The sequence below is a fragment of the Haloferax chudinovii genome, assembly GCF_042663345.1.
GTDB classification, from domain to species: domain Archaea; phylum Halobacteriota; class Halobacteria; order Halobacteriales; family Haloferacaceae; genus Haloferax; species Haloferax chudinovii.
The window spans coordinates 1-109,325 of record NZ_JBHTAB010000007.1 but is presented as its reverse complement, the minus strand read 5'-3'; the positions used below and the strand labels follow the sequence as shown (position 1 = coordinate 109,325).

The window sequence follows — 109,325 nt, the reverse complement described above, 5'->3', positions numbered from 1 at the left end:
GTTCCCCGACCTCGCCGCGGCGACGCCGCTCGGCCCGAGCGAGACGTATCAGGTCGCCGCCGCCCTCTACGAGGGGTGGGTCGGCCTCCACACCCGCGAGGCGTTCGCGTCGTGGGAGGGCAGACACGACCGCCTCCACGACGCGTGGGTCGACGCCGGCGGCCGCCTCGACGACCGACTCGAAAATCTCCCGCGGCTCGTCGCGCTCGGCAGGGTCTCGTTCGCCGAGGCGACCGAGTTCGCGTGTTCGGCTATCAAACACGGCCGCGACCTCCCCGCGCCGTTTTCCGCGCTGGACACCGCGGCGTACCGCGACCACGGCCCGAGCTACGCGGTCAAGTGGGCCGAAAAGACGTTCGAGCAACTCGCGGCGGACGACGACGACGCGGCCTCGGGCGGCGAGGCCGACCCGACCGCCGACGACGCCGTCGACTCGGCGTAGCCGGTCGCCTCGCGGTCCGCCTCAGAACTCGGTCGTGACGGTGCCGTCCTCGTCGAGGTCGACGACGCCGTCGAACAGTTCGCTGAAGCGGTCGAGCGTCTCTTGGTCGTGGACCTCCTTCGAGAGGTGGAACAGCCCTACCGCGTCGAACTCGTCGAGGAGTTCGAGAATCCGCTTTGTCGCCTCGAAGGCGCGGTCCTCGTCGGCGTAGTAGGCCATCTCCGTGACGGAATCGACGCTGAGCCGGAGCTTCCCGTCGTGGCGTTCGAGGAACTGCCGGGTCTTTTCGACGATGGCGTCGAGGTCGTCGGGGGCCGCGACGTAGTGGATGTTATCCGAACTCCGTCGGGAGTAGCCGCGCTCGATGGACAGCGTGTCGAGGATGGTGGCGCTGGATTCGTCGACCTCGTAGTGTTCCAGCTTCTGTTCGACCTCGCGCGCGGTGGTCCGCGTCGAGACGACGAGGAAGTGGTCGGTGTCGACCTTGAAGAAGTCCGTGTCGATGCGGTCGGTCTCGCCGATGCTCGGATGAAGGAGCAAGATACCTGTGCCGCCCGGAATCGTCTCGGGCGCGTCTTCGATGGCGAGCTCGTAATCCATACCTCAAGCAGTTACCCTGCCGACTTAATCCTTCATGCCGCTTGGGCCGCGGCGTCCCCGAGTCGTGGTGCGTGTTGACACCTCGCTCGCCGGGTTCAGAACAGCGAGTCGGCGGTGGCCGCGCCGATGACGCTGAACACCGCGCCGACGCTCGTCGCCTTGAGCGTGATGCGGAGCACCGCGAGGTCGAGTTCGTACCCCAGCGCGGAGACGAGAGCCTCCCCCGACACGTCCGAGAGGAAGGTCCCCGGCGCGTCGAACGCGAGCGCGAGGATGAACACGGAGAGATACGAGACGGAGATGAGCGAGATGAACCGGACGGGAATCCCGCCGACCTCGCTCTCCCGGTCGGGGTCGCGGTCGTCGGCCTTGTAGAGCGCGCCGTAGCCGACCGCGAGGACGATACAGAGCGTGAGGAGCGCCTGCGCGAACGACATGCTCCGCGCGAGCACCCACACCTCCTCGGTGACGACGAACGGCCCCGCGAGGAGGAAGCCGCCGACGACCTGCTGGGCGGTGTCGGCGAGCGCGAACCGGCGGCGGACTCCGACCATACACCGGTCGTCGTGACGGCGGTAATTAAAAGGCGCGACGGGAGACGCGACCGATTCGCCGTCGGATTCGCCGTCGCCTCGGGGCCAGTTCGAACGCATTTTCACCCCGGCGCGCGAGGCTCCGGTATGAGCGTCCGCGACGAGTTCGACGCCTGGGCGGCCGACGGCCGCGACAGGGGCATGGAGGACCGACACTGGCACACCGCGAAGCACGCGCTCGCGCGGATGCCCGTCGAGGAAGGCGACACCGTCGTCGACCTCGGAACCGGAAGCGGCTACGCACTGCGCGCGCTCCGCGACACGAAGGGCATCGGCCGCGGGTTCGGCCTCGACGGCTCGCCCGAGATGGTCCAGAACGCCCGCGGGTACACCGATACCGACGACCTCTCGTTTCTCGTCGGCGACTTCGACGACCTCCCGTTCGACGACGACAGCGTCGACCACGTCTGGTCGATGGAGGCGTTCTACTACGCCGCCGACCCGCACCACACCCTCGAAGAGGTCGCGCGCATCCTCAGGCCGGGCGGCACGTTCTACTGCGCGGTGAACTACTACGAGGAGAACGTCCACTCCCACGAGTGGCAAGACCTCATCTCCGTCGACATGACCCGCTGGTCCCACGCGGAGTACCGCGAGGCGTTCCGCGACGCCGGCCTCCACGTCGCCGAACAGGACTCCATCGCCGACCTCGACATCGACATCCCGGCGGCCGCCGAGTTCCCGACGGACGACTGGGAGACCCGCGAGGCGATGGTCGAGCGCTATCGGACGTTCGGAACGCTCCTGACCGTCGGCGTCGCGCCCTGAGACGTCGGGAAAAACGACCGCCCCGCGCTACTCGACGATGTGAGCCGCCGTCGGGTCGAATCCGACCGCCATCGTCGTCCCCTCCTCGAACCCCGAGTCCGACTGTTCGCCGCCGTCGTCGACCGCAACGACGAGTTCCGTCCCGGCCCAGTCGAGTCTCACCCGCGTCGTCGCCCCCTGAAACTCGGTGTCGACGACGGTCCCGCGAATTCGGTTCGTCTCCGCGCCGACCCGGAGCCGTTCGGGTCGGACGCAGAAGACGAGTTCGTCGCCGGGTTCGGGTCGGGCGGGTCGGCCCCCGTCTTTCGCATCGTTTTCAGCGCGTTCGCCGGAGACCGCCCCCGCCCGCCCGAGGACCCGTCGCTCCTCGGCCAGCGTGAACGCCGCGTCGCCGACGCCGACGCGAATCCCCCCCGTTTCCGGTCGAGACTCGACGACCGCGTCGAGGACGTTGTTCTCGCCGAGGAACTCCGCGACGAACCGCGTCCGCGGGCGGTGGTAGAGTTCGCGGGGGTCGCCGACCTGCTCGACGCGGCCGCGGTCGAGGACGGCCACCCGGTCTGAGACCGCCAGCGCCTCCGACTGGTCGTGGGTGACGTAGACGGTCGTCACGCCGAGTTCTGACTGGATGCGCTTCACCTGTCGGCGGAGGCGGTCCCTGAGTCGGGCGTCGAGCGCCGACATCGGCTCGTCGAGGAGGAGCAGGTCCGGGCCGGGAGCGAGCGCGCGGGCGAGCGCGACGCGCTGTTGTTGCCCGCCCGAAAGCGAGTCGGGGTCGCGGTCTTCGAACCCCGCGAGGTCGACGAGCGAAAGCAGTTCCGCGACGCGGTCGTCGCGGGTGCCGCCGCCCGGCGGGTCGGTAAAGCGGAGGCCGTAGGCGACGTTCTCGCCGACGCTGAGGTGCGGGAACAGCGCGTAGTTCTGGAACACGACGCCGACGCCCCGCGACTCGGGCGCGACGCCGGCCATCGACTCGCCGTCGAAGCGGACGGTCCCCTCGGTCGGGGCCTCGAAGCCCGCGATACAGCGGAGCGTGGTCGTCTTCCCACAGCCGGACGGCCCGACGAGCGTGAAGAACTCGCCGTCGTCGACCGACAGCGAGACGGAATCGAGCGCCGTCGCCGACCCGTAGCGTTTGGACACCGCGTCGAGTTCGAGTCTCACGGGTTCGCCTCCGAAGTCACGTGCTCCCCTCGCCGGCGGACGGTGATAATTCTCACTTCCCGCGCTCCCCCGCGTTTCGCGTTCTGCGTCCGCCCCCTTTCGCCCTCCGTTCCCCTCACAGTTCGCCCCTCACAGTTCGCCCCACCGGCCGCCGAAGCGGTCCACGACGAGGAAGCTGGCGGACGTGACGAGAAGCAGGAGACAGCCCATCGCCGTCGCCGGACCGAGCCGTCGCCCGAGGAACCGCTCGACGGCGACGGGCATCGTGTAGCTTCCCGCCCCCTCCGCGAGGATGATGGTCGAGTCGAACTCGCCGATGCTGATGGCGACAGCGAACGCCGCGCCCGCGACGACGCCGGTCCAGACGAGCGGCAGTTCGATATCGACGAGCGCGCGGGTTCTGGTCGCGCCGAGCGACCGCGCGGACTCCACGAGTCGGCCGTCGAGTCGGGCGAAAAGCGGCGCGACGTTCCGGGTGACGAAGGGGTACGCGCCGACGGCGTGGGCCGCGACGATGGCGAGCGCGCCGGTGACGCGGATTCGCGTCCCCAGCACGTCGACGCCGAACACCAGCCCGCGGAGCAGGCCGAGGCCGACGACGATGCCCGAGACGGCGAAGGGGGCCATCGAGAGCACGTCGATGAGGCCGCGGCCGCGGTACCGGCGAGTCGTGAGGACGGCCATCGTCACGCCCATCGGGACGGCAATGACGAGCGTTCCCGCGGCGAAGGCCAGCGAGTTCAGGATGGCCGGGAGGGGCTTGACCTGAAAGCTCGCCCCGGTCGCCTGCCGCTCGGCGAGGAAGGCGTAGTTGGCGAGGGTGAAGCCGCCGTCGCCGCCGGTGACGCTCGCGATAATCATGCTGGCGATGGGGACGACGAACACCAGTCCGACGACGAGGGCGTAGCCGGCGATGCCGACCGTTCGGAGCGCCGATTTCGGCGTCCAGTCGGACGGGAGGACGGCCCGACGAGGAAGCGGGTTCGCCGCGCCGCCGGCGGACCGCTGGCTGGCCTCGTACCGGAGGTAGACGGCGGTCAGCGTGATTGAGACGGCCGTCTCGACGACCGCGAGGCTGGCGGCCTCGGCGTACGCGAGGTCTCGCACCCGCGAGTAGACGAACACCTCGATGGTCGCCAGTTGGAAGCCGCCGAGCGCGAGGACGATGGGGAACGACGCGAAGGTGAAGATGAACGTCAGCGTCGCGCCGACGCCGATAGACGGCAGGAGTTGCGGGAGGACCACGTCGCGGAAGGCCCGCCGCGGACTCGCGCCGAGCGAGCGGGCGGTCTCGACGGTTCGGGCGTCCACGCTCTCCCACGCGGCGGTGACGACGCGGGCGACGAGCGGGGCGTTGTAGAACGCGTGGGCGACGACGATGGCTTCGAGCGTGAACAGCAGTTCGACCGGCGGGAGGCCGACAGCAGAGAGCGCGCGGTTCAGCGTCCCGTTGCGGCCGAACGTCGCCACGAAGCCGATGGCGACCATGATGGAGGGCATGACGAACGGGAGGATGGTGAGCGAGCGGAGCGTCTCGCGGCCGCGGAACTCGAAGCGGGCGAACAGCCACGCGGCGGGGAGGCCGAGCGCGAGGCTGGCGAGCGTCGAGTAGAACGCCTGTTTCGCCGTGAACCAGATGATATCGACGAGATAGAACTCGCTCGTCAGCACCGCCGCGATGGGCTCGATAGTGAGTCGGCCGTCGGCGAGGACGGCGTCGGCGAAGACGGTGGCGACGGGGTAGTAAAACAGGACGAGGAGGACGACGGCGGTGAGCGCCGCGACGAGGGTGAGCAGTCGCTGTTCGAGGGCGCGGGCGGCCCGGCGAACCGAGGCGCGACTCACCGGCTCACCTCACTTGCTGGCGAACTCGCGGGCCCACGCGTCGGTCCAGTCACTCAGGTTGTTCTGAAGCCGGTCGTAGGAGAACGTGACGGCTTCCGGCGGCTCCCGGGCGTACTGCGCGAACTCCTCGGGCAGTTCGGCGGTGGTCGTCGCCGGGAACTGGACGTTGCGGACGGCGATTTCGGCCTGCACCTCGGGCCGGAGCATGAAGTCCATGAACTCGGCGGCGAGGTCGGGGTTCGACGCGTCGGCGAAGGGGGCCATCCCCTCGGGGTTGGCGTAGCCTTGGTCGTTCAGGAAGCGAATCTGGTGTCTCACCATGTCCTCGCCGGACTCGGCGGCGTACACCTGGTCGGTCGAGTACGAGACGACCATCGGGGCCTCCCCGTTCGAGTAGGCGTTGTAGGAGTCCTCCCAGTTGCCGAGGACGCGCACGTCGTTTTCCTTCAGGCTCGCCCAGTAGTCGAGGTAGCCGTCTTCGCCCTTGGCGTCGATGGTGTGGAGCAGGAACGCCTGCCCCGTCGCCGACGACGTGGGGTTCTGCGCGAGGAGCGCGCCCGCGTACTCGGACTCCAGCAGGCCGTCGAACGTCTCGGGGGCGACGAACTCGCTGTCGCCGTCGCCGTAGGTCTCGTCGTAGACGAGCGAGATGTAGCCCGTGTCGTAGGGGACCGCGCGGCCCTGCGGGTCGAAGTTCAGTTGCTCGTTCACGTCACCGAGTCGGGACAGCCCCGCGGCGGGCGAGAACAGCGCGCCGTCGAGGTTCTCGTCGATGCGGACGAGCATCTGCGCGTCGAGTCCGACGTAGAGGTCCGCGCCGGACTCGACGCCGCGGAGGGCGCGCTCGATGTAGTAGTTCACGCCCGAGTCGGGCGTCTGCCACGCAAGGGTCGCGTCGAACTCGGACTCGAACGCCTCTTTCAGCCACGGCCCGGGACTCGAACTCGGCGCGTCGACGAACGAGCCGTAGGTGCCGACGGTGAGCGTCGGCGACTCGCCGCCCGCGGTCGTCCCGTGGGTCGTCGCTGTCGTCTCGGTCGCGTCGCCCGAGGCCTCGGTCGTCGTCTCTTCGCCGCCGGTCCCGGCACAGCCGGCGAGGAGCGCGGAGACGCCTCCCGCCCCCGCGGCCTTCAGGAAGCTACGTCGTCTCATTACTCGGTTGTTGTACTCTGTGGTACTTAACGAGCGTGATGTTCCCGAAGGCGGTACGCGGCCGAACCCGCCGATTTCGAGGCTCGTCGCGGGAGAACGACTTTACACTTTGCGGGAGTATCATAGGAGATGACTGCTTCTCGTCCGTACGTCTTCGGCGGTGTGCTCGCCCTTTTTGCGCTCCTCGCGGCGGTCATGCTCGCGGACGTGCTGGGGACGGTGTTTTTCGCCATCACCGTCGCCTACCTGCTCGTCCCGCTCAGGCGAGGCCTCGAGGCGCGTAGGGCCTCCCGCTGGGTCGCCAGCCTCGCCGCCACCGTCGTCGCGGCGGTCGGCGTCGTCGTCGTGCTCGCGCCGCTCGTCGTCATCCTCTTTCTCCGGCTGAGCGACATCCTCGACCTCGCGGCGCTCCTCCCCGACGCGGTGACCGTGGAGTTCCTCGGGATGGTCGAGATGGTGACGCTGGACGAGGTGGTCGCGGTCGGCCTCGGCTTGCTCCAGTCGGTCGGCCGCGCCGCCGCCACCGCCGCGCCCGTGGTGCTCATCAAACTCACCCTGTTCGGCTTCCTCGTGTTCGCGCTCCTCCTCAGCGGCGACGCCGTCGGGCGGACGCTCCTCGCGTTGGTCCCGACCGACTACCGGGACGCGGCGACGGCGCTCAACGAGCGGGCCCGCGAGACGCTGTTCGCCATCTACGTCCTGCAGGCGGCGACCGCCGTCGGCACGTTCGCCATCGGGCTCGTCGTCTTCTGGGCGCTCGGCTACGACTACGTCGTCACGCTCGCGACGGTCGCGGCCGTCCTCCAGTTCATCCCCATCGTCGGCCCGAGCGTCCTGCTCGCGGCGATGGCGGCCTACCACGTCGCCGTCGGCGACCTCGTCGCCGCCGCGCTCGTCGTCGCCGTCGGCGGGTTCGCGGTCGCGTGGCTCCCGGACATCCTGATTCGCCCGCGACTCGCCAAGGAGACCGCCGACCTGCCGGGGAGCCTCTACTTCGTCGGCTTCGTCGGCGGCCTGCTCAGCCTCGGTCCGGTCGGCATCATCGCCGGCCCGCTCGTCGTCGCGCTCCTCGCGGAGTCCGTGGACCTGCTCGGCGCGGAGTTACGCGTCGATGGCGGCGGGGGCGAGGAGGCCGCAGGCGACGACCCGGTCGAGACTCCCTGACCGCGCGCTCGTCAGCCCTCGACGACCGCGCCGTCGCGGGCCTCCCACTCGGTGAGACTGCCCTCGTAGAACGCCACGTCGTCGTAGCCGAGGTGCGAGAGCACGACGTAGGTGTGGCTGATGCGCCGGGCGGTGTTGCAGTAGAGGACGACCCGCCGGTCCGCGGTGACGCCCGCGGCGTCCAGAATCGAGTCGAGTTCGTCCCGCGGTTTCAGCCCGCGCGTCTCGTCGTCGACGAGTTCGCGCCAGTCGAGATTGACCGCGCCGGGGAGGTGGCCCTCCTCGTACTCCGCGGGGTCCCGGGTGTCCACGATGACGGTCTCGGGGTCGTCGAGCGCGGCCTCGACCGCCTCGAAGTCCACGAGCGGCGTCTCGGCCGGGTCGGTTATCTCGTAGACCGCCCCCGCGACCTCGGTCGCCTCCGTCGTCGTCTCGCGCTCGCGGTTCCACGCGCTGAAGTCGCCGTCGAGGAGGTGGAGCCTGTCGGAGTCGTGCCCGTAGAGGAGCGCGGTCACGAGAAAGCGGGCGGCGAACACGCCGTGGGTGTCGTCGTAGGCGACCACGTCGTCGTCGGCGGCGACGCCCGCGCCAGACAGGAGGTCGGCCCACGCGTCGCGGCCGGGGAGCATCCCCACGTCGCCGTCGGCGCTCCGGAATCTGTCGAACGGTATCGAGACCGCGCCGGGGAGGTGCCCGATGCCGTCGAACTCCCAGCCGTCGCGCACGTCCACGACGCGCACGTCGCCGAGTCGGTCCGCGAGCCAATCCGAAGAGACCACATCTACCATGTCCCCACGTTTCCGGGCCGCGGATTTAGGTCCGCCCCTCCTCGCACCCCTCGCCACGTGTCCGGGGTAGCGGATGTTATTGCTGGTTCAGTCGGATACCGGACTCAGACAGCGCGTGATGTCCGTTCTCCGAGCCGCTTTCGCCGTCTCTCGGGGCATGCTAAGGATAATATTGCCGCATCACCCGAGGTCAGGCCGTACATGCCGTCGCTGTGAGAGTTATGGGCCTCCCTGTTGTATGGGGAAACGCGATGTCAAACTCCGATTACGCGAAGGACGTACTCGTCTCTGCGGACTGGGTGGAAGACCACCTCGACGAGTTCCAGAGCGACGACGCGGCGTACCGACTCGTCGAAGTGGACGTGGACACCGAGGCGTACGACGAGAGTCACGCCCCCGGTGCCATCGGGTTCAACTGGGAGTCCCAACTGCAGGACCAGACGACCCGCGACGTGTTGACCAAGGAGGACTTCGAGGAGCTCCTCGGCTCGCACGGCATCTCCGAGGACTCCACGGTCGTCCTCTACGGCGACAACTCCAACTGGTTCGCCGCCTACACCTACTGGCAGTTCAAGTACTACGGCCACGAGGACGTTCACCTCATGAACGGCGGCCGCGACTACTGGGTCGACAACGACTATCCGACGTCCGACGACGTCCCGTCCTTCCCGGAGCAAGACTACAGCGCCAAGGGCCCCTTCGAGGACATCCGCGCGTACCGCGACGACGTCGAGAAGGCGGTCGACAAGGGCCTTCCCCTCGTCGACGTTCGCTCGCCCGAAGAGTTCTCCGGCGAGATTCTCGCGCCCCCGGGACTGCAGGAGACCGCCCAGCGCGGCGGCCACATCCCCGGCGCGAGCAACATCTCGTGGGCCGCGACCGTCAACGACGACGGCACGTTCAAGTCCGCCGACGAACTCCGCGAGCTCTACGCGGACCAGGGCATCGAAGGCGACGAGTCCACCATCGCCTACTGCCGCATCGGCGAGCGGTCGTCCATCGCGTGGTTCGCCCTTCACGAACTCCTCGGCTACGAGAACGTCACCAACTACGACGGCTCGTGGACGGAGTGGGGCAACCTCGTCGGCGCGCCCGTCGAAAAGGGTAACTGAGCCGCCTCGCCTCGGTTCGAGTCGAACCCGACTGTACGGTTCTTTTTGCGGTTTACATCGGGAGGACGCTGATGCCGACGGCGACGAGCACGCCCGCGCCGAGAAGCACCATCACGCAGTAGCCCATGATATCGCGGACCGACAGGCCGCTGATGGAGAGAAGCGGGATGGCCCAGAAGGGCTGAATCATGTTGGTCCACGCGTCGCCCCACGAGGCGGCGACGGCGACCCGCGGGATGGACTCGCCGGACGCCTTCGCGGCCGTGACGAGCGTCTCGCCGATGACGGCCCACTCGCCCCCACCGGAGGGGACGAAGAAGTTCACGAGTCCGGCGGTGAAGAAGGCAAACGCCGGGAGCGTCCCGTCGGGCGCGACGGCGACCATGCCCTGTGCGATCTGCGTGGCGAGGCTGACCGAGCCCTCCGGCGCGTAGGCCATGATGCCCATGATGCCCGCGTAGAAGGGGAACTGGAGGATGATGCCCCAGACGTTCTCGACGGCCTCGACGATGGCCTCGATGTACGCCTTGGGCGTCCCGTGGAACAGCAGGCCGAGAAAGAGGAAGCCGAAGTTGACGATGTTCAGGTTGAGGTTGTTCCACGGCATCGTCCCGCTCTGAATGCCCTCCCAGAAGTACAGGGCGACCGCGAGCAGGCCGACGACGCCGATTGCCACGCCGATGCCGAGCGAGTGCTCGATGCGCGTCGCGAGCGAGGCGTCGTCGGGGACGGCCGTGGAGGCCCACCCGCCGCTCGCCTGCTCGCCGCCGTCGGTCGCCGCCTCGAACTCCGCGGGGTCGATGGGCGTCTTCTTCGTCTCGTCGGTCGGGTACATGAGCGCGAACAGCGCCGGCAGGAAGAGGAAGCCGACCGCGACGACCAACACGAGGTTGGCGACCGTGAAGATGGTCCCGCCGGTGCCGAACGTCGCGTCGAGGATGCCCGCCTCGATGAGGAAGTTATCCCCGGTGTTCAACAACAGCGGAATCGACCCCGCGAGGCCGCCGTGCCAGACGACGAACCCGGAGTACGCGCCGGCGACGACGATGGGGAAGTCGATGCCGCGCATCTCGGTCGCTATCTTCCGGGCGAAAAGCGCCCCGACGACGAGGCCCAGCCCCCAGTGGACGAACGACGCCGCGGCGGCGACGACCGGCACCATCGCGGCCGCGCCGCGCTCCGTGTTCGGGACGCGTGCGAGCCGCGTCAGGAGCCGGTCTACCGGCTTCGTCTGCGCGAGCGCGTAGCCCGTCATCAGGATGAGCGTCATCTGCATCCCGAACGAAAGCAGGTTCCAGAAGCCGCCGTACCAGCCGTCGAGAAGCAGGTTCCCGGCGTGTCCGACGACGCCGGTCCCCTCGCCCGGCGCGACCGATACCAGCGCCAGCACGAACGCCACGCCCGTCAGAATGATAGCGAACAGGAACGCGTCGGGGAGGTACTGCTCGACCAGTTTCGAACTGCGCTCCGCCGCCTGCCTGATAGCATTTGTCATAGCCCGAGTTAGTTCATGATAATACGATATATAATGTTTAATATTCGAGAGAGTTCGACTCGGGAAAATGTCACGAACCGGTCGTCCCGGCGGCCGACTCGTCGGCTGTCTCCGCGGCCGTCGCAGACTCGCGCCGGACTCGCCGCCGCCGATGGGTACAAACCCGAGACGGACATACGGAGCCGTATGACCGAACTCCTCGACACCCTCCGCGACGACCACGAGACGCCGCTTTCCCGACTCGGCTCCTCGAAGGCGCTGTACGCCGTCACCGGCGGCGAGATGGACGGCGACGCGGTCCGCGCGGCCGCCGCCGCCGAGGCCGCCGCCGCCGCCGACCTGTTCGACTGGTGGGCCGACGACGAACCGAACGACGAGGCCGCCGCGCTCTTTTCCGACCTCGCCGACACCGCCCGCGAGCACGCCGAGACCGTCGGTGCGGAGTCGGACGGGTCGAAGCCGAACGTTTACGACGTACTCGCCGAGTTCGAGACGACCGACGGCCGCCTCGGCGGCGCGCTCGCCCGCGCGCTCGTGTCGCTGAAGACCGTCGAGCAGATGGTCGGCTTCTTCGTCGGCGACGCGGATCCCATGGCCGCCAACGACTTCCGCACGCTCAAGTCCGACCTCAACGACCAACTCGACGCGCTCGACGACGCCGTTTCCGACCTCGTCGAAGATGACGCCGTCGCCCGCGAGGCCGCCGACGCGGTGGTCGAAGCCGCCTACGACGAGTACGTCGAGACGCTCGAAAGCATGGGCGTCAAGCCGAAGAACGTCTGCTAACCCACGTTTTCATATTCGGGGTCGCGGAGCGACCCACTCGGCGCGAAATCCCTCTTCGTTCACCACGTACCGACGGCGTCGACTCGGAGTGTAACGGGTGAGTTCCAGTAGAAACGAAGGGGTCTGTCAGCCGGTCGTCAGACGCCGGGGACGCCCTTGCGGTATTCGAGGACCTCGCTTCGGGCCTCGCGGACCGTCTCGGCGACGTCGCCGTCGAGGGCTTCGGCGAGGTCGTGGAGGACCGTCATGTGACGGGCGAGTCGCCCGTGGTCCGGTCCCTGCTCGCGCGTCGCCAGCTTCGCCAGCTGGTCGGACTGTTCGTAGAGTCGCTCCTGTACGTCGCCGTCGGCCGCCTCGGCGGCCTCCTTGAGCAGGTTGCTCGCGCGTTCGAGTTCGGCTCGGGCCATACAGGAACGTTCGACAGCCCGCCCCAAAACCGTTCCTCCGGCGACAAGCACCGCCTCGCTCAAGTACGCCGCGACCCAAGGACCGGCAATGAGCGAGTCCGGTCCCCTGTCCGCCGACAGACCCGACGCAGACCGCGAATTCCGCGTCGACGCCCCCTTCGACCCCGCGGGCGACCAGCCCGAGGCCATCGAGGCGCTGGCCCGCGGCTTCCGCGAGGGTGCTGACGTACAGACTCTGCTCGGTGTCACCGGCTCCGGCAAGACCAACACGGTCTCGTGGGTGGTCGAGGAGATTCAGAAGCCGACGCTCGTCCTCGCGCACAACAAGACGCTCGCCGCCCAGTTGTACGAGGAGTTCAAGGGGCTGTTTCCCGACAACGCCGTCGAGTACTTCGTCTCCTACTACGACTACTACCAGCCCGAGGCGTACATCGAACAGACCGACACCTACATCGACAAGGACATGTCGATAAACGAGGAAATCGACCGGCTCCGGCACTCCGCGACCCGGTCGCTTCTCACCCGCGACGACGTCATCGTCGTCGCCTCGGTGTCGGCCATCTACGGCCTCGGCGACCCGAAGAACTACACCGACCTGTCCCTCCGACTGGAGGTCGGCCAGCAGATGGACCGCGACGAACTGCTCGGCGCGCTCGTCGGCCTCAACTACGAGCGCAACGACGTGGACTTCCGGCAGGGCACGTTCCGCGTCCGCGGCGACACCGTCGAGGTGTTCCCGATGTACGGCCGCTACGCCGTCCGCATCGAGTTCTGGGGCGACGAAATCGACCGGATGCTGAAGCTCGACCCGCTGGCGGGCGAGGTGAAGTCGTCGGAGCCGGCGGTGCTCGTCCACCCGGCGGAACACTACTCCATCCCCGAAGAACAGCTCGAAGGAGCCATCTCGGAAATCGAGGAGCTGATGGAACAGCGGGTGAAGCAGTTCCAGCGACAGGGCGACCTCGTTGCCGCCCAGCGCATCGAAGAACGGACCACGTTCGACATCGAGATGCTCCGCGAGACGGGCCACTGCTCGGGCATCGAGAACTACTCGGTCCACTTCTCGGACCGCGAACCCGGCGACGCGCCCTACACGCTCCTCGACTACTTCCCCGATGACTTCCTCACGGTCATCGACGAGTCGCACGTCACGCTCCCGCAGATCAAGGGCCAGTACGCCGGCGACAAGTCCCGAAAGGACTCGCTTGTCGAAAACGGTTTCCGCCTGCCGACGGCCTACGACAACCGCCCGCTCACCTTCGAGGAGTTCGAAGAGACCGTCGGGCAGGCGCTTTTCGTCTCGGCGACGCCCGGCGACTACGAGCGCGAGCACTCCGACCAGACCGTCGAGCAAATCGTCCGGCCGACCCACCTCGTGGACCCGAGAGTCGAGGTGACGGAGGCGACCGGGCAGGTCGACGACCTGATGGCCCGCATCGACGAGCGCATCGACCGCGACGAGCGCGTGCTCGTCACGACGCTTACGAAGCGGATGGCCGAGGACCTCACCGAGTACTTGGAGGAGGCCGGCGTCGACGTGGCCTACATGCACGACGAGACCGACACGCTCGAACGCCACGAACTCATCCGGTCGCTCCGCCTCGGCGACATCGACGTGCTCGTCGGCATCAACCTCCTCCGGGAGGGCCTCGACATCCCCGAGGTCTCGCTGGTCGCTATCCTCGACGCCGACCAGCAGGGCTTCCTGCGCTCGGAGACCACGCTCGTCCAGACGATGGGCCGCGCCGCCCGCAACGTCAACGGCGAGGTCGTGCTCTACGCCGACGAGATGACCGACGCGATGGAGGCCGCCATCTCCGAGACCCAGCGCCGCCGCCGCATCCAACAGGAGTTCAACGAGGAACACGGCCACACGCCGACGACCATCGAAAAAGAGGTCGGCGAGACGAACCTGCCGGGGAGCAAGACCGACACCCGCGGCGTCTCCGACGACGCCCCCGCCGACGCCGACGAGGCGGTCGAACAGATCGCCTTCCTCGAAGACCGGATGCAGGAGGCCGCCGACAACCTCGAATTCGAACTCGCCGCCGACATCCGCGACCGCATTCAGTCGCTCCGCCGCGAGTTCGACGTGGACGCGCTCGAAGACGGCGTCGCCCCCGAGTACCCCGACGAGCACGACGGCGCGGGCGACGACGGCCTGACGCCGCCGGACGAGTTCTGACCGGCCGTGTCTCAACCGCCAACCCTGACGTTCGCGGCCGGCGGGCTTCTCCGCCGCGACGACGGCCGACTCTGTCTCGTCCACCGGCCGCGCTACGACGACTGGTCGCTCCCGAAGGGGAAACTCGAACCCGGCGAGACGCTGGTCGAGACCGCCGTCAGGGAAGTCCGCGAGGAGACGCGCTGTGACGTCGACTGCGGTCGGTTCGCCGGGCGCTACGAGTACCGCGTCCCCGACGACGCGGGGACGCCGGGCGGGCCGAAAGGCGTGTTCGTCTGGCATATGCGCGTCGCCGACGAGCGCCCGTTCGAACCGGACGACGAGGTGGACGCGCGCCGGTGGCTCACCCCGGTCGAAGCCCTCGAACGGCTCACCTACGAGACCGAACGGGCGCTGGTCAGCCGGGCATTCGAACTCAACGAGTGAACACAGATTTTGGATAGAAACACATGTTACTGGTTTTTCGACGCGCGTCGGTGTGTGGAACGTACCCAAAATCACCGGGTGACATCAAGATTTATTAGACCGTCCTCGCTATGCCCGTTCCACCGTGATCCGCACCTCGGCGGACGAGCCTGCAACCCACACCGTTCACCACGCCTACCCCAACGGAGGCATTACCTGAATGGTCCGCGGATTCGAACACTCCGTGCTCGACAGTTCGGGCGACCACCGCACGCCGGTCCTCCCGGCGTGCGACACGGTCGCATCCCCGGGAGACGGTGAACGCGCGCGGGTCGGTGCCGCTGATGACTCGGCGAACGGGCTGTTTTCGACGTGCTACTCGACGCGAGTGCACGCGAACGCTACTGCGTACTGACAACAACGAGAACCATGAGCTCTCAGTCTCTCAGTCACGTCCAGAAGTCGTTCCTGAAGTACCAACATATCCTCGTGTTCATCGCTCCCCTGCTGTTCCTCGTTTCGGTGCTTACCATGGCACCGACGCCGTCGGGTGCAGGCATGGAGTACTGGCTCCAGTACTGGTGGCTGTTCCCGGTGTTCCTCACCGGCGCGACCATCGTGAACACGGTCGGAATCAGCGGGTCGGCGCTCTTCGTCCCGTTTCTCATCTTCATCTTCCCCATCTTCGCACACCCGCTCGACTCGTCGACGCTGGTGAAGGTGGGCCTCATCAGCGAGGCGTTCGGCCTCTCCAGTTCGGCCGTCGCCTTCATCCAGTACGGTCTCGTCGACCGTCGACTGGCGCTGACGCTCGTCGGCGGGTCGATTCCGTTCGTCGTCGGCGGCGCGCTCCTGTCGTTCGTCATCCCCGACGTGGTCTTCCACGCACTGCTCGGCATCGCACTGCTCGCCGCGTCGTACCTGCTTTTCACCGCCGACCTCGGTCACGAGGACCACGGCTCGTCGGACTCCGACCACGCCGCGGCCACCGACGGCGGTACCGTCTCCGCGAGCCTCCCCAACGACCCCGGTAAGCTCGGCCCCGCGGGCGTCGACACGGCCGACGACGGCACCGTCACCCGCGTCGACCGCGACGGCGACGACTACACCTACACCCGCGGCGGCTACCTGCGTCGCTTCGCCAACTACAGCGTCGGCGGGATGTTCCAGGGCCTCGCCGGCTTCGGTATCGGCGAACTCGGCATCATCTCGATGCTCGGCACGAAAGTCCCCGTCCGCGTCGCCATCGGTACGAACCACATCGTCGTCGCGCTGACCGCCGTCTTGGCGTCGCTGGTCCACGTCTTCGGCGGCGGCCTCGTCGGCGGCCACTCGCTGAGCCTCGCGACGACGCCGTGGAACATGGTCGTGTTCACCGTCCCCGCGACGGTCCTCGGCGGCCAAATCGCTCCCTACGTATCGAACGCGCTGGAGACCAGCGTCATCAAGAACTTCGTCGGCGTCCTCTTCGCCGTCATCTCGCTGGCGCTGTTCCTGATGGCACTGGGTATCTAACGGCTCACGACCACCCGAACCACCCCACTGGCACCACTTTCACAGTCCTCGGCTCTGAACTCTCACCCATGTACGACCACATCCTGCTTCCGACCGACGGCAGTGACGCGACCGACGCGACCATCGAGCACGCGGCGACTCTCGCGGAGACCTACGGCGCGACGGTCCACGTGCTGTCGGTGGCCGACTCGCGCAACCGCTTCGAATCGCCCTCGGCCGGCATCGCGCCGGACGTGTGGGAGAAGTCCGAACTCGAACGCGCCGAGTCCGCGGCCGACGCCGCAATCGAGGCGCTTCCCGACGCCGTCGAGACCGAACGAACCGTCGTGGAGGGCGTCCCGCACTCGACTATCGTCGACTACGCCGCCGACGGCGACATCGACCTCGTCGTGATGGCGACCCACGGCCGCACCGGTCTCGACCACTACCTCGTCGGCTCCGTCACCGAGCGCGTCGTCCGGCAGTCCGACGCGCCGGTGTTGACCGTCCGCGCGGTGGACGAAGCATAACCTGCCCGCGAGCGGGCGGCTCTACTCGGACTCTTCTGCCAGCGCGGCGCGGTGCTCGCGGCGCTTCTGGAGCGCCGAGTCGCGCAGTTCGCGCTCCTCTCGGGAGTCGCAGACGAGGTCAGGCACGGGAATCGGCTTCTCGTCGTCGCCGAGCGCGACGAAGGTGAAAAAGGAGGTGATGGTCTCGCGACGGTCGCCCTCGCTGGGCCGCTCGGCCGTCACGTCCACCTTGATGTCCATGCTGGTGCGACCGGTATCGAAGACGTACGCCTCGACGGTCACCACGTCGCCCACGTCGATGGGCGCGAGGAAGTCCACGTGGTCCATCGACGCCGTGACCACCTGCCGCTCGGCGAAGCGCCGACCGGCGATGGCCCCGCAGACGTCCATCCACTCCAGAATCCGCCCCCCGAGGGCGCGCCCGAGGTTGTTCGTGTCGTTGGGCATCAGAATCTCGCTCATCTCGGCCCGAGACGCCGACAGCGACCGCGTCCCGACCGACGACTGCTGTTGCATACCACACGGTCCGTGACGAGTAGGGTTAAATTATTCTACGTCGTGAAAAATAGAAATAAAGGCGATTAATCGCTCGGATTGGCTGGTTTGGCGGGTCGCTCGGCGTTTCAACGACCTAAATCATTAATAGTGACTATCTCGTTCACTACGATGTCTGCGCGAACCGCAGACCGGTGGTGGGACGCCGACGCCCGTCTCTCGCCCGTGTTCGGGGGACCGTTCGCGACTGTTCGGACGCTCGTTCGACCGGACGAAGACGGAAAATCAGCCGCGACCCGGAGTCGACGCACCGAGTGGTCTCCCGTCTCACGTCCGCCTCGCGCCTCGCCGAACCGCGACGGCCGGACGACGGGACTCACGTCGGTCGCCCCCGCAGACCGACCACGACGCTGTACCAGACCTCCGGCGCGTCTGCCGGGTTCACGGCCGATTCGCGTATCAGACTTTTCGCTCACTCGACGCGTTCAGTCTCGACGCCGCCGTCTTCGATTTCGATGTCGACGGCGTCCGCGGAGATGTCCGCCGTCTCGATGCCGTCTAACTCACCGAGTATCTCGGCGATGTCGTCGAGGCCGAGGAGTTCGCGGGTCTCCTCGTCGAACGCCTTGCTTTCGAGTCCCGCGGCCTGCTGTACGTCGGAACCGCTCAGTCCCTTCCCGTAGCGACCGAGAAGCGACGTGAGCTCCTGCGGTAGCACGTACGTCGTCGACGGCGAGGTGCCGATGTTCCCCAGCGTCTCCATGCCCTTGTCGATGATGGCGCGTTCGCCCATCGACTCCGCCGCGCGGGCCCGAAGCACCGTCGAGATGGCGTCGCCCTGCGCTTCGAGAATCTGCGACTGCTTTTCGCCCTGCGCGCGGATGATGTTCGACTGCTTGTCCCCCTCCGCTTTCTCGACGGCGGAGCGGCGCTCGCCCTGCGCTTCGAGAATCATGGCGCGGCGGCGGCGCTCGGCGGAGGTCTGCTGTTCCATCGCCTGCTGGACGTCCTTCGAGGGCTTCACCTCGCGGACCTCGACGGACTCCACGCGGACGCCCCACTCGTCGGTCGGCTCGTCGAGTTCCCGGCGGATGCGCGCGTTGATGTGGTCGCGTCGCGCCAGCGTGTCGTCGAGTTCCATGTCGCCGAGGGCGGCCCGGAGCGTCGTCTGTGCGAGCAACGAGACGGCCCGGCGGTAGTTGTCGACCTGCAGGAAGGCGCGTTCGGGGTCCATCACGCGGATGTAGACGACGGCGTCGGCCGTGACCGGCGAGTTGTCCTCCGTGATGGCCTCTTGGGAGGGCACGTCCAGCGTCTGGGTCCGCATGTCGAAGCGGTAGGTCTTCGAGACGAACGGCGGGACGACGTTCAGCCCCGGTTCGAGAATCCCCTTATAGTCGCCGAACACCGTGAGCGTCCGCTTTTCGTACGCCTGCACGACTTCGACCGCGTCGTACACCGCGGCGACCGCGAGCGCGAGGGCGACGTAGCCCGCGAGCGTCAGCGGCGTGACGGGGAAGACGACGACCGCGAGGCCGAAGACGACCACCGCGACCGCGAGGGGACCGAGCCACCGCGGGATTCGACCGGGCTCGCTGTCGACTCGCTCCGCGCCCGACGACGAGGCCGACGACCCCGACGCGGAGAGCCGCCCGAGTTGGTAGAACAGGCTGTCCATGGTGGAGAGTGACACCGAGGCGGAATAAAGCTACCCGGCCATCCCCCCACCCGGCCACCAGCTATTTGTCCGCGAACGCCCCACGCCCCCGTATGCGAACGAACCGCGGCCGAATCGACGTGGAGGACCTGCTGAAAATCATCCTCCTGCTCGTCCTCGTCTGGCTCGTCCTCGAAATCATCGGCGAGGTGCTCGGGCTGTTCGGCGCGTTGCTCGGCCCGCTCCAGCCGCTTTTGGGCCTCGTCGTCGCGGTGCTCATCGTCCTCTGGCTCCTCGACCGAATCTAACCGCCCTCCGCGGCGACGACGATACGCCTTTGTGTCTCTCCCGTGAGACACGGGCGTGTACAGTCTGAACGTCCCGGTTCCGGGGCGGGTCGCCCGCCTCGCGTCCGACCTGTTTCCGTACCTCGCGCCGTTCGACCGGGTTCGCGACCGGCACACGCTCGTCTGCAAGCGGTTCGAAGACGCCGACCTCGACCGCCTGCGCGAACAGTTGCGGCGCGCGCTCGCCGGTCAACCGGCGTTCGAGGCCCGCGTGACCGACATCCGGTTCTTCGAGGAACCGCCTCGCGGGGCCGCGCCGGTCGTCTACCTCGCGGTCGAGAGCCCCGGCCTCCTCGACCTGCACCGCGCGCTCGCCGACGAGTTCGGCGCTATCGAGGGTATCGAGGGCGACGACTACGTCCCGCACGTCACGCTCGCCCGCGGCGGGAGCGTCGCCGACGCCCGCGCGGTCGCGAGCCAGCCGCTCGACCCCGTCGAGTGGACCGTCTCACAGCTCGACGTCTACGACTCGTCGTTCCGCGAGACCGCCGGCTCGATTTCGCTCCCGGCCTGACCGCGAGGCCCTGACGGTCGTTGGAGATTCGACTGTCGTCGTCGCCGCCGGCGGCGCGCAGACCACCGTCCGCCCGTCCGTCACTCTCGCGCCCGGAGTCGCATCCCCATCGGCTCTTCGGGGTGCATCGTCAGCGACCCGCGGAGCGAGAACGGCTCGTCGCGGACGTAGTCGAGTTCGTACCGCTGGGCGACGGTGCCGAGGATGAGCCGCCCTTCGAGGAGCGAGAGGTGTTTGCCGATGCAGTGGCGCGGTCCCCCGCCGAACGGGAAGTACGCGAAGCGCGGGCGCTCGCCGGTCCGGGAGGGTGCCCAGCGGTCCGGGTCGAACTCCAACGGGTCGTCCCACCAGCGCTCCGACCGGTGGACGACCCACTGCGGGAGCATGATGGCCGACCCCGCGGGGACGCGGTAGCCGCCGAGGCGAACGTCCACCTTCGGCTCGCGGAACATGACGTACACCGGCGGGTACAGCCGCATCGCCTCGTTCAGCACGCGCTCGGTGTACTCCAGTTTTCGCACGTCCTCGAACGTCGGCGTCCGCCCGCCGAGCACCTCGTCCAGTTCGCGGTGGAGCTTCGCCTCCGCCTCGGGGTGTTGCGAGAGCAGGTACCACGCGTACGTCAGCGTCAGCGCCGTCGTGTCGTGGCCCGCGAGGAGCATCGTCATCAGCTCGTCGCGGAGGTTCTGTTCGGTCTGCTCGCCCTCGTCGTAGGCGCGGAGCAGAATCGAAAGCAGGTCCATCGGCCGGTCGTCGTCCGTCGCGCCGGCCGGCACCGACGACGCCGGCGTCTCGCCGTACTCGGTCCCGCGGCGCTCCTCGACGATGTCCCAGACGAGCGATTCGAGTTCCGACAGCGCCTCTTTGTACTCGCGGTTCTCCCGGGTCGGTGCCCAGTCGGGCGTCAGGAACCGAAGCGGGTCGGGTTCGAACCGCGCGCCGAGCGGTTCGAGGTTCTCCTGTACCCGCCGGATGCGCTCGTCGTCGAGGTCGGTGCCGAACATGGCGTCGACGATTATCTCGACGGTCAACCGCGCCATCTCCAACTGCACGTCGACCACGTCGCCGTCGCCCCACGACGACAGCATCGACTCCGTCCGGTCTGTCATCATGCCGGCCATCGTCGAGATGCGCCGCACGTCGAACGCCGGCTGAGCGAGTTGGCGCTGTCTCTTCCACGTCGCGCCCTCGCTCATGAGCAGGCCGTCGCCCAGCAGGTCGCCGATGGCCCTGTCTTGGAACTGCGGCTTTCTGAACTTCGACGCCTCGCTCACGAGCACGGTCTCGACGTCCGCCGGGTTCGTGAGCATGTACGTGTCGAGCGGGCCGAGGTCGAAGTGAACCACGTCGCCGTAGGCGTCCGCGACGGCCGTCAGGAACGTAAACGGGTCGCGGGCGTACTGTCTGCTCGCGCCGAACAACGGGAGGCCCTTCGGTCCGGGAGGAGTCGCACTCATCAGGGTTGTGTTGGTTCGAACAGGGAAGAACCACACGGCGGTCGCCGTCGCCGTTGCGCCGACTACGAGCCCGACCCGCTCAGGGTCGCGGCGGGCCGCCGTCGTAGGCGTCGCGGTCGCTGTAGAAGTTCAGCATCGCGAACTTGAGTTTGTTCGGCGCGATGTCGACCATCTCGGCGCGCTCTTCGACCGGGAACGACCCGCGGACGCCGTACTTCCCCATGGACGAACTCTCGCGGGTGTAGCGCTTGTCGGCCAGTACGCGGACGCCGAAGTCGTCGGGCGCGCGGATGACCCGGCCGAGCGCCTGCCTGGTCTTCCGAATCGTCGGAATCTCGACGGCGTAGCGCCAGCCGGCGTCCTTCTTGCCGCGGTAGGCGCGGTCGTAGGCGTCCTGTACCGCCTCCAGCCGCTCGGAGAGATGCGGGTAGGGCACGCCGACGACCACGACCGTTCGGGCGTCGTCGCCATCGAAGCTCACGCCCTCGGCGAGCGTCCCCCACAGCGAGGTGAGAAGCACCGCGCCGTCCTTGCCGACGAACTCGCGGCGCATCTCCTCGGCGCGGACGCCCGGCTCGTCCAAGAACAGCTCCGCATCGACGTCCGGGTTCGCCCGCAGGCGCTCGTGGTGGCGCTCCGCCTCGGCGTACGACGGGAAGAACACGAGCGTGTTGCCCGGCGTGAAGGCGGCCGCGTCCGCGAGCATCCCCTCGATGGTCTCCTGCGTCCCGGGGTCGTCGCGCTCCGAGGAGAACAGCGCGGGCAGTGAGACCGAGAACGTCCGGCGGTTCTCCTCGGGGTATTCGAGGCCGTAGGCCATCGTCACCGGGTTTTTGAGCCCGAGTGCACCCTCCATCACGTCGAACGGGCGGAGCGTCGCCGACATCAGGATGCTCGCGTGGACCTCCTCGAACAGCTCTTTGGTGACCTCTCGCGGGATGCAGGTGTACAGCTCGGCGCGGCCGTAAATCTCGTCGGTGCCGCCGTCGCGGCGGACCGACAGCATCGGGCGGCGGCCGAGTTCGCCGCCCATCTCCGTCCAGTCGGCGATGAAGTTCGCCGCCTGGAGCGTCTGGCACTCCTTGCGCGTCGTCGCCTCGCCGTTCTTGTACGCGTCTTCGTACTGCTCGTCCAACTGCTTGCCCAACTGGAGGGCGAGTTCGACCTCCACGTCGATGCCGCGACCCTCGTAGGACTGCAGGAACTCCATCGTCAGGTCGTCCCGGCGGCCCTGATTGGCGATTGAGAGGTCGTACCAGTTCTCGCCGACCTGCTCGCGCTCGCCGAAGCCGAACGCCTCCTCGTAGCTGTCGCGAAGCGCGTCGAGGAACGTCCCGATGACGTTGCGGGCGCTCTCGGCCCGCGAGTCGTCTGCGTCTTCCAGCTCGTTCATCGCGCTTTCGAGCGTGTTCTCGGTGAGCGCCCGACTCGCGTGGTCGCGGGCCGCGCTCTCGATGTTGTGCGCCTCGTCGAACACCGTAATCACGTCGTCGGGGTCGCGGTCCAACCACCGGAAGAACTGCTCGCGTATCATCGGGTCGAGCAGGTGGTGGTAGTTGCAGACGACGAGGTCGATGCCCTCCATGCCCTCCTTGAGCAGTTCGTAGCCGCAGAGGTTCTGTCTCCCCGCGTACTCGAAAATCTCGTCGGGCGTTCGCACGTCGTCGAACAGCCACTCGAAGAACTCGTCTGTGTTCCGCGCGAGGTTGTTGTAGTAGTGCTCGCAGTAGTTGCCCTCTTTCAACTCCGCCAGTTCGTCGTCGAGGGCGTCGAGTTCGTCCGTGACGGCGCTCCGCGCGTCGGCCGCGCCGGACTCGCCTTCGCGCATCCCGTCGAGGAGCGCCTGCGCCTGCTCGGAGAGTTCGGCCTTGTCGGACTCTTTTTCGACGATGCTCCGGGTCGTATCGCGGAGGGTCTGACACTCCTGAAAGCCCACGTCGATGTGGCACATCGAGGACTTCCCGCGGAACACCACCGCGCGGATGGCCTCCTCTCTGGTGATGGCGCGGGCGTCCTCGACGAACTGGCGCATCTGCTGGTGGACGTTCGTCGTGATGACGACCGTCTTGTCGTGCTCGCGGGCGTACGAGAGCGCGGGCACGAGCGCGGAGATGGTCTTCCCGGTCCCGGTCGCCCCTTCGAGGAGGACGTTCCGCTCGTCGTCGAGCGCGTCGGCGATGCCGGACATCGCCGCCTCCTGATTGGGGTACGGCTCGTCGTACGGGAAGAACCGCCACGCTCCGTCCGCGTCGCCGTCGTCGGGTGCGCCGTTGGCGTGGGCCACGGGAGAATCTCGGCCGCCATCCGATTAAAAGGCTCGGAGCCCCCGATACCGCCGGACTCGACAGGTCCGGTATAACGGTACCCCCGCGGTGCGGCGGTGCCGCCCGTCCGAGAGAGCGTTATCATGATACGTGTTGGCACGTTAACCATGGCCTCTGAAACAGCCACGACACGACTCGAATCGACGACGACCGCCTCCTGGCGCGCCGGCGTCGCCGCCGGCTCGCTCGCCGCCGTCGTCATGGGTGCGATGATGGTCGTCCAGATGCGGCCGGTCCTCGAAGTCGCCATTCCCTCGATGTACGGCTTGACGGGTGGGACCGCCGGCTTCACCATCCACGTCGCCCACGGTGCGATTCTCGGCGTCGCGTTCGCCGGCCTCGCGAGCGCCCTCCACTTCGACCTCGACCGCTCGCTCAGGTCGCTCGGGGCGGGCGTCGGCTACGGCGTCGTCCTCTGGGCCGTCCTCGCCGTCGTCGCCATGCCCGTGTGGCTCGGCGCGGTCGGCTCGCCAGCGAACCCGCCGCTCCCGAACGTGAACGTGACGAGCCTCGTCGGCCACGTCGTCTACGGAGCCGTCCTCGGGGCGTCGTACCCCATGCTCGACGGCGTCCTCTGAGAAGCTGAAAAGCGCGGCGACCGCCGCAGACCCGACTCTATTCGAGCAGTTCGACGATGAGTCCCTTCTGGGCGTGCAGGCGGTTCTCCGCCTGGTCCCAGACGAGCGAGCGCTCGCCTTCGAGCACGTCGCCGGTAATCTCCTCGCCGCGGTGGGCCGGCAGGCAGTGCATGACCTTCGCGTCGGTGCCCGAAAGCAGGTCCTCGTTGAGCTGGAACCCCTCGAACGCCTGTAGTTTCTCGTGGCGCTGGTCCTCCTGACCCATCGAAATCCACACGTCGGTGTAGACCACGTCCGCGTCCGCGACGGCCTCCTCGGGGTCGGTCGTAATCGTCGGCGTCGAGCCGAGTTCGGCGGCCTTCTCGAGCACGTCGTCGTCGACGCCGTACTCAGGCGGCGTCGCCACGGTGAGGTCGATGCCGGCCATCGCACAGCCGAGGACGAACGACTGGCCGACGTTGTTGCCGTCGCCGACCCACGCCGCGGACACCTCGTCGAAGTCGCCGACGTGCTCGCGGATGGTGAGCAGGTCGGCGAGCGTCTGGCAGGGGTGGGCGTCGTCCGTCAGGCCGTTGATGACCGGCGCGTCGGAGTGCTCCGCGATTTCGAGCAGGTCCTCGTGGTCGAACAGGCGGACCATGATGGCGTCGCCGTACCGACCCAGCACGCGCGCGGTGTCAGAAAGCGGCTCGCCGTGGCCGAGTTGGATGTCCTCGGGGCCGAGGAACAGCGCGTGGCCGCCCAGTTCGGTCATCCCCGTCTCGAAGGAGACACGCGTCCGGGTACTCGGCTTCTCGAAGAGCATCGCCAGCGTCGCTCGGGTGAGTTGCGTCTCGTCGTCGCCGGACTTGATGTCGGCGGCGCGGGTGAGGACGCGGTCTAACTCCGATGCGCTGATGTCGTCGATGTCGGTGAAATGGGTGGTTTCGAGCATTGTGTCGTGTGTCGTGTCTCCGTGTCGGTTCGTCGTCTCGGTCTTCGGCCGTCGCCGCCGCTCGGCTCGGCTCAGTCGTCGGCCAGCCGCTCGCACACGTCGACGAGCACGTCGATGGCGCTGTCGAACTCGGCGAGGTCGAGGTGTTCGTTCGGGGCGTGGTCGAGGTCGGAGTCGCCGGGGCCGTAGGTCGCCATCGGGCAGTCCCACGTGCCGGCGAAGATGTTCATGTCGCTGGTCCCGGTCTTGCGGAGGAGTCGGGGCTTCACGCCGCCGACGTTGCGGATGGCGACGCGGAACGCCCGCGCCACGTCGGTGCGGGGGCTCATCATGACCGGCGGGATAGGTTTGTTCCAGTGGACGCCGCCGCGGGTGAGTTCGCCCTCCGCGACCTCGCGCACGTCGTCGATGGTGAGCCGCGGCGGGACGCGGAACTGCACGTCCACCGTCGCCTCGACCGCGAGGCCGTCGTCGGTCGGGCCGCCGTCGAACGTCACGGGCTTGGTCGTCACCGTGTCGAAGACGCCGTCGCGCTCCTCGTCGAAGAAGTCGGCCACGCGGGACCACCACGCGACCGCGGACTGGATGGCGTTCTCCTCGGGGCGCGAGGAGTGGCCCAGTTCGCTCGTCGAGATGTACGTCCCGGAGAGGAACCCGCGGTAACCGAGGGTGACGCCGTCCCAACCCGAGGGCTCGCCGTTGACGACCGCGCCGGGCTCCTCGCGGTTTTCCACGAGATGCCACGCGCCGCGCGAGGAGGTCTCCTCGCCGACGACGCCGACGAACGAGACGCCCGTCTCGACGGCCGCCGCGGCCATCGAACAGAGCGGTCCCGTCGCGTCGACACTGCCGCGACCCCAGAGGACGCCGTCTTCTATCTTCACCGGCACGTCGCCGGGGACGGTGTCGATGTGGGAGGTGAGAAGCACCGCGTCGTCGGCCGGCGCGCGGACGTTACCGATCTCGTCTATCCACACCTCGCGGTCGTGCGCCTCGAAGAACGCCCGCAGGACCTCGGCGGCCGCCTCCTCGTCGCCCGACACCGAGGGCGTCGAGACCATGTCGTAGAGGAGGCGGCGCGCGTCGGCCCACTCGCCCTCGTCGAGGGCGTCGGTCCCGTCGTCGGAGACGGCGCTCGCGTCGGCCTCGGCGTCGGCCGCTCCCTCCGTCTCCACGTCTGTTTCGTCGTCTTCGCGGTCGATTTCGGCGTTCATGATAACACGTTCGTCATGGCATCGACCGCGCGGTCGGCGTGCTCCTCCTCGATGACCAGCGGCGGCAGGAACCGGACGACCGTCCGACCCGCGGGGAGCGCGAGCAACTGCTCGGACAGCGCGAGGTGCTTCAGCGTGCGGTTCGCGCCGCGTTTGACTTCGACGCCGACCATGAGGCCGTCGCCGCGGACCTCGCGGACCGGCAGGTCGTGTTCCTCGACGGCGGCTTCGAGTTCCGTCGTGAGGTAGTCGCCCACCGCGGCCGCGTGGCCGGGCAGGTCCTGCTCGACGACGGTGTCGAGGGTGGCGTTCGCCGCCGCACAGACCACGGGACCGCCGGAGAACGTCGAGCCGTGCGAGGCCGCGCCGTCCGCAATCCAGTCGGCACAGAGCGTCGCGCCGAGCGGCAGGCCGTTGGCGATGCCCTTCGCGCTCGTGAGGATGTCGGGGACGACGCCGGCGTTCTCGCAGGCCCACAGCGACCCGGTGCGACCGATGCCGGTCTGAATCTCGTCGAAGACGAGCGCGGCACCCGCGTCGTCGGTCAGGTCGCGGGCGGTCTGGAGATATTCGGCCGTCGCGGGGTTGATGCCGCCTTCGCCCTGAATGGGCTCTAAGAACACGGCGGCCGTCTCGTCGTCGACGGCCTCGGCGAGTTCTTCTTCGTCGCCGTAGCTGACGAACTCGACGCCGCCGGCCACCGGCTCGTAGGGCTTTTTGTACTTCTGTTTCCACGTCAGCGCGAGGCTCCCGAGGGTGCGACCGTGGAACGCGCGCTTCGTGGCGACGATTTTCTGGCGGCCGGTCGCGGAGCGAGCGAACTTCATCGCCGCCTCGTTGGCCTCGGTGCCGGAGTTACAGAGCCAGACGTTCGAGATGTCGCCGGGCGCGAGCGTCGCCAGCTTCTCGTACAGTTCCGTGCGGACCTCGACGGGGTACGACGCCTGCACGTAGGTCAGCTTCGCGGCCTGTTCCTGAATCGCGGCGGTGACCGCGGGGTGGGAGTGGCCGAGCGCGGCGACGGCGTAGCTCGCGCCGAAGTCGAGGTATTCGGTGCCGTCGTCGGCGTAGAGGTACGGCCCCTCGCCGGACTCGATGGCGATGGGTTTCTCGTTGAAGACGAAGCCGCTCATTGTCCGGCCTCCTCCGTTTCGACCAGCGCGCCGGGCGTCACGTGCGTGCCGCCGCCGTTGAGCGCCGTCACGATGGGGTTGTTCAGGTTCGCGTCGGAGACGACGACCTCGGCGGCCCCGCCGTCGAGCGCCTCCTCCGCGGCCATGACCTTCTTCGTCATGAACCCTTCAGCGGCCGATTCGAGCGCCGAGAACTCCTCGGGCGTGTCGGCCGTCTCGATGAGCGTGGACTCGTCGTCGGGGTCGGCGTAGACGCCCTTCACGTCGGTGAGGACGACGAGTTTCGCGCCGAGCGCGCCCGCGACCGCGGCGGCGGCGCGGTCGGCGTCCGCGTTGACCGCCACGCCGTCGTCGGCGAGCATCGGAACGGTCACGATGGGCGTGTAACCGCCGTCGAGGAGCGTTTCGAGGAGCGTCGCGTTCACCGCGGTAATCTTCCCGGAGTGGTCGCCGCGCTTAATTTTCTTCTTGCCGTCTTCGACGACGCGGACGGCCGACTTGCGCGGGCCGGTCAGGAGGCCGCCGTCGACCCCTGAGAGACCGAGCGCGTCGACGCCCGCCTCGCGGAACAGCGCGGTCAGGTCCGTGTTGAGCTTGCCGGGCATCACCATCGAGAAGACCTCCATGGTGCGCTCGTCGGTGAAGCGGCCGGAGACGCCCGAAGGCGACTCGACGTACGTCGGCTCCTCGCCGAGTTCTTCGAGCGTCTCGTCGACGGCGGTCGAGCCGCCGTGGACGACGACCACGTCGGTGCCGTTGGCGACGAGGTGGGCCACGTCGGAGACGGCTCCCTTCGGGTCGACGGCCTTCGCGCCGCCGATTTTGACGACGACCGGCGGCTCGGAACCGCCGTCAGCGCGGAGCGCTGACGAGGTACCGGAATCTCCGATTCCGATACCGCCGTCGGTGAGTAGGTTCGCTTCGTTGTCGACGAGCTGTTCGTGTGCCGCGAGCAGTTCCTCGCGTGTGTATCCTGTCATAGTCGAAATGGTGCGTACATCGTGGGTCGGAGCGAGCGTTCGGGGGCGGTGCGGTCAGGGCGAGCCGACGGGGTGGAAGCCGGTGAAGTCGAGTCCGGCGGTCTCGTCCAGCCCGAGCGCGATGTTGGCGGCGTGGACCGCCTGCCCCGCGGAGCCTTTCATCATGTTGTCGATGGCCGAGAAGACGACGAGTCGTCGGTTTCCGGGGTCGACTTCGAAGCCGACCTCGCCGAAGTTCGTCCCGGCGACCGACTTCGGTTCCGGGTAGCGGTAGACGCCGCCGCCGCCGGCGACGGTGCGCATGAACGGCTCGTCGCCGTAGGAGCCGCGGAACGCTTTCCACATGTCGCCCTTCGAGACGGGGCCGTCGGGGAAGACGTGACAGGTCGCCGCCGCGCCGCGGACCATGTCGACCGCGTGGACGGTAAACGAGACCGACAGGCCGAGGTACTCCTCGATTTCGGCCTCGTGGCGGTGGCCGGTCGGCGCGTAGGGGCGGACGATGCCCGAGCGCTCGGCGTGCGACGACGCCTTGCTCGCGCCCGCGCCGCCCTCCGACGAGCCGACTTTCACGTCCACGACGACCTGCTCGTCGCCGGCGAGGATGCCGGCGTCGAAAAGCGGCTTGAGGCCGAGAATCGTCGCGGTCGCGTTACAGCCGCCCGCGGCGATGAGGTCCGCGCCGGGGAGGTTCTCGCGGTTCAGTTCGGGGAGCGCGTACTCCGACTGTTCGAGGTATTCGGGGCAGACGTGGCCGTCGTACCACTCGTCGTACTGCGCCGCCTCCGAGAGGCGGAAGTCCGCAGAGAGGTCGACGACGGTGTCCGCCGCGTCCTGAAAGGCGTCGATGTGCTCCATCGAGACGCCGTGGGGCGTCGCCGTGAACAGCACGTCGACCGATTCGAGGTCCTCCGGCGAGGTGAAACGGAGGTCGAGGTGACGAAGGTTCGGGTGGACGTGGCCGACGGTCTTGCGCTCGTAGGAGCGACTCGTCGCCTGTTCGACGTCGAAGTTCGGGTGGCCGTCGAGCAGGCGGAGCAGTTCGCCGCCGGTGAAGCCGGAGCCGCCGACGACGCCCGCGGTGAGTTGGTCGCTCACGCCGAGACCTCCGCCAGCGACTGCTCGCCGTCGACCTTGGCTTCGAGCCAGTCGACGACCGTCGCGGGAACGTCCGTCTCGACGGCGTCGTTGAGCGCCTTGAACTCGACGGTGTGGTTGACCTCGTGGACGGTGTACTCGTCACCTGCTTCCATGAGGTCGACGCCGAGCAGGCCGCCGCCGACCGCGTCGGACGCCTGCTTGACGAGTTCCTTCGCGCGGTCGTCGAGTTCGAACTCCTCGACGCTCGCGCCCTTCGCGGCGTTCGTGAGCCAGTGGTCCGACGAGCGGACCATCGCGGCCACGGGCTCGCCGTCGGTGGCGAGCACGCGGATGTCGCGGCCCGGCTTCTCGACGAACTCCTGGATGTAGAACACCTTGTGCTCGTAGTTGCCGAGCGTCGACTTGTGTTCGAGGATGGCCTCGGCGGCCGACTCGGAGTCGATTTTCGCCATCAGGCGACCCCACGAGCCGACGACCGGCTTGAGGACGCAGGGGTAGCCGAACTCCTCGACGATTTCCATCGCCGAGTCGACCGTGAACGCCACTTTCGTGTTCGGCGTAGGGACGCCCGCGTCCGCGAGCGCGAGGCTGTTTTTCGCCTTGTCGGCGCAGATATCGGCGGTCTCGTGGGAGTTGACGACCGGGATTCCGTACGACTGCAGGAAGCGCGTGATGTAGATGCTCCTGCTCGTCGCCAGACAGCGGTCGACCACCACGTCGACTCCGGCGAACGATTCCGGCGGCTCCGTGAGGTCGAACTGCTCGTTCCGAACGTCTATCTTCGTCACCTCGTGGCCGCGGTCGCGAAGCTCGTTGAGAAGCAGCTTCTCGTCGCGGCGAATCCGGGAATAGAGCAGTCCAACGTGCAATTTATTCTCCCCAGTCCTCTTCGAGTTCGGGCGCTTCTTCGAGTGTCACGGGGTCGAGGGAGACGACTTCCAGCTCTGCGCCCGTGGCGGGGCTGTCGATGATTTCACCGACTTCGACGTCGGACGGCAGTTCTATTTCTTCTCCGCTCAGCGGGTCTTCCGCGGTGATGGTGTCGCTCATTACATCCGTGGCTGGTCGACGGACGGTATTAAATCCGTCGAAAATTACGTAGCAAAAAATAACGCAAAGAAGTCTCTAACGGGTGTTGTCTGTCGAATCGGCCGAGAGTGCCTGTCGGCCGAACGACGCGTCGAGCTTGGGTGCCACGCTCACTCGACGCCGGAGACGGGACCGGTCGTCGGACCGGTCGACCCGTCCCCCGCGTCGGGCGTGGTCGTCGTCGCGGCGCGGTCGCTCGCGGTCGTCGGAGCAGTCCCGCGGGCGTCGCGTGTTCGGACTCAGACATAGCTCGAAACCTCCTCGTCGAGCCCCTCGGCGGCCGCCGCGAGCGAGTCGCGGGCGTCGGCGACGGCGGCGGTGTCGTCCGAGAGCTCGTCGCGGGCCGTCGAGAGCGTCGCTTCCACGGCGGCGGGCGCGGGCCCGCCGACCGAATCGCGACTCGCCACGCTCTCGGTCGGGTCAAGCGCGGCTTCGACGGCCTCGGCTGTCACGTGCGTAAAGAGTGACTCACCTAATACGTCCGTAGCGACGGCGTCAAGTGTTGCCACGTCAGGCGTTCCCTCGGAGCGGGCGGCCGCCTCCGCGACGACCTCGTGGGCCGTGCGGAACGGGAGGCCCGCCATCGCCAGCAGGTCCGCCACGCCGGTCGCGGTCGAAAAGCCGTCGCCCGCGGCCGCGACGAGTTCGTCTTCGGGCCACGTCGCCGACGCGACCGCGCCGGCGGCGACCGCGGCCGCCTCGGCCACGTCGTCGACGGTGCGGAACGCGTGTTTGTGGGCGCGCTGGAGGTCGCGGTTGTACGCGCGCGGCAGTCCCTTCAGCGTCGTCAGGAGGCCGGTGAGCTCCCCGACCGCGTCGCCCGCGACGGCGCGGACGAGCTCCATCGTGTCGGGGTTCTTCTTCTGCGGCATGATGGACGAGGTCGACGAGTAGTCGTCCGACAGCTCGACGAGGCCCTTGTTCGAGAATATTACGAGGTCCTCGGCGAGCCCGGAGAGCGTGACCGCGTGGGTCGTGAGCGCCGACAGCGTCTCCGCGAGGAAGTCGCGGGTCGCCGCGGCGTCCATCGAGTTCTCCATCACGCGGTCGAAGCCGAGCAGGTCGGAAACGAGCTCGCGGTTCACGTCAAAGGGCGTGCCCGCGAACGCCGCCGACCCGAGCGGCGACTGGTTGATGCGCTCGTACGCCGAAAGCAGGCGGGCGCAGTCGCGGGCGACCGCCCGCTCGTACGAGAGGAGAAAGTGCGCGACCGTCGTCGGTTGCGCGGGCTGGAGATGCGTGTAGCCGGGCATCACCGTCTCGGTGTGTTCGGCGGCCGTCTCGACGAGCGACTCGCGCAGGGCGAGCGCCGCGTCGAGGGCCGAAAGCACGTCTTCGCGCAGGCGGTAGCGGATGCAGGTCGCCACCTCGTCGTTGCGCGAGCGGGCGGTGTGCATCTTCCCGCCGTCGGGGCCGACGATGTCGATGACGGCGGCTTCGATGGCCTCGTGGACGTCTTCGCCGCCCGAAAGCGCGTCGTGGCCCGCGGCCTCGACCTCGTCCAGCGCGGCGAGAATCTCGCTCGCGACCTCGGACTCGATGATGTCCTGCGACGCGAGCATCACGACGTGTGCCCGGTCGACGGCGAGGTCGGCCTCGAAGATGCGCTCGTCGGCCGCGAGGCTCGACATGAACCCGCGGGCGGGGCCGCCGCTGAAGCGGTCCCGGCGGATGATGCCCTCGGAGTCGCCGTCCTCGCCTGCCATCTCAGTCGCTACCGCCGTCGGCGGCGAGTTCGGGCTTCTGCTTTTCGACGCTCTGGTTGGCGAGACGCGCCTGGAAGCCGTGGTACTTGGCGACGCCCGTCGCGTCGGCCTGCTCGATGCCGTCGACCGTCTCCGTGTTGAAGGAGGCGGCCGACTCGGAGTAGGCGGCGTACTCGGACTCGCGGCCGACCGGGCGGGCCTGTCCGCCCTCGAACTTGATGGTCACGGTGCCCGTGACGCGCTGTTGGGTCTTCTCGACGAAGGCGTTCAGCGCGCCCACGAGCGGGGCGTCGATGAGGCCCTCGTAGGCCTTCTGGGACCACTCGTTGTCCACGGTGGCCTTGAAGTCGCGTTCCTCCTTCGTGAGGACGAGCCCTTCGAGCGCCTCGTGGGCGTTCAGGAGCGTCGTCGCGGCCGGGTGCTCGTAGTTCTCGCGCACCTTGAGGCCGAGCATGCGGTCTTCCATCATGTCCGTGCGGCCGACGCCGTGCTTGCCGGCCTTCTCGTTGAGAAGCGAGATGAGTTCGAGGGGTTCGAGCTCCTCGTCGTCGACGGCGACCGGGTAGCCGTCTTCGAACGTGATTTCGATGAGCTCCGTCTCGTCCGAGGGCTGGTCGGTCCACTCGTAGATGTCCTCCGGCGGGACGTAGCCGGGATCTTCGAGGTTGCCGCCCTCGATGGACCGGCTCCAGAGGTTCGTGTCGATGGACCAGACGCCCTCGTTGCCGCCCTGCACCGGGAGGTCCTTCTCGGCGGCGTACTCGATTTCCCACTCGCGGGTCATGCCCATCTCGCGGACGGGCGCGATGACTTCGAGGTCGGAGGCGCGCCAGACCGCCTCGAAGCGGAGCTGGTCGTTACCCTTGCCCGTACAGCCGTGGGCGATGCCGTCACAGCCCTGCTCTTCGGCGAGTTCGAGGATGGCTTTGGCGATGACCGGGCGCGCGAGCGCGGTGCCGAGCGGATAGCCCTGATAGTCCGCGTTGGCGCAGACCGAGTCGAGACAGAGCTGTGCGAACTCCTGTTTCGCGTCGACGACGTGGTGCTCCAGTCCGAGGGCCTCGGCCGTCTCGTAGGCCTCCTCGAACTCCTCTTCGGGCTGGCCGACGTCGACGGTGACGCCGACGACCTCGTCGTATCCGTACTCCTCTTCGAGAATCGGGACGCAGACTGTCGTGTCGAGTCCGCCCGAGAACGCGAGTGCGACTTTCTTCATGTACTCGTCTGTGGCGGGGACATACAGATAAGTTCTTTGCATTCTATCTGTGAAATTAAGTGGTAGAGATGCCTATAGGCACGAAAATGGAAGATTAGCGATTTCGACGTGTCCCGAAGGAGATGATGATTGTGGCCCTAAAGGGCCCGTCGTCGGGGTCGGACAGCCGCGGCTCGCAGCGGGGCAAAAGTGGCGAGAGTGCCGCGAGTCGCCATTATTGTGAGACGATACGATATCGTCCCTATTAAACGCTTCCGGCGACGCAAACGTTTCCTCAGTCGAGCAACTCCCCTGCGAGTTCGACCAGCAGTTCGTTGTAGCACCCGCAACGTGACGGCTCCTCGGGTGAGTGTTGCGTCCCGCGGGAGCGACTCAGGCGCTCTCCGTCGAGGCTTCGCCGTCCGCCGCGCCGCCGCGGAAGACGAGTCGCTCCACGAGGTCCGACCGTTGCATCAACACCGTTCCGAGCGCGCTCATCACGAAGACGTAGCCGACCGCGAACGCCGGGATGATTTCGCGCATCACCGGCGTCGTGCCCGCGGCGGCCAGCGCCGCGATGACGAGCGAGAACTCGCCTCGGGGGACCATGCCGACGCCGACCCGGAGCGACCGGTGCGCCGAGAGGTCGTACGCGCGGCCGCCGAGGTAGCCCGAGACGACCTTCGACGGCGTCGACACGACGACCGCGACGACGAGCGGGACGGCGGCCGCCGCCAACAGCGTCGGGTCGGTTCCGAGCCCGATCCAGAAGAAGAACACCGCGGCGAACACGTCGCGGACCGAGACGAGCAGGTGTTCGAGTCGCTCTCGGTGGCCGCTCGTCGAAAAGCCCATGCCGACGAAGAACGCCGCGACGGCCTCGCTCACCCCGAGCGCGAGCGCCGCGCCCGAGATGGGGACGACGACCGCGAGCGCCCGCAGGACGAACGCCTCTTGGTTCTCCACGTCGAGGAGGCGGGCGAACAACGCCGTCCCGTACTGGACGGCCACGAACAGCAGACCGAGGAAGCCGAAGGCGATGGCGAGCGACCGGCCGATGGCCGCGACGCCGCCGTCGCCGCCGAGCACGAGCGAGGTGACGACCGCGAGGTAGACCGCGATAGCGAGGTCCTCGAAGACGAGCGTGCCCAAAATCGGCTCCGACTCGGGGTCGGCAATCCACCCGAGGTCGATGAGCGTCTTCGTCACGATGGCCGACGACGAGATGTAGACGATGCCGCCGAGCAGGAGCGCCTCGACCGGCGACCACCCGAGGACGAGGCCGATAGCGATACCGATGGGGAGGTTCACCGCGAGGTCGATGACGCCCGCGCGGCCGATTTTCGCCCCGGACGCCCGGAGTCGGTCGAGGCTGAACTCCAAGCCGAGGAAAAACAGGAGGAGGACGATACCGAACTCCGCCAGAATCGTCACGACCTCGCCGTTCGGGACGTACGGGAGGCCGAACCGCCCGGCGACGTGCGGCCCGGCGACGACGCCGCCGACGACGTAGAGGGGAATCACCGACAGGCCGAGGCGGAGCGCGACCGCTCCGACGACCGCGAGGACGGCGAACAGATAGCCGAACTCGAGTAGCGCCGCCGCCATCAGGTCCCTTTGACGAGCGCCGTGAACTCGCGGCAGGCCGCCCGGGGGCCGATGACGACGAGCGTGTCGCCGGCTTCGACCATCGCGTCGCCGCCGGGCGAGGTGACGAGCTCGTCGCCGCGCTCGATGGCGATGACGGACGCGCCGGTCGCCTGCCGGAGGTCAGACTCGCCGAGCGTCTTGCCCGCGAGGGCTGAGTCCCCCCCGACTTCGACCCACTCGATGAGCGTGTTGTCGCCCAGAAGCGTCTCGATGGTCTCCGTCTGGACCGGCTGGAAGTACGCGCCTTCGAGGAGCGTCCCCACCTGCCGGGCGAGCTTGTCGGAGAGTTCGAACAGCTTCTCCGAGTCGCTGTCGGCGCTCGCGCGCCGGAACACCTCCCGTTTGCCGGTGTTGTGCGTCACGATGACGAGCCGGGAGCCGTCGCCGAGGTCAACCTCGTGTTTCTTCCCGACGCCCGGAAGGTCGCTCTCGTAGACAGTCATGTCTCGACGATTGGCGAGCGGACGAAATAAAGCCGCCTTCCGGTCAGGCGACCAGCCAGAGCGTCCCCGCGATGGCGGTACAGGCGACCGGCGGAATCGAGAGGTTGTCGTCGATGACGTAGCCGACGACGACCGGTTTCGCGCCATCGGCCAGCGTCGCGCCGGCGGCCCCGGCGGCCGCGGCGAGCCCGCCGGCGACGACTCCCGAGACGGGAATCACGAACGGCGCGGCGAGGGCGAAACAGACCGCGAACATCGCCGCGAGCGTCCGCGCCGACTTCAGCTCGCCCACCGGCGCGGAGCCGAGAAGCCCGCTTATCGGGTCGCCGATGGTGAGCATGAGCATCCCCGGCACCGCGACGTGGGGGCCGTACACCAGCGCGACGGCCGTCTGGCTGTAGACGTACAGCGCGTAGCCGGCGACGTTGTCCTGTTCGTACTCGCGGGTGAGCTCGTCGTAGACGACCCATTCGAGGCCGCCGAACAGCCGGAGCAGTTCGAGGACGCTGACGACCGCCGCGAGGACGACGAACAGATACCCGAGGGTACGCCACTCGACCAGCCCGAGGAGGTACAAAAGCGGCATCCCCGAGCCGCTCGCGTGGACCAGTCGCCGCTTCACCTCGGCGGTGCTCGGTCGCCCCACGGCGGGTTACGCCTCGACGACCTCGTTGTCGTCGAGCACGTCGTCGAACGAGGCGGTGCCGGCGCGCAGGCCGACGAGCGTTCCGACGAGGTCGTCGACGGACAGTCGAACCTGCTTGCCGCTGTCGCGCTCGCGGATGGTGACGGTGTCCGCGCCGTCGCCTTCGAGGCCGTCGCGGTCGATGGTGATGCAGAACGGCGTGCCGACCTCGTCCTGCCGGCGGTAGCGCCGACCGATGCTACCGGAGTCGTCGTAGACGACCGCGAAGCCGGCCGCGCGGAGTTCGGCGGCCACGTCGTCTGCGAGGTCGACCAGCTCGTCGACGTTGCTCACGAGCGGGAAGACGCCGACGTTCGTCGGCGCGACCGCCGGCGAAAGCGAGAGGTAGCTCCGCGCCTCGCCGTCGACCTCGTCGGTCTCGTACGCGTGCGCGAGAAGCGTATACACCGTGCGGTCGATACCGAACGAGGGCTCGACCACGTGCGGCGTGATGTGCTCGCCCGCCTCGGTCTGCGTCTCGACCGAGAAGTTGGCCACGTCGGCGTCGACGGTGATTTGCTCGCCGTCGACGTCGAGGTTCACCTCGTCGGCGTCGAAGGCGTCGGGGTCGCGCTCGGCGAGCGTCTCAAGCGCCTCGGCCACGTCGGCGGCCTGCGCGCCGAACTCGGGGCCGAGCGTCGCCATGTCGGGGTCGACGACGGCGCGCTCGACCGTCTTCGGCTCGTCGTACTGCTGGAAGACGGTGAAGTCGTCGTCGCCGTACTCGCCGTGCTTCGAGAGGTCGTAGTCGCTCCGGTAGGAGAAGCCCGCAATCTCTATCCAGTCGCCGTCGACCTCGCTTTCGGCGTCCCAGCAGTCCGAGGAGTAGTGGGCGCGCTCGCCCGCGAGGTGCTGGCGGAAGCGGAAGCGGTCCATGTCGACGCCGACCGTCTCGTACCACTCTTGGGCGATGCCGAGGAAGTAGCCGAGCCACGCGTTGCCGATGATGCCGTCCTCGACGGCCTCGCCGATAGTCGTCTCGACGTAGTCGCCGTCGTCGGCCTCCTGTTCGGTCGCGGGGTACAGAAGCACCGACACGTCCTCGACCGCGGAGAGGTCGGCCTCGTCGCGCTCGGGGTCGATAAAGTGCTCCAGTTCGGCCTGCGTGAACTCGCGGGTGCGGACGATGCTCTTCCGCGGCGAAATCTCGTTGCGGTAGGCGCGGCCGACCTGCGTCACACCGAACGGGAGGCTGTTGCGCGCGTACTCCTTGATGCGCGGGAACTCCACGAAGATGCCCTGCGCCGTCTCGGGCCGGAGGTAGCCCGGCGTCGACGAGCCGGGGCCGATGTTCGTCTCGAACATGAGGTTGAAGTCCTCGACCGACCGGCCGGCGAGGTCCGCGCCGCAGGTCGGACAGACGAGGCCGAGGTCGGCGATTTTCTCGGCCGCCTCCTCGGGCGACAGCGTCTCGGCGTCCTCCAGTTCGGAGTTGTCCTCGATGAGGTGGTCAGCGCGGTGGGACTCGCCGCACTCGGCGCACTCGACGAGCATGTCGTCGAAGCCGTCGAGGTGACCCGACGCCTCGAAGACGGGTTCGGGCATGATGGTCGGCGCTTCGATTTCGAGGTTGCCCTCCTGGACGGCGAAGCGCTCGCGCCACGCCTCCTCGACGTTGGACTTCAGCGCCGCGCCCTGCGGGCCGTAGGTGTAGAACCCGCCGACACCGCCGTAGGCCTCCGAGGAACCGAAAAAGAACCCGCGGCGCTTGGCGAGTTCGGTGAGCGCGGCGGACTCGTCGCCCTCACTCATACAGCGCCTCCAGCAGATTGATGTCGCGGACGACGCCGATGAGCTCGTCGCCGGAGACGAGCGGAATCTGCTCGATGTCCTCGCGAATCATCGTCTGGGCGGCGTCCTTGGCGGTGACGCGCGTCGCGACGCTCACGAGGTCGTCGGTCATGAACTTCGAGACCGGCTCGGCCGGAATCTCGACGTTCCGGGTCGGGATGTAGCGGTTGCCGACCGCCTTGATGCCCTCCCACATCCACTCGTCGTCCTGATTGGCGACGGAGTCGCCGGTGCCGGCCTCGCCTTCGACGACGCGGGCGACCTCGATGATGTCGACTTCGGTCACGATGCCGGCCAGCGAGGCCTCGTCGTCGAGGACGACCGCGTAGGGGACGTTCGCGTAGAATATCTCGCGTTCGACGATGTGCAGGGGAACGTCGACGTACGTCGTGTTCACGTCGCGGGCGGCGACGTCACCGACCTCGGTCTCGCCGTCGATGTCGCCGCGAGCGATGGCCCGGACCACGTCGGTGACGGTGAGGATGCCCTCGATGGCGTCGCCGTCGACGACGGGGATTCGGCGCGCGCCCTCAGCGACCATCGTCGCGGCCACGGCTTCGAGGTCGTCGGCGGCGCTCGCGGTCGGCACCTCGCGGACGAGCACCGCCAGCTGGTCCTCGTCGGGGTGTTCGATGAGGTCCTCCCGAGAGATGAGCCCCCGGTACTTCGTCCCCTCGTCGGTCTCTTTCACCACAGGAACAGAAGAGAACCCACGCTCTTGGAGGTATTCCAGAACGTCGTCGCGGGTGCCCGGCAGGGACACCGTCACGACCTCCTCACCGCGGGTCATCGCGTCGGCTACTTTCATACACCCGCTTTCTTCCCCCCGCCTAATGTACTCTGCGAACGCTTTCGCCTCGCTGACAGGCGTCCACCGCGGCTCGCGGGGGCCGGAGGACAGGCGATGCGCGCGCGGCGCAAAAGTAGACCGGCTCTCGGTTCAGTTCCCGTCGTTCGACCCGGCGTCGGTCGCGTCGTCGTCGCCGTTCGGCGCGTCCCGCCGAATCGCGTCGAGGTTGGGGAAGAACTTCTCTGGGTCGTCGTGTTCGACGACGCCAACGACGGTGCCGTCGAGCTTCTGCAGGTAGCTGTACATCCGTCCCTCCTCGACGGCGACGGTCGCACACTCCAGCGCCTCCCGGAGGTCCCACGCGCCCGCGATGAAGACCGCGGTCTCGGTCTCCGGCGAGAACAGCGCCGTCACGATGTAGACGCGGCCGTCGTTCTCCGCGCGGTACACCTCGTACTCGGGGAACGAGGTCGCCTCGAACAGCTCGGCGACCGTGTCGGCCTTGTCGCCGGGGATGACGTACGCGAGGCCGAACGCACCCTCGTCGCCCTTCCCGCTGGAGGGACCGAACGGGCCGCTATCGCCCGCGGCGATGCGGACTGTCGTCCACCCCTCGTCCTCGAAGTCGTCGGCCATCGCGGCCATGTCGTCGAGCGTCGCGCCCCACGCCTCGCGGCGACGGTCCGCCTCACCGGCGATGCGTTCGACCTCGGGCGTCTCGTCGTCTCCGAGTTCGGCCATACCCGTTCTGGACGACGTATATGGTAAAAGGCATCGAAGGTCGCGGGCGGCCCCGACCGGTCAGTAGTTGATCTCGAAGACGACCTCCATCGCGTAGGAGGCCGCGAGGATACAGACCGACGCGAGAAGCAGTTTCACCCCGCTCGACGGCCGCTCGTCGCTGGTCGCCGGTCGCAGTCGCGGCGGCAGTACCGCGTCGAGGGCGTCCCCGACGAGCTTCTCGACGCCGACGGGTTCGTCGCTCCCCGAGAACAGGCCGCCGTCGGTGCCGCCGGTGCCGCTGTTGCCGCCGTTTCCGTCCCCGCGTTTCCACGCCGCCTTCGGGCGAACCTTCAGCGACGAGTAGCCGAACATAGCGAACCCGAGAAAGAACATGAGCCACTTCGCGCCGGGCAGTCCGTTGCCGGCGAGCGTGCTCACGAGGGCGCTCACGACGAACACCACGCCGGTGAGCGAGACGGCGTAGACCACGGCGTCGATGGTCTTGACGCCGACGCGGCGTGGGTCGAACTCCATGGCTATCGGACGAGCGTCTCGAAGACGGTCGCCGGCTCCTCGTACTCGGCGTCGTGGCGGTGACAGAGGCTCAGCCGCCCCCGGTCGCCGACCGCGAGCTGTTCGGGCCGCTCGTGGTCACAGACGCTTCCGAACTCCTCGCGGAGGTAGGTCCGCGCGGCGTCCTCGTCGTCGTTTTCGGCGTAGTCGGCGGCCTCGCGGACGTGGGTCATCACGTCCGACGGCACGTCGAGGTCGCCGAACAGTTCGGGGATGATTTCGTCCATCCCGGCGCGGTGGCTCTCCCGGCCGAGTAGTTTCCGGACGCGATCGCTCAGCGAGGGGTCCGCGCGCGAGCGCTCCCGAAGCACCTCGCGGAAGATTTCGATGCGCTCCCAGACGTCGGGGTCTATGTCCCTGTACGCCGCCGGACGAATCTTCACCGGACAGCGGGTCGAGAACGGACAGCCCGCCGGCGGGTCCCGCGGGCTCGGCGGCGTCCCGCGAAGGGTGATGCGGTCGCGCTCGACCGTCGGGTCCGGCTCCGGAATCGACGACAACAGCGCGTGGGTGTACGGATTCGCCGGCTCGTCGAACAGCTCGTCGGCCGGGCCGATTTCCATCATGTTGCCGAGGTACATCACGGCGACGCGGTCGCAGATGTGGCGGACGACCGCGAGGTCGTGGGCGATAAACAGGTACGTCAGTCCGAACTCGCTTTGCAGGTCTTCGAGCAGGTTGAGAATCTTCGCCTGCACGGACACGTCGAGCGCCGACACCGGCTCGTCGAGGATGATGAACTCCGGTTCGAGCGCGAGCGCGCGGGCGATGCCGATGCGCTGGCGCTGGCCGCCGGAGAACTGGTGGGGGTAGCGGTAGTAGTGCTGTTCCTGCAGTCCGACGGTTTCGAGCAGTTCGCGGACGCGCTCGCGGCGCTCCGACGGCGTCTTCCAGTCGTGGACGTCGAGCGGCTCGCGGACGATTTCGCCGACGGTCATCCGCTCGTTGAGGCTCGAATCGGGGTCCTGGAACACCATCTGTACGTCCTTGCGGAACTGCTTGAGGTCGGAGCCGGACAGCGTGGTGATGTCCGTGCCGTTGAGTTTGACCTCGCCCGCGGTGGCCTCTTCGAGGCGCATCAGCGTGCGGCCGAGCGTGGACTTCCCACAGCCCGACTCGCCGACGAGCCCGAGCGTCTCGCCGCGTTGGATGTCGAACGAGACGCCGTCGACCGCCTTCACGGGGTTGCTCCCGAGGAGGCCGCCGTCCTCGTAGTAGGTCTTGAGGTCGTTGACCTCGAGAATGGTCTCTCCGCGCGCCGTCGTGGTTCGCTCTTCTTCCGTGGATGTCGTACTCATCGCGTGTCACCTCCGCGCTGTCCGCCCTCTCGGTGGACGGCGACCGCCTCCTCCGTGGGGAGGTCTTCGGGGTACAGCAGACACGACACGTGGTGCTGACCCGCGTCGTCGCCGACCTCGACGGGCTCCGGGTGGACCGTGTCGCACTCGGCGAACGCCTTCGGACACCGGGGGGCGAACCGGCAGTAGGTCGGGTCCTCGTTCGGCGTCGGCACGTCGCCTTCGATGGTCGCGAGGCGCTCGTTCTCGTCGAGTCCCTGTCCGGGGATGGAGTTGAGAAGCCCCTGCGTGTAGGGGTGTTTCGGCGATTCGAACAGTTCGACGACGGGTGCGCTCTCGATGATTTCGCCCGCGTACATCACGTTGACGCGGTCGGCGATTTCGGCGATGACGCCCATGTCGTGGGTGATGAACATGATGCCGAGGTCGCGCTCTTCTTGAAGCTCTTCGAGGAGCTCCAGAATCTGCGCCTGGATGGTCACGTCGAGCGCGGTGGTCGGCTCGTCGCAGATGAGCAGTTCGGGGTCGCACGCGAGCGCCATCGCGATGACGGCGCGCTGGCGCATCCCGCCGGAGAACTGGTGGGGGTACTCGCGGACGCGACGGTGGGCGTCAGGAATCCCGACCGCTTCGAGCAGTTCGATTGCCTCTTTCGTCGCTTTCGACCCGCTCAGCCCGCGGTGGAGGCGAAGCGCCTCCTTGATTTGGTTGCCGACGGTGTAAACGGGGTTCAGGCTCGTCAGCGGGTCCTGGAACACCATGGCGATACTGCCGCCGCGGATGGAGCGCATCTGCTTCGGCGACTTGTCGAGGAGGTCCTCGCCGTCGTACATGATGCGGCCGTTCTCGATGCGGCCGGGGTTCTCGACCAGTCGCATGATAGAGCGGGCCGTGACGGACTTGCCGGAGCCGGACTCGCCGACGATGCCCACGGTCTCGCCGCGGAAGATGTCGAACGAGATGCCGTCGACCGCGCGGATGACCTCCTTGTCGGTGTAGAACGACGTTCGGAGGTTCTCGACGGAGAGCAGGGGCTCGCCCTTGGTGCGGGCGGAGCGCGCCTGTTCGGTGCTCATGCGCCACCTCCCGTGGCGGCGGCTTCGTCACCGGTGTCCGCCTGCGGGTCGATGGCGTCGCGGATGCCGTCGCCGAAGGCGTTCAGCCCGGTCACGACCAGCGTGATGAGGAGGCCGGGGACCAGCGAGATGTGCCACGAGGGGCTGGCGACGTACTGCTGGCCGTTGGCGATGAGCCGGCCCCATTCGGGGGTCGGCGCGGTGATGCCGAGGCCGAGATACGAGAGCCCGGCGACGCTGATGATGATACCACCGAGACTGAGCGAGGCGTAGATGAGCATGTAGCTGAACACGTAGGGGGCCATGTGCTTGCGCATGACCTGCGTCGGCGTCTGTCCGAACGACTTCGCGGCGTCGATCCAGTCCTCCTCGGACACCTGGAGCGCTGGGCCACGTATCGACCGCCAGATGAACGGCCAGTAGACGATACTGAAGATGAGGATGATGAGCACCGCGCCGTCGTACAACTCCCTGACCCAGGTGTTCTGGAAGATGACGAGCATCAAGATGAGGACCATGATGACCGGCAACGCCTGTATCGAGTCGGAGACCAACACCGTCGCCAAGTCCGCCAGTCCCTTGTAGTACGCCGTTATCATGGCCAAGCCGAGCCCGATGAGGCCGGCGATACCCATGGCGACGGTGGCGATGGTCAGGGATATCCTCGCCCCGAACACCACCTGTGTGAACAAGTCCTTCCCGTTTGTCGCCGTGCCGAACGGATGGAACCTGCCGTAGTCGTCGTACGTCAGCGGGGCGACGTTCTCGTCACCCGCGCCCTGCGACCCCGAGCCGAGGTTGGCCTCGCCGACGAGCACTGTCTCGGTGCTCTGGGTGTCTTCGCTCCAGTGGGTGACCTCGTAGTCGTACGGCTGGAGGATGTTCCGCTCCATCGTGGTCGGGCCGAGCGCGGGCGCGAATACCGCCATGACCACAAACGTGATGACGATAATGAGCCCGAACTTGCCCCAGGCGTGGCCCCGGAAGCGGTTGACCACGTCGTCCCGCGGCGTCCAGTCGACGCGGCGGTAGTGGCGGCGGAACCGGTTGTAGCCGTTCCACGCCCACGCCAGCACCGCGAAGGCGTACGCGTAGACGAAGGCGACGCGGATGGCCCACGCGACCGCGGGCGAGAGCCCGAGGAACGTGTTCTCGTAGCCGGTTCCGTTCCAGTAGCCCTGGTTCGGAATCACGTCGCGGGAGATGAGCGTCGGAATCGCGTCGAACGCCGCCTGAAGCGACTGGACGGCGGACGCGCCGGGGTCGCCGGGAAGGAGGTTGACGACCACGCCGGCGACGGCGCCGACGACTTGGAGGATAGCGCCCAGCTCGACGCCGATAAGGACGGCACCGACGGCGGCCCAAATCAGCGCTGGCTGGGGGTTCTCAGCGACTCGTTGTCGGAGCGGAATCTCGGTTTCGGTTGTCGTGCTCACTGTGATTCACCCGTCGTACCCGACGCGCGGGTCGATAATCGTGTACAGGAAGTCCTGCAGGATGTTCGTGCCGACCAGGATGAGGATGAAGATGAACATCAGCGTCCCGATGAGCGGCAGGTCCCCGTTGATGGCGGCGTTGAAGAACAGCCACCCGAGGCCGTTGATGGCGAAGACCGTCTCGACGAACACCGACCCGCCGAGAAGCAGGAACGCCTCGCCCGTGATGATGGGCACGAGCGGGATGAGCGCGTTCCGGAAGATGTGCTTCCAGACGAGCGAGCGCCCGGAGACGCCCTTCGCGCGGGCGGTCTCGACGTAGTTCGAGTTGATGGTTTCGAGGACGGCGGTGCGGCCGATGCGCATCTCGTTGCCCATCGACGCCGACCCGAGGACGAGCGCCGCGGGAGCGATCTGCTTCGTCGCCCGGATGAACGACTCGGTCCACCCGCCGGGGTCGGCAAGGAACTGCTCGACCGGCGACTGGAAGAAGCCGAGCGCCGGCGGCGTCACGACGTTCGTCCTGACGATCCACGTCTGCCACGTGAACAGGCCGTTCGTCCACGTCCCGAGCTGTGAGAGGGCCGTGACGAGCATGATTGCCAGCCAGAAGTTCGGCATCGCGCGCCAGACGATTCCGCCGAAGGAGGCGACGTAGTCGGAGGGCGTGTTCGGGTTCAGACCGGCGTAGAAGCCGAGCGGAATCCCGACGAACAGCGCGATGACAACCGACCAGAAGCCGAGCCAAATCGTCCGGGGCGCGTAGATTTCGATGAGTTCGTACGCGGTCGTCCCGGGCGCGATGACCCACGACTGGCCGAGTTGGAAGGTGAACAGCTCGTACATGAAGTCGAGGTACTGACTCCAAAGCGGCTGGTTCAATCCGAGGTTCGTTCGAATCTGTTCTGCCGCCTGCGGGTTGTATTGCGTCCCCAGAATCGCCGACACGGGGTCGAGCGGCCCCAGGCGGATGAGGGCAAACGTAATCGTCGTCCCGAAGATGACGACAGGAATCGACATCAGTACCCTGCGGAGGAAGTACTGCCATCGACTCATGGCATCACCTCGCAGACCGTTCGAGCGGACATTATTGTAAGGGTTTACTGAGTGGTATGGTTATGTCTTGCGCTTTGAATCCCCAATATTGCAGTTTCAGCAACTATATCGCCAGATTATGCCACATAGTAGCGACTAACTATACGCTTGTCAAAAATTTCTGGGAGTTCGATTTAGACGGGGTGTGAGTGCGTTCCCGTGTTCCCCGGCGTTATCGGTTGAGGGTCACGTTGTTGAGCTTCTGGCGGCTCGGACCCATACCACCGAACGGCTCGATTTCGACGGTGTCGTACCAGAACGTCTCCTCCTTCTGGTTGTAGACCGGCAGCATCGCAACGTCTTCCCAGTTGGCCGTCTCGATGTCGACGTAGGCCTCGTCGCGGACCTGCTGGGCCTCGTCGGTCGGCGCCGGGTTGTTGACGACCTGCTGGTAGGCGTCGGTCGCCTGCTGGTAGGCGTCGCCGTTCTCGGCCGTCCAGTTGACGTACGAGATGGGGCCCTGCTCGGACGTGTCCGTCTGCGGCGGGTTCAGCAGCTGCAGGAAGTTGTCCGGGGCCGGCCAGTCGGCGATCCAGCCGAGGGTGTACGCTTCGAGCTGACCGTTGCGGCCGCGTTCGAGGAGCGTCGAGAAGTCGGCCTTCTGAATCTGCATGTTGATGTGGGCGGACGCGAGCTGGTCGCGGAGGATGCTCGCCATCTCCTCCCACGTGTTGGAGTTGTACTGGGTCCACTGGACCTCGAACTGGTTGTCCGGCCCGTAGCCGGCTTCCTCCATGACCTGGCGGGCGGCCTCGATGTCCGTCTCACCCGCGCTGTACGGGTAGTCGGAGCTGACGAGGTCGCTTGCGGCCTGCGCGCCACCGGGGAAGATAGTCGGCGGCGTGAACAGTTCCGCCGCGGAGCCGCGGCCCTTGAACACCTCCGAAACTATCTGGTCTTGGTTCAGGACGTAGGCGAAGGCTTGGCGGACCGGCTTCGGGACCTTCTCCATGTTGAAGCCGACGTAGTAGATGGACAGGGTCGGGACGCCGACGTAGTTGAGCGTCTTCCCGTTGCGGACGGGACCGTACTTACCGACTTCACGACCGTACTCGTCGGTTGACTCCACCTGAACGAGTCCGGGGTCGTACTGCGCGGTGGGCAGTCCGAAGTAGTCCGCGTTCTCGTTCATGGCGTAGTTGTAGCGGGCCGTGTCGTCCTCGATGACCTGCCAGCGGACGTTGTCGACCTGCGCGACCTGTCCGTAGTAGTCGTCGTACTTGGAGACGGCCGCGGCGGTACCCTGCTCCCAGAACGCGAACTCGAACGGACCCGCGCCGATGGGGTTGTTCGACGCGAACTCGGTGTACTCCATTTCGCCGTCGTAGCCTTCGATGTCGCCGAGGACGCCCTCGGGGAGGGCGGCAAAGGAGGTGTAGGCGAACATCTCGAGGGTGTCGTGGAACGGCTCGGAGAGGTTGACGACGAGTTCGGTCTCGCTCTCGCCGACCTCGAGGCCGAGCGAACCGGGAACGTAGTTTCCTTCGTCGTCCGTCTCGTGCTCCACGCCGACGGAGTCGAGGATGAAGTAGGCGCGGCGGCTGTTCGAGGAGACCGCGAGGCGCTCCCACGCGTAGATGAAGTCGGACGCGGTGACCGTCTCGCCGTTGTGGTAGGTCGCGTCAGCGAGCTGGAACGTGTAGGTCGTGAAGTCGTCGGAGACCGTGTAGTCCGCGGCGAGCTCGTTTTCGACCGTCGGCAGGGCGTTCTGATAAGACATCAAGCAGTCGAAGACCTGCTGGATGAGGATGCCCGACGACGTGTCAGTCGCGGCGACGGGGTCCATCGTCGTGATGGTCCCATCGAGGATACGGTTGAACACCGAACCGGACAGCTCCGTGCCCGTGTCCTCTTCGGTCGTCGTCTCGGTGGTGGTCTCCTCGCCACCGGATTCGGTCGTCGTTTCTTCACCGTTACCGCCGGTACACCCGGCGAGGGCGGCGGCCGTGGCGGCCCCGCCTGTTGCCTTCAGAAAACGGCGACGCGAGAGTTTGTTAGTGTCTGGCATTCAGAACGAAATTTTCGCGGCGCGTGGATAAACTTACCGTATTCGATTTGTTTGATATAGTGTAGCGTGGAAAGACGTAGTTCCATACCCAAGCGGCGAAAACTGCCACGAGACTCCCTACAAAACTCGTTTTACATTTTAAACCGCTTTCGAGGCGACAGAACCAGTCAACGGGGCGCTTCTCGCCCCGTCGTTTCGGTCCACTTATATAGGGTTGTCACAATGTATCATACATGACGCCGGATGCGACGGCTTCCGTCGACGACTCGGGCGCCGAGATCATGGCCTCGGTGGATCGCTCTCAGACGGGCCAGCGTCTTATTATCGCGGACATCTCCCGCGATGACGCGTGGCTCGCTTCTGACGTAGCCGACGCGCTCGCGCTCGACGAGTGGCGATAATCGATCCGGCACCGTTCGCCTCCCCGGCGACCAGACCATTCACATTTTAGTCCGACTCGCTCGTGGTACGCTACATGAACGCTCGAGCGGTGACGGTGAGCGAGGAGTACCTCGCCCGTCTCGAACACGGCGCGGACTGGCGCGAGGAGATCGAGGAGTTCTGCGCGCGCAAGGGCATCGAGTCCGCGTGGTTCAACGCCATGGGTGCCGTCCAGGACGCCGAACTCTGGTTCTACGACCAGACGGACCAGGAGTACCAGTCCGTGACGTTCGACGAGCCGCTCGAAGTCGCCGCCTGCGTGGGCAACGTCGCGCTCCTCGACGGCGAACCCTTCGCACACACGCACGCGATTCTCTCCCGACGGAGCGGACAGGCGCTCGCGGGGCACCTCGACTCGGCGACCGTCTTCGCGGGCGAACTGAACCTCCGCGCCTTCGAGGAACCGCTCGAACGCGACCACGACGCGGTGACCGACCTCGACCTCTGGCTGTAACCGTGCGCGAGGAGGAAACCCGGTACTTCCGTCGCATCGAAGCCCGCCTCGACGAGGCGTTCGACGTCGCGGAGGCCGCGAAGGCGACGGGGTACGACCCGAAGACCGAAGTCGAGATTCCGGTCGCCAAGGACATGGCCGACCGCGTCGAGAACATCCTCGGCATCGACGGCGTCGCAGAGCGCGTCCGCGAGCTCGAAGGCCAGATGTCCCGCGAGGAGGCGGCGCTCGAACTCGTGACCGACTTCGTCGACGGCAACGTCGGCGACTACGACTCCCGCGAGGGCAAAGTCGAGGGCGCGGTCCGCACCGCCGTCGCCCTCCTCACCGAGGGGGTCGTCGCCGCGCCCATCGAGGGCATCGACCGCGTCGAAATCCTCGAAAACGACGACGGCACGGAGTTCGTCAACGTCTACTACGCCGGCCCGATTCGCTCGGCGGGCGGCACCGCACAGGCGCTGTCCGTGCTCGTCGCCGACTACGCCCGCTCGCTCCTCGACATCGACGAGTACAAGGCTCGAACCGACGAGGTCGAGCGCTACGTCGAGGAGATTAACCTCTACGACAAGGAGACCGGCCTCCAGTACTCGCCGAAGGACAAGGAGTCGCGTTTTATCGCCGAGAACATGCCCATCATGCTCGACGGCGAGGCCACGGGCGACGAGGAGGTCTCGGGCTACCGCGACCTCGAACGCGTCGATACCAACTCCGCCCGCGGCGGTATGTGTCTCGTCGCGGCTGAGGGTATCGCCCTCAAGGCCCCGAAGATTCAGCGCTACACCCGCCAGCTCGATGAGGTCGACTGGCCGTGGCTCCAGGACCTCATCGACGGCACCATCGGCAAGGACGACGGCACAGCCGCGACGGCCGACGAGGCGGGAGACGACGGCGACGAGGCCGACGAGGCGGGCACCGACCCGGCCGACGACGGTGACGCGGAACCCGACGCACCCGACGGGCCGACCCGCGTCGAACCCGCAACCAAGTTCCTCCGCGACCTCATCGCGGGCCGCCCGGTGTTCGGCCACCCCTCCGCGCCCGGCGGCTTCCGCCTGCGCTACGGCCGCGCCCGCAACCACGGCTTCGCGACCGCGGGCGTCCACCCCGCGACGATGCACATCGTGGACGACTTCATCGCCACCGGCACCCAAATCAAGACCGAACGCCCCGGCAAGGCCGGCGGCGTCGTCCCCGTCGACTCCATCGAGGGGCCGACGGTCAGACTCGCCAACGGCGACGTGCGCCGCATCGACGACCCCGAGGAGGCCGAGGAGCTACAGAACGGCGTCGAGAAGATTCTCGACCTCGGCGAGTACCTCGTCAACTTCGGCGAGTTCGTCGAGAACAACCACCCACTCGCGCCCGCCTCCTACGTCTTCGAGTGGTGGATTCAGGACTTCGAGGCGACCGAGGCCAACGTGCAGGCGCTCCGCGACGACCCCGCCGTCGACCTCGAAGCGCCGTCGGTCGAGGACGCCCTCTCGTGGGCGACGGAGTTCGACGCCCCGCTCCATCCCGCCTACACCTACCTCTGGCACGATGTCTCAGTCGAGCGGTTCGACGCGCTCGCCGACGCCGTCGCGGCCGGCGAGGTCGTCGCCGCCGAAGCCGACGGCGGCACGGTCGGCGCGCTCGAACACGACAACGAACCCGAGCGCGGACTGGAGGGGACGCTCGTCCTCGACAACACGCCCGAGATTCGAGAGGCGCTCGAACACCTGCTCGTCGCCCACCGACAGACCGACGAGACGCTTCGCGTCCCCGTCTGGCGACCGCTCGCCCGGAGCCTCGGCCTCACCGACGACCGCGAGCGGACGTGGGAACTCGCCGACCTCTCCGAGCGCGCCCGCGAGTGGGACGACGGCGACAACGCCGTCGAGGCCGTCAACGAGGTCGCGCCCTTCACCGTCCGCGAGCGCGCACCCACCCGTATCGGCAACCGCATGGGCCGCCCGGAGAAGTCCGAGCGCCGCGACCTCTCCCCCGCGGTCCACACGCTGTTTCCCATCGGCGAGGCCGGCGGGAGCCAGCGGGACGTGGGCGACGCCGCCAGACACCGCGGCGAGTCCGGCAAGCGCGGCCAGATTTCGGTTCGCCTCGGCCGGCGCAAGTGCCCCGACTGCGGCGCGTTCGGCTTCAAGTCGAAATGTCCAGACTGCGGCGGTCACACCGAACCCCACTACGAGTGCGACGACTGCGGGACCGTCCTCGAACCCGACGAGTCCGGCCGCGTCTACTGCGAGCGCTGTGACTGGGACGTCGAGAGCGCCGAATGGCGGGACATCGACCTGAACTCCGAGTACCGCGACGCCCTCGAACGCGTCGGCGAGCGCGAGTCGTCGTTCCAGATTCTCAAGGGCGTGAAGGGGCTTACCTCTGCGAACAAGACGCCCGAACCAATCGAGAAGGGCGTCCTGCGGGCGAAACACGACGTGTCGTCGTTCAAGGACGGCACCGTCCGCTACGACATGACCGACCTGCCCGTCACCGCGGTCCGCCCCGAGGAGCTCGACGTGACCGCCGACCACTTCCGCGAGCTCGGCTACGAGACGGACATCGACGGCGAACCCCTCCGGTTCGACGACCAACTGGTCGAACTCAAAGTCCAGGACATCGTCCTCTCGAACGGCGCGGCGCAACACATGATGCAGACCGCCGACTTCGTCGACGACCTCCTCGAACAGTTCTACGGCCTCGACCGATTCTACGAAATCGAAGAGCGCGACGACCTCATCGGCGAACTCGTCTTCGGGATGGCCCCCCACACCTCCGCCGCGGTCGTCGGCAGAGTCGTCGGATTCACGACAGCGGCTGTCGGATACGCGCATCCGTACTTTCACGCCGCGAAACGCCGGAACTGCTTCCACCCGGAGACGAAGGTCTGGTACCGAGACGAGACCGACCGGTGGCGATACGACGAGGTTCGAACGCTCGTCGAGGAACGACTCGACGACCCGGAGACCGACGACTTCGGGACGCTCGTTCAGGAACTAGATGGGGACGTGTACGTTCCGTCTCTGACCAGAGACGGCCGGGAGACCGTTAAACCGGTCGAAGCCGTCTCTAAGCACGTCGCACAGGACCACCTCGTCCGCATCGAGACCCGCGGCGGGAGAGAACTAACGGTCACCCCGGACCACACGGTGATTCGAGCCGACGACGGCGGATTCACGCGGATTCCCGCGCACGAACTCGACGAAGGCGACGCGCTTCCGTCGCCCAAGCGCGTCGATATCGACGCGAACCCGGCCCAGTTCGACTTGCTCGATGAGTTCCTGAACGGCGAGTCGATACCGGCCGATGACCTGATGATTCGGGGGCTCGGCGCGGACCGAATCCGGTCGCTCTTCGACGAGCATACCGACGCGAACGGCTACCTGAAACCGGTCGCCGAGCGGCTCGGACGGAGCGATTCGACGGTTCACAACTGGGTCTCTCGTGACAGCGTTCCGGCATCGGTGTTCGTGGAGATTCTCGGAGACGCCGAAACGGTCGTCGACGTGCTTCCGCGTGAGATATCTCTCGGCGTTCGTCGCGATACCGCGACCGTTTCGAGAGTGCTCGATATCGACGAGGCGTTCGGAACTGTTCTGGGGTACTACGCCGCAGAGGGATTCACGAGAGCGTCGCCCGGAAACTTCTACCAGACGACGATCTGTATCCCGGACGAACTCGCCCGCGAACGCATCCTCGATACCGTTAGCGAAGCCCTCGGCGTCGACGCGTTCGAGGAAAACGAGTGGAAGGTCACGGTTTCGAGCCGACTCGTGCAGTCGCTGTTCGCGGACGTCATCGGATGCGGGTCGCGCGCCGAGGACAAACGCGTCCCGGACTCGGTACTCACCGGTCCCGAGTCGGTCCTTCGGTCCTTCCTGTCGGCGTACTTCTCCGGCGACGGGAGCGCGTCTTCGGACCGTGTGGAGGTTCGCGCACACACCGTGAGCGACGACCTCAAACGCGACCTCGTTGCCGCGCTCAAACGCTTCGGCATCGCCTCGAAGACCTACGCTGAGCGCCGAACACCACAGACGGGTGCGGTGGCGGAGTTCTACGACGGAGACGAGGTCCCGACGTTCGACTCGTGGGTCCTCAAAGTCACGTCGGAGAACGCGGTTCGATTCGCCGAGGAGGTCGGTTTCCACCTCCCTCGAAAGCGCGAGGCGCTGGCGAGCGCTCTCGACGACACGGACATCCGAAGTCAGCGTCTCTTCTCGGACGGTGGGGACACGTGGCTCGACGAAGTCGTCTCGGTCGAATACCTCGAAAGCGACATCGACCACACTTACTCGCTGACCGTCGAAGACACCAACTCGCTGGTCGCCAACGACCTCCACGTCGCGCAGTGCGACGGGGACGAAGACTGTGTCATGCTCCTTATGGACGGTCTTCTCAACTTCTCGAAAGAATATCTCCCCGATAAGCGCGGCGGGCAGATGGACGCGCCGCTCGTCATGTCCTCGCGCATCGACCCCTCGGAAATCGACGACGAGGCGCACAACATGGACATCGTGCGGCAGTACCCCCGCGAGTTCTACGAGGCGACCCTGCGGATGGAAGACCCCGACGACTGGGAAGACGAGGTCACCATCGCCGAGGAGTACCTCGGGACGGACCGGGAGTACACCGGGTTCGACCACACCCACGACACGACGGACATCGCCGCCGGCCCGGACCTCTCGGCGTACAAGACCCTCGGGTCGATGATGGACAAGATGGACGCCCAACTGTTCCTCGCGCGGAAGCTCCGGGCGGTCGACGAGACCGACGTGGCCGAGCGCGTCATCGAGTATCACTTCCTACCGGACCTCATCGGGAACCTCCGCGCCTTCTCGCGGCAGGAGACGCGGTGTCTCGACTGCGGCGAGAAGTACCGGCGGATGCCGCTTTCGGGCGACTGCCGGGAGTGCGGCGGCCGGGTGAACCTGACGGTCCACCAAGGCTCGGTGAACAAGTACATGGACACCGCGATTCAGGTGGCGGAGGAGTTCGACTGCCGCGACTACACGAAACAGCGGCTCGAAGTGCTCGAAAAGAGCCTCGAATCGGTCTTCGAGAACGACAAAAACAAACAGTCTGGCATCGCGGACTTCATGTAGTACGGTCGGTTTTTCCTCCAGGTTTTGCGAGTCGAGCGAAGCGAGACTCGGAAAAAGTGGAGAACGAGCAGTCTGGCATCGCGGACTTCATGTAGTACGGTCGGTTTTTCCTCCAGGTTTTGCGAGTCGAGCGAAGCGAGACTCGGAAAAAGTGGAGAACGAGCAGTCTGGCATCGCGGACTTCATGTAGTACGGTCGGCTTTTCCTCCAGGTGTTGCGAGTCGAGCGGGACCGCGCCGGCGACGTTCTGTCACATCTCGTCTTCGACCTGCACTCGGGGTGTGATGCGCCGACAGTTGCCGTTCTTTCTCGGAGTCGTACGCTACTAACCGGTTTTGCTCATCGGTGACTACTATTCCTTCTCGCGCGCGTGACACGGGGGACGCGCGAGCGAGACCGTCTCGCGCTCTGAGCAGTCGAAGGAATCGACGACGCTCTAATTCTATATCGCGTTATTCAGTTTATTATTTATGTCCGGTTCGCGACCAGTCGAACTTCCTGCGGATGTTCGCCTCGATTCGGCCGTTCCATTTTATTCGCTCGCGCGACGAGTAGTCACATATGGCTGACGAGACAGAGCCGACGGTGGGAATGACGGTGTACGCGGAGGACGGAAGCGAACTCGGGAGCATCCGCGGATTCGACGAGGACGGGTTCTACGTCACGATTCGCGGGGGTTTCGCGGGGATGTCCATCGAACACGAGCGCGCTGGCCACGAGTTCGGCGAGGCCGAGTTGATGTGGCGGTGTAGCGACTGCGGCGAGATGGGTGACCTCGACGAACTGCCCGACACCTGTCCGAACTGCGGTGCCGAACGGGAGAACCTCTACTACTGGACCGAGGACTGAGGTCTCGGTCCCGATTTGACCGCCGCGCCGCGAAACTCGCCATTTTTGTCGTCTGCCGAGTACGGGGAGCCATGCGTATTCTCGTCTTCGGTGCGGGCAGTCTGGGCACGCTCGTCGGCGGCCTCCTCGCGTCGGTCCACGACGTGACGCTCGTCGCCCGCGACCCGCACGCCGCGCGGGTCTCGTCGGCCGGTCTCGATATCGTCGGTGCGGAGTCGACGCACGTCTCACCGACCGCGACGACGGCCGAGACGGGCCACGACGCGGACCTCGCGCTCGTCACGGTCAAGTCGTTCGACACCGCTCGGGCCGCCGACGCGCTCGCCGACTGCGACGTGGATGCTGTGCTGTCACTCCAGAACGGACTCACCGAGGCGACGCTCGCCTCTCGCCTCGACGCGCCCGCCCTCGCGGGGACGGCGACTTACGGGGCGCGGCTCGTCGAACCGGGTCGCGTCGAGTGTACCGGCGTCGGCAGGGTCGTCTTGGGCGCGCTCGACGGCGGGCCCGACCCCCTCGCCGAGCGGGTCGGCAAGGCGTTCCGCGACGCGGGGGTCAACGCGCTCGTCGCGACCGACATGCCGCGGCGGCGCTGGGAGAAACTCGCCGTTAACGCCGGCATCAACGCCGTCACCGCGCTCTCGCGGGTCGAAAACGGCGCGCTCCGGTCGAGCGATGCCAACGACCTCGCACACCGAGCCGCCCGCGAGACGGCCCGCGTCGCCCGATTAGAACGGGTCTCGCTCTCGAACCGCGTCGCCCGCGAGGCGGTCGACCGCGTGGTCGAGAAAACCGCCGCGAACCGCTCGTCGATGCTACAGGACGTCGCGGCCGAAAAGCGCACCGAGGTCGACGCCATCAACGGCGCGGTGGTCGACATCGCCGCCGAACACGGCTTCGAAGTGCCGACGAACCGGACGCTCGCGGCGCTCCTCCGGGCGTGGGAACGGGGAGCGGGGCTTCGGTAGTGGGATAAAGCGGGCTCCCGGTCGGAGCGGGCCGGTCGCTATTCGAGGTAGCCGAGGTCGCGCAGTCGGTCCTGTGTCTCGTCGTCCATCCGGTCGACCGAGTCGTCCGACACGTCGGTGTCGAGCGCGTCGGTCCACGCGCCGCCGATGGCGTCTTCGAACTCCGCGAGGGCGGCCTCCGTCTCCGCGATTGCCTCGTCGTCGGCGTCGGCGACGTTCTCGGTCTCCTCGGGGTCGGCGTCGATGCGGTAGGCCTCGTCGGGGATGCGGTCGATTCGGACGTACTTGGCGTCGGTCCGCCGCGCCGCCCGCATTCGGGAGTAGAACCGCGAGTCCTCGGGGAGCGTGATGCCCGCGCTCGACGCCTTCTCCTCTAACTGCTTGAGCTCGACCACGGGTCGGGAGTACTCGACGAAGGCGTACTCGCCGTCTCGGCGCTGGCCGGGGTCGCCGTTCGTCGCGCGCGAGAACTCCCGGTAGTCGGTCGACAGGAGCGAACGCGTGCGGTCGAGGCCGACCGCGTCGTCGCCGGGGTTCGCGGGCTCGCCGCCCTCGACGCCGAGCGAGTCGAGCACCGTGTGGTAGAGGTCGACCAGTTCGACTTGGTCGTCGCGTCGCTCCGCGTCGAGGTCGGGGTGTTTGACCATGAGCGGGACGTTGACGAGCGGGTCGTACAGGCAGAACTCGTGGCCGTAGAGGCCGTGTTCGCCGTGGAGCTCGCCGTGGTCGGCGCAGACGACGACCATGGTGTCGTCCCAGCGGTCGGTCTCTTTCAGATGGTCGAACAGTCGGGTGAGCTGGTCGTCGATGTGGGCGATTTCGGCGTCGTAGAGCCCGCTGATGTCCTCCCACTCGTCGTCGTCAATCTCGTCGGCACCGGCGTTGTACTCCTTGGAGTTCTGGCAGACCTCGGTCGAATCGACGCCGGGCGCGAAGCGCTCTTTGTACTCTTCGGGCGGGTGGTACGGCAGATGCGCGTCCATGAGATTGACGAACGCGAAGAACTCCTCGGAATCGTCGACGAAGTCGATGGTCTGGTCGATGACCGCGGGCGTCTTCGAGTCCGCGCCCTCGCCGCCGGCGAGGTACTCGTGGGCGGTGTTGCCGAGGCTGACGAGCTTGTCCGCGAGCGTCCGGAGCGCGTCGCTGTCGTTCATCGTCTTCCACGCCTTCGCCAGCGGCCCCGACAGGAACTCGCCGGGCATGACCTCGAAGAAGTTGTCCTGCTCGGCGAACCCGTCGGTCAGGTGCGTGTACGGTGTTATCCACGCGTTCGAGGAGTAACAGGCGGTGTCGTAGCCGGCCGCCGAGAGCGTCTCGGCGAGGGTCGTCGCGCCTTCCAGATAGGGGTTCTCTTGGTCGGCCCCGTGCTGGCTGGGGTACATCCCGGTGAAAAGTGAGGCGTGGACCGGTAGGGTCCACGGCGCGGGCGCGACGGCCTGCTCGAAGACGGTCGCCTCGTCGGCGAACCGGTCGAGGCCCGGCGTCGTCGGGCGGTCGTAGCCGTACGTCGTGAGGTGGTCCTTTCGGACCGTGTCCATGACGACGAAGAGGACGTTCTCGGGCGACTCGGCAGTCATACCCGTGGGTGGGGAGTAGTCGCCGATAAAACTCCTGTTCTCGGCCGCCGACGGGACGAAAACGTCCGAATCGTCGAGTTAGAACGGAGCCTGTGGGCCTTGGTCGTCTTCGATATCGGTCGTGTCGTCGCTGGTGTCGCCGGGGAACGACGGACTGCCGCCGCGGCTGTCGCCGCCCATACCGCCGTCGCCGCCCATGCCGGTGTCGGCGTGGACCTCGTTGATCTCGGGAATCTCCTTGACCATGCGGGTCTTGATGGCCTGGATGGTCATCGGGGAGATACCGCACCCGGAGCAAGCGCCGCCGAGGAGAACGGTAACCTCGCCGGTCTCGCGGTTGAGGTCGCGGATGGCCGCGCTACCGCCGTGCATCTGGATCTGCGGGAAGTTCCGACGGAGGAAGTTCACGACACGCTCTTTGAGGTCGTCCTCGCCGTCCTGCGTCTCCGTGCTCATGTACGCGGCTTCGAGGTGAACGTGCTTAGGCCTTTGGTTCGGGGTTACTCCTCGACGCCGAAGACCCGCCGGAGCTCGCCTTCTATCTCGTCGACGTAGCGGTCGAGGACGGCTTCCAGCTCGCCGTCGTCGATTTCGACCGCCGTCAGCCGCTCGGCGGGATTCTCGGGGAGCCGAACGGAGAAGTCGCCGTCCTCGTAGAACGGCTCCGACTCGTTGAGAATCTGCTGGTCGACCCCGTGGATGAGCGACGAGTCGAACTCGTCGTTCATCGTCTCGAAGGCGTTCTTGTACGCGCGCTGGAGTTCGGGGAAGTAGTTGGCGTACTTGTCCTCGAACTTGTCGGGGTCGAAGTCGGTCATACCCGGAGCTTTCGCGCTCCCGGCAAAAAATCGGACGGTTGGTTCGCCGGGACTACGGATTTTGTATAGCAACGTAGCGTTTATCGACTGCTCGTCACCCGAACGGCGATTCAACTCTTAGCGCGTCTCAAATACGGAAAATCGAGCGACGGGGAGCGTCACTCGATGAGCGGGCTGTCCACGCGCGCGGCGGAGAGTTCGCTCGCCACGAAGATGGACGCGAGCTCGGTTATCAGTTCGTCGTACGACTCGTCGTCCTCGCGCAGTGCGTCGAGTCGCTCGACGGTTCGACGGTCCAGTTCGACCGTCTCTGTTTGTACCTCCGGTTCGTAGCCGACCGGGTAGTCGTATTCGGCCTCGTTCGAGTTGGCAGTCGCCATCGTTCACCCCACTCCGGCATGCGTGCCGGTGCCATGACATACACAACCATCCGATATGAGGATTTCGCGGATTTCGAGCCGCAGACGGAACGCGAGCTCGGTCTGCTCTCGGCTCATCGCTTTTCGACCTCCACAAAATAAACTATATACCGCGATATCGAATTGTGACCGAGTGAAGTTGCGGCTCTCCGGGCTATCGCACCACAAGGATAGAATTTCAGCCGAATCAACGAACTTGCCGTGCTTCAGACTCGGGTCAGGTGGGTCTGTGTCGCCTAGGACCTCTGATTACCTGATTCCAGTCTGCTTCTTCAACAGTATTAATACGACAAATTCTGGTGTGTATTAAATACCGTAATCCGAAGCAACTCCCGGCAGTTGCGAAGAACTGCGGCACCTCTCAAAACCCTGCTACGGCAGGTGAGATGGGTGTTGTCGGGCGGAGTGGAGCCGCCAACCCTCACGACGTATCGGGCGTTCAGGTGTTCATTCCAGCCGACCCATCCCGGGAAGGTCGAGGGGAATTAAATTCGCTTGCGACGGCACGGACCATTTTGGGACGTGCGGTCAAAACGGTGGAGCCCGGGGTTTATCCTCGCGGTACTTCACTCCGGATACCACAACTGTACAATCAAACTACTTTGAGTACGCCAACGGCAGCTATTGAGGTGGCAACAGCGAGTGGGAACCCGGTTTTGAGGAGTTTCCAGAGCGAAATTTCGACGTTCTCGCGACGTGCTTGGTCGAGCACGATGAGTGTTGCCGCACTTCCGATCGGTGTCGCCACCCCCGCAAGTGTACTCACAGCCGCGAGAACGAACCACTCGCCAGTCGACTCGACTGTATGCGCGAGAAGGACGACTGCGGGAACGTTGCTTACGAGATTCGAGAGTCCAAACGTGAGCGTAGCGAGCGAGAACTGCCGGGTGGCCGTCGTCAATAGGTGTGCGACACCTGCCTGTTCCAGCGCACCGACGAGAACGAAGATCCCTGCGAACATGACGAGGATTCCCCAGTCGAGGTCCTGAACGATGTCGGCCCCTGGCACTCGACGGTAGAACTGTAGCCACGCAATGTGCACGATCCCCATCGTCGTCGCCAGTACTCCCGGTTGTCCTGAGGGGAAGATAACGAGCACTCCGAGCGTCGCCACAACGAACGCACCGCTAGTGAGACCCCAGCCGATATCGAGCGGTGGACGGTCGACACCCGCTTGCACTGGTGTCGTCTCAGCAACCGCCCACAAGACGACTGCCGTGAAGGTAAGTACGCCGACCGTCACCGGCACGAGGGTCGTGACAAACTTCGCGGTGGTGATGCCGCTCTCTGCGAGTATGAACGCGTTCTGGGGATTGCCGAGCGGTGTGGCCAAACTTCCGATATTCGCACCGAGTATGACGGCCAACAGCGGCAGTACCGGATCGATATCACCGACCCTGGTTGCCGTAACGAGGATCGGTGTCAGTAGAAGTACCGTCGCATCGTTCAGGGCAACAGCACTCAGAAGGGCACTTAGTCCGAGCGTGCCCAGCGTCAACTGGCGAGCGCTGGCCGACCGGTCGACGAGGATAGCGGCCGCCCACTCGTAACAGCCACTCCGTCGGAGCCCCTCGACATGACACAACATCCCAAACAATAGTAGTAGCGTCGTCGTGTCGAGGCTTGCCAAGGCTTGTTCCGGGGAGAGATACCCGAGCGAGACAATCAAGACAGCCCCGACAGCACTCGTGATCGCACGACTCAGTGGGATATCACCGATCCGTGGCCGCGCGAGCAGTGCGAACGTCCCACCAGTAATCCCGACAGCCAGGACCTGTGAGGGCATCAGCGACTCGCCTCGAACTCGTCGAGTTCCGCTTCCAGATAGGTCGTTAGCTGATCGATGACGGGTGGGTGTCCCTTGACCTGGATGACAACCGCTGTCTCTTCACCCTCTGTCGAGAGCGATACCTCCACGTCTGCACGTCCCTTGTTCGTGTACACTTCGTACGCGCTGTCGCCCGTTTCTTCTCCTTTCTTTCTCGAAATTAGGTACTGGACCATCGAACGGACCGTGTCTGGGTCTGCAGTGATTGATCGTTCTATAGAGCGTTGTTCGGGCGTACGTGGGGCCTTGATCGACGAGAGCGCGTACGCATCGATCTGTTCGGGCCGAAATCTGACGAGTAGGTCCTCGTACAACTCCTCCTGATCGACCTCCTCCGCAACGCGGACTATTCCTTCTGGTTTGTATAGATTTCCGCCTTCCCAGGTGTTGAACAGGTACTCCGCGCGTTTCCGTTCTGCATCGTCCTCGTATGAAACGACGAACAGAAAGCCGTCGGCGTCTCTTGAGTGTTCGGTGGAGTCCTCTGGATGTGGTGGTTCCTGTGTGTGTGGCTCTTCGTGAGGAGGGCCCGGAGAATCCGGTGGGTCGTCATGTGGGTGTTCGTGTCCGGGTTCGTCGTGTGGGTCGCGGTGAGGTGGCATAGTACTGTATTCGACTCCGAGCGCTCGGATGATTGACCTCTATGGAAATTACGGATTATTCTCCATAATGGAGAAACACATTCTAATATTTAAATATTTTGCTAAACCTCCAGGATATCGAATATGCGGTGTGGGAAGAAGTACGCTCGCTCTGGTATGCATTGAGCGTGCCGGCCTCAACTACGGTGCTCGAACTCGAAACGGGGAGTCGTAGCCAGAACGTCGTGGTGGTTAAAGACAACCGGAGTTATGCTCGGAACGTCGTTGAATATTGGCTATCTAAGAGAATACACGCTCGAACACAAGTAATCGTCTGCGGCTACGGAACCTTCGGCAACACGGTGTCGGCGCGGTTCCGCGAACTGGGCCGCGACGTGGTCGTCCCGGAACTCGTGAGCGGCGAGCAGGTCTGTTCGGAGCTCTGAGCCGCCGCGCCGACCCATCTTCTCCACCTGCTATTTGTTTACAGCGCACGCAGTTCTCGTATGTCCGCCGACGAGCCCCGCTACGACGACGAGGGCGTCCTCAAGAAGAAACACTACAAACGCGAGCTGAACCGTCTCCAGGAGGAGCTGGTGAAACTCCAGTACTGGATAAAGGAACACGACCTCCGGGTCTGCGTCGTCTTCGAGGGCCGCGACGCCGCGGGGAAAGGCGGCGTCATCAAGCGCATCACTCGCCGGCTCAATCCGCGGGTGGCGCGGGTCGTCGCGCTCGGCACGCCCACGGAGCGAGAGCGCGGCCAGTGGTACTTCCAGCGGTACGTCGAACAGCTTCCGACTGAGGGCGAGATGGTGCTTTTCGACCGGAGTTGGTACAACCGCGCGGGCGTCGAGCGGGTGATGGGCTTCTGCACCGACGAGGAGTACGAGGAGTTCCTGCGGACCTGCCCCGAGTTCGAGCGGATGCTCGTCCGCTCGGGTATCGTCCTCGTCAAGTACTGGTTCTCCATCAGCGACGAAGAACAGGAACGGCGGTTCCAGAAGCGAAACGAGGACCCGAAGCGCCGCTGGAAGCTCAGTCCGATGGACCTCGAAGCGCGCTCGCGGTGGGCCGACTACTCGGAGGCCAAAGACCGGATGTTCGAACACACCGACGTCGACGAGGCCCCGTGGCACGTCGTCAACGCCGACGTGAAGCGCCACGCGCGACTCAACTGCATCTCGCACCTGCTGGACCAAATCGACTACGAGGACCTGACACCCGACCCAATCGAACTCCCGTCTCGACAGGACGACACCGGATACGAACGTCCGCCAATCGACAGTCAAAACTGGGTGCCCGCGCGGTTCGGGTCGAACCCGGTCGACGATTAGTCCGCGTTCTCAGCCAACTGCTCGCCGACGATGCGGTCCGCCTCGGCGATGAACGCCTCGACTTTCCCTTTCGGAATCGTCGCGCCCGCGGCGACGTCGTGGCCGCCGCCGTCGCCGCCGACCGCCCGAGACGCCTCGCGCATGACCGCCGAGAGGTCCAGTCCGTCTCGGACCATCACGTACGACCCGCGCGAGGAGACTTTCACCTCGCCCTCCTCGGTGTCGGCGAACGCGAGGACGGGAATCCCGCTTCGGGTCGCGTCGGTGCCGACGGCCATCCCGGCGACGATGCCGACGATGGTCTCGCGTATCTCACTGCCCGCGTCGAACCACTGGAGGTTATCCTCGACGCGGACGCCGTGTTCCTTCACCCACTGGAGGCCGTTCGAGAGGTTCTTGCGGTGGTTTCGCAGGAGCCTGCGCGCTCTGTCGAGCGCCGCGTCGCGCTCGCCGAGACAGACCGCGAGGCCCACGTCGGCGCGGTCGTAGCGCGCGGTCGCGTTCAGGAGCGTCGAGAACTCGCTCACGTCGCGGAGTTCGGTCCCCTCCTGTTCCCGAGAGAGCACGTAGGTCGTCCCCACGAGGTCGTCGATGCGAGAGGCGGGCACGCCGCTGGCGATGGCGCGGCGAATCAGGGCGCTGGCGAGCGTCTGGCGCTCGTCGCCGGTGAGGTCGACCCAGCGCTTCCACTCGCCGTCGTCGTCGCGGCAGGCCACGTCGAGTTTGGTGAGGAACTCGATGGCTCCGGCCTCGTTGTTCGAGATGCCGGGGATGCGCACGTCGGTCGCGTACTGGAGCAGTTTCGGGAGCGCGCGGGTCTGGCGGCCGTAGATGCGGAGGTCGGTGCTCTCCTCGACGACGCCGGCCGCGACGCCCTCGTCGACGATGCCCGCGTTTGCCCCGCGGAGTTCGCCGTTCGTGTCCTGCATATCGCCGACTGCGCCGACGACCGCGAGGGCGGCGAGGTCGCGGTTGTCGCCAGTGTGAGAGCCCGTCTCACGAGCGGACGGGCTGTGCCCGTCAGCGTCCTCGGGTTCGAGCGCCCGCGCGAGGACGTAGCTCGCGCCCGCGCCGGAGAGTTCGCTCGCGCCGTTGAGGCCGAATCGGAGCGGGTTGAGGTGGTGGTCGGTCTCGACGCCCTCGGCGGGCTGGTGGTGGTCGGCGATGACAGGGTGGAAGTCGCCCGCCGCCTCGTATTCGGCGACGATGTCGAGCTGGCCGCTTCCGAAGTCCGTGAACAGCACGGTGTCGTAGTCGGTCGCCGCGATGTCGGCCACGGCGGCCTCGTCGAGTTGGCGGCAGAACACCGTTTCGAAGGCGATGCCGGCGCGTTCGAGCGCGGTCGAGGCGATGCCGGCGCTCGTCAACCCGTCGGCGTCGATGTGCGAGGCGAGAAGCACCCGGTCGGCGTCACGGAGGCGGGCCGCGCAGGCCGCCGCGTGCTCGGTGAGTTCGGGGACGGGTCCGTCCATTGGTGTGGTACTCACGCCCTCTCGGGCATAAACGCTGGTAGTCCGGCCACCCGACCCCTTCGTTTCCACTCCAGTTCGACGGCGAACACGGCCGTCGGTGCCGCGGTTCGGTATAAGAAGGTTCGCTCGCGGGACGCGGGACTGGTCGGCCGCGACCGCCGGTCAGATTCGCCGCCGGACGACGAACAGGAGGACGGCCGCGAGCACCGTCGAGCCGGCGACGAGCGCCCAGCCGGCTCCGTAGCCCGTCGACTCCACGACGAAGCCGAAAAGCGGCGGGGCGACGAGGCCGCCGACGTTGAGCGCGGTCTGGCCGCCGGCGGTCGCCGCGCCGATGTCGCCGTCGTCGACGACGCCGCTCAGACAGGAGTAGAAGACGCCGGTCGAGCCGTGGATGGTGAGGCCGAGCGCGACGAAGACGGCGATGGTGAGCGCGAACGAGCCGCCCGCGCCGACGAGGAGCGAAAAGAGGACGACCGCCCCGGCCAGCTGGACGAGCGCGACGGTGGCCGCGCCGCGGGGCCCGCCGAGACGGTCGGCGAGGCTCCCCGCACCGATGCGGCCGACGCTTCCGGTCACCTGCGTCGCCGCGAGGACGCCCCCGGCGAGGGCGGGGCCGGTCCCGACCACGTCCTGCACGTAGAGGACGGTGTAGCCGAGCATCGAGAAGATGGACGCGCCGATGAACAGCGCGGCGGCGACGAGCGCGACGTAGGCGCGGTTGTCGCCGAGGCCGGCGAGCCGGGGTCGTTCGAGCCGGCCGGTTCCCGGATTCCCGCGGTAGCGCGTCGCGAAGACGAGCGCGTAGCCGGCGGCGAAGACGGCGATGGCCCAGAAGCCGACCTGCCACGCCGCGACGACGGCGACACCGGTGACGACGAGCGACGACGCTCCGCTCCCGAGGGTGACGCCGACCTGTTTCAGCCCCATGGCGAGGTTCTTGCTCCCGGCGGGCGCGGCCGCGACGATGCCGCGGTTCGACGCCGGCATCGCGGTCGAGTAGGCCGCACCGAGGAGCGCCACCGTCACCAACAACAGCGCGTACGACGGCGGCGCGAACGTGACGCCGACGAGCGCGACCGACAGCGCCAGCAGGCCGACGACCATCACGGGCTTTTCGCCGTAGCCGTCGACGGCCGCGCCGCTCGGAAAGAGAAACACCGTGTAGCCGAGCAGACCGGCGGTCAGGAACAGCCCGACCAGCGACTCGGAGACCGAAAACGCGTCGCGGACGAAGCCGGTCGCCGCGAAGATGGCGTAGTAACAGAGGCTCGCGGCGGTCTGCCAGCCGGCGACCGAGCCGACCGCGCGCCACGAGCCGTCTCCCGTCTCGTCTCCCGCCTCGCTCCCCGTCACGTCACTCGTGGTACGTCGGCGCGGCAGTCTCGACCGCGGCGACCGCGAGCGCTTCGAACGTCGCCTCGTCGGGGACGACGGTCACGTCGATGCCGTGGGACGCCGCGGTGTCGCGGGTCGGTGGCCCGATTGCGCCGACGACCGCGTCGTTCAGGCCGGCGACTGCCTCGTCGCGGACACCCCGCTCCGCGGCGGCGTCGAGGAAGTGTTCGACCGTGAGTGACGAGGTGAAGAGGGCGGCTTCGAGGTCGCCGGCGGCGGCCATCTCAGCCGACTTCCCGGCTCCCTCGGGGCGGACAAGTCGGTAGAGCACCGTCTCGTGAACGTCCGCGCCCGCGTCGCGCAGGCCGTCCGTGAGGACCGGACTGCCGTGGTCGCTCCGGGCGACTTCGACCGTCGCGCCGTCCACGTCGGGCGCGAGGTGTTCGACCAGCCCGGCCGAGGTGTACTCGTCGGGGACGCGGTCGACCGTCCACCCCGCCTCGCGGGCGGCGTCGGCGGTCGCGGGGCCGATACAGCACAGCACCGAGTCGCCGGGGTTCCAGCCGGCCTCGTCGAGGAGCTCGACGCCGGTCTTGCTCGTCAGGACGACGAACGCGCCGGGTTCGGGCGTCGCGCCGGTCGGCTCGATTGCGAGCATCGGGTCGGGTACGGGCGTCGCGCCGAGCGAGTCGAGGAGTTCGACGGCGCGCTCGATGCGGTCGTCGTCGGGGCGGAAGACGGCCGTGCGGACCTGCTGGCTCATTCGTCTCCTCCGGTACCTCCCGCGGTCGCGTCGGCCTCAGCGAGGGCGTCCGCGCCGCCGCCCTGCAGGAACCGCTTGACGCGGTCGCGGGTCGCCGCAACCTCGCCGATGACGGTGATTGCGGGCGGTTCGATGTCGGCCTCGTCGCGCGCGTCGACGATGGTGTCGAGCGTGCCGGTGGCGACGCGCATGTCGGGCCACGTCGCCCGCTCGATGAGGGCGACGGGCGTGTCGCCGTCCATCCCCGCCTCGCGGAGTTCGGCGGTGTACAGCGGGAGTTTGCCGACGCCCATGAGCACGACGAGCGTCCCGCCGGTCGCGGCGAGCGCGTCCCAGTCGACCGCGGACTCGTCTTTCGTCGGGTCCTCGTGGCCGGTGACGAACGACACCGACGAGACGTGGTCGCGGTGGGTGACGGGGATGCCCGCCGACCCGGGGCCGGCGACCGCCGAGGTGATTCCCGGGACGACCTCGAAGGGAATCCCGTTGTCGGCGAGGTGTTCTATCTCCTCGCCGCCCCGGCCGAAGACGAACGGGTCGCCGCCCTTCAGGCGCACCACGTCCTTACCCTCGCGGGCGAGTTCGACCAGTCGGGTGTTCGTGTACTCCTGCGGCGTCCACTCCCCGCCGGCGCGCTTGCCCACGTCCTCGCGCTTCTCGGCCGGAATCATCCCAAGAATCTCCGGGCCGGGGAGCTTGTCGTGGAGCACCACGTCCGCCTCGTCGATGAGGCGGGCGGCCTTCATCGTCAGCAGTTCCGGGTCGCCCGGACCGCTCCCGACGAGGTGGACCGTGCCGACGCCGTCGCCGTCAGTCGCGTCTCCGTCCGAGTGCTCGTCGGTCGTCGCTCGCTGGTCGTCGGCCGTCATCTCACTCCTCGGCCTCCTCGCGGGCGGCGTCGACTAACTCCCCGGCACCGCGGTCGCGCAGGGCCGCCGCGAACTCGCGAGCGGCGTTGGCGTGGTTGCCGACGGGGAGGTCCCGCGAGGTCTTGATGGACTCCGAGCCGTCGGTCGCGAGCACCTGCACGTCGACGTGGACGTGTTCGCCCTGCAGGAGGGCGTGGACGCCGACCGGGGCGATACAGCCGCCGCCGAGTTCGGCGAGGATGGTCCGCTCGACGGTCGTCTCGACGCGGGTCCGCGGATGGTCGAGTTTGTCGCGCAGGAGGTCGATGACCTCCGAGTCCGCGGCGGTTACGGCGATGGCTCCCTGTCCGGGCGCGGGGACGAACGTCGTCCGCGGCAGGCGCTCGTAGTTCACCTTCTCGGTGAGCCCGCTTCGCTTGAGCCCCGCCTCGGCGAGGACGATGGCGTCGTACTCGGTTTCGACCTTCCGGGCGAGCGCCTGTCGTTCGAGTTCGGTGAGTCCCTCGAACCACTCGTCTGCGGTCTCGTCGAACGCCTCGTCGTGGTCGGTCCTGCCCTTCTTTTCTTGCCGCTCTTTGTCGTTTTCGACGCGGGCCTCGTGTTCGCGCTGGAGGTGCGTCGCCAGCAGTTTCTCGATGCGGGTGTCGACGTTGCCGCGGAGCGGTTCGACGTCGAGGTCGTCGCGGTAGTTCAGCAGTTGGGCCTGCCGGCGGAGCGACGACGTGCCGACGACGGCTCCCTCCGGGAGGTCGTCGATGTCGTGGCCCTCGGCCGTCACGAGCACGTCGCCGGCCGGCGCGCGCTCGGGCACGCCGGCGACGACGAGGTCGGCGGGCTTCTCGGTCGGCATGTCCTTCATCGAGTGGACCGCGGCGTCGACCTCGCCGTCGAGGACGCGCTCGTCGAGCGCGCGGACGAACGCGCCGGTCTTGCCCAGTCGGTGGATGAGTTCGTCCTGAATCCGGTCGCCCGTGGTCTCGACTTCGACGAGTTCGACGTCGAGTCGGCGGCCCGCGAGCGCCCCCTGCACGCTCGCGGCCTGCGCGCGAGCGAGCGCCGACCCTCGCGTCGCCAAGCGAAGTGTTGTACTCATACGCGTCAGTCCGGCCCCCGCGTTGAAAAGCCCACCAGTTCGCTCCCGCACGCCGGTCCGACCCCGAACGGAAGACCGATACAGTCCCCGCGCGACGACCCGGACGATGCCCGCCCTCGATTCGGCCGTCCGGCAGGTCGGCGACCTCGTCGTCGTCGCGCTCCTCCTGTTCGGCCTGACCTCGGTCGTCGCGCCCCTCGACGTGTTTCTCTCCTCGGTCGGCGTCGAAGCCCCGTGGTTCGCCGGCCTCGTCGCGGCCGCGCTCGTCGCGCTCGCGCTCCTCCTCGCGCGCCCCCTCCGCCTCCGCCTCGTCGCCCGCGTCTGGGGCACCGGCCTCGTCGTGACCGCCCTCTGGATTCCGCTGTTGGTCCTCCTCGAACTCCACGGGAACCCGGCCGGCATCCTCGTCTCGTGGGCGGTCTGTCTCGGCGTCGGCGTCGCCCTGACCTACCCGCCGCTGTGGCGGGCGGCCGAGGCGCGACTGCGGACCGAGTGAGCCGGGTTCGCCTCGGGGTCGCGTCGGACTCGCGTCGGGTTCGCGTCGGGCTTGCATTTACGCGGGCGAACGCCGCTCGCGTCGACCGGCTCGCGCCCGTCTCGCCGTGCCGAACAGTTATCGGCCGCCGCGGCGACGACTCCGACGTGCACAGGTCCGCTCGTCTCGCCCTCGTCTTCGGCGTCGCGTTCGTCGTCGCCCTCCCGCTCGGCTTCATCTTCGCGCCGGACCCGACCGGCGTCGTCCCGTTTTTCCTCACCGCCGGACTGGCCGCCGTCATCGGGCTCCCGGCGTACCTCGGGTTCGCTCGGGCGACCGGGTCGGAGTCGTGAAACGAAAGCGCGCGGCCGTCCGGTGAATCGTCAATTCGGGTCTACAGCGCCGCTTTGTACGCTTCCAGCGTCTCCTCGATGTCCTCGTCGGTGTGGGCGTAGGAGACGAACTGCGACTCGAACTGATTCGCCGTGAGGAAGACGCCCCGGTCTTTCATCTCCTGCCAGAAGACGCGCTCCCAGCGGTCGGTCTCCGCCTTCGACACGTCCGCGCCGGTCTTCGGACAGGCGTCGTAGTTGGGACACGACTCGACCTGCGAACAGCCGTCGGCGCAGGCGTCGGCCCGTTCGGCAACCCCGTGGCGCGTGAACACCGTCTTGAACATCGAGTCCGTGCCGACGACGGTGTACTCGGGGGCCTGTTCTTCGAGGATGTCGGTGATGCCCGCTCGAAGCTTCTCGCCGAGGCGGTCGACGTGTTCGTACACGTCGTTTTCGGCGGCGTACTTCAGGTACTCGTGGCCCGCGGCCATCGTGACCGGGTGGCCCGAGAAGGTGCCCGACTGGAACACGTCGCCGGCGGGGGTGAACTGTTCGACGAGTTCGGCCTTGCCGCCGACCGCGCCGACGGGGAAGCCGCCGCCGATAATCTTCCCGAACGTCGTGAGGTCGGGCGTGACGCCGAACTTGCCCTGCGCGCACTGGAGGCCGCCGACGCGGAAGCCGGTGATGACCTCGTCGAAGATGAGGAGCGCGCCGTGTGCCTCGGTCACGTCGCGGAGGGCTTCGAGGTAGCCGTCGACCGGCTGGACGATGCCCGTGTTCGCCAGAATCGGCTCGGTCAGCACCGCCGCGATGTCCTCGCCGTGTTCCTCGAACACCTCGCGGACGGTCTCCTCGTCGTTGAACGGGACGGGGATGGTGTGGTCGGCGAACGACGAGGGGATGCCGGGCGTCGAGGGTTTCGCGCCGCCCGGGCCGCCCTCGACGAGCGTGGACTCCTGTGCGCCGTGGTAGCCGCCCTGCATGACGACGATTTTGTCGCGGTCGGTGACGCCGCGGGCGAGGCGGACCGCCGAGACGGTCGCCTCAGTGCCGGAGTTGACGAACCGAAGCATCTCGACGGAGGGGACGTGCCGCGCGACGAACTCGGCGTGCTCGACCTCGATTTCGGTCGGCGCGCCGTACATCGGCCCGGCGGCGGCGTGCTTCTGGACCGCCGACTGGACGGGGTCGGGCGCGTCGTGGCCGTAGAGGAGCGGCCCGTAGCCCATCACGTAGTCGATGTAGCGGTTCCCGTCGGCGTCGATGACGTGCGCGCCGTCGCCGCGCTCGACGAAAAACGGGTACGGTTGCGTCGCCCGGACCGAGGAGTTCACGCCGCCCGCGAGCACGGACAGCGCGCGGTCGTACAGCGACCGTGACTCGTCGTGGTTCATGCGCGGCGGTTCGGCCGCTCGCGGGAAAGACCTTACTGGGTCGGCCGCACCTGCCACCGGTGAACTACCGTCGCGCCGAGTTCGCGGCGACCTACCGGGCTGTCCCGTCGGCGGCGGTGTCAGGGCCGTCGGCGTCGCCGGCGTTCTCGACCGACCCGACCAACAGCAGTCCGACCGCGTCGTTGAGCGCGTGGATGCAGACGAGCGCGACCACGTCGCGCACGAGGAGGTACATAACCGTCGTCAGGAGCGCGGGGACGGCGATTCTGGCGACCGCGCCGCGCTCCCAGCCGACGGCGTGGCTCGCGGTGAACGCGGCGAACGAGACGCCGCCCGCGAGGAGCGGACTGCCGGTGAGTTCGAGGAGCCGCTCGATAGCGTAGCCGTGAAACAGCACTTCCTCCGTAATCCCGGCGGTTCCGGCCACGAAGAGCCGGTGTCTGACCGACAGCGAGCCCAGTCCCGCCAGCCCCTCGTCGAGGCCGCCCACGCCGAGTCGGTCGAAGACGGGCGTCGTCACCGCGTTCGCGGCGAAGAGGACGAAGACGCCGCCGCCGACCACCGCGACGAACGCGAGGGGGTCGAGCGCGCGGCCGCTCATCGACGACAGCGGCCGCCCCTCGACGACGAGGACGTAGCCGCACAGGAGGGCGAAGACGGCCCACTTGTTCGCGTCGCTGACGAGGAGGTCGGCGCGGAGGTCGGCGGGTTCGGCGAGATACCGGTCGGCGAGCAGGCCGACGGCGGCCAGTCCGCACAGCGCGACGGCGAGCCCGCCGAGGACCGCGACAGTCACCACGTGGAGCCACCGCTCATCGTCACGACGCTCGGTGCGGAGCGGAAAAACGGTTTCGCGTGGGGTCGGCGCTCGGCCCGTGAGGGGCCGTGAGCGACGACGAGAGAACGGCCGCGGGGTTCAGACCGCGTCGCGTCCGGTCTTGCCGGTGCGGACTTGGACCGCGCTCTCGACGGGGAAGGTGAACACCTTCCCGTCGCCTTTCTCGCCCGTGTGGGCGGCGTCGGCGATGGCGTCGACCACGTCGCCGGCCGGGATATCGGCGACGACGCACTCGACTTTGACCTTCTGGTGGAGGTCGACGGTGTACTCCTCGCCGCGCCACTGGCTCTTTTTTGCGGGCTGAGAGCCGCGACCGGAGACGTTGGTGACGGTGAGCGACGGCGCGCCGATTTCGGCGAGTGCGGTCTTCACGTCCGAGAGCTTGTCGGGGCGGATGACCGCCATGACGAGTTTGATGTCGCCGTCGTTCGGAACGTCTGAATCACTCATGGGTTAGTCCTCCCGGCCCGTCGTCATGAATCCATCCCCGCTCGGGACGCCGGAGCCGTCGGTGCGGATGCCGGTGTCGGCGTCGGGCGAGCCGAACTCGGGGTAGGTATCGACGCCGTGCTCGGCGGTGTCGAGGCCCTCGCGTTCGTGGGCCGAGGAGACGCGGACCTGTCCGACGGCGCGGAAGCCGCCGAAGACGACCGCGGTCGCGACGAACGTCCAGATGGCGATGACGCCGACGCCGATGACCTGCGGGACGGCGAGCGAGACGAACGACGCGCCGTCGTGCCACAGCGGGACGGCGAACACCGGGTAGAGGAGCGTCCCGAGGACGCCCGCGGAGCCGTGGACGGGGAAAACCGCACACACGTCGTCGATTTGGAGGCGCTTTTCCACGAACTCGAAGACGACCGGGAGCTGTGCGCCGGCGAGGAGGCCGACGACCAGCGCGCCCGGCCAGACGATGTCGTTGGCGATGGCGGTGACGCCGACGAGGCCGGCGAGGACGCCGTTAGCGACGTAGAGCGTGTCGACCTTGCCGGTCTTGTACATGGCGACGCCGCCCGCGCCGATTGCGCCGGCGGCCATGCCGAGGGTCGTCACGAGGGCGACGCGGCCGACGTAGGCGAACGAGCCGAGCGTGACCGCGCCGTCGGCGTACGCCAGCGGCGCGGCGGCGGTGCCGACGTTGAAGCCGTACCAGCCGAACGCGAGGATGAGCGTGCCGAGGACGGCGAACGTGATGGAGTGGCCGGGGATGACGTTCGCGGTGCCGTCGGGCTTGAAGCGGTCCATCCGGGGGCCGATAATCCACGCCGCGGTGAGGCCGGCGATGCCGCCCATGCCGTGGACGATCATGCCGCCGGCGAAGTCGTGGAAGCCGAGGGCGGAGAGGAAGCCGCCGCCCCACGTGAAGCCGACTACGACGGGGTAGATGACGCCCGCGATGAGGATGGTGTACGTGAGGTACGCGCGGAGCCGGGCGCGCCCCGCCACGGCACCGGAGACGATGGTGGCGGCGGTCATGGCGAAGACAGCGCCGAACAGCCAGTCGACCCACGCCGTCGTCGCCGAGGCGGCGGGCGCGTAGAGGCTCATGAACGCCCCGGAAATCGTCGTCGCGGGGCCGCCGGTGAGGGCGGCGACGATGGACGACACGGCCGCGCCGAGCAGGAAGAACACGATGACGCCGATGCTCCACGTCAGCAGGTTCTTGGTCAGTTGGTTGGCGACGTTCTTCGCGCGGACCTGCCCGGCTTCGAGCATGGCGAAGCCGGCGTGCATGAAGAAGATGAGGAACGTGACGGTGAGGACCCACACGAGGTTCACGCCCTCGACGACCGAGGCGAGGTCGGTCTGCAAGGGTGTCAACATACGATGCCTCCGGCGAACGGTTCGAGCTGGGAAGTTGGACAGTCGTTCATATTGGTGCTCGATTCGCGACCGAATGTCTCGCGAACCATGAGAGATGCTATCTACAGACGCTCATATAACGGTTCGCGTTGACAAACGTCTACAAAATGGCGTTCTGAGAGACGTATGTCCGATATAGGATGAGATATGTCTTGTATAAGGACGTAAGGTCGGCACTCTGTGGACAAATGTTGCCACGCAATCCTACGAACGTAGTGTCGGAAAAGTAATCAGAACGACGCGGGGTGTTGGTCGAACCTCGGTCGGGTGCGCACTCACGCGAACCGCGGCGGGAGCGGCGAACGGAGAGTTCGGAGGTTTCGAGTCGGTTTCGGCCGTAGGTGCGCGCTCAGACCGCCGGCTCGCCCTCCTTGCCGGTGCGGACTTGGACCGCGCTCTCGACGGGGAGGACGAATATCTTCCCGTCGCCTTTCTCGCCCGTGTGGGCGGCGTCGGCGATGGCATCGACCACGTCGCCGGCCGGGATGTCGGCGACGACGCACTCGACTTTGACCTTCTGGTGGAGGTCGACGGTGTACTCCTCGCCGCGCCACTGGCCCTTCTTGGCGGGCTGGGAGCCGCGACCGGAGACGTTGGTGACGGTGAGCGACGGCGCGCCCGCCTCGGCGAGCGCGGTCTTCACGTCCGAGAGCTTGTCGGGGCGGATGACGGCCATCACGAGCTTGATGCCCTGTTCGTCGGCCTCGTCGCTCATTGGCTGTCACCTCCGTTGGCTTCGACGGTCTCGTCTTCCACGACGCCACCGTCGGTGCGCACGTCGCTCCCGCCGTCGGTCGCCGTGGGCGAGCCGAGCGCGCCGTCGGGACCGGCGTCGCCGACGAATTCGGGGTAGACCGAGACGCCGTGCTCGCCGGCGTCGAGGCCCTCTTCTTCCTCTTCTTCCGAGACGCGGAGGCCGAAGACGGCGTCCGTGATGGCGAAGACGATACCCGAGGCGATGATGGTCCACGCGGCGATGACGACCACGCCGATGACCTGCATCACGAGCTGGGTGCCGGAGAAGCCGCCGACCGCGAAGACGGGGATGAGCGCCGTGCCGACCGCGCCCGCGACGCCGTGGACGGCGAAGACGCCACACACGTCGTCGATTTTGAGCGAGTCGACGGTCCAGCGGTACGCCGGCAGGACGATTGCGCCGCCGATCGCGCCGAGGATGAGGCCGCCCCACCACGTGACGTGGGGGACCGCGCCGGTGACTGCGACGAGACCGGCGAGCAGGCCGTTCGCCATCCAGAGGGGGTCGGGCTTGCCCTGGTAGCTCGTCGAGACGATCATCGCGGCGACCGCGCCAGCGCCCATGCCGAGGGTCGTCACGAGGGCGACGCGACCGAGCGCGGCACCCATGAACTCCAGACCGCCGCTTTCGGTGGTCGCGAGCACCGTCGCCTGCGTGCCGACGTTGAAGCCGTACCAGCCGAACGCGAGGATGAGCGTGCCGAGGACGGCGAGCAACATCGAGTGACCCGGGATGGGCTGGCTGTCGCCGTTCGAATCGAAGCGGCCCTTACGCGGGCCGACCATCTTCGCGCCGACGAGGCCGGCGACGCCGCCGCACATGTGAACGACGGTCGCACCGGCGAAGTCGAGGTAGCCGACACCGAGCGCGGCACCGATGTAGCCGCCGCCCGAGAGGAGACCGCCGGACCACGTCAGACCCTGCACGACGGGGTAGATGAACCCCGTGATGGTCGCCGCGAAGACGATGTACGCGCGGAAGTCCATGCGTTCTGCGACCGCGCCGGAGACGATGGTGGCGGCGGTCATGGCGAAGACGGCCCCGAAGAGCCAGTCAATCCACGCGCCGGAGTCGCCGATGTACGAGAACGCGGCGGCGACGTCGACGCCGCCGGACGACGTGAGGCCGCCGACGATTGTCGCGACCCCCGCGCCGACGACGAAGTAGACGAGCACGCCGAGCGCCCAGTCGGTCATGTTCTTCATCAGCACGTTGCCCACGTTCTTCGCGCGTACCTGCCCTGCCTCTAAGAGCGCGAACCCCGGCTGCATGAAGAAGATGAGGAACGAGACGACGAGAACCCAGACGTAGTTGACTCCCTGGGCGATAACGCTCGGGTCGACCTGGAGCGGTATCACGACTGCCCACCCCATTCGGCTTCCGGTGACCGTTCAGTTACTTTTGGTCCGTATCCGTGTGGATTCTGGTGCTTCATCACGGTTCGGCTTCATGGTGAGGCAGTATATAAAGTGTGGGGTTGGTTTTGTCAAATTTAGTGGGGCGTAATACCACAACTGCACAAAATGTGATAGAATATTACGCATATAAGGTTGTATATCGTCCAAGGATTTTGAGATTGTTCGCACTTCTGTGGACGAACGTTCAGGAAAATGTTGCCTGACAAGTGTGTTTTGGCCGTGCGCGCCCCGGTATCGTGTCCCGTGGTTCGCCCTTCGAACCGCGCCGTTCCACGGGTCTCGCGGCCGTCCGGTAGTCGGCCGGCTCACCCGCCCGCGCCTCAGTCGAGTTGCCGCGCGACGTGCTCTGCGAAGTAGGTGATGATGAGGTCCGCACCCGCCCGCTTCATCGACAACAGCGACTCGCGGGCGACCTCGTCGAGGTCTAACCACCCTTTCTCGGCGGCGGCGTGGAGCATCGCGTACTCGCCGGAGACGTTGTAGGCGGCGACCGGGTGGTCGTACCCCTCGCGGATGGCGCGGACGATGTCGAGATACGGCAGGCCCGGCTTGACCATCAGCACGTCCGCGCCCTGTTCGACGTCGAGGGCGACCTCGCGCAGTGCCTCGCGGGCGTTCGCCGGGTCCATCTGGTAGTGCCGTCGGTCGCCGAACGCCGGCGCGCCGTCGGCCGCGTCGCGGAAGGGACCGTAGAAGGCGCTCTCGTACTTCGCGGCGTAGGACATGATTGGTATCTCGTCGTGGCCGGCGTCGTCGAGCGCGGTGCGAATCGCGCCGACCATCCCGTCCATCGAGGCCGAGGGGGCGACCATGTCCGCGCCCGCCTCGGCGTGAGAGACGGCGGTCTCCGCGAGCAGGTCGAGAGTCGGCCCGTTTTCGACCGTCAGCGTCGGGTCGTCCTCGGCGTGGTCCTCCAGCACGCCGCAGTGGCCGTGGTCGGTGTACTCGCAGAGACAGACGTCCGTGATGACGTAGGCGTCCGTCTCGGCGGTGATGGCTCGGACGGCCTCCTGTACGACCCCGTTTCGCGCGTACGCGCGAGACCCTTCGGGGTCTTTCGACTCGGGGATGCCGAAGACGATGACGGCCTCGACGCCGGCCTCGCGCACCTCGGCGACGCGGTCGGCCGCCTCGGCGACGGGCACGCGCTCGTGGCCCGGCATGGACTCGATGGGGACGCGCTCGTCGGTCGTCGCGTCGACGAAGACGGGCGCGACGAGGTCGGTCGCGTCGAGCGTCGTCTCCGAGACGAGCGGGCGAATCCCGTCGGTTCGAAGCCTGCGGGGGCGGTCGGTGAACTCCATAGGCGGGGTTCGGTCGGCGGCGGCAAAATGCCGTCGCTCCCGTCGGTTCGCGCCGCGTTATCCAAACCATAATGAACATATTTCCGCTCGAACCACGCGTAGCTATGAGCGCGTTCACCTCGCAACTCCCCGACGTTCTTCGGTCCCTCCTCGCGTCGGACCTCGCCCTCGTCGCCCTCTTTTTCGTGTTCGTACTGGAGGGCGCGATGCTCCTCTACGTCGCGCCGAGCGAACTCCTCGTGCCGGGGGCGCTGGTGTTGGTCGGCGAACGACTGATGCTTCCGATTCTCGCCGTCGCCGTGCTCGGCGCGACCGTCGGTCAGGTCGGGCTGTTCCTCGTCGCCAAGCGGGGCGGCCGCGAGTACCTCCTGTCGCGGCCGTGGTTCCGCGTGAGCGAAGACTCTCTCGACCGGTTCGACGGCTGGTTCGACCGCTGGGGTCCCGTCGTCGTTCCGCTGAGCAACGCGATGCTGTTCACGCGCGGGATGCTCACCGTCCCGGCCGGACTGTCCGGGATGTCGCCGAAGCGGTTCGTCGCGCTCTCGGCGCTCGGGACCGTCGTGTTCGAGAGCGCGCTCGCGGCGCTGTACGTGTTCGGTGGTCAGGTGCTCGCGTGAGCGGACGCGGGGCCGCGCGAGGCGACCCGGCGCGGCGACGGTAGGGAGGCGCTAGTGGAGGGACTGCTGTGGGGCGGCCGTCACTTTGTTCGGTTAATATCGAGCTTTTCCTTCAGGGCGGCGAGTTCCTCGGATTCGGCGAGTTCCTCGACCCGCTTGCGGAAGTGTCGCTCGCAGAGGCCGACCTTAATGTGGTCTTTCTCGGCGGCGTATGCGGCCTCACGGTCGCAGTAGTGACACTGCATACCGCCCCTTCAGTTCCGATAGGATTTAACTCTACGCCCCACGGCACGTTCCGGGTTATTCACGGACTAACACGGTTAGAGACCGTCTATCGCCGCGGCGAACCGGGCGAAGTCGGTCTCCGGCGGTCCGGCGCGGCCGAGGGTCTCGTCGTGGGCGTCGCTCCCGCCCGTGGCGAGCAGGCCGTAGCGCTCGATGGCCTCGTCCACGAGGTCCGTCTCGACTTCGAACCCGTAGGGGTAGTAGCGTTCGACGGCGTCGAGGTCGGCACAGAGGGCGAGCGCGCCGGCGGGGTCGCGGTAGCGAAACGGATGTGCGAGGCCGACCACGTCGCAGGCGTCTCGCAGGGCGGCCACGCCGTCGTCGAACGTCGGGAGTTCGCGTGGGACGTAGCAGGGCCCGTCCGAGCCGATGAGTTCGTCGAACGCGCCTTGGTAGTCGTAGGGTGCCTCGCTGGCGTCGACGGCGCGGGCGACGTGCGGCCGGCCGACGCCGTCGTGGATGTCGATGTCGAGGTCCGCCCCGGTTTCCGCTTCGACCGCCGCGACGATTTCCCGCGCCCGCTCGATGCGGTTGCGCTGGAGTCGGTCGACCACCTCGACGAGGGCGGGCCGCTCCCTGAGGCCGTAGCCGAGGAGGTCGACCCGGCGGTCGCCGGCGTCGACGCGCAGTTCGATGCCGCGGACGACTGTCACGCCGTCGCGTTCGACCACTGGGGCGTCGAGGTCCGGATGGTAGCGGTCGTGGTCCGTCACGGCCACCACGTCTACCCCGCCAGCGCGGGCGGCGTCGGGGAGCGCGTCGATGGTGAGCCGGCCGTCCGAGGCGGTCGTGTGGAGGTGGAGGTCCGCGACCGGCGGGCTGTCGTCCATGCATCGTGGTCGGGGCGAGGGGGAGACAAACGTTGCGCCCGATATAGCATTAAGGACGATTAAGGACTCCAATGCCACTAATCAAATACATGGAAAATCATTAAGAATGTGGCCGGCACAGTCATGGCTGTAATGCGCCTGAACGGACTCGGCGACGCCATCGATTGCCACGAATACCCGATTAGCTCGACCGACTTCGCCCAACGCCACGGCGACGAAGTAATCGAGCTCCAGAACGGTCAGGAGACTGTCGCACAGATTCTGGCCCGTCTCGGCGACGAGACGTACACGTGCCCGCAGGACGTGCGGGACGCCCTCTTCACCGGCGTCGGCCACGAGGCGATCGGTCGTCGATACTACAGCGACCGCGACCCGTCCCCGCTCGGTGAGAACGGGCCCCAGATGGTCTCGTTCTGAGGCCGGTTCTCGCCCCGTCTCGATTCTTTTCTTTCTGACTGCGACCCGCGAGCCGTCGGCTCGGGGCTCGGCGACTTGGCCGCGCGCCTGCGTCGCGCTCGGTCCACACACTGGTCAGAACAAACGTCAGTCAGCGAGCCACGGCAGGTCCACCGGCACGGACCCCTTCGAGTAGCCTTCGACCTGCCCCGACGGGCGGAGGCGGAAGACGACGGCCGGCCGGTGCCGCACGTCGGGTTTCTCGCCCATGATGGCGGCCCAGTCGTCGTCGGGGAACGACGAGCAGTCGACGAACAGGGTCACGCCGCCACCGTGTTCGGCGAGTTGGCCCTCGCCGTTGGTCTTGGTCTGGGCCGTGTCGCGAATCGCGGCGATGGGGTTGCTCACGGAGCGTCGGTTCGGCGGGAGGGGGCGTGTCACCTCGATGAGCGCGCCGCCCGCGGGAGTGTTCTCGGCGCGGAAGTCGATGGAGTGGCCGGTCGTCACGGCGATTTCGGGCGTGATGTCGTAGCCCGCCTCGTCGAGGAGGTACGCCACGTCGAACTCGCCCATCGCCGCGGCCATCCGTATCGGGTCGAAGTACTCCGAGGTGCCGAGCTTTCCGGCCATGACCTCGCGGTACTCGTCGAGGACGCCCGTGGCGAAGAACGACTCGTAGAACGCAAGCGCCTCCTCGCGGGTCGCGTCGGGGAAGCCCGCGGCGTGGTCGTGGAAGAACTCGCGGGTCGTCTCGCGACCGTCCTTCGAGAGGAACACGGGGAGGAAAAACCACGAGAGGTGCGGGTAGGGCTTCAGCCACGGCGACTGGTCGAACAGCTCGGCGATGAGTTCGCGCTGGGCCCACCGGGAGACCTCGAAGGGAGCCTCGTCGAAGCCCTCCTTGTCGGTCCGCCACAGCGAACTCGGCGTCTCGGTGTTGCCTATCCAGTAGGCGTGGTCGTCGGTCCACGCGAACAGCGCGGTGTCGCCGTTGTCCATGTCGAACCGTCGGGCCTCGTAGCCGTCGGGCGGTGCGTACCACGGCGCACCCATCTCGGCACCGAGGTTGCCGTCGAGCGGCTGGAAGACGTCGCGGGTGATGCGCGACTCGTCCCAACGTCCGGGGGCGTAACGAAAGCGAAGCGGGCGTGCCACACACGGTGTAGTTCGGCGATTGGTTTTACCCTTTCCCGCCGCGGCTCCGGATTCCGGTTCCATCCACCCCGTGTCCGGGTTCAGGTCGCACGGACGGCCACGAATATCACGATTATGAATTACTCCGATAGTTATATGTGTCACAGTCACACATGGTAAGTCGAACCATGTCAATGGGGGCATACGACGAAGCCGAACACGAACGCCGCGAGCGGATGACGAGTCAGGTCGAACCCGGCACCGACGACGACCGGAAGACCTACCGCGGCAGTGTCGAGTACGACTCCGGCGACTCGACCGACGCGCTACTCGAACAGTTCAAGCGGATGCAGTCCGACGACTGACCCGTCCCTCACGTCCTCCTGCGTCCTGTTCCTGCGTTCCTCACGTCCTCCTGCGTCCTGTTCCTGCGTTCCTCACGTCCTCGTTAGCGCCGCCGCCGTCACCGAGACCACGGTCACGGCGACGACGTGGCCGCCGACCGCGAGCAAAAGCACCGGCTGGTCCGCGACGAACGGAAGCAACAGCACCTGCGCGACCGCGAAGCCGACGTTCAGGAGGTTCACTCGCCTGACCGTCCCGGCGGTCGGACCGTCGAACCGGTAGCGGACGGCCCCCCAGAGTCCGACGACGGCCGCCCACCACGACGTGCCGATTCGGTAACAGAGGTCCCAGAGGACGAGCAGTGTCAGGTAGACCACCACGACCGGCGGCTCGGGGCCGAACAGCGTCGTCATGAGCGGCGTTCCCGGTTGCTGGGGGTCGAAGACGAACAGGTGCGTCACGAGCGCGACGAACGCGAGCACGCCGAGTACGACTTCGATACTCGACCCGAAAAGCAGGCGGCGGTAGGGTGCGGGCACTCTCGCGGCGCGGGTCCACTCGCCCATGCGGAGCATCACGACGCTCCCCGCGGCCGCGACGACGATGGCCGCGGTGCCCGCGACCGCCGCGGTCCACAGGCCGTACACCCACGCGAACACGAGCACGGCGATTTCGAAGACGGCGATTTGAAGGGCGATAGCGCCCGCCTCGCCGATGTTCACGCCCGGGAGCGCGCCGACGATACTCTCGTACACCCACGTCTCGCCGTACTCCGGGGCGTCGTTCATATCCCGCCCCTACGGCCCCGCGGTATATCAATCGCCGCGGCGCTCGGGGCGCTCGGGCGGGCGGTTCGCGTCCCGCTCACGTCGGGGTCGTCGGCTCCGGTTCCACGTTTTTCTCCCGCGTTTCGCGCTCCTCGCGGAGCGCCCGCTCGACGGCGGCGTCGAACGGCGTCTCGTCCACCTCGACGATGTCGCGGATGCGGTCGTCGCCGACGACGACGGGGTTTTTCAGCCCCTCGATGAGCGGTCGGGCGACGCCCGTGTCCACGTTGGTCACGAGACCGATCCAGTACGATGAGAGCCGCGGCGTCAACACGGGCACGGCGATGATTCGGGGCGCGTGGCCCAACTGCGCGCCGACGCGCTGGAGCATCTCCCGGTAAGTGAGCACGTCCGGGCCGCCGATATCGTAGGTCTCGCCCGCCGTCTCGGGGTGGTCGAGGACGACCGCGAGGTAGGCGACCACGTCAGCGATGGCGATGGGTTGACACCGCGTTTCGACCCACTGCGGCGTCACCATGACCGGCAGGCGCGTGGCGAGTTGGCGGACCATCTCGAAGCTGGCGCTCCCCGCGCCGACGATGATAGCCGCCCGGAGCGTCGTGAGCTCGGGCGCGCCCGACGCGAGGATGTGTTCGACCTCGCGGCGCGACCGCAGATGTGCCGAGAGCCGGTCACGGTCCTCGCCGAGGCCGCCGAGGTAGACGACTCGCCCGACACCGGCGGACTCGGCGGCGTCGACGAAGTTGCGAGCGGCGAGTCGGTCGCGCTCCTCGAAGTCGCCGCCGGCGTGCATCGAGTGGATGAGGTAGTACGCCGCGTCGACGCCCGCCATCGCGGGGGCGAGCGTCGCCGGCTCGAAGATGTCGCCTTCGACCACCGCCACGTCCGTCGGACCGTCGTAACGCGCCGCGTCGCGGACGAACACGACCACGTCGTGGCCGGCGTCGAGGAGGAGGGGTACGAGGTGCCGGCCGACGAATCCGGTCGCCCCGGTCACGAGCACTTTCATGCTACACGGTAGCGCCGCTCGCGATGTTAACGTATCGCCCGTCAGACCAGCCGTCAACTGGCCGACCCCTGCCGGTCACCCGCCGCCCGTCGCTCGCCACCCGCGGGTCAGCCGTCGCCGCGAACCGCATCCCACCCCGGCGTTTCCGGCGCGCCGCGGGCGACTTCGACCTCGTCGGGGTCGGGTGCCTCGTCGGCCGCGCTCCCGAGACGACCGGCGACCGCGTCCCACGCGGCGACGGTCTCACCCGCCCACGACTCGCTTTCGAGCGTCTTCGAACGCGCCCGCGAGGCGCGTTCCTCGTCGACCTCGGTCGAACCCGGATGCGACCCGACCGCGACGCCGACGAACTCCGCGCGGTCCTCGGGCGTCAGTTCACGGGTTTTGAGATGCTCGATGGTCCCCGCCAACCGCTCGGGCTCGGGGTGGACGAACAGTTTCGCGCCGAGGGCGTGGGGGCCGAGAAGCAGGCCGTGAAAGTCGTCCGGGGCCGCGTCGTCGAGCAGGCGCTCGCCGCCGTGGTGTCGCTCGACGCGCTCGCACTCGGTCTCCTGTTCGAGGACGAGGTTGTGACCGGGGTACTCGCCGCACTCGTCGGGATAGAACTCGGTGTCGTGGATGCGGCACTGGAGGGTCTCGGGGTCGAGAAACGCGCAGGCGCGGAGCCACGTCCGCTCCAGGCCGAACGGCGCGACGGGTTTCGGCGGCTTCCGCATGCCGACGAAGAACGCGGGCTTCCCGCCGATGGCCGCGAGTTCGACGCCGTCGATTTCGACGCCCTCGCCCGGCGACGCCTCCCACAATCGCGGGGTGAGGGCGTCGCCGAGTCCCGCCGCCACGAAGTCACGAATCTCGTCGCGGGTCAGCGGGACGAGGTTGTAGGTGTCGTCGAGCGGCGCGCGCGGCCCGCGGCGCTCGTGGTCGAGCGCGACCGGCGCGACCGGCCGCCAGTCGATACAACAGCCCGCACAGCCTTCGCAGTCGACGCGCATGCCACGAAAGTTATACGCCAGCCGACAAGAGTCTCCCGGCGGTCGGCGAAGTCGGTCGATTACGGTCACGCCGATGCGGCGTGGCGCTTTTGCCGTCTCGAACCCTCGGTTCTCTCATGACCTCCGAACCGTGCGACGCTTGCGGGAAGGGCGTCCGCATCGCCGGCGGCATCGGCGACCTCTGGAACTTCCCCACGTCCTCGTCCGGCGGGATGACGCTGGAACTCGTCGACGGCTCCGAGCACTTCCTCTGTTTCGACTGCATGGAGCGTCTCCCGGGCGACCGCGAACCGACGGCCGAGGACGTGGCGGCGCTTTAGACTCGGTTTTCTCCGGCGTCTCGGGCTCGGCGATGCCGCGACCGCACCCCGGAGCGGTGGATTTAGGCCCGTCCGAGGAGTTCATCGACCGTGGACCCGTCGCGCATCATCGACTCGTTTCCGGCCCCCAGTTTCCGCGGCGCGCAGGAACGGGCCCTGCGCGACATCCGCGACGCCTTCGCCGACGGCAACGACGTGGTCTTGGTCCGCGCGCCGACCGGGAGCGGTAAGTCGCTTCTCGCCCGCGCCATCGCGGGGTCGGCGGCGACCGTCGACGAGACGTCGCCCGCGCAGGCGACCGACGCCTACTACACGACCCCGCAGGTGTCGCAACTGGACGACGTGGCCGAGGATGACCTGCTTTCGGACCTCAAGATAATCCGGGGCAAGTCGAACTACAACTGCATCATCCGGGGGGAGGAAGAGACGCCCGTCGACCGCGCCCCCTGCGCCCGCAAGCGCGGCTTCGACTGCTCGGTCCGGCACCGCTGTCCGTACTTCTCCGACCGCGCCATCGCGTCGAACCGCCAAATCGCGGCGATGACGCTCGCGTACTTCATGCAGACCGCCGGCTCCGACGTGTTCAGAAAGCGCGACGTGGTCGTCGTCGACGAGGCCCACGGGCTGGCCGAGTGGGCCGAGATGTACGCGACTATCGACCTGAAACCCCGGACCGTGCCGGTGTGGGACGACATCGGCGTCCCCGACGTGGCGGCCGCGGGCGACCCCGTCGAGCGCGCCTCGCGCTTCGCGGAGACGCTCGTCGGCGTCTGCAAGCGCGAGAAAGACGAGTTGCTGACGAAGTCCGAACTGACGCCCGAGGAGGCCGCCCGCCGCGACCGCCTGCAGGAACTCATCGGCGAGCTGAAATGGTTCGTCGAGGACTACCGCGACCCCCAGAGCCCGACGACGTGGGTCGTCGACCAGCACGACGGCGAGGGGTCGCCTATCGCCATCAAGCCGCTCGACCCCGCGAAGTACCTCCAGCACACCGTCTGGGAACGCGGGAATAAGTTCGCGCTCCTGTCGGCGACCATCCTCAACAAGGCGGCGTTCTGCCGCTCTGTCGGCCTCGACCCCTCGAAGGTCGCGCTCGTGGACGTCGAACACACCTTCCCGGTCGAGAACCGGCCGCTGTACGACGTGACGCAGGGGAAGATGACCTACGAGCACCGCGACGAGACGCTCCCGAAAATCGCCCGCCTCGTCGTTCGCCTGCTGGCGAAACACCCCGACGAGAAGGGGCTGATTCACTGCCACTCCTACGCGATTCAGGCTGAGCTTCGCCGCCGCCTCGCCGAGATGGGCCTCGGCAACCGCGTCCGCGGCCACGACCGCGACGACCGAAACGTGGAACTGGAGACGTGGAAGGCGACCGACCGCCCGGAGGTGTTCCTCTCCGTGAAGATGGAGGAGGCGCTGGACCTGAACGGCGACCTCTGTCGCTGGCAGGTGCTCTGCAAAGCGCCCTATCTCAACACGAACGACTCCAGAGTCGCTCGCCGCCTCGAAGACGGCCAGTGGGCGTGGTACCGCCGCGCCGCCCTCAGGACCGTGATTCAGGCCTGCGGTCGCGTCGTGCGCGCGCCCGACGATTACGGCGATACCTACGTCGCCGACAGCAGTCTGCTCCAACTGTTCGACAAGACGCGGACCGACATGCCCGACTGGTTCGCGGCGCAGGTCGACCGGATGACGAAACCCGACCTCCCCGAGTTCGACCCCGTCGCCGCGGGCGGCCGCGGGAGCAACGCGGGCGACGCGCCCGGCGGGACCGCGAATCTCGGCGGCCCGACGGGTCGGTCGTCCGGAGGGTCGGGTGCGGGTTCTGGCTCGCGGCGCGATTCGACTCGTGGTTCGGGTTCTTCGGGGAACCGCGCCGGTGGCTCTGGTGGCTCCGGTGGCACGTCGACCGGTGGTTCCGGCGGCCGTGGGAGCGGTAGCTCGGACGGTGGCTCGGACGGCGGCGGCCGGAGCAACCACCCGCTTTCCGACGTGTGGGGCGAGTGACTACAGAATGAAACTGGCCGCGGAGAACAGCGTCGACCCGACCATGAGCGCGACGAGCGTCAACGCGAGGAACTGCTGTCTGTCCATGGGCGTGGGTCGGTCGGCCGGTAATTAACGCTTCTGAACCGATTCCCACGGGTGATAACCGCGTCCCGCCGAGCGTGCCCCATCGTCACGGTGTCATGCCATCTCGTCCCGTTCGAGCGGCAAAAATCGCCACAGTGTCCAAGAGAGTCGCCGCCTCCGATACATTTTCTCAATGATTGTTAATGAGTTTGGTCGTTTAACGAATGAATGACGACTATATGGTGACGTATGTAAATCTATACTCTTCCTAACTTTGTCTTTGACACGCTTTCTCACGAAATAGTTAACACCAATGCCCCTGAATGATGGAGTATCGGCCATGCACACCAACGCACTCGCCACGGCGATGACACTGTATCGTAGTGGAGCACTCACACTCTCGCAGGCGGCCGCTCGCTCCGGCTACTCCGAAGACGACCTGCTCCTCGCCCTCCAGCGCCACGGCGTGCCCGTCCACGAAGACGACGCTCCGGCCGCGTCCCTCTCGGCGGACCGGCCGGCCAGCGCCGACTGATTCTGCTCCGTCGTTCGATTGTCGTCCGTCTCCCAGCGACCGCTCTCTGGGTTCTGTGGCTGGTTCGGGCCGCGAGTCGTGAAACTGTCGTCGCCGTGCTCTTTCTATTCCCTTGCTGTCGCCCGCCTACTCCTCGTCTTCGCCTTCGACGACTTCCTCCGGGAGAATGTGTAGCCCCGACCGGCTCTTGAGGACCGGAACCATCGCGGCGTCGGGGTCGAAGTAGTCCGGTCGCGTGATAGTCTTCGCCTCGTACGTCTCGGGGTCGAGCACCTGCACGGCGTGTTCGTCCTCGACGGTGACGACGGTGGTCTCCTCCGCGTCCTCGACGGAGCCGAGGTCCTCGGCCTCGGGCCGCTCGCCCTCCTCGAACTCCGATTCGTAGGGGTCGCCGGAAGTGAGGCGCGTCCCCTTGAGGCGGCCGCGGTTGCTCCGCACGAGGACCGGGCCGTCGCCGTCTTCGGGGTCGATGACGTCGCCGGCGGTGTACCGCGGCAGGCGGGCGACGAACGTGACGCGGTAGACCTCGTTCCCGTCGCCGTCTTCCGTGACGAGCGTCGGGTGCTCCTTGATGGTGCCGCCGAAGCGCTCGCGAATCTGCTTTGCGACGCCGCTTCCCATCTGGTTGGTCGATATCTTGATGTTCGGGCCGTCGGGCGTCCGGTTCACCTCCGTGATGAAGGCGTTGCGGTCGCCTTTGTCCTCGCGTTCCGCGATGTAGGACTCGGCGATTTCGATTGCCGTCTCGGCCTCGTCGGTCGTCGGCGTCCGGTCGTCGGCGCGGACCTGCACGAGGCTGGCGAAGTAGCCGCCGGCGATGCGACCACAGCGCTGGCACGTCTCGCGGGCGATGCTCACCGGGACGACGACGGACTCCTCCAGCGGCGTGCCGCGGACGACGCCCGAGAAGTGACAGTGCATCCGGATGTTGTTCTCGTCGACCTGCTCGGGTTCGACGCCCCAGCGGACCTCCTCGGCGTTGAGGTGGACGCCGAGGGAGTTCGACACCTCCTCGATGGCGATGTCGGTGTAGTCGCGCGCGCCGACGTCGACCCACCGGTTGCCCCGGTGAATCGCGCCGCACTGCGCGCAGACGCGGACCTGCACCTCGTCGGGCGCGTCCACGAGGTCGAAGTCCTCGAAGTAACACGAGTCACAGAGCACGTCGTCTCGCTCGCGCGGCATCCCGGGGAGCGGTTCCGGCCGCTCCGGAACCGGGTCGCCGCACCGAGGGCAGAAGTCGCGGGATTCGCTCATTGACGGCTCTAGTCCGTTCGACCGCTTAAGTTCGGCGTCACGGCTCGGCACCCGCCCCGTCACGCAGGTACGACGCGGCCTCCTCGTCGGACACCTGCGCGAAGTCGCGGTAGAACGCGCCGACGGCCCCGAACGCCTCCGGCGACTCGACCGCGACGACCGCGTCGCACTCGGCTTCGAGCTCCGAGAGGGTGTGCGGCGGGCCGACCGGGACCGCGAGGACGACGCGCTCTGCGCCGCCGGCGACGACCTGCCGCAGGCACGCTCGGGCGGTCGCGCCCGTGGCGACGCCGTCGTCGACGACGACCACGCGCTTTTCGACCACGTCGGGAAGCGGGTCGCCGCCGCGGTACAGCGACACCTTCTCTCTGACCGCCTCGACCTCGCGCTCGCGCTCGCGGTCGAGGTAGTCGTCGCCCACGTCGAGATACGAAAGGAGGTCCTCGTTCCACCACGCGCTCCCGTCGCCGGCGACCGCCCCCACGGCGAGTTCGGGGTTGTCCGGCGCACCGACCTTGGTGGCGACTACCACGTCGAGCGGCGCTCTGAGGCGGTCTGCGACCTCCCTGCCGACGGGGAGGCCGCCGCGCGGAATGGCCAACACGAGGTCCGCCGTCTCGTCTCTCCCGTCGAGCAGGTCCGCCAGCCGGCGGCCCGCGTCTTCCCTATCGGCGAACATGTCACCCGGAACTACGCGCTCCCGCGGCAAAACGATATGTCCCGATTCCTCACGACCCGGGCATCGCGTGCGACAGCTTCGCACTCCAACAGCGTTTATTAGCCGGATTACTAATAGCGAGGCATGAACTGGAAACCGGACTGGGGACTTCGCGGGCGGATGGCGCTCACGATGTTCCTCCTGTTCGCCCTCTACATCGTCTTCGCGGGGGTGTTGGCCTTCTACTTCACGAACCTGTCTGTCGTTGTCGGGTTCATGGCCATCTTCCTCTTCGCGCAGTTCTTCTTCAGCGACAAAATCGCGCTGTACAGCATGGGTGCGCACGTCGTCGACGAGGACGACGGCCCGCAGGCGCGGAAGCTCCACGCGATAGTCGGTCGCCTCTCCCAGCAGGCCGACCTCCCGAAGCCGAAGGTCGCCATCGCCGACACGCGCGTCCCGAACGCCTTCGCGACGGGTCGCTCGCAGAAGAGTTCGGCCGTCTGCGTCACGACCGGCCTGATGGACACCCTCGACGACGACGAGCTGGAGGGCGTCATCGCCCACGAGCTCGCGCACGTGAAGAACCGCGACGTGATGGTCATGACTATCGCGTCGTTCCTCTCCAGCATCGCCTTCCTCATCGTCCGCTGGGGCTGGCTCTTCGGCGGCGACGACAACCGCCAGAACGTGCCGGTCATCGTCGCCATCATCGCGTCGCTCGTCGTCTGGATAATCTCGTACCTCCTGATTCGGGCGCTCTCGCGGTACCGCGAGTACGCCGCCGACCGCGGGGCCGCCGTCATCACCGGCCGCCCCTCGGCGCTGGCGTCCGCGCTCCTCAAGATTTCGGGCCGGATGGACAACGTCCCGAAGCGCGACATGCGCGACTCCTCGGAGATGAACGCGTTCTTCATCATCCCAATCAAGTCGGACCTCATCGGTCGCCTGTTCAGCACCCACCCGTCGACCGAGAACCGCGTCGAGCGCCTCCGTGACATGGAGCGCGAGATGGAGACCGTCTGAGTTCCGATGGGGTTGTTCGATTCCTTCCGCGCCGCGCTCGGAATTAGCGCCGAGTCCGACGCGACCACGAAGGCGGACCCCGAGGACCTCTTCGGGATGAGCACCGCGTACCTCACGATGGAGGCCGACCTCCGGTTCGACTCGGCCGACGAGGCGGCGCTGTGTTTCTCCTCCGTCGACAGCACCGACTTCGCCGACACCGTCGACGCCGTCGAAGACATCCTCACCGCCGGAAGCGAGGAGACCGGCACCGAGTTCAGCCGCCACACCGACGGCCACGGCTACAACTGGGTCGTCCTCGCCGACGACGACCCCGAGGACCTCGTGACGAGCGTCCACTTCGCCGCCGACGAGTTCATCGAGCGCGGCTACGGCTCGCGCCTGCTCGCCGCCCTGTTCGGCTTCGAGCGCGAGGGCGACCGCGCCTACTGGGTCTACTCGTTCCGCCGCGGGGCGTACTACCCCTTCGCCCCGCAGGGCACCTCGTCGCGGAACCAGAGTCTGGAGTTCAAACTCGAATCCGTCCTCGACGGCGAACTGGAGATAGAGGGCGACGAGAGCTACTGGTACCCGCTGTGGCCCTCGACGCCGAACGGCCACCCGTGGGACTGACCGCGCTCGCCCGACGCGCCCGACGCGCCCGACGCGCCTGACTCGCCCGACGCGCCCGCCGTCGACCCATCCCCCTCCGATTCGATTCTACTTCCGCGCCAGCCCGCGCTCCGAGCCGGTTTCGGAACGCCCCCGGTCTCTCGCTCGTTCGTCTCCGTTCCCCCGACATCGCCCTTGAACCTCCGCGATAGCCTGACTGTCGCCCCCGCCGAGTCTCCCGTTTTCACTTTCACCTCGCTGTTAACGAGGGTTTATCAGGGTATGGGCGGAACGACTGGGTATGGCAGAAGACGACCTCGAAAGTCTCCCCGGCGTCGGCCCGGCGACGGCCGACAAGCTCACCGATACCGGCTACGACAGCTATCAGTCCATCGCGGTCGCCAGCCCCGGCGAGCTGTCGAACAAGGCCGACATCGGCTCCAGCACGGCTTCCGACATCATCAACGCGGCCCGCGACGCGGCCGACGTGGGCGGCTTCGAGACCGGCTCGATGGTCCTCGAACGACGCCAGCAGATCGGCAAGCTGAGCTGGCAGATCGACGAAGTCGACGAACTCCTCGGCGGCGGCCTCGAAACGCAGTCCATCACCGAGGTGTACGGCGAGTTCGGTGCCGGGAAGTCACAGATAACTCACCAGCTCGCGGTCAACGTCCAACTCCCGCCGGAACTCGGCGGCCTCGGCGGCGGCTGTATCTTCATCGACTCCGAGGACACGTTCCGCCCCGAGCGTATCGACGACATGGTCCGCGGCCTCGAAGACGAGGCGCTCGAAGCGACACTCGAAGACCGCGAGATGGAGGGCTCCATCGACGACGAGGAGACGATGAAGGCGCTCGTCGACGACTTCCTCGACAAGATTCACGTCGCCAAGGCGTTCAACTCCAACCACCAGATTCTCCTCGCCGAGAAGGCCAAGGAGCTCGCCGGCGAGCACGAGGACACCGAGTGGCCGGTTCGACTCCTCTGTGTGGACTCTCTCACCGCCCACTTCCGCGCCGAGTACGTCGGCCGCGGCGAGCTCGCGGAGCGCCAGCAGAAGCTCAACAAGCACCTCCACGACCTGATGCGCATCGGCGACCTGTTCAACACTGGCATCCTCGTGACGAATCAGGTCGCGTCGAACCCCGACTCCTACTTCGGCGACCCGACCCAGCCCATCGGTGGCAACATCCTCGGCCACACCTCGACGTTCCGCATCTACCTCCGCAAGTCCAAGGGCGACAAGCGTATCGTCCGCCTCGTGGACGCGCCGAACCTCGCCGACGGCGAGGGCATCATGCGCGTGCAGGACGCCGGTCTCAAGCCCGAGTAAGCCGTCGCTCGGTCGGCCGGCCGACTTCACACGACTCCACGGTCCCCGTTCCCCACACGCCTTCCGTCTCACCACATTCTCCCCTTCGCCTCGCCGCCCCGAGCGGCCGAGCCGTCCCTCGGTTCCCACAATGTTGGAAACAGCTCGCAATACTATCACCTCGGCGGTCCACCGTTTAGGTGGGTGAACTCCATGACGCACCGAATCGTAGTCGTTGGCGGTGGCACGGGTGGGACGGTCGTTTCGAACCGTCTCGCCGAGGAACTCGAATCGGAAATCGACGACGGCGACGTGAAGGTGTCGCTGGTCTCCGACGACACGAAACACGTCTACAAGCCGGTGTTCTTGTACGTTCCGTTCGGAGTCGCGGAGCCGGACGACGGCGTCCGCGACCTGCGGGATCTCGTCGACGAGCGGGTGGACCTCGTCACCAACCGCGTCCGCCGCGTCGACACCGACGAAAAGCGCCTCTACTGTCAGGACGGCGACGAGGTGCTCGACTACGACACGCTCGTCCTCGCGACCGGCGCGAAGCTCGCCCCCGACGCCGTCCCCGGCTTCCGGGAGGGCGCACACCACTTCTACAGCGCCGAGGGAGCCGAACGACTCCGCGACGCGCTCGCGGAGTTCGATGGCGGTCGCCTCGTGTTGAGCGTCGTCGGAACGCCCCACATGTGCCCGGCCGCGCCGCTCGAATTCACGTTCATCGTGGACGACTGGCTCCGGAGCCGCGGTCTGCGCGAGGACACCGACCTCGTCTACACCTACCCGATGGAGCGGAGCCACGGGAAACCCGAGGTCGCCGAGTGGGCCGACCCGATTCTGGCCGAGCGCGGCGTCCGCGTCGAGACCGACTTCGTCGTCGACGCAATCGACCCGGACGAACGGGTCGTCTCGGCGAAAAGCGGCGCGGAAGTGGACTACGACCTGCTGGTCGGCATCCCGCCGCACCGCGGCGACGAGTTAATTATCGACTCCGGCCTCGGCGACGCCGGCTGGGTCGACGTCGACCAGCGGACGCTCCGCGCGACCGCCGCCGAGGACGTGTACGCTATCGGCGACACGGCGGCACTGCCCATTCCGAAAGCCGGGAGCGCGGCGCACTTCCAGGCGTTCACGGTCGCAGAGCGCATCGCGGCGGAAGTCCGGGGTCGCACGCCGACGAAGCGGTACGACGGCAAGACCGTCTGCTTCGTCGAGACCGGCCTCGACGAGGCGTCGTTCGTCTCGTTCGACTACGAGACGCCCGCGACGATGCGCCAGCCGTCGAAGCCCATCCACTGGGCGAAACACGCGTACAACGAATCGTACTGGCTGACCGCCAGGGGGATGCTCTGAGGTGAGACCAATGCAGGACCACGAACCAACCACGACGACCGAACAGCAGGTGCCCGACGAACTCGTGCGGGCCATCGAGAACAACCCGGAAGAGGTCGCGCTCCTCGTCGAGCGAATGGGTCTCGTCAACGACCTCATCGACGTGCTCGAACTCGGCGTCGGCGCGCTGGACGACGAGATGGTCCGGTCGCTCGCGCGGACCGGAACCTCCCTCGCGGAAGTCGCAGACGACGCTTCCGACCCCGACACCGTCGCCGGGATGAAGCGCCTGCTCCGCGCCGTCGGCGACGCGGAGGAGGCCGAGGCGACGCCCGTGGGCGCGGTCGGCCTCCTGCGGGCCACCCGCGACCCCGAGGTCAAGGCGGGACTCGGCTACCTCGTCGCGCTGGCGGCGGCGCTCGGCGCGGAGACGGAAGCAGAATAGCTCGAATCGCGCTCGGTTCGCCGGGTCACCGCCGGCCGAAGTCAGCTCAGTCGTCGCCGTCTTCGGTCTTCGTCTGCTCGATTTCTATCTCGCCGTCGTGAATCTTCGCGCCGTCCTGTGCGACCTGTCGCGCGAGAACGGCGCACTTGATACGCATCGGCGAGATGTCGACGCCGAGCATCTCGGTGATGTCGTCGGTGTCCATCGCGTCCAGTTCCGAGAGCGTCGTGCCCGGCAGTCGCTGAGTGAGCATGCTCGCGGACGCCTGACTGATGGCACAGCCATCGCCGGCGAACGCGACGCGCTCTATGGTCTCGCCGTCGTCGGCGAGCTGCACGTCCATCGTAATCGTATCGCCGCAGGAGGGGTTCTCCCCGGTGTGGGTGAACGTCGGCGACTCCAGCCGACCGTGGTTCCGGGGGTTCTTGTAGTGGTCCATTATCTGCTGACGATACATGTCTGAGCCAATGCCCATTGGTGTTCGTCGGGGCTACGCCCGAGCGCCGTAAAAGGATTCCGGGGCCGGCGATTCGGCCGAATTCGTCGCTTACGTCGCGCCCGACGCCGACGCGTCGTCCGCCGCCGGCGCGTCGTACTTCGTCCACTTCTTTTCGACGTCGCGGTTCGCCACGACGACGGTGTCGCCCTCCTCGTTCTCGAACCGCGTCTTTCGGAGTTCGATGGAACTGACCGTCCCCGTCACCGGGTCGGCTTTCACCCGGTCGCCGGGGTTGAAGTCGGGGTCCCGGAGCAGGTAGACGCCCGCCACCGTGTCGGCGATCATGTTCGACAGCGCGTAGGAGACGCCCAGCGCGATGAAGCCGGTCGCGGTGCCGAGGCTCGCCGCGATCTCGGTCATGCCGACGATGTTCAACAGCGCGAGCGCCGCGCCGAACCAGAGGAACACGCCCGCGACGGCGACGCCGAGTTCGACCACGAGGTCCTGTTCTTCGGGGTACAGTCCGTCGAGCACGCCGCGGACGACGAACAGTATCGCCCTGATGCCGACGTAGGCGAGCGCGAGGAAGACGACCGCGGTGAGCACCTTCGGCGCGGCGTCCTGCACCGCGCTCCCGAACCCCGCGACGGTCTCCCGGAACGTCTCGACGAGGAAGCCGGTCAGCGATTGGAGCATACGCTCCGACGACGTGTCAGCGGAACAAAGGCATTGGGGGCCGGCCGCTAAAACGGGAACGCGGCCGTACTCAGGGGAACAGTTCGCGGAACGACTCTCTGATTCAGGCGAACAGTTCGCGGGCGGTATCGATGCCGTCGACCAGCGCGTCGATTTCCGCTCTCGTGTTGTAGATGTAGAACGACGCCCGCGTCGAGGCCGCGACCCCGAGTTTGTCGTGGAGCGGTTGGGTACAGTGGTCGCCGGCGCGGATGGCGACGCCCTGTTCGTTGAGGATACTGGAGAGGTCGTGGGCGTGGACGCTGTCGAGGTTGAACGAGACGAGGCCGCCGCGGTCGTCGCCCGGCGGGCCGTAGATGTCGATGTCGTCGAACTCGCTGAGGCGGTCGTAGGCGTACTCCGCGAGCAGTTCCTCGTGGGCTTGGACGTTCTCCATGCCGATGTCGTCGAGGTAGTCCACGGCCGCGGCGAAGCCGACGCCCTGCGCGATGGGCGGCGTGCCGGCCTCGAACTTCCACGGCAGGTCCTCCCACGTGGAGTCTTCGTAGGTGACGCTCCGAATCATCTCGCCGCCGTAGAGATACGGTTGCATCTCGTCGAGGATGTCGCGTTTGCCGTAGAGCGCGCCGATACCCGTCGGGCCGCACATCTTGTGGCCCGAGAAGGCGAAGAAGTCGGCGTCGATGGCCTCCACGTCGACCGGACGCGTCGGGACCGACTGCGCGCCGTCGACGAAGGCGTAGGCCCCGACCTCGTGGGCCATATCGGCGAGTTCGGAGACCGGGTTGACGGTTCCGAGGGCGTTCGAGATGTGGACGACCGAGACCATCTTCGTGGAGTCGTCGATGAGTTCCTTCGCGTGCTCCATGTCGAGGCGGCCGTCGTCGTCGACGCGGATGTAGCGCACCTCAGCGCCGGTCTTCTTGGCAATCTGTTGCCACGTTACCAGCGAGGCGTGGTGTTCCATCTCGGTCATGACGACCGAGTCGCCCGGCCCGAGTTCGTCGAGGCCCCACGCGTAGGCGACGAGGTTCATCGACTCGGTGGTGTTCTTGGTGAAGACGACCTCCTCGCGGCCGCCGGACGCGCCGATGAACTCCGCGACGCGGTCGTGGGCGTTCTCGTAGGCGACGGAGGCTTCCTGACTCAGGTGGTGGATGCCGCGGTGGACGTTCGAGTTGTAGCCGTGGTAGTAGTCGACGATGGCGTCGACGACCCGCTCCGGCGTGTGGCTGGTCGCGGCGTTGTCGAGGTAGACGAGCGGCGTGTCGTCGTCGTCGTGTTCACCCGGCGTCGAGATGTCGCCGCCGACCTTCCGCTGGAGGATGGGGAACTCCGCGCGGATGGCGTCGACGTCGACAGGGTACGACTCCTGTACTCTCATTGGGTGTGAGTTACCCCCGTAGGCACAACACGTCTTCGGTCCGCCCACGGCTTCGAAACCGGGTTCGGTTTCGCCAGCCGGCAACTGTGGCCGGTGACGGTGACGCGACGGTGACAGGGACCGCGACGCGGGGGCGACGATGCGGCGGCGACGGCGATGCGGCGGCGACGTGTCGGTCACCCGCCCAAACGAATCAAGTAGCCCACGTCCGTCTCTCTGGTAATGTCGAACGCCACCTCGTCCTCGCTCGCGTTTTCGAGCCTCGACGCGCTCCCGACGCAACTCGCGATTCTGGACGAGGACGGCGTCATCGTCTACACCAACCGCGCGTGGCGGGAGTTCGGCAACGAAAACGGTTATCAGGGTGACAGCAATTCCGTCGGCACGAACTACCTCGGCGTCTGCGACCTCAGCGCCACCGACGGCGCGACGACGGCCAGCGAGGGTATCCGCGCCGTCATCGACGGCGACAGGGGGGAGTTCTCGTTCGAATACCCCTGCGAAACGCCCGACGAGCAACTCTGGTTCACCATGCGCGCCACTCGCTTCACCGACGACGGCGAGACGTACGTCCAAATCGCACACCTCGACATCACCGACCGGAAGCGCGCGGAGCTGGATGCCGAAGAGCGGGCCGAGCGCCTCCGGAACCTCGCGCGGATGCTCTCGCACGACCTCCGAAACCCGCTTTCGGTCGCCGTGGGCTACGTCGAATCGCTCCTCGAGGAGGCGGTCGACGCCGACGGGCTCGAACAGGTCGCCGGCGCGCTCGACCGGATGGAACATATCATCACCGACGCGCTGGTGTTGGCCCGCCACGACGCGGTCGAGGAGCTGTCGACGGTTGACCTCGAAACGCGCGCGGCGACCGCGTGGGAGCACGTCGATACCGGCTCAGCCGACCTCGTCGTCGCCGATTCATTCGAGTTCCGCGCGGACCCGAGTCTGCTTGGGCACGTCTTCGAGAACCTGTTTCGGAATTCGGTGGAGCACGGCGCGCGCGACGACCTGACCGTGAGGGTCGGCGTCCTCGACGGCGAACAGGGTTTCTACGTCGAGGACGACGGCGTCGGTATCACCGCCGAGGCGTGCGACGAGGTGTTCGAGACCGGCTACACCACGGGCGAGGAGGGGACCGGCCTCGGTCTGTCAATCGTCGCGCAGGCCGTCCACACTCAGGACTGGGACGTCGCCGTCACCGAGTCCGCTCGCGGCGGCGCTCGCTTCGAGATAACGGGCGTCGAGCGACCGGCGTAACGGCGCGGAAGCGCGGAGAATCCGAGTTTCGACGGCGGCTCAGCGGAGCCAGAGCAGTTGCGCGTGGAGCGTGCCGCCGACTTCGAGGACGGTCTCCTCGTCCACGAGGCCGGCGTCGATGGCGACCGAGACGGACTCCTCGCCGACGATGTTGGCGACGGTCGCGCGGGTGAGGCTATCCACGACGGCGTCTTCGTCGGCGGTCTCGGCCTCGTCGCCGCCGTAGAAGTCTTCCGTCACGTCCAGCGAGACGCCGTCGTCGGTGTAGGTCTCGCCGATGCAGTCGGGGTCGCAGACCGAGACGAGGAGCCCCTCGGGGGTCTCCCGCTCGCGGAGGAGCATCTAGTACTCCTCGACGAGCTCGGCTTCGGCCTGCTCGCGGAGGTCGTCGGCCTGCTGTTGGGCCTGCTCTGCTTCCTCGTCGCGGCCCAGTTCTTCGAGCGCGCGCGCCTTCTCCTCGTGGACGCCCGGGGTGCGCATCCCGAGGCGGATGGCGTTGTCGAAGGCGTTGACTGCGTCCTCGTTGAGGCCGCGCTCGTGGAGGAAGAAGCCGCGGTTGTACCACGCCTGGGGGAACCGTGGGTCGAGTTCGACCGCGCGCTCCGCGTGGTCGAGCGCGTCGGCCGTCTGGCCGGCCTCCCAGAGCGCGTACGCGAGGTTGGTGTGGGCCGTCGCGGCGTGCTCGCTGTCGTCGTCGAGCTTGAGCGCCTCTCGGTAGGAGCCGATGGCCTCGTCCCACTCTTCGAGTTGGCCGTGGGCCGCTCCCTTGTTCACCCACGCCTCCTGGGCGATATCGTCGTCGTCGCCGGCGAACCGAGCGACGCGCTCGAACGCCTCGGTCGCCTCCTCGAAGCGGTTTATCTGCATGTACGAGAGCGCCACGTCGAGCAGTTTCTCGATGTCGACGTCCTCGGGGTCGATGTTCCGCTGGTCGAGGATGTCGGTCAGGACGCGCGAGTCGACCGGGTCGACCTTCGTCGGGTCCACCGAGAGTTCGGGCGGGTCGAGCGAGAAGTCGGAGTAGTCCTCGTCGAACCCCTGCCCCTCTGAGAAGCGGTGGGGTCGCTTGCCGTCGTCGGTCATATAGCCGCGCTTGGGCGTCACGGCGGTTAAACGCTACGTCAGCGGGACGACACCGACCGCTTTTTAGCCTCCCGCGGGCGAGCGTCTCCGAATGTCCGCGCCCCCGACGACGGTCGTATCGTTCGTCCGGCACGCCCACGTCCCGTCCGTTCCCAACGCCGAGCGCGCCCGCGGCCTCTCGCGTCGCGGCCGCCGCGACGCCGCCCGCGTCACCGCGCACCTCGCCGACCTCGCGGACGTGGTCGCCACCGGCCCCGCCGAGCGCGCCCGTGCGACCGTCGAGGGCGTCGCCGACGCGGCGGACGCCCCGCTCATCGTCGACGACGACCTCAGAGAACGCGAACTCGCGGAATCGCACGTCGAGGATTTCGACGAGGCCGTCGAACACCTCTGGGCGAACCCGAACGCGTCGCACCCCGGCGGCGAGTCCCACGCCGAGGCGCAGGCCCGGGGCGTCGCCGCCGTGGACCGACTGGTCGAGGCGTACCCCGACCGCCACGTCGTCGTCGGCACCCACGGGACGCTCATGGCGCTCGTGTTCAACGCCTACGACCCGCGCTACGGCCGCGAGTTCTGGACGGGGCTGACGACGCCCGACGTGTACGAGGTGACGTTCGTGGACGGCGAGGCGTTCAGCATCGCCCGGACGTGGACGCCCGAGGAGGCCGCCCGCGAGGGCGACGCCGACGGCGACCCGGCGGAACGTTAACGTCCGAATCGGGTCAATTATATGTCATGCGTTGCTTTCTCGCCGTCGACCTCCCCGACTCGCTCGCGGCGGGCGTCGCCGCGGTGCAGGACCGGCTTTCGGACGCGGACGGGCTTCGATTCACCGACTCCGAGGGGGCGCACGTCACCCTGAAGTTCCTCGGCGAGGTGTCGCCGGACCGCGTCGACGAGTTGGAAGACGCGGTCGAATCGGCCGTCGACGCCGCCGGAGTCGGCCCCTTCGACGCCTCAGTCGTCGGACTGGGCGTCTTCCCCTCGCTGGACTACATCCGCGTCGTCTGGCTCGGCGTCGACGACGGCGCGGACGAGTTGACGCGATTACACGACGCTATCGAGCGCGAGACGACGGCCGTCGGCTTCGACCCCGAGGACCACGGGTTCACGCCGCACGTCACGCTCGCCCGCATGGACGACGCCCGCGGGAAGGACCTCGTCCGGCGCGTCGTCGAGGGCGAGTCCCCGACGGTCGGGTCGTTTCGCGTGCGCGAGGTGCGCCTGAAGAAGAGCGACCTCGGTCCCGACGGCCCCGAGTACGAGACGGTGGCGCGGTTCTCGTTGTGAGGCGCGTCAGTCGTCGGTCGGCCGCCGCCCGCGCCGCCGGTCGACGACCCGCCGGAGTTCGGCCCGAACCGCATCGCGCTTGAACAGCAGGAAGCCCGCGAAGATGAGCGCGAAGCCGGCGACGGTGGCGCGCGTCGGCACGCGCCCGAGGACGGTCCAGTCGGCGAGCGCGGCGAACCCCGGGATGACGTACTCAAGGAGGCTCACTTCGATTGGGCCGACCCGGTCGAGGAGCCAGAAGTACAGCAGGAAGCCGCCCGCGCCGGCGACGATTGCGAGGTAGCCGGCGGCGACGAGCGTCGTCTGGGTCCACGCCGCGTCGGCGGCGGACTCCCACGGCAGGGCGGCGCTCGTGACGTGGAGCGTGACCGCGCCGACGAGCATCATCCACGCCTGCACGGAGACGAGCGACATCCCCGTCTCGCTGTCGTGGGTGAGCACCGCGCCGAGGGCGAAGGCGACGGCCGAGCCGAACACGAGAACCGCGCCGACGAGGTTCGACGACAGCAGGTTCCCCGGGTCCGGGTTGGCGATGACGACGAGGCCGAGAAAGCCGAGGACGAGTCCGACGACTCGGTGTGCCGAGAGTCGCTCGCGGGTGGCCGTCAGCCGGGTGAGCGTCGGGGTCGCAAGCGGGATGATGCCGAGGAGGACCGACGCCACGGAGCCGGGGACGTACACCTGTCCGGAGAACAGGAGCGCGTGGTGCGCGCCGATACTGAACGCGCCGCCGGCGAGAATCGGCCGCCACTCGCCGCGGGCGGCGGGGATGACCCGGTCGCCGCGGGCGACGGCGACGGCGAACAACAGGAGCGCCGCCACGTCGAAGCGGACCGCCCCGAGGAACGCCGGCGGGACGGTCCGGAGGGCGATGTCGGTGGCGAGGAAGGCGCTCCCCCAGACGGCGGAGAGCGCGAGGAAGGCGACGGCGGTCTTGGCCCGACTCATTTGCGTCGGCTTTCGCGCCGACGGTACTGAATGAGTCGATTCGGCCGCCCGTCCGTGCCGCCGGCCCGGGAGAACACCGCGTTTCAGCCGATTCGGGCGTGCGGACGCCCCTCACACGCCCGAAACGCGAAGGAACAAGATTTTATGCGGAGGATGGAAAGTACAGCCCACTATGGGTAAGAAGTCGAAGTCTAAGAAGAAGCGTCTGGCGAAGCTCGAACGCCAGAACAGTCGCGTCCCCGCGTGGGTCATGCTCAAGACGGACATGGAAGTCACGCGAAACCCCAAGCGTCGCAACTGGCGGCGGAGCAACACGGACGAGTAAGCAATGAGCGCAAACGACTTCGAGGAGCGCGTCGTCACCGTCCCGCTCCGAGACGTGCAGGCGGTTCCGGCACACGAACGCGCGGGTCGCTCGATGACGCTCATCCGCGAGCACCTCGCCAAGCACTTCAAGGTCGACGCCGAGAACGTGCGTCTCGACACGCAGATCAACGAGGACATCTGGGCGCACGGTCGGCAGAGCCCGCCGAGCAAGTTCCGCGTCCGTGCCGCGCGTTTCGACGAGGACGGCGAGTCGGTCGTCGAAGCGGAACCGGCCGAGTAAACGGTGCTTCGCGCCTCCTTCGCCGGTTCGTCCTACATCGGCGTCTTCGCTCGCGCGACCGACGACGCGCTGTTGGTCCGTCCGGACGCCGACGACTCGCTCGCCGAGCAGATGGCCGAGGAACTCGACGTGCCGCTGGTCAAGACGACCGTCGGCGGGTCGGGAACGGTCGGCGCGTTAGCGACGGGTAACGAGAACGGACTGCTCGTGTCGAGCCGCGCGACGTCCCGCGAGAAGGAGGCCCTCACCGACGCCGCGGACCTCCCGGTCTACGAGCTTCCCGGTCGCATCAACGCCGCCGGCAACGTCGTTCTCGCGAACGACTACGGCGCGTACGTCCACGCGGAGCTCTCCGACGAGGCCGTCGCGGCCGTCGAGGAGGCCCTCGACGTCCCCGTCGAACGCGGCGACCTCGCCGACGTTCGGACCGTCGGGATGGCGGCCGTCGCCAACAACCGCGGCGTCCTCTGTCACCCGAAGTCGCGCGAACCCGAGCTCGAAGCGCTCGAAGCGCTCCTCGACGTTCGCGCCGACATCGGCACCATCAACTACGGCGGCCCGCTCGTCGGCTCCGGCCTCGTCGCCAACGAGGACGGGTACATCGTCGGCGAGGACACGACCGGCCCGGAACTGGGTCGCATCGAAGACGCCCTCGATTACATCGACTGAGGGCTTCCCGTCCCCCCGTTTTTCGCTTCAGTTTCGCTCCGAGTAGGAAGACCTTTCCCGCTCGGCACCCGACCGACGTGCATGAGCCAGTTCATTATCACGGGCAGCTTCACGAGCCGTGGCGTCGTCCACGAGTTCACGAAGACTGTCGAAGCGCCGAACGAGAACGTCGCACAGGAACGCGCCTTTTCGCTCATCGGGAGCGAACACGGAATCAAGCGCACGAAGGTCGACCTCAACGAGGTGTCCGCGGCATGATGGGTGGCGGTCAGCAGCAACTCCAACAGCTCTCCCAGGAACTGCAGGCCCTCGACGAGGAGATCGAATCCCTCGAAAGCGAGGTCTCCGACCTGAACGACGAGAAAGACGAGATCGACGAGGCTGTCGACGCCATCGAGACGCTCGAATCGGGGTCGACGGTGCAGGTCCCCCTCGGCGGCGGCGCGTATCTCCGCGCCGACGTTCAGGACATCGACGAAGTCGTCGTCTCCCTCGGCGCGAACTACGCCGCCGAGCAGGAACAGAGCACGGCTATCGAGACCCTGCGACGCAAGCAGGACGCGCTCGACGAGGAAATCGCGAGCGTCCGCGGACAGATCGAGGAGCTCGAAGAGGAGAGCGACGAGATCGAAGAGCAGGCGATGCAGGCCCAACAGCAGATGCAGCAACAGCAGATGCAACAGATGCAACAGATGCAGGGCGAGGGCGGCGACGGCGACGACGAGTAAGGTAACCCCCACCTCCTACTATTCAGATGTTCGACGGACTGAAGAAGAAACTCAACCGCTTCCGTAACGACGTTGAAGAGACCGCCGAAGAGAAGGCCGAGGCGGCCGCCGACGAGGCCGAAGCCGACGCCGACGCGGAAGCGGACTCAGCACCAGCAGACGCGGCGGTCGAACCCGAGGCGTCCGAGCCCGCTGATGTCGACTCCGACGCTGACACCGACGCCGTCAGCGGCGCGGCCGCCGGTTCCGAAGTCAACGCGGTCGACGCGGTCGACGCGACCGACGCTCCCGCGGACGCCGAGTCGGTGACCGAGACGGAGTCCGCGTCCGAACAGGGCGCGGCGACCGCGGAGGTCGAAACTGAAGCCGAAGCCGCCGCGGCGGCGACGTCGGCCGGCGAACCGGGCGACACTGACGCGGACACGGTCGACGAGCCGAGCGGCGAGTCGACGGCCGACGAGGTCGAACCGCACGAGTCGCTCGCGTCGGACGCCGCGAAGGCGGCGCTGACCGAGGAGGACGACGACGATTCGTCCGGTCCGGGTCGGCTCCGCCGCGCCGCCGCGTTCGCCACGGGGAAGGTCGTCATCGAGGAGGAAGACCTCGAAGACCCCCTCTGGGAGCTGGAGATGGCGCTCCTCCAGAGCGACGTCGAGATGCAGGTCGCAGAGGAGATTCTCGAAACCATCCGCGAGAAGCTCATCGGCGAGACGCGAAAGCAGGTTCAGAGCACCGGTCAGCTCGTCTCCGAGGCGCTCCACGACGCGCTGTACGAGGTCATCAGCGTCGGGCAGTTCGACTTCGACCAGCGCATCGCCGAGGCCGACAAGCCGGTCACGCTCATCTTCACCGGCATCAACGGCGTCGGGAAGACGACGACCATCGCCAAACTCGCCCGCTACTTCGAAAAGCAGGGCTACTCGACGGTGCTCGCCAACGGCGACACCTACCGCGCCGGCGCGAACGAGCAGATTCGCGAGCACGCGGAGGCGCTCGGCAAGAAGCTCATCGCCCACGAGCAGGGCGGCGACCCGGCGGCGGTCATCTACGACGGCGTCGAGTACGCCGAAGCCCACGACATCGACATCGTCCTCGGTGACACGGCCGGTCGGCTCCACACCTCCAACGACCTGATGGCGCAGTTGGAGAAGATAGACCGCGTCGTCGGCCCCGACCTCACGCTCTTCGTCGACGAGGCGGTCGCCGGGCAGGACGCGGTCGAACGCGCCCGGCAGTTCAACGACGCGGCCGCCATCGACGGCGCGATTCTGACGAAGGCCGACGCCGACTCCAACGGCGGCGCGGCCATCTCCATCGCGTACGTGACGGGCAAGCCCATCTTGTTCCTCGGCGTGGGACAGGGCTACGACCACATCGAGAAGTTCGACCCAGAGCAGATGGTCAACCGCCTGCTCGGCGAAGACGAGTAATCGGACTCGGTCCGTCGACCCTTTCTCTCGGCCGCCTCACTCCAGTACGAGCACGACTCCGAGCAGCAGCATCGTCCCCGCGCCGACGTAGTTCAGCGCGCTCGCGAGCCGCGTCTCCGCGACCCGCGACCCGAGTCGGTCCGCGCCGAGCGCGACGACCGACAGGTACAGCGCCGTGAGGACGGCGTAGGTCGCGCCCAGACTCGCCATTCGGACCGTGGTCCCCGCGCCCTGTCCGGCGAAGCCGGGGAGGAACGCGAGGAAGAACAGCGCGACCTTCGGGTTGAGCGCGTTGACGAGGACGCCCCGCCGAAAGCTCGCCCCGCTTTCGGTCTCGACCGCGGGGTCGAACTCGTCGTTTCGGAGGGCGGCGACGCCGAGGTACACGAGGTACGCCGCGCCGACGTACTTGACCGCCGCGGCGGCCTCGGGGACGGTTCGAAAGAGCGCCGCGACGCCGAGTGTCGCGAGAAACGTATGAAAGAGGACGCCTGTGGCGATGCCAAACGCCGACCGGACCCCCGGCCCGCGACCGTCGAGGCCGCGGGCGAGGACGTACATCGTGTCGGGGCCGGGCGCGAGGATGAGCGCGACCGCCGCCCCGCAGAACGCGAGATAGGTCCCGGCGTCGAGTCCGAACGCGAGCGTCGTCATCGCGCGGGCCTACGATTCGTCGCGGGAAGTAGCTCAGGGGTTCGGACTCGGAACCACCTGATTGCGGAGCGTGGGCACGCCGTCCCCGGACGCCGACGCCAGTCGCTCGACGTTCTCCGCGAGGATGTCGGCGACGCGCGTCCAGTAGTGCGGGGTGTGGCCGGAGACGTGCGGGGTGATGTAGACGTTCTCGAACCCCCAAAGCGGGTGGTCCTCGGGAAGCGGCTCGGGGTCCGTCACGTCGAGCGCGACGGCGCGGAGGCGGTTGTCCCGAAGGTTCGACACGAGCGCGTCGGTGTCGACGACCCCGCCGCGCGCGACGTTGACGAGGACGGCGTGCGTGGGAAGCGCCTCCAGCGCCCGGCCGTCGATGAGCCCGCGGGTCTCGTCGGTCAGCGGGCACGCGACCACGAGGTAATCGGTGCGGACGAGCGCCGATTCGAGGTCGTCGAACCCGACTACCTCGTCGGTCGGGCCGCCCTTTTCGGGCGTGTAGCGGACGCCGACAGTCTCGACGCCGAACGCGTCGAGTCGCTCGACGACCGCCTGCCCGATGGCACCGAGGCCGACCACGGTGGCCGTCGACCCCCGCAACTCGCCGTACGACTGGAAGCGCCGCCACTCGCGGCGTCGCTGGCGGCGGAGTCCCTCGTCGAGTCGGCGGGTGATCATGAGGAGCCAGCCGATGACGTGTTCGGCGATGTTGGGGCCGTGGACGCCGGAGGCGTTGGTGACGACGACGCCGCGCTCCCGGAGTGCTTCCAGCGGGAGGTGGTCGTAGCCGGCGGCCGCGCCGGCGAACAGTCTGAGTTCGTCGGCCGCGTCGAGCACGTCGTCGGGGAGCGACGTGCCGGTGATAATGGTCGCGTCGCGCGCGGCGTCGAGCGTCTCCGCGGTCGTCTTCGGGTGGCGCACGGTCGCGTCGGGCAGGCGCTCGCGGAGGGCCGCGGCGTACTCCGACGCCGGGATTCCGTGCGTGGGGCGGTCGAGGACGAGAATCGTGGTCATCGAGTGCGCTGTCGGGGCCCGGGGCGATAGGTGTTGGCCCCGAACGCGACGGATAAAGCCTTTACCGGCGCGACGGCGTAGGAAGGCACAATGGTACTCGACAATCTCGGGAGTTCCCTCCGCGGCAGTCTCGATAAACTCCGGGGGAAGTCCCGCCTCGACGAGGACGACGTCCAGGAGATCGTCAAGGAGATTCAGCGCTCCTTGCTCTCCGCCGACGTCGACGTCAGCCTCGTCATGGACCTCTCGGACTCTATCAAGACCCGCGCGCTGGAAGAAGAGCCGCCGGGTGGCACGAACGCCCGCGACCACGTCCTGAAAATCGTCTACGAGGAACTCGTCGACCTCATCGGCGAGTCGACGGAGATTCCGCTCGAATCGCAGACCATCATGCTCGCCGGCCTCCAGGGGTCGGGGAAGACGACCACCTCCGCCAAGATGGCGTGGTGGTTCTCGAAGAAGGGACTCCGCCCCGCGGTCATCCAGACCGACACCTTCCGCCCCGGCGCGTACGACCAGGCCAAGCAGATGTGCGAGCGCGCCGAGGTCGACTTCTACGGCGACCCCGACTGCGACGACCCGGTCCAAATCGCCCGCGACGGCCTCGAAGCGACCGACGACGCCGACGTGCACATCGTCGACACGGCCGGTCGCCACGCGCTCGAAGACGACCTCATCGCCGAAATCGAGGAGATCGAGGGCGTCGTCCAGCCCGACCTGAACCTGCTCGTCCTCGACGCGGCAATCGGGCAGGGGGCGAAAGAACAGGCCCAGCAGTTCGACGAATCCATCGGCATCGGCGGCGTCGTCATCACCAAACTCGACGGGACGGCGAAGGGCGGCGGCGCGCTGACCGCCGTCAACGAGACCGACTCGTCTATCGCCTTCCTCGGCATGGGCGAGACGGTCCAGGACATCGAGCGCTTCGAGCCGAACGGCTTCATCTCCCGCCTGCTCGGGATGGGCGACCTGAAACAGCTCTCCGAGCGCGTCGAACGCGCCATGTCCGAGACCCAGGCCGAAGACGAGGACTGGGACCCCGAGGAGATGATGAAGGGGAACTTCACCCTCAAGGACATGCAAAAACAGATGGAGGCGATGGACAAGATGGGGCCGCTCGACCAGGTGCTCGACATGATTCCGGGCTTCGGCGGCGGCATCAAAGACCAGCTTCCGGACGACGCGATGGACGTGACGAAAGACCGGATGCGCGCGTTCGAGGTCATCATGGACTCGATGACCGAAGCGGAACTGGAGAACCCGCGGAAGGTCGGCGCGTCCCGCGTCAAGCGCATCGCGCAGGGGTCGGGACAGGACGAAGAGACGATACAGGAACTGCTCGAACAGCACCGCATGATGGAACAGACCATCAAGCAGTTCCAGAACATGGGCGACGGCGACATGCAGCGGATGATGAAGAAGCTCCAGAATCAAGACGGCGGCGGCGGCATGGGCGGTCTCGGCGGTATGGGTCCGTTCTGAACCACCCCACGATTTCCTCGCCGCGTGTTCTGTGCTTGCCCGCGCGATTTCCTCGCCTCGCCACGATACCCCCGACTTTTAACGCTCGGGTCCGTCGCACCCCACAATGACCGTGCGAGACGTGGCAATCGAGGCCTACAAGGAAGCCTTGCCCGCCCTCGCGGCCAGCCTCGTTGGCGGCCTCGTCGCCGGCGTCGTCCTCGGGGGGATGCGTGCCGAACTCCGGGCCGTGCCGGGGCTTCTCGTGCTCGTCCCCGCGCTCTTGGCGACCCGCGGCAACGTCTACGGCTCGCTCGGCGCTCGCATCGCCACCGCGCTCCATCAGGGCCTGATCGAACCCCGCGTCACCGGCGGCGACGAACGCCTCCGGGCGGCCGCGACGGCCGCGCTCGCAAACGGCGTGCTCACGAGCACGTTCGCCGCCGTCGTCGCGTTCTTCCTCCTCACGTTCCTCGGTAGCCGGGTCGCGCCGCTCTCGATTCTCGTCGGCGTCGCCATCGTCGCCGGCCTGCTGTCCGGCATCGTCCTGACCGTCGTCGTCGTCAGCGTCGTCTTCGCGGGCTACCGCCGCGGACGCAACCCCGACACCATCGTCGGCCCGGTCGTGACGACGACCGGCGACGTGTTCGGCGTCCTCTTTCTGCTCATCGCCGTCAGAACCGTCCTCGCCGTCGCGGGGGTGTTCTGAGTGCCGACCGAGTGGACCGTCCGCGCCATCACGCGGGCGATGCTCCCGGTGTTGCTCGTGCTCACGCTCGTCGAGCTCGGAAGCGGTCTCGTCCTCGGAAGCTTCGAGGCGCAGTTGTTCCGCTACCCGTCGCTTCTCGTGCTCGTCCCCGTCACCATCGGGACCGCTGGGAACCTCGGGAGCGTCCTCGCGGCGCGGCTCTCCACGTCGTTCCACCTCGGGACGCTCTCGTTTTCGCCCCGCGACGACGAACTCGCGGGCAACGCCGTCGCCACACTCGCCCTCGCGGTGACGGTGTTCCCCGTCATCGGCGCGGGCGCGTGGGTCGCCACGCTCCTCGTCTCCGGCGACACGTCGCTGGCCCTGCAGAAGGTCGTCATCGTCGCCCTGTCGAGCGGGATTTCGCTCGCGGTCCTCGCGGTCGCCGTGACGTTCTCGGCGACCTACGTCGCCTATCGGTTCGGCCTCGACCCCGACGACGTGGTCATCCCCGTCGTCACCAACCTCTGCGACGTGCTGGGCGTCGTCGTCCTGTTCGGGGTCGCGCAGGTGCTCGTCTGACCCCCCGTTCGAACCGCCTCTCGCCGACCGACGCCGATTAGTTCGCTCGGTACCGACCCTCGGTCGTGCAGTCGTCGGCCCTCCTCCCGGTGTTGTTCGAGGTGCTCCCGCGAGTCGCGCGCATCGCCGCCTACATCGCCGTGGGCGTCTTCGCCGCGAACCTCGTCGTCGCTTTCGGCCTCGTCGAGCGCATCGCCGGCCTCTCGCGGTATCTGACGAGCCCCGCGAACCTCCCAGACGAGGTGGGGACGGCCATCGTCACCACCGCCGCCTCGACGACGGCGGGCTACGGGATGCTCGCGGAGTTCCGCGAGTCGGGCGTCCTCGACGACCGGGCGACCCTCGTCGCCGTCACCATCAACACGTTCTTCGGCTTCGTCCAGCACATCTTCACGTTCTACTGGCCGGTGCTCATCCCCATCCTCGGCCGCGAGGTCGGCTTCATGTACGTCGGCGCGCGAGCGGCCATCGCGCTCGCCATCACCGCGACCGGCGTCGTCGCCGGCGCGGTGCTCCTCTCTGACCGTAACACGACCCCCGTCGCGGTCGCCGAGACCGACGGCTCGGGCGGGGTGGGCGATGCGGCCGCCAGCGCGGATGACTCCGCCGACGCGGACGATACCGACGACTCGCTCCGCGAGGCGGTCGAAGACGCCGCTCGGAGCACGTGGACGAAGCTTCGGCGCATCGTCCCCCGGCTGGCCGTCGTCTACGTGGTCGTCACGCTCCTCCTGCGGACGACCGACCTCGAATCGTTCGCGGCGCTCGCCAGCCCGCTGACGAACCTCGTCGGCCTACCGGGCGCGGCCGTCCCCGTCGTCGTCGCGTTCGCGTTCGACACGACGACCGGCGCGGCGACCATCGCGCCGGCCGTCGGCGAGACGTTCACGCCGAAACAGGCCGTGGCGACGATGCTCATCGGCGGCATCATCTCCTTTGCCGTCTCGACGTTCAAGCGGTCGATTCCCTTCCAGTACGGCATCTGGGGCCCCGAGTTCGGGTCGAAGGTCATCGCCGTCAACACGGGGCTAAAAATCGTCTTCATCGCAGTCGCGGTGGCGCTGTTGGTCGCCTGAGCCGACGGGAACTCCGCTTCCGTCTCCGGTTTCGACGCCGATTTAGCGGTCGTTCGGGTCGACCGGTCGCCCGTCTTCGGTCGGCGGCGCGATGTAGTCGATGACCTCGTCGACGGAGGGGTCGCGGACGGTCACGTGCACCTCGATGTCGCCGAGTTCGTCGGGGTTGCCGACGGAGAAGTTGACGACGCCCTTGAACGCGGCCTGCTTTTTCAGCGCGAACGAGAAGCCGTCGTCGTCGCGGCGCTTCGCGAACTCGCGGCGGGCGGTGTCGAGGATGGTCTGTTCGTGGAGGCGCTCGGAAAAGCGCTCCAGTTCGTGGGTCTCGCCGACGAGCTGTCCGGGTTCGTGGTCGAGTTCGACGCCGGGGAAGATGTTCTCGACGGCGTCGCCGACGCGGTTCGTGACCTCGGTGTCGCGGACGGGCACCTCGATGCGGACGTCGACGCTGTAAATCAGGCTCACGCGTCGGCCTCCGTGACCGCCTCCGGTCCCTCTTCGAACAGCTTCGTGATGGTCTCGCGGTAGTCCGCCAGCGTGCCGGTGTTCTGGATGACCACGTCGGCGCGGTCCATCGCGTCGCCCATCCCGAAGTCGAGTTCGCGGCGCTCGCGCTTTTTGAGCGCCTCCACGTCGGTGTCGCTGTCGTCGCGGTCGCGGTCGAGCAGGCGCTCGGCGCGCGTCTCGAACGGTGCTTCGACGCTCACGAGGACGAAGTCGTCGCCGAACGCCTCGCGGAAGCGGTCGAGTTCGACGCCCGACCGAAGCCCGTCGACGAGCACCACGTCGTTCGATTCGAGGTGCCGTTCGACCATCGGCAGGGACCGCGCGGCGATGGCGTCATCGCCCTCTTCCTCGCGGAGCGCGGTCGCTATCTTCCCGTGGTCCGTCGCGGGGTCGAGGCCGCGCTTGCGACACTCCTCGCGGATGACGTCGCCCATCGTCACGACGGGCACGCCCGCGTTGCGGGCCACCTCGGCGAGTTCGCCCTTGCCGCTTCCCGGCAGGCCGACCGTCCCGATGACTCTCATAGCCGGTGTTACCGCGTTGGCGCTGTTAAAGCCTCCCTTCACGTCGCTCCGGGTGGCGGGTTTCGCCGCTTCCCCGCCGCCGACCCGATGTCCCCCGCCTCGCTTGACCACCCCGTCGCTTTTCGCCTCGGCCCGCGTATCTACGCCCATGTCTCAGCGCTCGTTCGTCGTTCGCGCCCTCTGGTTCGTCTTCGTCGGCTGGTGGGCGACGCCCGCCGTCGTCAACGTCGCGTGGTTCCTGAACGCGACCGTCATCGGCATCCCGCTCGGCGTCGCGCTCATCAACCTCGTGCCGACGGTGCTCTCGTTGAAGGAACCGAAATCGCGGCTCGAACCCGACTCGTCGCGGGGCCAGCGGTCACTCGTCGTTCGCGCCGTCTACTTCGTGTTCGTCGGCTGGTGGCTGAGTTGGGTCTGGGCGAACGTGGCGGTGCTGTTCACGCTCACCATCGTCGGTCTCCCGGTCGGCATCTGGATGCTCAACCGGCTCCCGGCGGTCACGTCGCTGTACCGGTTCGACGGGTAGAACCCGATTCGTTTTTCTTGCAGGACCGGTTTGTGGGCATCGAGGGCGCGTAGCTCAGTCGGACAGAGCGTCGGACTTCTAATCCGATGGTCGCGGGTTCGAATCCCGTCGCGCTCGCTCGGCCGGAGGCCTCGCTCGCGCGACGGACATCGCAAACGCTTCGCGTTTGCTCAATCCCGTCGCGCTCTTTTCGTTGTGGGAGACCGCCGAGCGACAGCGAGGCGTGTCGGAACGCCACGCGCGGGATTCGAATCAAAGAGCGACTGCCCCCTCGTCGCGTCGCCCCGAACACTGCCGAA

The 109,325-nt window shown here is 67.4% G+C and carries 115 protein-coding genes and 1 tRNA gene (1 of these 116 running past the window's edge); 47 read left to right on the top strand and 69 right to left on the bottom strand.

What is annotated here, in order from left to right; all coding sequences use genetic code 11:
• On the top strand, positions 1 to 442 hold the 3' portion of the coding sequence (locus tag ACFQI8_RS13335; protein WP_390245544.1) for a DUF7089 family protein. Its footprint begins 410 nt before the window's first position; only the last 442 of its 852 coding nucleotides appear in the window; its start codon lies off the left edge, out of view; the stop codon is at positions 440 to 442.
• Positions 443 to 463: 21 nt separating this feature from the next.
• Here the strand turns inward: ACFQI8_RS13335 and ACFQI8_RS13330 are convergent, their stop codons facing one another.
• Positions 464 to 1,042 carry a DUF7090 family protein gene (locus tag ACFQI8_RS13330; RefSeq protein WP_390245542.1) on the bottom strand — a complete coding sequence of 193 codons (579 nt, stop codon included), beginning with the start codon at positions 1,040 to 1,042 and terminating at the stop codon, positions 464 to 466.
• A 95-nt stretch (positions 1,043 to 1,137) separates the two neighbouring features.
• Positions 1,138 to 1,596 carry a DUF2391 family protein gene (locus ACFQI8_RS13325; protein WP_390245540.1) on the bottom strand — a complete coding sequence of 153 codons (459 nt, stop codon included), beginning with the start codon at positions 1,594 to 1,596 and terminating at the stop codon, positions 1,138 to 1,140.
• 126 nt (positions 1,597 to 1,722) lie between these two features.
• Between ACFQI8_RS13325 and ACFQI8_RS13320 the strand changes: the two genes are divergently transcribed.
• Positions 1,723 to 2,403, top strand: a complete 681-nt coding sequence (locus tag ACFQI8_RS13320) for a class I SAM-dependent methyltransferase (protein ID WP_390245538.1) — start codon at positions 1,723 to 1,725, stop codon at positions 2,401 to 2,403.
• A 27-nt stretch (positions 2,404 to 2,430) separates the two neighbouring features.
• Here the strand turns inward: ACFQI8_RS13320 and ACFQI8_RS13315 are convergent, their stop codons facing one another.
• The 3 genes from ACFQI8_RS13315 to ACFQI8_RS13305 all read right to left on the bottom strand — a co-directional run bounded on the left by ACFQI8_RS13315 (position 2,431) and on the right by ACFQI8_RS13305 (position 6,564).
• Positions 2,431 to 3,567, bottom strand: coding sequence for an ABC transporter ATP-binding protein (locus ACFQI8_RS13315; RefSeq protein ID WP_390245536.1), 1,137 nt, complete (start codon positions 3,565 to 3,567; stop codon positions 2,431 to 2,433).
• 129 nt (positions 3,568 to 3,696) lie between these two features.
• On the bottom strand, positions 3,697 to 5,412 hold the full coding sequence (locus ACFQI8_RS13310; protein WP_390245534.1) for an ABC transporter permease: 1,716 nt from the start codon (positions 5,410 to 5,412) through the stop codon (positions 3,697 to 3,699).
• Positions 5,413 to 5,421: 9 nt separating this feature from the next.
• A complete protein-coding gene (locus ACFQI8_RS13305; RefSeq protein ID WP_390245532.1) occupies positions 5,422 to 6,564 on the bottom strand; it encodes a thiamine ABC transporter substrate-binding protein in 1,143 nt (380 codons plus the stop codon).
• A gap of 129 nt (positions 6,565 to 6,693) precedes the next feature.
• Here ACFQI8_RS13305 and ACFQI8_RS13300 point away from each other — a divergent pair, with 129 nt between their 5' ends.
• On the top strand, positions 6,694 to 7,728 hold the full coding sequence (locus ACFQI8_RS13300; RefSeq protein WP_390245530.1) for an AI-2E family transporter: 1,035 nt from the start codon (positions 6,694 to 6,696) through the stop codon (positions 7,726 to 7,728).
• 11 nt (positions 7,729 to 7,739) lie between these two features.
• Here the strand turns inward: ACFQI8_RS13300 and ACFQI8_RS13295 are convergent, their stop codons facing one another.
• The gene (locus ACFQI8_RS13295) at positions 7,740 to 8,516 is read right to left on the bottom strand and encodes a sulfurtransferase (protein WP_390245528.1); all 777 of its coding nucleotides are present in this window, start codon (positions 8,514 to 8,516) and stop codon (positions 7,740 to 7,742) included.
• Between the two features lie 251 nt (positions 8,517 to 8,767).
• On the opposite strand from ACFQI8_RS13295, the gene ACFQI8_RS13290 reads away from it, so the two are divergent.
• The gene (locus ACFQI8_RS13290; RefSeq protein WP_390245526.1) at positions 8,768 to 9,628 is read left to right on the top strand and encodes a sulfurtransferase; all 861 of its coding nucleotides are present in this window, start codon (positions 8,768 to 8,770) and stop codon (positions 9,626 to 9,628) included.
• 52 nt (positions 9,629 to 9,680) lie between these two features.
• Here ACFQI8_RS13290 and ACFQI8_RS13285 read toward each other — a convergent pair whose 3' ends face one another.
• A complete protein-coding gene (locus ACFQI8_RS13285) occupies positions 9,681 to 11,123 on the bottom strand; it encodes a short-chain fatty acid transporter (protein WP_390245524.1) in 1,443 nt (480 codons plus the stop codon).
• Positions 11,124 to 11,309: 186 nt separating this feature from the next.
• Between ACFQI8_RS13285 and ACFQI8_RS13280 the strand changes: the two genes are divergently transcribed.
• Complete coding sequence (locus ACFQI8_RS13280) at positions 11,310 to 11,909, top strand: transcription antitermination protein (RefSeq protein WP_390245522.1); 600 nt, start codon at positions 11,310 to 11,312, stop codon at positions 11,907 to 11,909.
• Positions 11,910 to 12,046: 137 nt separating this feature from the next.
• On the opposite strand, the gene ACFQI8_RS13275 is transcribed toward ACFQI8_RS13280, so the two are convergent.
• Positions 12,047 to 12,316, bottom strand: coding sequence for a DUF7553 family protein (locus tag ACFQI8_RS13275; protein ID WP_390245520.1), 270 nt, complete (start codon positions 12,314 to 12,316; stop codon positions 12,047 to 12,049).
• 88 nt (positions 12,317 to 12,404) lie between these two features.
• On the opposite strand from ACFQI8_RS13275, the gene uvrB reads away from it, so the two are divergent.
• From uvrB to ACFQI8_RS13255, 4 genes are all read left to right on the top strand, one after another.
• Positions 12,405 to 14,501 carry an excinuclease ABC subunit UvrB gene (gene uvrB / locus ACFQI8_RS13270; RefSeq protein ID WP_390245518.1) on the top strand — a complete coding sequence of 699 codons (2,097 nt, stop codon included), beginning with the start codon at positions 12,405 to 12,407 and terminating at the stop codon, positions 14,499 to 14,501.
• A gap of 6 nt (positions 14,502 to 14,507) precedes the next feature.
• Positions 14,508 to 14,927: an NUDIX hydrolase gene (locus ACFQI8_RS13265; protein ID WP_390245516.1), complete on the top strand. Its 420-nt coding sequence runs from the start codon at positions 14,508 to 14,510 to the stop codon at positions 14,925 to 14,927.
• Positions 14,928 to 15,335: 408 nt separating this feature from the next.
• The gene (locus tag ACFQI8_RS13260; protein ID WP_390245514.1) at positions 15,336 to 16,421 is read left to right on the top strand and encodes a TSUP family transporter; all 1,086 of its coding nucleotides are present in this window, start codon (positions 15,336 to 15,338) and stop codon (positions 16,419 to 16,421) included.
• 68 nt (positions 16,422 to 16,489) lie between these two features.
• Positions 16,490 to 16,930, top strand: a complete 441-nt coding sequence (locus tag ACFQI8_RS13255) for a universal stress protein (protein ID WP_390245512.1) — start codon at positions 16,490 to 16,492, stop codon at positions 16,928 to 16,930.
• 21 nt (positions 16,931 to 16,951) lie between these two features.
• Here ACFQI8_RS13255 and ACFQI8_RS13250 read toward each other — a convergent pair whose 3' ends face one another.
• Together ACFQI8_RS13250 and ACFQI8_RS13245 are read right to left on the bottom strand one after the other, a co-directional pair.
• Positions 16,952 to 17,446, bottom strand: a complete 495-nt coding sequence (locus ACFQI8_RS13250) for an acyl-CoA thioesterase (RefSeq protein ID WP_390245510.1) — start codon at positions 17,444 to 17,446, stop codon at positions 16,952 to 16,954.
• 451 nt (positions 17,447 to 17,897) lie between these two features.
• Entirely contained in the window at positions 17,898 to 19,103 is a 1,206-nt protein-coding gene (locus ACFQI8_RS13245; protein ID WP_390245508.1) for an SPFH domain-containing protein, read from the bottom strand.
• A 92-nt stretch (positions 19,104 to 19,195) separates the two neighbouring features.
• Here ACFQI8_RS13245 and ACFQI8_RS13240 point away from each other — a divergent pair, with 92 nt between their 5' ends.
• A complete protein-coding gene (locus tag ACFQI8_RS13240; protein ID WP_006600854.1) occupies positions 19,196 to 19,390 on the top strand; it encodes a DUF7554 family protein in 195 nt (64 codons plus the stop codon).
• Positions 19,391 to 19,445: 55 nt separating this feature from the next.
• A complete protein-coding gene (locus ACFQI8_RS13235; protein WP_390245506.1) occupies positions 19,446 to 19,943 on the top strand; it encodes a 2'-5' RNA ligase family protein in 498 nt (165 codons plus the stop codon).
• Positions 19,944 to 20,023: 80 nt separating this feature from the next.
• Here ACFQI8_RS13235 and ACFQI8_RS13230 read toward each other — a convergent pair whose 3' ends face one another.
• Both ACFQI8_RS13230 and ACFQI8_RS13225 read right to left on the bottom strand, forming a co-directional pair.
• Positions 20,024 to 21,400: a cytochrome P450 gene (locus ACFQI8_RS13230; RefSeq protein WP_390245504.1), complete on the bottom strand. Its 1,377-nt coding sequence runs from the start codon at positions 21,398 to 21,400 to the stop codon at positions 20,024 to 20,026.
• A 79-nt stretch (positions 21,401 to 21,479) separates the two neighbouring features.
• Complete coding sequence (locus ACFQI8_RS13225; protein WP_390245502.1) at positions 21,480 to 23,684, bottom strand: ATP-dependent DNA helicase; 2,205 nt, start codon at positions 23,682 to 23,684, stop codon at positions 21,480 to 21,482.
• 147 nt (positions 23,685 to 23,831) lie between these two features.
• Between ACFQI8_RS13225 and ACFQI8_RS13220 the strand changes: the two genes are divergently transcribed.
• Positions 23,832 to 24,302: a DUF6789 family protein gene (locus ACFQI8_RS13220; RefSeq protein WP_390245500.1), complete on the top strand. Its 471-nt coding sequence runs from the start codon at positions 23,832 to 23,834 to the stop codon at positions 24,300 to 24,302.
• A 37-nt stretch (positions 24,303 to 24,339) separates the two neighbouring features.
• Here the strand turns inward: ACFQI8_RS13220 and argF are convergent, their stop codons facing one another.
• The 21 genes from argF to ACFQI8_RS13115 all read right to left on the bottom strand — a co-directional run bounded on the left by argF (position 24,340) and on the right by ACFQI8_RS13115 (position 47,222).
• Positions 24,340 to 25,236, bottom strand: coding sequence for an ornithine carbamoyltransferase (gene argF / locus ACFQI8_RS13215; RefSeq protein ID WP_390245498.1), 897 nt, complete (start codon positions 25,234 to 25,236; stop codon positions 24,340 to 24,342).
• A 71-nt stretch (positions 25,237 to 25,307) separates the two neighbouring features.
• Complete coding sequence (locus ACFQI8_RS13210) at positions 25,308 to 26,450, bottom strand: [LysW]-lysine hydrolase (RefSeq protein ID WP_390245496.1); 1,143 nt, start codon at positions 26,448 to 26,450, stop codon at positions 25,308 to 25,310.
• Positions 26,447 to 27,583: an aspartate aminotransferase family protein gene (locus ACFQI8_RS13205; RefSeq protein ID WP_390245495.1), complete on the bottom strand. Its 1,137-nt coding sequence runs from the start codon at positions 27,581 to 27,583 to the stop codon at positions 26,447 to 26,449. The genes ACFQI8_RS13210 and ACFQI8_RS13205 overlap by 4 nt, the downstream gene beginning before the upstream one ends.
• Entirely contained in the window at positions 27,580 to 28,563 is a 984-nt protein-coding gene (locus ACFQI8_RS13200; protein WP_390245493.1) for an acetylglutamate/acetylaminoadipate kinase, read from the bottom strand. The genes ACFQI8_RS13205 and ACFQI8_RS13200 overlap by 4 nt, the downstream gene beginning before the upstream one ends.
• A gap of 54 nt (positions 28,564 to 28,617) precedes the next feature.
• Complete coding sequence (gene argC, locus ACFQI8_RS13195; protein WP_390245492.1) at positions 28,618 to 29,661, bottom strand: N-acetyl-gamma-glutamyl-phosphate reductase; 1,044 nt, start codon at positions 29,659 to 29,661, stop codon at positions 28,618 to 28,620.
• Positions 29,658 to 30,533 (bottom strand): lysine biosynthesis protein LysX, encoded by an 876-nt coding sequence (gene lysX, locus ACFQI8_RS13190; RefSeq protein ID WP_390245489.1) that lies wholly within the window; start codon positions 30,531 to 30,533, stop codon positions 29,658 to 29,660. The genes argC and lysX overlap by 4 nt, the downstream gene beginning before the upstream one ends.
• A gap of 1 nt (position 30,534) precedes the next feature.
• Positions 30,535 to 30,714, bottom strand: coding sequence for a lysine biosynthesis protein LysW (gene lysW / locus ACFQI8_RS13185; protein WP_004968787.1), 180 nt, complete (start codon positions 30,712 to 30,714; stop codon positions 30,535 to 30,537).
• 278 nt (positions 30,715 to 30,992) lie between these two features.
• The gene (gene argH / locus ACFQI8_RS13180; protein ID WP_390245487.1) at positions 30,993 to 32,459 is read right to left on the bottom strand and encodes an argininosuccinate lyase; all 1,467 of its coding nucleotides are present in this window, start codon (positions 32,457 to 32,459) and stop codon (positions 30,993 to 30,995) included.
• A 1-nt stretch (position 32,460) separates the two neighbouring features.
• Positions 32,461 to 33,675, bottom strand: coding sequence for an argininosuccinate synthase (locus ACFQI8_RS13175; protein WP_390245485.1), 1,215 nt, complete (start codon positions 33,673 to 33,675; stop codon positions 32,461 to 32,463).
• Between the two features lie 372 nt (positions 33,676 to 34,047).
• Positions 34,048 to 35,262, bottom strand: a complete 1,215-nt coding sequence (locus tag ACFQI8_RS13170) for a cation:proton antiporter (protein ID WP_390245483.1) — start codon at positions 35,260 to 35,262, stop codon at positions 34,048 to 34,050.
• A complete protein-coding gene (locus ACFQI8_RS13165) occupies positions 35,262 to 35,747 on the bottom strand; it encodes a cation:proton antiporter regulatory subunit (protein WP_390245481.1) in 486 nt (161 codons plus the stop codon). The genes ACFQI8_RS13170 and ACFQI8_RS13165 overlap by 1 nt, the downstream gene beginning before the upstream one ends.
• Before the next feature lie 43 nt (positions 35,748 to 35,790).
• Positions 35,791 to 36,393 carry a dolichol kinase gene (locus ACFQI8_RS13160; protein ID WP_390245479.1) on the bottom strand — a complete coding sequence of 201 codons (603 nt, stop codon included), beginning with the start codon at positions 36,391 to 36,393 and terminating at the stop codon, positions 35,791 to 35,793.
• Positions 36,394 to 36,399: 6 nt separating this feature from the next.
• Positions 36,400 to 38,184 carry a glycine--tRNA ligase gene (glyS, locus tag ACFQI8_RS13155; RefSeq protein ID WP_390245477.1) on the bottom strand — a complete coding sequence of 595 codons (1,785 nt, stop codon included), beginning with the start codon at positions 38,182 to 38,184 and terminating at the stop codon, positions 36,400 to 36,402.
• Positions 38,177 to 39,031, bottom strand: coding sequence for a CBS domain-containing protein (locus ACFQI8_RS13150; RefSeq protein ID WP_390245475.1), 855 nt, complete (start codon positions 39,029 to 39,031; stop codon positions 38,177 to 38,179). The genes glyS and ACFQI8_RS13150 overlap by 8 nt, the downstream gene beginning before the upstream one ends.
• A 132-nt stretch (positions 39,032 to 39,163) precedes the next feature.
• On the bottom strand, positions 39,164 to 39,754 hold the full coding sequence (locus ACFQI8_RS13145) for a DUF7529 family protein (protein WP_390245473.1): 591 nt from the start codon (positions 39,752 to 39,754) through the stop codon (positions 39,164 to 39,166).
• Between the two features lie 60 nt (positions 39,755 to 39,814).
• The gene (locus ACFQI8_RS13140) at positions 39,815 to 40,270 is read right to left on the bottom strand and encodes a DUF7555 family protein (RefSeq protein WP_390245471.1); all 456 of its coding nucleotides are present in this window, start codon (positions 40,268 to 40,270) and stop codon (positions 39,815 to 39,817) included.
• Positions 40,271 to 40,272: 2 nt separating this feature from the next.
• Positions 40,273 to 41,607: an ABC transporter ATP-binding protein gene (locus ACFQI8_RS13135; RefSeq protein WP_390245468.1), complete on the bottom strand. Its 1,335-nt coding sequence runs from the start codon at positions 41,605 to 41,607 to the stop codon at positions 40,273 to 40,275.
• Positions 41,604 to 42,683, bottom strand: a complete 1,080-nt coding sequence (locus ACFQI8_RS13130; RefSeq protein WP_390245466.1) for an ABC transporter ATP-binding protein — start codon at positions 42,681 to 42,683, stop codon at positions 41,604 to 41,606. The genes ACFQI8_RS13135 and ACFQI8_RS13130 overlap by 4 nt, the downstream gene beginning before the upstream one ends.
• On the bottom strand, positions 42,680 to 44,119 hold the full coding sequence (locus ACFQI8_RS13125) for an ABC transporter permease (RefSeq protein ID WP_390245464.1): 1,440 nt from the start codon (positions 44,117 to 44,119) through the stop codon (positions 42,680 to 42,682). Before ACFQI8_RS13125 ends, ACFQI8_RS13130 begins: the two co-directional genes overlap by 4 nt.
• A 6-nt stretch (positions 44,120 to 44,125) precedes the next feature.
• Positions 44,126 to 45,175 carry an ABC transporter permease gene (locus tag ACFQI8_RS13120; protein WP_390245462.1) on the bottom strand — a complete coding sequence of 350 codons (1,050 nt, stop codon included), beginning with the start codon at positions 45,173 to 45,175 and terminating at the stop codon, positions 44,126 to 44,128.
• A 211-nt stretch (positions 45,176 to 45,386) separates the two neighbouring features.
• Positions 45,387 to 47,222: an ABC transporter substrate-binding protein gene (locus ACFQI8_RS13115; protein ID WP_390245460.1), complete on the bottom strand. Its 1,836-nt coding sequence runs from the start codon at positions 47,220 to 47,222 to the stop codon at positions 45,387 to 45,389.
• A gap of 233 nt (positions 47,223 to 47,455) precedes the next feature.
• Between ACFQI8_RS13115 and ACFQI8_RS13110 the strand changes: the two genes are divergently transcribed.
• The 5 genes from ACFQI8_RS13110 (at position 47,456) to ACFQI8_RS13090 (ending at position 55,030) form a co-directional block, all read left to right on the top strand.
• Positions 47,456 to 47,623 (top strand): DUF7556 family protein, encoded by a 168-nt coding sequence (locus ACFQI8_RS13110; RefSeq protein ID WP_390245458.1) that lies wholly within the window; start codon positions 47,456 to 47,458, stop codon positions 47,621 to 47,623.
• Between the two features lie 74 nt (positions 47,624 to 47,697).
• Entirely contained in the window at positions 47,698 to 48,117 is a 420-nt protein-coding gene (locus ACFQI8_RS13105) for a PPC domain-containing DNA-binding protein (RefSeq protein ID WP_004968803.1), read from the top strand.
• A gap of 2 nt (positions 48,118 to 48,119) precedes the next feature.
• Positions 48,120 to 53,213, top strand: coding sequence for a DNA polymerase II large subunit (locus ACFQI8_RS13100; RefSeq protein WP_390245456.1), 5,094 nt, complete (start codon positions 48,120 to 48,122; stop codon positions 53,211 to 53,213).
• 561 nt (positions 53,214 to 53,774) lie between these two features.
• A complete protein-coding gene (locus ACFQI8_RS13095) occupies positions 53,775 to 54,062 on the top strand; it encodes a DUF7130 family rubredoxin-like protein (RefSeq protein WP_390245454.1) in 288 nt (95 codons plus the stop codon).
• A gap of 71 nt (positions 54,063 to 54,133) precedes the next feature.
• Positions 54,134 to 55,030 (top strand): ketopantoate reductase family protein, encoded by an 897-nt coding sequence (locus tag ACFQI8_RS13090; protein ID WP_390245452.1) that lies wholly within the window; start codon positions 54,134 to 54,136, stop codon positions 55,028 to 55,030.
• A gap of 38 nt (positions 55,031 to 55,068) precedes the next feature.
• Here ACFQI8_RS13090 and ACFQI8_RS13085 read toward each other — a convergent pair whose 3' ends face one another.
• From ACFQI8_RS13085 to ACFQI8_RS13060, 6 genes are all read right to left on the bottom strand, one after another.
• Positions 55,069 to 56,610 carry a sulfatase gene (locus tag ACFQI8_RS13085; RefSeq protein ID WP_390245450.1) on the bottom strand — a complete coding sequence of 514 codons (1,542 nt, stop codon included), beginning with the start codon at positions 56,608 to 56,610 and terminating at the stop codon, positions 55,069 to 55,071.
• 78 nt (positions 56,611 to 56,688) lie between these two features.
• Positions 56,689 to 57,066: a NifU family protein gene (locus ACFQI8_RS13080; protein WP_390245448.1), complete on the bottom strand. Its 378-nt coding sequence runs from the start codon at positions 57,064 to 57,066 to the stop codon at positions 56,689 to 56,691.
• 44 nt (positions 57,067 to 57,110) lie between these two features.
• A complete protein-coding gene (locus ACFQI8_RS13075; RefSeq protein ID WP_390245446.1) occupies positions 57,111 to 57,428 on the bottom strand; it encodes a DUF5783 family protein in 318 nt (105 codons plus the stop codon).
• 158 nt (positions 57,429 to 57,586) lie between these two features.
• Entirely contained in the window at positions 57,587 to 57,808 is a 222-nt protein-coding gene (locus ACFQI8_RS13070) for a DUF7557 family protein (protein ID WP_390245444.1), read from the bottom strand.
• A 631-nt stretch (positions 57,809 to 58,439) separates the two neighbouring features.
• Positions 58,440 to 59,633, bottom strand: a complete 1,194-nt coding sequence (locus tag ACFQI8_RS13065) for an ArsB/NhaD family transporter (RefSeq protein ID WP_390245442.1) — start codon at positions 59,631 to 59,633, stop codon at positions 58,440 to 58,442.
• The gene (locus ACFQI8_RS13060; RefSeq protein ID WP_390245440.1) at positions 59,633 to 60,277 is read right to left on the bottom strand and encodes a hypothetical protein; all 645 of its coding nucleotides are present in this window, start codon (positions 60,275 to 60,277) and stop codon (positions 59,633 to 59,635) included. Before ACFQI8_RS13060 ends, ACFQI8_RS13065 begins: the two co-directional genes overlap by 1 nt.
• Positions 60,278 to 60,375: 98 nt before the next feature.
• Between ACFQI8_RS13060 and ACFQI8_RS13055 the strand changes: the two genes are divergently transcribed.
• Together ACFQI8_RS13055 and ppk2 are read left to right on the top strand one after the other, a co-directional pair.
• Entirely contained in the window at positions 60,376 to 60,702 is a 327-nt protein-coding gene (locus ACFQI8_RS13055) for a hypothetical protein (RefSeq protein ID WP_390245438.1), read from the top strand.
• Positions 60,703 to 60,762: 60 nt separating this feature from the next.
• Positions 60,763 to 61,593 (top strand): polyphosphate kinase 2, encoded by an 831-nt coding sequence (gene ppk2, locus ACFQI8_RS13050; RefSeq protein WP_390245436.1) that lies wholly within the window; start codon positions 60,763 to 60,765, stop codon positions 61,591 to 61,593.
• Here the strand turns inward: ppk2 and ACFQI8_RS13045 are convergent.
• The 5 genes from ACFQI8_RS13045 to hemC all read right to left on the bottom strand — a co-directional run bounded on the left by ACFQI8_RS13045 (position 61,590) and on the right by hemC (position 67,110).
• The gene (locus tag ACFQI8_RS13045; protein ID WP_390245434.1) at positions 61,590 to 63,065 is read right to left on the bottom strand and encodes a DHH family phosphoesterase; all 1,476 of its coding nucleotides are present in this window, start codon (positions 63,063 to 63,065) and stop codon (positions 61,590 to 61,592) included. The two genes, ppk2 and ACFQI8_RS13045, sit on opposite strands and share 4 nt — an antisense overlap.
• Before the next feature lie 162 nt (positions 63,066 to 63,227).
• Complete coding sequence (locus tag ACFQI8_RS13040; protein ID WP_390245432.1) at positions 63,228 to 64,421, bottom strand: MFS transporter; 1,194 nt, start codon at positions 64,419 to 64,421, stop codon at positions 63,228 to 63,230.
• A 1-nt stretch (position 64,422) separates the two neighbouring features.
• Positions 64,423 to 65,166, bottom strand: coding sequence for a uroporphyrinogen-III synthase (locus tag ACFQI8_RS13035; protein ID WP_390245428.1), 744 nt, complete (start codon positions 65,164 to 65,166; stop codon positions 64,423 to 64,425).
• Positions 65,163 to 66,035: a uroporphyrinogen-III C-methyltransferase gene (cobA, locus tag ACFQI8_RS13030; protein ID WP_390245426.1), complete on the bottom strand. Its 873-nt coding sequence runs from the start codon at positions 66,033 to 66,035 to the stop codon at positions 65,163 to 65,165. The genes ACFQI8_RS13035 and cobA overlap by 4 nt, the downstream gene beginning before the upstream one ends.
• A gap of 1 nt (position 66,036) precedes the next feature.
• Positions 66,037 to 67,110: a hydroxymethylbilane synthase gene (gene hemC / locus ACFQI8_RS13025; protein WP_390245716.1), complete on the bottom strand. Its 1,074-nt coding sequence runs from the start codon at positions 67,108 to 67,110 to the stop codon at positions 66,037 to 66,039.
• A 124-nt stretch (positions 67,111 to 67,234) separates the two neighbouring features.
• On the opposite strand from hemC, the gene ACFQI8_RS13020 reads away from it, so the two are divergent.
• Together ACFQI8_RS13020 and ACFQI8_RS13015 are read left to right on the top strand one after the other, a co-directional pair.
• Positions 67,235 to 67,624: a hypothetical protein gene (locus ACFQI8_RS13020; RefSeq protein WP_390245424.1), complete on the top strand. Its 390-nt coding sequence runs from the start codon at positions 67,235 to 67,237 to the stop codon at positions 67,622 to 67,624.
• Between the two features lie 146 nt (positions 67,625 to 67,770).
• Positions 67,771 to 67,956, top strand: a complete 186-nt coding sequence (locus ACFQI8_RS13015; protein ID WP_390245422.1) for a hypothetical protein — start codon at positions 67,771 to 67,773, stop codon at positions 67,954 to 67,956.
• Positions 67,957 to 67,997: 41 nt separating this feature from the next.
• Here the strand turns inward: ACFQI8_RS13015 and hemL are convergent, their stop codons facing one another.
• The 7 genes from hemL to hemB all read right to left on the bottom strand — a co-directional run bounded on the left by hemL (position 67,998) and on the right by hemB (position 75,515).
• A complete protein-coding gene (gene hemL, locus ACFQI8_RS13010) occupies positions 67,998 to 69,335 on the bottom strand; it encodes a glutamate-1-semialdehyde 2,1-aminomutase (protein WP_390245420.1) in 1,338 nt (445 codons plus the stop codon).
• A 91-nt stretch (positions 69,336 to 69,426) separates the two neighbouring features.
• Positions 69,427 to 70,134 (bottom strand): CPBP family glutamic-type intramembrane protease, encoded by a 708-nt coding sequence (locus tag ACFQI8_RS13005; RefSeq protein WP_390245418.1) that lies wholly within the window; start codon positions 70,132 to 70,134, stop codon positions 69,427 to 69,429.
• Positions 70,135 to 70,251: 117 nt separating this feature from the next.
• Entirely contained in the window at positions 70,252 to 70,623 is a 372-nt protein-coding gene (locus ACFQI8_RS13000; RefSeq protein WP_390245416.1) for a P-II family nitrogen regulator, read from the bottom strand.
• Between the two features lie 3 nt (positions 70,624 to 70,626).
• Positions 70,627 to 71,997, bottom strand: coding sequence for an ammonium transporter (locus ACFQI8_RS12995; RefSeq protein ID WP_390245414.1), 1,371 nt, complete (start codon positions 71,995 to 71,997; stop codon positions 70,627 to 70,629).
• 388 nt (positions 71,998 to 72,385) lie between these two features.
• On the bottom strand, positions 72,386 to 72,751 hold the full coding sequence (locus tag ACFQI8_RS12990; RefSeq protein ID WP_390245412.1) for a P-II family nitrogen regulator: 366 nt from the start codon (positions 72,749 to 72,751) through the stop codon (positions 72,386 to 72,388).
• Positions 72,748 to 74,166 (bottom strand): ammonium transporter, encoded by a 1,419-nt coding sequence (locus ACFQI8_RS12985; RefSeq protein ID WP_390245410.1) that lies wholly within the window; start codon positions 74,164 to 74,166, stop codon positions 72,748 to 72,750. The genes ACFQI8_RS12990 and ACFQI8_RS12985 overlap by 4 nt, the downstream gene beginning before the upstream one ends.
• Positions 74,167 to 74,531: 365 nt before the next feature.
• A complete protein-coding gene (gene hemB / locus ACFQI8_RS12980) occupies positions 74,532 to 75,515 on the bottom strand; it encodes a porphobilinogen synthase (RefSeq protein WP_390245408.1) in 984 nt (327 codons plus the stop codon).
• 104 nt (positions 75,516 to 75,619) lie between these two features.
• Here hemB and ACFQI8_RS12975 point away from each other — a divergent pair, with 104 nt between their 5' ends.
• A complete protein-coding gene (locus tag ACFQI8_RS12975) occupies positions 75,620 to 76,132 on the top strand; it encodes a DedA family protein (protein WP_390245406.1) in 513 nt (170 codons plus the stop codon).
• 80 nt (positions 76,133 to 76,212) lie between these two features.
• On the opposite strand, the gene ACFQI8_RS12970 is transcribed toward ACFQI8_RS12975, so the two are convergent.
• Both ACFQI8_RS12970 and ACFQI8_RS12965 read right to left on the bottom strand, forming a co-directional pair.
• Complete coding sequence (locus ACFQI8_RS12970) at positions 76,213 to 76,377, bottom strand: DUF6757 family protein (protein ID WP_004045157.1); 165 nt, start codon at positions 76,375 to 76,377, stop codon at positions 76,213 to 76,215.
• Positions 76,378 to 76,452: 75 nt separating this feature from the next.
• Positions 76,453 to 77,247, bottom strand: coding sequence for a PHP domain-containing protein (locus ACFQI8_RS12965; protein ID WP_390245404.1), 795 nt, complete (start codon positions 77,245 to 77,247; stop codon positions 76,453 to 76,455).
• A gap of 132 nt (positions 77,248 to 77,379) precedes the next feature.
• Here ACFQI8_RS12965 and ACFQI8_RS12960 point away from each other — a divergent pair, with 132 nt between their 5' ends.
• A complete protein-coding gene (locus ACFQI8_RS12960) occupies positions 77,380 to 77,664 on the top strand; it encodes a DUF5789 family protein (protein WP_390245402.1) in 285 nt (94 codons plus the stop codon).
• Positions 77,665 to 77,790: 126 nt separating this feature from the next.
• Here the strand turns inward: ACFQI8_RS12960 and ACFQI8_RS12955 are convergent, their stop codons facing one another.
• Complete coding sequence (locus ACFQI8_RS12955; protein ID WP_390245400.1) at positions 77,791 to 78,798, bottom strand: DUF5784 family protein; 1,008 nt, start codon at positions 78,796 to 78,798, stop codon at positions 77,791 to 77,793.
• 167 nt (positions 78,799 to 78,965) lie between these two features.
• Here ACFQI8_RS12955 and ACFQI8_RS12950 point away from each other — a divergent pair, with 167 nt between their 5' ends.
• Positions 78,966 to 79,142, top strand: a complete 177-nt coding sequence (locus tag ACFQI8_RS12950; protein ID WP_390245398.1) for a DUF5786 family protein — start codon at positions 78,966 to 78,968, stop codon at positions 79,140 to 79,142.
• 72 nt (positions 79,143 to 79,214) lie between these two features.
• On the opposite strand, the gene ACFQI8_RS12945 is transcribed toward ACFQI8_RS12950, so the two are convergent.
• The 3 genes from ACFQI8_RS12945 to ACFQI8_RS12935 form a co-directional block, all read right to left on the bottom strand.
• Positions 79,215 to 79,910: a DUF7530 family protein gene (locus tag ACFQI8_RS12945; protein ID WP_390245396.1), complete on the bottom strand. Its 696-nt coding sequence runs from the start codon at positions 79,908 to 79,910 to the stop codon at positions 79,215 to 79,217.
• Between the two features lie 76 nt (positions 79,911 to 79,986).
• Positions 79,987 to 80,919, bottom strand: coding sequence for an NAD(P)H-binding protein (locus ACFQI8_RS12940; protein WP_390245394.1), 933 nt, complete (start codon positions 80,917 to 80,919; stop codon positions 79,987 to 79,989).
• Positions 80,920 to 81,026: 107 nt separating this feature from the next.
• Positions 81,027 to 81,911 (bottom strand): YkgJ family cysteine cluster protein, encoded by an 885-nt coding sequence (locus ACFQI8_RS12935; protein WP_390245392.1) that lies wholly within the window; start codon positions 81,909 to 81,911, stop codon positions 81,027 to 81,029.
• Positions 81,912 to 82,027: 116 nt separating this feature from the next.
• Here ACFQI8_RS12935 and ACFQI8_RS12930 point away from each other — a divergent pair, with 116 nt between their 5' ends.
• The 3 genes from ACFQI8_RS12930 (at position 82,028) to ACFQI8_RS12920 (ending at position 84,842) form a co-directional block, all read left to right on the top strand.
• Positions 82,028 to 82,231 carry a DUF7561 family protein gene (locus ACFQI8_RS12930; RefSeq protein ID WP_004045177.1) on the top strand — a complete coding sequence of 68 codons (204 nt, stop codon included), beginning with the start codon at positions 82,028 to 82,030 and terminating at the stop codon, positions 82,229 to 82,231.
• Between the two features lie 90 nt (positions 82,232 to 82,321).
• Complete coding sequence (locus tag ACFQI8_RS12925; protein ID WP_390245390.1) at positions 82,322 to 84,241, top strand: helicase C-terminal domain-containing protein; 1,920 nt, start codon at positions 82,322 to 82,324, stop codon at positions 84,239 to 84,241.
• A 406-nt stretch (positions 84,242 to 84,647) separates the two neighbouring features.
• Positions 84,648 to 84,842 carry a DUF7317 family protein gene (locus ACFQI8_RS12920; protein WP_004045182.1) on the top strand — a complete coding sequence of 65 codons (195 nt, stop codon included), beginning with the start codon at positions 84,648 to 84,650 and terminating at the stop codon, positions 84,840 to 84,842.
• A gap of 126 nt (positions 84,843 to 84,968) precedes the next feature.
• Here ACFQI8_RS12920 and ACFQI8_RS12915 read toward each other — a convergent pair whose 3' ends face one another.
• The gene (locus ACFQI8_RS12915) at positions 84,969 to 86,099 is read right to left on the bottom strand and encodes a 60S ribosomal export protein NMD3 (protein WP_390245388.1); all 1,131 of its coding nucleotides are present in this window, start codon (positions 86,097 to 86,099) and stop codon (positions 84,969 to 84,971) included.
• A 37-nt stretch (positions 86,100 to 86,136) separates the two neighbouring features.
• Positions 86,137 to 86,778 (bottom strand): phosphoribosyltransferase, encoded by a 642-nt coding sequence (locus ACFQI8_RS12910; RefSeq protein ID WP_390245386.1) that lies wholly within the window; start codon positions 86,776 to 86,778, stop codon positions 86,137 to 86,139.
• 123 nt (positions 86,779 to 86,901) lie between these two features.
• On the opposite strand from ACFQI8_RS12910, the gene htpX reads away from it, so the two are divergent.
• From htpX to ACFQI8_RS12885, 5 genes are all read left to right on the top strand, one after another.
• Positions 86,902 to 87,783, top strand: a complete 882-nt coding sequence (gene htpX, locus ACFQI8_RS12905) for a zinc metalloprotease HtpX (RefSeq protein ID WP_390245384.1) — start codon at positions 86,902 to 86,904, stop codon at positions 87,781 to 87,783.
• A 6-nt stretch (positions 87,784 to 87,789) separates the two neighbouring features.
• A complete protein-coding gene (gene pspAB / locus ACFQI8_RS12900; RefSeq protein WP_390245382.1) occupies positions 87,790 to 88,395 on the top strand; it encodes a PspA-associated protein PspAB in 606 nt (201 codons plus the stop codon).
• 280 nt (positions 88,396 to 88,675) lie between these two features.
• Positions 88,676 to 89,707: a DNA repair and recombination protein RadA gene (gene radA, locus ACFQI8_RS12895; protein ID WP_390245380.1), complete on the top strand. Its 1,032-nt coding sequence runs from the start codon at positions 88,676 to 88,678 to the stop codon at positions 89,705 to 89,707.
• Between the two features lie 192 nt (positions 89,708 to 89,899).
• The gene (locus ACFQI8_RS12890; protein ID WP_390245378.1) at positions 89,900 to 91,045 is read left to right on the top strand and encodes an NAD(P)/FAD-dependent oxidoreductase; all 1,146 of its coding nucleotides are present in this window, start codon (positions 89,900 to 89,902) and stop codon (positions 91,043 to 91,045) included.
• A gap of 10 nt (positions 91,046 to 91,055) precedes the next feature.
• Complete coding sequence (locus ACFQI8_RS12885) at positions 91,056 to 91,469, top strand: helical membrane plugin domain-containing protein (protein ID WP_390245376.1); 414 nt, start codon at positions 91,056 to 91,058, stop codon at positions 91,467 to 91,469.
• A gap of 46 nt (positions 91,470 to 91,515) precedes the next feature.
• On the opposite strand, the gene sufU is transcribed toward ACFQI8_RS12885, so the two are convergent.
• From sufU to sufS, 3 genes are all read right to left on the bottom strand, one after another.
• Entirely contained in the window at positions 91,516 to 91,944 is a 429-nt protein-coding gene (gene sufU, locus ACFQI8_RS12880) for a Fe-S cluster assembly sulfur transfer protein SufU (RefSeq protein WP_390245374.1), read from the bottom strand.
• Between the two features lie 72 nt (positions 91,945 to 92,016).
• Positions 92,017 to 92,604 carry a mechanosensitive ion channel domain-containing protein gene (locus ACFQI8_RS12875; protein WP_390245372.1) on the bottom strand — a complete coding sequence of 196 codons (588 nt, stop codon included), beginning with the start codon at positions 92,602 to 92,604 and terminating at the stop codon, positions 92,017 to 92,019.
• A 103-nt stretch (positions 92,605 to 92,707) separates the two neighbouring features.
• Positions 92,708 to 93,988 (bottom strand): bifunctional cysteine desulfurase/selenocysteine lyase SufS, encoded by a 1,281-nt coding sequence (sufS, locus tag ACFQI8_RS12870; protein ID WP_390245370.1) that lies wholly within the window; start codon positions 93,986 to 93,988, stop codon positions 92,708 to 92,710.
• Positions 93,989 to 94,210: 222 nt separating this feature from the next.
• Between sufS and ACFQI8_RS12865 the strand changes: the two genes are divergently transcribed.
• Positions 94,211 to 95,245 (top strand): PAS domain-containing sensor histidine kinase, encoded by a 1,035-nt coding sequence (locus ACFQI8_RS12865; protein ID WP_390245368.1) that lies wholly within the window; start codon positions 94,211 to 94,213, stop codon positions 95,243 to 95,245.
• A 39-nt stretch (positions 95,246 to 95,284) separates the two neighbouring features.
• On the opposite strand, the gene ACFQI8_RS12860 is transcribed toward ACFQI8_RS12865, so the two are convergent.
• Both ACFQI8_RS12860 and ACFQI8_RS12855 read right to left on the bottom strand, forming a co-directional pair.
• Positions 95,285 to 95,587 carry a DUF424 domain-containing protein gene (locus tag ACFQI8_RS12860; protein WP_004968868.1) on the bottom strand — a complete coding sequence of 101 codons (303 nt, stop codon included), beginning with the start codon at positions 95,585 to 95,587 and terminating at the stop codon, positions 95,285 to 95,287.
• Positions 95,588 to 96,328, bottom strand: coding sequence for a tetratricopeptide repeat protein (locus ACFQI8_RS12855; protein WP_004968869.1), 741 nt, complete (start codon positions 96,326 to 96,328; stop codon positions 95,588 to 95,590).
• A gap of 91 nt (positions 96,329 to 96,419) precedes the next feature.
• On the opposite strand from ACFQI8_RS12855, the gene ACFQI8_RS12850 reads away from it, so the two are divergent.
• The gene (locus ACFQI8_RS12850; protein WP_390245366.1) at positions 96,420 to 97,037 is read left to right on the top strand and encodes a histidine phosphatase family protein; all 618 of its coding nucleotides are present in this window, start codon (positions 96,420 to 96,422) and stop codon (positions 97,035 to 97,037) included.
• Positions 97,038 to 97,063: 26 nt separating this feature from the next.
• Positions 97,064 to 97,618, top strand: coding sequence for an RNA 2',3'-cyclic phosphodiesterase (thpR, locus tag ACFQI8_RS12845; RefSeq protein WP_390245364.1), 555 nt, complete (start codon positions 97,064 to 97,066; stop codon positions 97,616 to 97,618).
• 6 nt (positions 97,619 to 97,624) lie between these two features.
• Here the strand turns inward: thpR and ACFQI8_RS12840 are convergent, their stop codons facing one another.
• Positions 97,625 to 98,566: a DMT family transporter gene (locus tag ACFQI8_RS12840; protein WP_390245362.1), complete on the bottom strand. Its 942-nt coding sequence runs from the start codon at positions 98,564 to 98,566 to the stop codon at positions 97,625 to 97,627.
• 172 nt (positions 98,567 to 98,738) lie between these two features.
• Between ACFQI8_RS12840 and ACFQI8_RS12835 the strand changes: the two genes are divergently transcribed.
• From ACFQI8_RS12835 to ftsY, 6 genes are all read left to right on the top strand, one after another.
• Positions 98,739 to 98,891 carry a 50S ribosomal protein L39e gene (locus ACFQI8_RS12835; RefSeq protein ID WP_004045214.1) on the top strand — a complete coding sequence of 51 codons (153 nt, stop codon included), beginning with the start codon at positions 98,739 to 98,741 and terminating at the stop codon, positions 98,889 to 98,891.
• A gap of 3 nt (positions 98,892 to 98,894) precedes the next feature.
• On the top strand, positions 98,895 to 99,173 hold the full coding sequence (locus ACFQI8_RS12830) for a 50S ribosomal protein L31e (RefSeq protein WP_004045216.1): 279 nt from the start codon (positions 98,895 to 98,897) through the stop codon (positions 99,171 to 99,173).
• Between the two features lie 3 nt (positions 99,174 to 99,176).
• Positions 99,177 to 99,842, top strand: coding sequence for a translation initiation factor IF-6 (locus ACFQI8_RS12825; protein WP_390245359.1), 666 nt, complete (start codon positions 99,177 to 99,179; stop codon positions 99,840 to 99,842).
• 81 nt (positions 99,843 to 99,923) lie between these two features.
• A complete protein-coding gene (rpl18a, locus tag ACFQI8_RS12820) occupies positions 99,924 to 100,100 on the top strand; it encodes a 50S ribosomal protein L18Ae (protein ID WP_390245357.1) in 177 nt (58 codons plus the stop codon).
• Entirely contained in the window at positions 100,100 to 100,570 is a 471-nt protein-coding gene (gene pfdA, locus ACFQI8_RS12815) for a prefoldin subunit alpha (RefSeq protein WP_390245355.1), read from the top strand. The genes rpl18a and pfdA overlap by 1 nt, the downstream gene beginning before the upstream one ends.
• A 26-nt stretch (positions 100,571 to 100,596) precedes the next feature.
• Positions 100,597 to 102,000 (top strand): signal recognition particle-docking protein FtsY, encoded by a 1,404-nt coding sequence (gene ftsY / locus ACFQI8_RS12810; RefSeq protein ID WP_390245353.1) that lies wholly within the window; start codon positions 100,597 to 100,599, stop codon positions 101,998 to 102,000.
• 36 nt (positions 102,001 to 102,036) lie between these two features.
• Here the strand turns inward: ftsY and ACFQI8_RS12805 are convergent, their stop codons facing one another.
• Together ACFQI8_RS12805 and ACFQI8_RS12800 are read right to left on the bottom strand one after the other, a co-directional pair.
• Positions 102,037 to 102,654: a LysE family translocator gene (locus ACFQI8_RS12805; RefSeq protein WP_390245351.1), complete on the bottom strand. Its 618-nt coding sequence runs from the start codon at positions 102,652 to 102,654 to the stop codon at positions 102,037 to 102,039.
• A 33-nt stretch (positions 102,655 to 102,687) separates the two neighbouring features.
• Positions 102,688 to 103,662 carry a D-2-hydroxyacid dehydrogenase gene (locus ACFQI8_RS12800; RefSeq protein WP_390245350.1) on the bottom strand — a complete coding sequence of 325 codons (975 nt, stop codon included), beginning with the start codon at positions 103,660 to 103,662 and terminating at the stop codon, positions 102,688 to 102,690.
• Between the two features lie 90 nt (positions 103,663 to 103,752).
• Here ACFQI8_RS12800 and ACFQI8_RS12795 point away from each other — a divergent pair, with 90 nt between their 5' ends.
• The 4 genes from ACFQI8_RS12795 to ACFQI8_RS12780 all read left to right on the top strand — a co-directional run bounded on the left by ACFQI8_RS12795 (position 103,753) and on the right by ACFQI8_RS12780 (position 107,469).
• A complete protein-coding gene (locus ACFQI8_RS12795) occupies positions 103,753 to 105,144 on the top strand; it encodes a signal recognition particle protein Srp54 (protein ID WP_390245348.1) in 1,392 nt (463 codons plus the stop codon).
• A gap of 106 nt (positions 105,145 to 105,250) precedes the next feature.
• Positions 105,251 to 105,832, top strand: coding sequence for a magnesium transporter (locus ACFQI8_RS12790; RefSeq protein WP_390245346.1), 582 nt, complete (start codon positions 105,251 to 105,253; stop codon positions 105,830 to 105,832).
• Positions 105,833 to 106,393, top strand: coding sequence for a magnesium transporter (locus tag ACFQI8_RS12785; protein WP_390245344.1), 561 nt, complete (start codon positions 105,833 to 105,835; stop codon positions 106,391 to 106,393).
• 65 nt (positions 106,394 to 106,458) lie between these two features.
• A complete protein-coding gene (locus ACFQI8_RS12780; RefSeq protein WP_390245342.1) occupies positions 106,459 to 107,469 on the top strand; it encodes a nucleoside recognition protein in 1,011 nt (336 codons plus the stop codon).
• Positions 107,470 to 107,511: 42 nt separating this feature from the next.
• On the opposite strand, the gene ACFQI8_RS12775 is transcribed toward ACFQI8_RS12780, so the two are convergent.
• Together ACFQI8_RS12775 and ACFQI8_RS12770 are read right to left on the bottom strand one after the other, a co-directional pair.
• Positions 107,512 to 107,928 carry an RNA-binding domain-containing protein gene (locus ACFQI8_RS12775; protein ID WP_390245714.1) on the bottom strand — a complete coding sequence of 139 codons (417 nt, stop codon included), beginning with the start codon at positions 107,926 to 107,928 and terminating at the stop codon, positions 107,512 to 107,514.
• Between the two features lie 2 nt (positions 107,929 to 107,930).
• Complete coding sequence (locus ACFQI8_RS12770) at positions 107,931 to 108,500, bottom strand: AAA family ATPase (RefSeq protein WP_390245340.1); 570 nt, start codon at positions 108,498 to 108,500, stop codon at positions 107,931 to 107,933.
• A 148-nt stretch (positions 108,501 to 108,648) separates the two neighbouring features.
• Between ACFQI8_RS12770 and ACFQI8_RS12765 the strand changes: the two genes are divergently transcribed.
• Both ACFQI8_RS12765 and ACFQI8_RS12760 read left to right on the top strand, forming a co-directional pair.
• Positions 108,649 to 109,026: a YccF domain-containing protein gene (locus ACFQI8_RS12765; RefSeq protein ID WP_390245338.1), complete on the top strand. Its 378-nt coding sequence runs from the start codon at positions 108,649 to 108,651 to the stop codon at positions 109,024 to 109,026.
• A gap of 43 nt (positions 109,027 to 109,069) precedes the next feature.
• Positions 109,070 to 109,143, top strand: a tRNA-Arg gene (locus ACFQI8_RS12760).
• Positions 109,144 to 109,325: the final 182 nt, after the last annotated feature.

Excerpts from the sequence above, each read along its gene's own strand:
- ACFQI8_RS13330 (WP_390245542.1), bottom strand. The coding sequence starts at position 1,042 with ATGGATTACGAGCTCGCCATCGAAGACGCGCCCGAGACGATTCCGGGC.
- ACFQI8_RS13325 (WP_390245540.1), bottom strand. The coding sequence starts at position 1,596 with ATGGTCGGAGTCCGCCGCCGGTTCGCGCTCGCCGACACCGCCCAGCAG.
- ACFQI8_RS13320 (WP_390245538.1), top strand. The coding sequence starts at position 1,723 with ATGAGCGTCCGCGACGAGTTCGACGCCTGGGCGGCCGACGGCCGCGAC.
- ACFQI8_RS13305 (WP_390245532.1), bottom strand. The coding sequence starts at position 6,564 with ATGAGACGACGTAGCTTCCTGAAGGCCGCGGGGGCGGGAGGCGTCTCC.
- ACFQI8_RS13300 (WP_390245530.1), top strand. The coding sequence starts at position 6,694 with ATGACTGCTTCTCGTCCGTACGTCTTCGGCGGTGTGCTCGCCCTTTTT.
- ACFQI8_RS13295 (WP_390245528.1), bottom strand. The coding sequence starts at position 8,516 with ATGGTAGATGTGGTCTCTTCGGATTGGCTCGCGGACCGACTCGGCGAC.
- ACFQI8_RS13290 (WP_390245526.1), top strand. The coding sequence starts at position 8,768 with ATGTCAAACTCCGATTACGCGAAGGACGTACTCGTCTCTGCGGACTGG.
- ACFQI8_RS13285 (WP_390245524.1), bottom strand. The coding sequence starts at position 11,123 with ATGACAAATGCTATCAGGCAGGCGGCGGAGCGCAGTTCGAAACTGGTC.
- ACFQI8_RS13280 (WP_390245522.1), top strand. The coding sequence starts at position 11,310 with ATGACCGAACTCCTCGACACCCTCCGCGACGACCACGAGACGCCGCTT.
- ACFQI8_RS13275 (WP_390245520.1), bottom strand. The coding sequence starts at position 12,316 with ATGGCCCGAGCCGAACTCGAACGCGCGAGCAACCTGCTCAAGGAGGCC.
- uvrB (WP_390245518.1), top strand. The coding sequence starts at position 12,405 with ATGAGCGAGTCCGGTCCCCTGTCCGCCGACAGACCCGACGCAGACCGC.
- ACFQI8_RS13260 (WP_390245514.1), top strand. The coding sequence starts at position 15,336 with ATGAGCTCTCAGTCTCTCAGTCACGTCCAGAAGTCGTTCCTGAAGTAC.
- ACFQI8_RS13255 (WP_390245512.1), top strand. The coding sequence starts at position 16,490 with ATGTACGACCACATCCTGCTTCCGACCGACGGCAGTGACGCGACCGAC.
- ACFQI8_RS13250 (WP_390245510.1), bottom strand. The coding sequence starts at position 17,446 with ATGCAACAGCAGTCGTCGGTCGGGACGCGGTCGCTGTCGGCGTCTCGG.
- ACFQI8_RS13245 (WP_390245508.1), bottom strand. The coding sequence starts at position 19,103 with ATGGACAGCCTGTTCTACCAACTCGGGCGGCTCTCCGCGTCGGGGTCG.
- ACFQI8_RS13240 (WP_006600854.1), top strand. The coding sequence starts at position 19,196 with ATGCGAACGAACCGCGGCCGAATCGACGTGGAGGACCTGCTGAAAATC.
- ACFQI8_RS13230 (WP_390245504.1), bottom strand. The coding sequence starts at position 21,400 with ATGAGTGCGACTCCTCCCGGACCGAAGGGCCTCCCGTTGTTCGGCGCG.
- ACFQI8_RS13220 (WP_390245500.1), top strand. The coding sequence starts at position 23,832 with ATGGCCTCTGAAACAGCCACGACACGACTCGAATCGACGACGACCGCC.
- argF (WP_390245498.1), bottom strand. The coding sequence starts at position 25,236 with ATGCTCGAAACCACCCATTTCACCGACATCGACGACATCAGCGCATCG.
- ACFQI8_RS13210 (WP_390245496.1), bottom strand. The coding sequence starts at position 26,450 with ATGAACGCCGAAATCGACCGCGAAGACGACGAAACAGACGTGGAGACG.
- ACFQI8_RS13205 (WP_390245495.1), bottom strand. The coding sequence starts at position 27,583 with ATGAGCGGCTTCGTCTTCAACGAGAAACCCATCGCCATCGAGTCCGGC.
- ACFQI8_RS13200 (WP_390245493.1), bottom strand. The coding sequence starts at position 28,563 with ATGACAGGATACACACGCGAGGAACTGCTCGCGGCACACGAACAGCTC.
- lysW (WP_004968787.1), bottom strand. The coding sequence starts at position 30,714 with ATGAGCGACACCATCACCGCGGAAGACCCGCTGAGCGGAGAAGAAATA.
- argH (WP_390245487.1), bottom strand. The coding sequence starts at position 32,459 with ATGGCAGGCGAGGACGGCGACTCCGAGGGCATCATCCGCCGGGACCGC.
- ACFQI8_RS13175 (WP_390245485.1), bottom strand. The coding sequence starts at position 33,675 with ATGAAGAAAGTCGCACTCGCGTTCTCGGGCGGACTCGACACGACAGTC.
- ACFQI8_RS13170 (WP_390245483.1), bottom strand. The coding sequence starts at position 35,262 with ATGGCGGCGGCGCTACTCGAGTTCGGCTATCTGTTCGCCGTCCTCGCG.
- ACFQI8_RS13165 (WP_390245481.1), bottom strand. The coding sequence starts at position 35,747 with ATGACTGTCTACGAGAGCGACCTTCCGGGCGTCGGGAAGAAACACGAG.
- glyS (WP_390245477.1), bottom strand. The coding sequence starts at position 38,184 with ATGAGTGAGGGCGACGAGTCCGCCGCGCTCACCGAACTCGCCAAGCGC.
- ACFQI8_RS13150 (WP_390245475.1), bottom strand. The coding sequence starts at position 39,031 with ATGAAAGTAGCCGACGCGATGACCCGCGGTGAGGAGGTCGTGACGGTG.
- ACFQI8_RS13145 (WP_390245473.1), bottom strand. The coding sequence starts at position 39,754 with ATGGCCGAACTCGGAGACGACGAGACGCCCGAGGTCGAACGCATCGCC.
- ACFQI8_RS13140 (WP_390245471.1), bottom strand. The coding sequence starts at position 40,270 with ATGGAGTTCGACCCACGCCGCGTCGGCGTCAAGACCATCGACGCCGTG.
- ACFQI8_RS13135 (WP_390245468.1), bottom strand. The coding sequence starts at position 41,607 with ATGAGTACGACATCCACGGAAGAAGAGCGAACCACGACGGCGCGCGGA.
- ACFQI8_RS13130 (WP_390245466.1), bottom strand. The coding sequence starts at position 42,683 with ATGAGCACCGAACAGGCGCGCTCCGCCCGCACCAAGGGCGAGCCCCTG.
- ACFQI8_RS13120 (WP_390245462.1), bottom strand. The coding sequence starts at position 45,175 with ATGAGTCGATGGCAGTACTTCCTCCGCAGGGTACTGATGTCGATTCCT.
- ACFQI8_RS13115 (WP_390245460.1), bottom strand. The coding sequence starts at position 47,222 with ATGCCAGACACTAACAAACTCTCGCGTCGCCGTTTTCTGAAGGCAACA.
- ACFQI8_RS13110 (WP_390245458.1), top strand. The coding sequence starts at position 47,456 with ATGACGCCGGATGCGACGGCTTCCGTCGACGACTCGGGCGCCGAGATC.
- ACFQI8_RS13105 (WP_004968803.1), top strand. The coding sequence starts at position 47,698 with ATGAACGCTCGAGCGGTGACGGTGAGCGAGGAGTACCTCGCCCGTCTC.
- ACFQI8_RS13095 (WP_390245454.1), top strand. The coding sequence starts at position 53,775 with ATGGCTGACGAGACAGAGCCGACGGTGGGAATGACGGTGTACGCGGAG.
- ACFQI8_RS13090 (WP_390245452.1), top strand. The coding sequence starts at position 54,134 with ATGCGTATTCTCGTCTTCGGTGCGGGCAGTCTGGGCACGCTCGTCGGC.
- ACFQI8_RS13085 (WP_390245450.1), bottom strand. The coding sequence starts at position 56,610 with ATGACTGCCGAGTCGCCCGAGAACGTCCTCTTCGTCGTCATGGACACG.
- ACFQI8_RS13080 (WP_390245448.1), bottom strand. The coding sequence starts at position 57,066 with ATGAGCACGGAGACGCAGGACGGCGAGGACGACCTCAAAGAGCGTGTC.
- ACFQI8_RS13075 (WP_390245446.1), bottom strand. The coding sequence starts at position 57,428 with ATGACCGACTTCGACCCCGACAAGTTCGAGGACAAGTACGCCAACTAC.
- ACFQI8_RS13070 (WP_390245444.1), bottom strand. The coding sequence starts at position 57,808 with ATGGCGACTGCCAACTCGAACGAGGCCGAATACGACTACCCGGTCGGC.
- ACFQI8_RS13065 (WP_390245442.1), bottom strand. The coding sequence starts at position 59,633 with ATGCCCTCACAGGTCCTGGCTGTCGGGATTACTGGTGGGACGTTCGCA.
- ACFQI8_RS13060 (WP_390245440.1), bottom strand. The coding sequence starts at position 60,277 with ATGCCACCTCACCGCGACCCACACGACGAACCCGGACACGAACACCCA.
- ppk2 (WP_390245436.1), top strand. The coding sequence starts at position 60,763 with ATGTCCGCCGACGAGCCCCGCTACGACGACGAGGGCGTCCTCAAGAAG.
- ACFQI8_RS13045 (WP_390245434.1), bottom strand. The coding sequence starts at position 63,065 with ATGGACGGACCCGTCCCCGAACTCACCGAGCACGCGGCGGCCTGCGCG.
- ACFQI8_RS13035 (WP_390245428.1), bottom strand. The coding sequence starts at position 65,166 with ATGAGCCAGCAGGTCCGCACGGCCGTCTTCCGCCCCGACGACGACCGC.
- cobA (WP_390245426.1), bottom strand. The coding sequence starts at position 66,035 with ATGACGGCCGACGACCAGCGAGCGACGACCGACGAGCACTCGGACGGA.
- ACFQI8_RS13020 (WP_390245424.1), top strand. The coding sequence starts at position 67,235 with ATGCCCGCCCTCGATTCGGCCGTCCGGCAGGTCGGCGACCTCGTCGTC.
- hemL (WP_390245420.1), bottom strand. The coding sequence starts at position 69,335 with ATGAACCACGACGAGTCACGGTCGCTGTACGACCGCGCGCTGTCCGTG.
- ACFQI8_RS13000 (WP_390245416.1), bottom strand. The coding sequence starts at position 70,623 with ATGAGTGATTCAGACGTTCCGAACGACGGCGACATCAAACTCGTCATG.
- ACFQI8_RS12995 (WP_390245414.1), bottom strand. The coding sequence starts at position 71,997 with ATGTTGACACCCTTGCAGACCGACCTCGCCTCGGTCGTCGAGGGCGTG.
- ACFQI8_RS12990 (WP_390245412.1), bottom strand. The coding sequence starts at position 72,751 with ATGAGCGACGAGGCCGACGAACAGGGCATCAAGCTCGTGATGGCCGTC.
- ACFQI8_RS12985 (WP_390245410.1), bottom strand. The coding sequence starts at position 74,166 with ATGGGGTGGGCAGTCGTGATACCGCTCCAGGTCGACCCGAGCGTTATC.
- hemB (WP_390245408.1), bottom strand. The coding sequence starts at position 75,515 with ATGGAGTTCACCGACCGCCCCCGCAGGCTTCGAACCGACGGGATTCGC.
- ACFQI8_RS12975 (WP_390245406.1), top strand. The coding sequence starts at position 75,620 with ATGAGCGCGTTCACCTCGCAACTCCCCGACGTTCTTCGGTCCCTCCTC.
- ACFQI8_RS12970 (WP_004045157.1), bottom strand. The coding sequence starts at position 76,377 with ATGCAGTGTCACTACTGCGACCGTGAGGCCGCATACGCCGCCGAGAAA.
- ACFQI8_RS12965 (WP_390245404.1), bottom strand. The coding sequence starts at position 77,247 with ATGGACGACAGCCCGCCGGTCGCGGACCTCCACCTCCACACGACCGCC.
- ACFQI8_RS12960 (WP_390245402.1), top strand. The coding sequence starts at position 77,380 with ATGCGCCTGAACGGACTCGGCGACGCCATCGATTGCCACGAATACCCG.
- ACFQI8_RS12950 (WP_390245398.1), top strand. The coding sequence starts at position 78,966 with ATGTCAATGGGGGCATACGACGAAGCCGAACACGAACGCCGCGAGCGG.
- ACFQI8_RS12945 (WP_390245396.1), bottom strand. The coding sequence starts at position 79,910 with ATGAACGACGCCCCGGAGTACGGCGAGACGTGGGTGTACGAGAGTATC.
- ACFQI8_RS12940 (WP_390245394.1), bottom strand. The coding sequence starts at position 80,919 with ATGAAAGTGCTCGTGACCGGGGCGACCGGATTCGTCGGCCGGCACCTC.
- ACFQI8_RS12935 (WP_390245392.1), bottom strand. The coding sequence starts at position 81,911 with ATGCGCGTCGACTGCGAAGGCTGTGCGGGCTGTTGTATCGACTGGCGG.
- ACFQI8_RS12930 (WP_004045177.1), top strand. The coding sequence starts at position 82,028 with ATGACCTCCGAACCGTGCGACGCTTGCGGGAAGGGCGTCCGCATCGCC.
- ACFQI8_RS12920 (WP_004045182.1), top strand. The coding sequence starts at position 84,648 with ATGCACACCAACGCACTCGCCACGGCGATGACACTGTATCGTAGTGGA.
- ACFQI8_RS12915 (WP_390245388.1), bottom strand. The coding sequence starts at position 86,099 with ATGAGCGAATCCCGCGACTTCTGCCCTCGGTGCGGCGACCCGGTTCCG.
- ACFQI8_RS12910 (WP_390245386.1), bottom strand. The coding sequence starts at position 86,778 with ATGTTCGCCGATAGGGAAGACGCGGGCCGCCGGCTGGCGGACCTGCTC.
- htpX (WP_390245384.1), top strand. The coding sequence starts at position 86,902 with ATGAACTGGAAACCGGACTGGGGACTTCGCGGGCGGATGGCGCTCACG.
- pspAB (WP_390245382.1), top strand. The coding sequence starts at position 87,790 with ATGGGGTTGTTCGATTCCTTCCGCGCCGCGCTCGGAATTAGCGCCGAG.
- radA (WP_390245380.1), top strand. The coding sequence starts at position 88,676 with ATGGCAGAAGACGACCTCGAAAGTCTCCCCGGCGTCGGCCCGGCGACG.
- ACFQI8_RS12890 (WP_390245378.1), top strand. The coding sequence starts at position 89,900 with ATGACGCACCGAATCGTAGTCGTTGGCGGTGGCACGGGTGGGACGGTC.
- ACFQI8_RS12885 (WP_390245376.1), top strand. The coding sequence starts at position 91,056 with ATGCAGGACCACGAACCAACCACGACGACCGAACAGCAGGTGCCCGAC.
- sufU (WP_390245374.1), bottom strand. The coding sequence starts at position 91,944 with ATGGGCATTGGCTCAGACATGTATCGTCAGCAGATAATGGACCACTAC.
- ACFQI8_RS12875 (WP_390245372.1), bottom strand. The coding sequence starts at position 92,604 with ATGCTCCAATCGCTGACCGGCTTCCTCGTCGAGACGTTCCGGGAGACC.
- sufS (WP_390245370.1), bottom strand. The coding sequence starts at position 93,988 with ATGAGAGTACAGGAGTCGTACCCTGTCGACGTCGACGCCATCCGCGCG.
- ACFQI8_RS12865 (WP_390245368.1), top strand. The coding sequence starts at position 94,211 with ATGTCGAACGCCACCTCGTCCTCGCTCGCGTTTTCGAGCCTCGACGCG.
- ACFQI8_RS12860 (WP_004968868.1), bottom strand. The coding sequence starts at position 95,587 with ATGCTCCTCCGCGAGCGGGAGACCCCCGAGGGGCTCCTCGTCTCGGTC.
- ACFQI8_RS12855 (WP_004968869.1), bottom strand. The coding sequence starts at position 96,328 with ATGACCGACGACGGCAAGCGACCCCACCGCTTCTCAGAGGGGCAGGGG.
- ACFQI8_RS12850 (WP_390245366.1), top strand. The coding sequence starts at position 96,420 with ATGTCCGCGCCCCCGACGACGGTCGTATCGTTCGTCCGGCACGCCCAC.
- thpR (WP_390245364.1), top strand. The coding sequence starts at position 97,064 with ATGCGTTGCTTTCTCGCCGTCGACCTCCCCGACTCGCTCGCGGCGGGC.
- ACFQI8_RS12840 (WP_390245362.1), bottom strand. The coding sequence starts at position 98,566 with ATGAGTCGGGCCAAGACCGCCGTCGCCTTCCTCGCGCTCTCCGCCGTC.
- ACFQI8_RS12835 (WP_004045214.1), top strand. The coding sequence starts at position 98,739 with ATGGGTAAGAAGTCGAAGTCTAAGAAGAAGCGTCTGGCGAAGCTCGAA.
- ACFQI8_RS12830 (WP_004045216.1), top strand. The coding sequence starts at position 98,895 with ATGAGCGCAAACGACTTCGAGGAGCGCGTCGTCACCGTCCCGCTCCGA.
- rpl18a (WP_390245357.1), top strand. The coding sequence starts at position 99,924 with ATGAGCCAGTTCATTATCACGGGCAGCTTCACGAGCCGTGGCGTCGTC.
- pfdA (WP_390245355.1), top strand. The coding sequence starts at position 100,100 with ATGGGTGGCGGTCAGCAGCAACTCCAACAGCTCTCCCAGGAACTGCAG.
- ftsY (WP_390245353.1), top strand. The coding sequence starts at position 100,597 with ATGTTCGACGGACTGAAGAAGAAACTCAACCGCTTCCGTAACGACGTT.
- ACFQI8_RS12805 (WP_390245351.1), bottom strand. The coding sequence starts at position 102,654 with ATGACGACGCTCGCGTTCGGACTCGACGCCGGGACCTATCTCGCGTTC.
- ACFQI8_RS12800 (WP_390245350.1), bottom strand. The coding sequence starts at position 103,662 with ATGACCACGATTCTCGTCCTCGACCGCCCCACGCACGGAATCCCGGCG.
- ACFQI8_RS12795 (WP_390245348.1), top strand. The coding sequence starts at position 103,753 with ATGGTACTCGACAATCTCGGGAGTTCCCTCCGCGGCAGTCTCGATAAA.
- ACFQI8_RS12790 (WP_390245346.1), top strand. The coding sequence starts at position 105,251 with ATGACCGTGCGAGACGTGGCAATCGAGGCCTACAAGGAAGCCTTGCCC.
- ACFQI8_RS12770 (WP_390245340.1), bottom strand. The coding sequence starts at position 108,500 with ATGAGAGTCATCGGGACGGTCGGCCTGCCGGGAAGCGGCAAGGGCGAA.
- ACFQI8_RS12765 (WP_390245338.1), top strand. The coding sequence starts at position 108,649 with ATGTCTCAGCGCTCGTTCGTCGTTCGCGCCCTCTGGTTCGTCTTCGTC.